General features: G+C 61.6%; 109 protein-coding genes and 1 pseudogene (1 of these 110 running past the window's edge). 50 read left to right on the forward strand and 60 right to left on the reverse strand.

Annotation, left to right across the window (positions count from 1 at the left end; all coding sequences use genetic code 11):
- Positions 1–136: 136 nt before the first annotated feature.
- A pseudogene (locus tag R6U53_RS02230) lies at positions 137–523 on the reverse strand (TFIIB-type zinc ribbon-containing protein); the annotation flags it as partial.
- A gap of 166 nt (positions 524–689) precedes the next feature.
- On the opposite strand from R6U53_RS02230, the gene R6U53_RS02235 reads away from it, so the two are divergent.
- From R6U53_RS02235 to R6U53_RS02250, 4 genes are all read left to right on the forward strand, one after another.
- A complete protein-coding gene (locus R6U53_RS02235) occupies positions 690–914 on the forward strand; it encodes a MarR family transcriptional regulator (protein WP_410320744.1) in 225 nt (74 codons plus the stop codon).
- 55 nt (positions 915–969) lie between these two features.
- Positions 970–1,239, forward strand: coding sequence for an Asp-tRNA(Asn)/Glu-tRNA(Gln) amidotransferase subunit GatC (gatC, locus tag R6U53_RS02240; protein ID WP_410320745.1), 270 nt, complete (start codon positions 970–972; stop codon positions 1,237–1,239).
- Complete coding sequence (gatA, locus tag R6U53_RS02245) at positions 1,236–2,507, forward strand: Asp-tRNA(Asn)/Glu-tRNA(Gln) amidotransferase subunit GatA (protein WP_410320746.1); 1,272 nt, start codon at positions 1,236–1,238, stop codon at positions 2,505–2,507. The genes gatC and gatA overlap by 4 nt, the downstream gene beginning before the upstream one ends.
- A gap of 236 nt (positions 2,508–2,743) precedes the next feature.
- A complete protein-coding gene (locus tag R6U53_RS02250; RefSeq protein WP_410320747.1) occupies positions 2,744–2,944 on the forward strand; it encodes a hypothetical protein in 201 nt (66 codons plus the stop codon).
- 34 nt (positions 2,945–2,978) lie between these two features.
- On the opposite strand, the gene R6U53_RS02255 is transcribed toward R6U53_RS02250, so the two are convergent.
- From R6U53_RS02255 to R6U53_RS02265, 3 genes are all read right to left on the reverse strand, one after another.
- The gene (locus R6U53_RS02255) at positions 2,979–3,758 is read right to left on the reverse strand and encodes a CPBP family intramembrane glutamic endopeptidase (RefSeq protein WP_410320748.1); all 780 of its coding nucleotides are present in this window, start codon (positions 3,756–3,758) and stop codon (positions 2,979–2,981) included.
- A 114-nt stretch (positions 3,759–3,872) separates the two neighbouring features.
- Entirely contained in the window at positions 3,873–4,397 is a 525-nt protein-coding gene (locus R6U53_RS02260; protein WP_410320749.1) for a winged helix-turn-helix domain-containing protein, read from the reverse strand.
- A 6-nt stretch (positions 4,398–4,403) separates the two neighbouring features.
- Positions 4,404–5,279: an alpha/beta fold hydrolase gene (locus tag R6U53_RS02265; protein WP_410320750.1), complete on the reverse strand. Its 876-nt coding sequence runs from the start codon at positions 5,277–5,279 to the stop codon at positions 4,404–4,406.
- A gap of 423 nt (positions 5,280–5,702) precedes the next feature.
- Here R6U53_RS02265 and R6U53_RS02270 point away from each other — a divergent pair, with 423 nt between their 5' ends.
- Positions 5,703–5,942, forward strand: a complete 240-nt coding sequence (locus tag R6U53_RS02270; protein WP_410320751.1) for a hypothetical protein — start codon at positions 5,703–5,705, stop codon at positions 5,940–5,942.
- 497 nt (positions 5,943–6,439) lie between these two features.
- A complete protein-coding gene (locus tag R6U53_RS02275; RefSeq protein WP_410320752.1) occupies positions 6,440–6,748 on the forward strand; it encodes a HalOD1 output domain-containing protein in 309 nt (102 codons plus the stop codon).
- Positions 6,749–6,776: 28 nt separating this feature from the next.
- Here the strand turns inward: R6U53_RS02275 and R6U53_RS02280 are convergent, their stop codons facing one another.
- On the reverse strand, positions 6,777–7,580 hold the full coding sequence (locus R6U53_RS02280; RefSeq protein ID WP_410320753.1) for a TrmB family transcriptional regulator: 804 nt from the start codon (positions 7,578–7,580) through the stop codon (positions 6,777–6,779).
- A gap of 376 nt (positions 7,581–7,956) precedes the next feature.
- Here R6U53_RS02280 and R6U53_RS02285 point away from each other — a divergent pair, with 376 nt between their 5' ends.
- Positions 7,957–8,757 carry a TrmB family transcriptional regulator gene (locus tag R6U53_RS02285; protein ID WP_410320754.1) on the forward strand — a complete coding sequence of 267 codons (801 nt, stop codon included), beginning with the start codon at positions 7,957–7,959 and terminating at the stop codon, positions 8,755–8,757.
- Between the two features lie 418 nt (positions 8,758–9,175).
- Here R6U53_RS02285 and R6U53_RS02290 read toward each other — a convergent pair whose 3' ends face one another.
- Entirely contained in the window at positions 9,176–9,478 is a 303-nt protein-coding gene (locus tag R6U53_RS02290) for a hypothetical protein (RefSeq protein WP_410320755.1), read from the reverse strand.
- Positions 9,479–9,855: 377 nt separating this feature from the next.
- Here R6U53_RS02290 and R6U53_RS02295 point away from each other — a divergent pair, with 377 nt between their 5' ends.
- Positions 9,856–10,119 (forward strand): hypothetical protein, encoded by a 264-nt coding sequence (locus R6U53_RS02295; protein WP_410320756.1) that lies wholly within the window; start codon positions 9,856–9,858, stop codon positions 10,117–10,119.
- 13 nt (positions 10,120–10,132) lie between these two features.
- Here the strand turns inward: R6U53_RS02295 and R6U53_RS02300 are convergent, their stop codons facing one another.
- From R6U53_RS02300 to R6U53_RS02320, 5 genes are all read right to left on the reverse strand, one after another.
- Positions 10,133–10,408: a hypothetical protein gene (locus tag R6U53_RS02300; RefSeq protein ID WP_410320757.1), complete on the reverse strand. Its 276-nt coding sequence runs from the start codon at positions 10,406–10,408 to the stop codon at positions 10,133–10,135.
- A complete protein-coding gene (locus R6U53_RS02305; RefSeq protein WP_410320758.1) occupies positions 10,405–11,499 on the reverse strand; it encodes an SPFH domain-containing protein in 1,095 nt (364 codons plus the stop codon). The genes R6U53_RS02300 and R6U53_RS02305 overlap by 4 nt, the downstream gene beginning before the upstream one ends.
- A 191-nt stretch (positions 11,500–11,690) precedes the next feature.
- Complete coding sequence (locus R6U53_RS02310; RefSeq protein ID WP_410320759.1) at positions 11,691–12,482, reverse strand: enoyl-CoA hydratase/isomerase family protein; 792 nt, start codon at positions 12,480–12,482, stop codon at positions 11,691–11,693.
- Between the two features lie 140 nt (positions 12,483–12,622).
- Complete coding sequence (locus R6U53_RS02315; protein WP_410320760.1) at positions 12,623–13,702, reverse strand: ATP-binding protein; 1,080 nt, start codon at positions 13,700–13,702, stop codon at positions 12,623–12,625.
- Entirely contained in the window at positions 13,702–15,729 is a 2,028-nt protein-coding gene (locus tag R6U53_RS02320; protein ID WP_410320761.1) for a response regulator, read from the reverse strand. Before R6U53_RS02320 ends, R6U53_RS02315 begins: the two co-directional genes overlap by 1 nt.
- Before the next feature lie 201 nt (positions 15,730–15,930).
- Between R6U53_RS02320 and R6U53_RS02325 the strand changes: the two genes are divergently transcribed.
- On the forward strand, positions 15,931–17,100 hold the full coding sequence (locus R6U53_RS02325; protein ID WP_410320762.1) for a signal peptidase I: 1,170 nt from the start codon (positions 15,931–15,933) through the stop codon (positions 17,098–17,100).
- Between the two features lie 14 nt (positions 17,101–17,114).
- Here R6U53_RS02325 and R6U53_RS02330 read toward each other — a convergent pair whose 3' ends face one another.
- Positions 17,115–18,017 carry a HalX domain-containing protein gene (locus R6U53_RS02330; RefSeq protein ID WP_410320763.1) on the reverse strand — a complete coding sequence of 301 codons (903 nt, stop codon included), beginning with the start codon at positions 18,015–18,017 and terminating at the stop codon, positions 17,115–17,117.
- 332 nt (positions 18,018–18,349) lie between these two features.
- Here R6U53_RS02330 and R6U53_RS02335 point away from each other — a divergent pair, with 332 nt between their 5' ends.
- Entirely contained in the window at positions 18,350–20,380 is a 2,031-nt protein-coding gene (locus tag R6U53_RS02335; protein WP_410320764.1) for a primary-amine oxidase, read from the forward strand.
- Positions 20,381–20,541: 161 nt separating this feature from the next.
- Here the strand turns inward: R6U53_RS02335 and R6U53_RS02340 are convergent, their stop codons facing one another.
- Positions 20,542–21,174 (reverse strand): hypothetical protein, encoded by a 633-nt coding sequence (locus R6U53_RS02340; protein WP_410320765.1) that lies wholly within the window; start codon positions 21,172–21,174, stop codon positions 20,542–20,544.
- Between the two features lie 215 nt (positions 21,175–21,389).
- Here R6U53_RS02340 and R6U53_RS02345 point away from each other — a divergent pair, with 215 nt between their 5' ends.
- Both R6U53_RS02345 and R6U53_RS02350 read left to right on the forward strand, forming a co-directional pair.
- Entirely contained in the window at positions 21,390–21,944 is a 555-nt protein-coding gene (locus tag R6U53_RS02345; RefSeq protein ID WP_410320766.1) for a hypothetical protein, read from the forward strand.
- A gap of 106 nt (positions 21,945–22,050) precedes the next feature.
- Positions 22,051–22,914, forward strand: coding sequence for a hypothetical protein (locus tag R6U53_RS02350; RefSeq protein WP_410320767.1), 864 nt, complete (start codon positions 22,051–22,053; stop codon positions 22,912–22,914).
- Positions 22,915–23,199: 285 nt separating this feature from the next.
- Here R6U53_RS02350 and R6U53_RS02355 read toward each other — a convergent pair whose 3' ends face one another.
- Both R6U53_RS02355 and R6U53_RS02360 read right to left on the reverse strand, forming a co-directional pair.
- Complete coding sequence (locus R6U53_RS02355; RefSeq protein ID WP_410320768.1) at positions 23,200–23,736, reverse strand: hypothetical protein; 537 nt, start codon at positions 23,734–23,736, stop codon at positions 23,200–23,202.
- A 153-nt stretch (positions 23,737–23,889) separates the two neighbouring features.
- On the reverse strand, positions 23,890–24,435 hold the full coding sequence (locus tag R6U53_RS02360; protein WP_410320769.1) for a hypothetical protein: 546 nt from the start codon (positions 24,433–24,435) through the stop codon (positions 23,890–23,892).
- A gap of 269 nt (positions 24,436–24,704) precedes the next feature.
- On the opposite strand from R6U53_RS02360, the gene R6U53_RS02365 reads away from it, so the two are divergent.
- Positions 24,705–25,532, forward strand: coding sequence for a hypothetical protein (locus R6U53_RS02365; RefSeq protein WP_410320770.1), 828 nt, complete (start codon positions 24,705–24,707; stop codon positions 25,530–25,532).
- A 440-nt stretch (positions 25,533–25,972) separates the two neighbouring features.
- Here R6U53_RS02365 and R6U53_RS02370 read toward each other — a convergent pair whose 3' ends face one another.
- Positions 25,973–27,076 carry a DUF5305 family protein gene (locus R6U53_RS02370; RefSeq protein WP_410320771.1) on the reverse strand — a complete coding sequence of 368 codons (1,104 nt, stop codon included), beginning with the start codon at positions 27,074–27,076 and terminating at the stop codon, positions 25,973–25,975.
- A 266-nt stretch (positions 27,077–27,342) separates the two neighbouring features.
- Between R6U53_RS02370 and R6U53_RS02375 the strand changes: the two genes are divergently transcribed.
- The 3 genes from R6U53_RS02375 (at position 27,343) to R6U53_RS02385 (ending at position 31,809) form a co-directional block, all read left to right on the forward strand.
- Positions 27,343–28,719 (forward strand): response regulator, encoded by a 1,377-nt coding sequence (locus R6U53_RS02375; RefSeq protein WP_410320772.1) that lies wholly within the window; start codon positions 27,343–27,345, stop codon positions 28,717–28,719.
- A 632-nt stretch (positions 28,720–29,351) separates the two neighbouring features.
- On the forward strand, positions 29,352–30,791 hold the full coding sequence (locus tag R6U53_RS02380) for a response regulator (RefSeq protein ID WP_410320773.1): 1,440 nt from the start codon (positions 29,352–29,354) through the stop codon (positions 30,789–30,791).
- A 265-nt stretch (positions 30,792–31,056) separates the two neighbouring features.
- A complete protein-coding gene (locus R6U53_RS02385) occupies positions 31,057–31,809 on the forward strand; it encodes a hypothetical protein (protein ID WP_410320774.1) in 753 nt (250 codons plus the stop codon).
- Here R6U53_RS02385 and R6U53_RS02390 read toward each other — a convergent pair.
- A complete protein-coding gene (locus tag R6U53_RS02390; protein WP_410320775.1) occupies positions 31,797–39,713 on the reverse strand; it encodes a right-handed parallel beta-helix repeat-containing protein in 7,917 nt (2,638 codons plus the stop codon). The genes R6U53_RS02385 and R6U53_RS02390 overlap by 13 nt on opposite strands.
- Positions 39,714–40,284: 571 nt before the next feature.
- Here R6U53_RS02390 and R6U53_RS02395 point away from each other — a divergent pair.
- The 4 genes from R6U53_RS02395 (at position 40,285) to R6U53_RS02410 (ending at position 43,544) form a co-directional block, all read left to right on the forward strand.
- Entirely contained in the window at positions 40,285–40,782 is a 498-nt protein-coding gene (locus R6U53_RS02395) for a hypothetical protein (protein ID WP_410320776.1), read from the forward strand.
- A 29-nt stretch (positions 40,783–40,811) separates the two neighbouring features.
- Positions 40,812–41,204 carry a hypothetical protein gene (locus tag R6U53_RS02400; RefSeq protein WP_410320777.1) on the forward strand — a complete coding sequence of 131 codons (393 nt, stop codon included), beginning with the start codon at positions 40,812–40,814 and terminating at the stop codon, positions 41,202–41,204.
- A gap of 63 nt (positions 41,205–41,267) precedes the next feature.
- Positions 41,268–43,085: an ATP-binding protein gene (locus R6U53_RS02405; protein ID WP_410320778.1), complete on the forward strand. Its 1,818-nt coding sequence runs from the start codon at positions 41,268–41,270 to the stop codon at positions 43,083–43,085.
- Positions 43,086–43,160: 75 nt separating this feature from the next.
- Positions 43,161–43,544 carry a hypothetical protein gene (locus tag R6U53_RS02410; RefSeq protein ID WP_410320779.1) on the forward strand — a complete coding sequence of 128 codons (384 nt, stop codon included), beginning with the start codon at positions 43,161–43,163 and terminating at the stop codon, positions 43,542–43,544.
- A gap of 58 nt (positions 43,545–43,602) precedes the next feature.
- Here the strand turns inward: R6U53_RS02410 and R6U53_RS02415 are convergent, their stop codons facing one another.
- From R6U53_RS02415 to R6U53_RS02425, 3 genes are all read right to left on the reverse strand, one after another.
- Positions 43,603–44,853 carry a hypothetical protein gene (locus R6U53_RS02415; protein WP_410320780.1) on the reverse strand — a complete coding sequence of 417 codons (1,251 nt, stop codon included), beginning with the start codon at positions 44,851–44,853 and terminating at the stop codon, positions 43,603–43,605.
- Complete coding sequence (locus R6U53_RS02420) at positions 44,828–45,523, reverse strand: hypothetical protein (protein ID WP_410320781.1); 696 nt, start codon at positions 45,521–45,523, stop codon at positions 44,828–44,830. The genes R6U53_RS02415 and R6U53_RS02420 overlap by 26 nt, the downstream gene beginning before the upstream one ends.
- Before the next feature lie 270 nt (positions 45,524–45,793).
- Positions 45,794–46,675: a KaiC domain-containing protein gene (locus tag R6U53_RS02425; protein ID WP_410320782.1), complete on the reverse strand. Its 882-nt coding sequence runs from the start codon at positions 46,673–46,675 to the stop codon at positions 45,794–45,796.
- A gap of 122 nt (positions 46,676–46,797) precedes the next feature.
- Here R6U53_RS02425 and R6U53_RS02430 point away from each other — a divergent pair, with 122 nt between their 5' ends.
- Positions 46,798–47,610 carry an NAD(+)/NADH kinase gene (locus R6U53_RS02430; RefSeq protein ID WP_410320866.1) on the forward strand — a complete coding sequence of 271 codons (813 nt, stop codon included), beginning with the start codon at positions 46,798–46,800 and terminating at the stop codon, positions 47,608–47,610.
- A 4-nt stretch (positions 47,611–47,614) separates the two neighbouring features.
- Here R6U53_RS02430 and R6U53_RS02435 read toward each other — a convergent pair whose 3' ends face one another.
- From R6U53_RS02435 to R6U53_RS02450, 4 genes are all read right to left on the reverse strand, one after another.
- Complete coding sequence (locus R6U53_RS02435; protein ID WP_410320783.1) at positions 47,615–49,207, reverse strand: COG1361 S-layer family protein; 1,593 nt, start codon at positions 49,205–49,207, stop codon at positions 47,615–47,617.
- 137 nt (positions 49,208–49,344) lie between these two features.
- A complete protein-coding gene (locus tag R6U53_RS02440) occupies positions 49,345–50,127 on the reverse strand; it encodes an ABC transporter permease (protein ID WP_410320784.1) in 783 nt (260 codons plus the stop codon).
- Between the two features lie 4 nt (positions 50,128–50,131).
- Positions 50,132–50,914 (reverse strand): ABC transporter permease, encoded by a 783-nt coding sequence (locus R6U53_RS02445; protein WP_410320785.1) that lies wholly within the window; start codon positions 50,912–50,914, stop codon positions 50,132–50,134.
- On the reverse strand, positions 50,911–51,807 hold the full coding sequence (locus tag R6U53_RS02450) for an ABC transporter ATP-binding protein (RefSeq protein ID WP_410320786.1): 897 nt from the start codon (positions 51,805–51,807) through the stop codon (positions 50,911–50,913). Before R6U53_RS02450 ends, R6U53_RS02445 begins: the two co-directional genes overlap by 4 nt.
- Before the next feature lie 149 nt (positions 51,808–51,956).
- Here R6U53_RS02450 and mptA point away from each other — a divergent pair, with 149 nt between their 5' ends.
- A complete protein-coding gene (gene mptA, locus R6U53_RS02455; protein WP_410320787.1) occupies positions 51,957–52,889 on the forward strand; it encodes a GTP cyclohydrolase MptA in 933 nt (310 codons plus the stop codon).
- Positions 52,890–52,912: 23 nt separating this feature from the next.
- On the opposite strand, the gene R6U53_RS02460 is transcribed toward mptA, so the two are convergent.
- The 5 genes from R6U53_RS02460 to R6U53_RS02480 all read right to left on the reverse strand — a co-directional run bounded on the left by R6U53_RS02460 (position 52,913) and on the right by R6U53_RS02480 (position 58,431).
- The gene (locus R6U53_RS02460) at positions 52,913–53,719 is read right to left on the reverse strand and encodes a TrmB family transcriptional regulator (RefSeq protein ID WP_410320788.1); all 807 of its coding nucleotides are present in this window, start codon (positions 53,717–53,719) and stop codon (positions 52,913–52,915) included.
- An 87-nt stretch (positions 53,720–53,806) separates the two neighbouring features.
- The gene (locus R6U53_RS02465) at positions 53,807–55,423 is read right to left on the reverse strand and encodes a DUF255 domain-containing protein (RefSeq protein WP_410320789.1); all 1,617 of its coding nucleotides are present in this window, start codon (positions 55,421–55,423) and stop codon (positions 53,807–53,809) included.
- A gap of 63 nt (positions 55,424–55,486) precedes the next feature.
- Positions 55,487–57,076, reverse strand: coding sequence for a preprotein translocase subunit SecD (locus R6U53_RS02470; RefSeq protein WP_410320790.1), 1,590 nt, complete (start codon positions 57,074–57,076; stop codon positions 55,487–55,489).
- Positions 57,073–57,930: a protein translocase subunit SecF gene (secF, locus tag R6U53_RS02475; protein WP_410320791.1), complete on the reverse strand. Its 858-nt coding sequence runs from the start codon at positions 57,928–57,930 to the stop codon at positions 57,073–57,075. Before secF ends, R6U53_RS02470 begins: the two co-directional genes overlap by 4 nt.
- An 84-nt stretch (positions 57,931–58,014) precedes the next feature.
- Complete coding sequence (locus R6U53_RS02480; RefSeq protein ID WP_410320792.1) at positions 58,015–58,431, reverse strand: plastocyanin/azurin family copper-binding protein; 417 nt, start codon at positions 58,429–58,431, stop codon at positions 58,015–58,017.
- A 112-nt stretch (positions 58,432–58,543) separates the two neighbouring features.
- Here R6U53_RS02480 and R6U53_RS02485 point away from each other — a divergent pair, with 112 nt between their 5' ends.
- The 3 genes from R6U53_RS02485 to R6U53_RS02495 all read left to right on the forward strand — a co-directional run bounded on the left by R6U53_RS02485 (position 58,544) and on the right by R6U53_RS02495 (position 62,361).
- Complete coding sequence (locus R6U53_RS02485) at positions 58,544–59,233, forward strand: protein sorting system archaetidylserine synthase (protein ID WP_410320793.1); 690 nt, start codon at positions 58,544–58,546, stop codon at positions 59,231–59,233.
- A gap of 63 nt (positions 59,234–59,296) precedes the next feature.
- Entirely contained in the window at positions 59,297–60,667 is a 1,371-nt protein-coding gene (locus R6U53_RS02490; protein ID WP_410320794.1) for a HEAT repeat domain-containing protein, read from the forward strand.
- A 53-nt stretch (positions 60,668–60,720) separates the two neighbouring features.
- Positions 60,721–62,361: a phospholipase D-like domain-containing protein gene (locus R6U53_RS02495; RefSeq protein WP_410320795.1), complete on the forward strand. Its 1,641-nt coding sequence runs from the start codon at positions 60,721–60,723 to the stop codon at positions 62,359–62,361.
- A gap of 14 nt (positions 62,362–62,375) precedes the next feature.
- Here the strand turns inward: R6U53_RS02495 and R6U53_RS02500 are convergent, their stop codons facing one another.
- Positions 62,376–64,286: a DHH family phosphoesterase gene (locus tag R6U53_RS02500; RefSeq protein WP_410320796.1), complete on the reverse strand. Its 1,911-nt coding sequence runs from the start codon at positions 64,284–64,286 to the stop codon at positions 62,376–62,378.
- 167 nt (positions 64,287–64,453) lie between these two features.
- On the opposite strand from R6U53_RS02500, the gene R6U53_RS02505 reads away from it, so the two are divergent.
- Entirely contained in the window at positions 64,454–64,960 is a 507-nt protein-coding gene (locus R6U53_RS02505) for a Mov34/MPN/PAD-1 family protein (protein ID WP_410320797.1), read from the forward strand.
- The gene (locus R6U53_RS02510) at positions 64,957–65,391 is read left to right on the forward strand and encodes an adenylyltransferase/cytidyltransferase family protein (RefSeq protein ID WP_410320798.1); all 435 of its coding nucleotides are present in this window, start codon (positions 64,957–64,959) and stop codon (positions 65,389–65,391) included. Before R6U53_RS02505 ends, R6U53_RS02510 begins: the two co-directional genes overlap by 4 nt.
- 15 nt (positions 65,392–65,406) lie before the next feature.
- Here the strand turns inward: R6U53_RS02510 and R6U53_RS02515 are convergent, their stop codons facing one another.
- The 11 genes from R6U53_RS02515 to R6U53_RS02565 form a co-directional block, all read right to left on the reverse strand.
- Complete coding sequence (locus tag R6U53_RS02515) at positions 65,407–66,009, reverse strand: LURP-one-related/scramblase family protein (protein WP_410320799.1); 603 nt, start codon at positions 66,007–66,009, stop codon at positions 65,407–65,409.
- Positions 66,010–66,222: 213 nt separating this feature from the next.
- Positions 66,223–66,684, reverse strand: a complete 462-nt coding sequence (locus tag R6U53_RS02520) for a NuoI/complex I 23 kDa subunit family protein (RefSeq protein ID WP_410320800.1) — start codon at positions 66,682–66,684, stop codon at positions 66,223–66,225.
- Complete coding sequence (locus R6U53_RS02525) at positions 66,684–67,739, reverse strand: complex I subunit 1/NuoH family protein (protein ID WP_410320867.1); 1,056 nt, start codon at positions 67,737–67,739, stop codon at positions 66,684–66,686. The genes R6U53_RS02520 and R6U53_RS02525 overlap by 1 nt, the downstream gene beginning before the upstream one ends.
- A gap of 2 nt (positions 67,740–67,741) precedes the next feature.
- Positions 67,742–69,421: an NADH-quinone oxidoreductase subunit D gene (locus tag R6U53_RS02530; RefSeq protein WP_410320801.1), complete on the reverse strand. Its 1,680-nt coding sequence runs from the start codon at positions 69,419–69,421 to the stop codon at positions 67,742–67,744.
- Entirely contained in the window at positions 69,418–70,107 is a 690-nt protein-coding gene (locus R6U53_RS02535) for an NADH-quinone oxidoreductase subunit B (RefSeq protein ID WP_410320802.1), read from the reverse strand. Before R6U53_RS02535 ends, R6U53_RS02530 begins: the two co-directional genes overlap by 4 nt.
- On the reverse strand, positions 70,104–70,508 hold the full coding sequence (locus tag R6U53_RS02540) for an NADH-quinone oxidoreductase subunit A (RefSeq protein WP_410320803.1): 405 nt from the start codon (positions 70,506–70,508) through the stop codon (positions 70,104–70,106). Before R6U53_RS02540 ends, R6U53_RS02535 begins: the two co-directional genes overlap by 4 nt.
- A gap of 86 nt (positions 70,509–70,594) precedes the next feature.
- Entirely contained in the window at positions 70,595–71,215 is a 621-nt protein-coding gene (purE, locus tag R6U53_RS02545; RefSeq protein ID WP_410320804.1) for a 5-(carboxyamino)imidazole ribonucleotide mutase, read from the reverse strand.
- Positions 71,216–71,269: 54 nt separating this feature from the next.
- On the reverse strand, positions 71,270–71,893 hold the full coding sequence (locus R6U53_RS02550; protein WP_410320805.1) for a nitrous oxide reductase accessory protein NosL: 624 nt from the start codon (positions 71,891–71,893) through the stop codon (positions 71,270–71,272).
- A gap of 82 nt (positions 71,894–71,975) precedes the next feature.
- Positions 71,976–73,127 carry a 5-(carboxyamino)imidazole ribonucleotide synthase gene (locus tag R6U53_RS02555; RefSeq protein WP_410320806.1) on the reverse strand — a complete coding sequence of 384 codons (1,152 nt, stop codon included), beginning with the start codon at positions 73,125–73,127 and terminating at the stop codon, positions 71,976–71,978.
- 97 nt (positions 73,128–73,224) lie between these two features.
- Positions 73,225–74,985, reverse strand: coding sequence for a flippase activity-associated protein Agl23 (locus R6U53_RS02560; protein ID WP_410320807.1), 1,761 nt, complete (start codon positions 74,983–74,985; stop codon positions 73,225–73,227).
- A gap of 85 nt (positions 74,986–75,070) precedes the next feature.
- Positions 75,071–75,526: a 30S ribosomal protein S19e gene (locus tag R6U53_RS02565; RefSeq protein WP_410320808.1), complete on the reverse strand. Its 456-nt coding sequence runs from the start codon at positions 75,524–75,526 to the stop codon at positions 75,071–75,073.
- A gap of 123 nt (positions 75,527–75,649) precedes the next feature.
- On the opposite strand from R6U53_RS02565, the gene thiL reads away from it, so the two are divergent.
- Positions 75,650–76,519, forward strand: coding sequence for a thiamine-phosphate kinase (gene thiL / locus R6U53_RS02570; protein WP_410320809.1), 870 nt, complete (start codon positions 75,650–75,652; stop codon positions 76,517–76,519).
- 48 nt (positions 76,520–76,567) lie between these two features.
- Here thiL and R6U53_RS02575 read toward each other — a convergent pair whose 3' ends face one another.
- The 3 genes from R6U53_RS02575 to R6U53_RS02585 all read right to left on the reverse strand — a co-directional run bounded on the left by R6U53_RS02575 (position 76,568) and on the right by R6U53_RS02585 (position 79,218).
- On the reverse strand, positions 76,568–77,740 hold the full coding sequence (locus R6U53_RS02575; RefSeq protein ID WP_410320810.1) for a site-2 protease family protein: 1,173 nt from the start codon (positions 77,738–77,740) through the stop codon (positions 76,568–76,570).
- Positions 77,741–77,905: 165 nt separating this feature from the next.
- Positions 77,906–78,145: a hypothetical protein gene (locus R6U53_RS02580; RefSeq protein WP_410320811.1), complete on the reverse strand. Its 240-nt coding sequence runs from the start codon at positions 78,143–78,145 to the stop codon at positions 77,906–77,908.
- A gap of 290 nt (positions 78,146–78,435) precedes the next feature.
- Complete coding sequence (locus tag R6U53_RS02585) at positions 78,436–79,218, reverse strand: molybdopterin synthase (RefSeq protein WP_410320812.1); 783 nt, start codon at positions 79,216–79,218, stop codon at positions 78,436–78,438.
- Positions 79,219–79,300: 82 nt separating this feature from the next.
- On the opposite strand from R6U53_RS02585, the gene pyrH reads away from it, so the two are divergent.
- The 3 genes from pyrH to R6U53_RS02600 all read left to right on the forward strand — a co-directional run bounded on the left by pyrH (position 79,301) and on the right by R6U53_RS02600 (position 83,472).
- The gene (gene pyrH / locus R6U53_RS02590; protein WP_410320813.1) at positions 79,301–79,984 is read left to right on the forward strand and encodes a UMP kinase; all 684 of its coding nucleotides are present in this window, start codon (positions 79,301–79,303) and stop codon (positions 79,982–79,984) included.
- On the forward strand, positions 79,977–81,611 hold the full coding sequence (gene lysS / locus R6U53_RS02595; protein ID WP_410320814.1) for a lysine--tRNA ligase: 1,635 nt from the start codon (positions 79,977–79,979) through the stop codon (positions 81,609–81,611). The genes pyrH and lysS overlap by 8 nt, the downstream gene beginning before the upstream one ends.
- Positions 81,612–81,687: 76 nt before the next feature.
- On the forward strand, positions 81,688–83,472 hold the full coding sequence (locus R6U53_RS02600; RefSeq protein WP_410320815.1) for a site-2 protease family protein: 1,785 nt from the start codon (positions 81,688–81,690) through the stop codon (positions 83,470–83,472).
- Positions 83,473–83,484: 12 nt separating this feature from the next.
- Here R6U53_RS02600 and R6U53_RS02605 read toward each other — a convergent pair whose 3' ends face one another.
- Positions 83,485–83,739, reverse strand: coding sequence for a hypothetical protein (locus R6U53_RS02605; protein ID WP_410320816.1), 255 nt, complete (start codon positions 83,737–83,739; stop codon positions 83,485–83,487).
- The gene (locus tag R6U53_RS02610) at positions 83,736–83,951 is read right to left on the reverse strand and encodes a hypothetical protein (RefSeq protein ID WP_410320817.1); all 216 of its coding nucleotides are present in this window, start codon (positions 83,949–83,951) and stop codon (positions 83,736–83,738) included. The genes R6U53_RS02605 and R6U53_RS02610 overlap by 4 nt, the downstream gene beginning before the upstream one ends.
- A gap of 431 nt (positions 83,952–84,382) precedes the next feature.
- Here R6U53_RS02610 and R6U53_RS02615 point away from each other — a divergent pair, with 431 nt between their 5' ends.
- From R6U53_RS02615 to R6U53_RS02635, 5 genes are all read left to right on the forward strand, one after another.
- Positions 84,383–86,230, forward strand: a complete 1,848-nt coding sequence (locus R6U53_RS02615; RefSeq protein WP_410320868.1) for a heme-binding protein — start codon at positions 84,383–84,385, stop codon at positions 86,228–86,230.
- Between the two features lie 105 nt (positions 86,231–86,335).
- On the forward strand, positions 86,336–87,487 hold the full coding sequence (locus R6U53_RS02620) for a thiolase family protein (RefSeq protein ID WP_410320818.1): 1,152 nt from the start codon (positions 86,336–86,338) through the stop codon (positions 87,485–87,487).
- A 104-nt stretch (positions 87,488–87,591) separates the two neighbouring features.
- Complete coding sequence (locus tag R6U53_RS02625) at positions 87,592–88,086, forward strand: redoxin domain-containing protein (RefSeq protein ID WP_410320819.1); 495 nt, start codon at positions 87,592–87,594, stop codon at positions 88,084–88,086.
- 87 nt (positions 88,087–88,173) lie between these two features.
- The gene (locus tag R6U53_RS02630; RefSeq protein WP_410320820.1) at positions 88,174–89,376 is read left to right on the forward strand and encodes an MFS transporter; all 1,203 of its coding nucleotides are present in this window, start codon (positions 88,174–88,176) and stop codon (positions 89,374–89,376) included.
- Positions 89,377–89,445: 69 nt separating this feature from the next.
- A complete protein-coding gene (locus tag R6U53_RS02635) occupies positions 89,446–89,667 on the forward strand; it encodes a hypothetical protein (RefSeq protein ID WP_410320821.1) in 222 nt (73 codons plus the stop codon).
- An 8-nt stretch (positions 89,668–89,675) separates the two neighbouring features.
- Here R6U53_RS02635 and hisB read toward each other — a convergent pair whose 3' ends face one another.
- The 4 genes from hisB to R6U53_RS02655 all read right to left on the reverse strand — a co-directional run bounded on the left by hisB (position 89,676) and on the right by R6U53_RS02655 (position 92,737).
- Positions 89,676–90,263 carry an imidazoleglycerol-phosphate dehydratase HisB gene (gene hisB, locus R6U53_RS02640; RefSeq protein ID WP_410320822.1) on the reverse strand — a complete coding sequence of 196 codons (588 nt, stop codon included), beginning with the start codon at positions 90,261–90,263 and terminating at the stop codon, positions 89,676–89,678.
- Between the two features lie 76 nt (positions 90,264–90,339).
- On the reverse strand, positions 90,340–91,071 hold the full coding sequence (locus R6U53_RS02645; RefSeq protein WP_410320823.1) for an N-acetyltransferase family protein: 732 nt from the start codon (positions 91,069–91,071) through the stop codon (positions 90,340–90,342).
- 398 nt (positions 91,072–91,469) lie between these two features.
- The gene (locus tag R6U53_RS02650) at positions 91,470–92,279 is read right to left on the reverse strand and encodes an HpcH/HpaI aldolase family protein (protein ID WP_410320824.1); all 810 of its coding nucleotides are present in this window, start codon (positions 92,277–92,279) and stop codon (positions 91,470–91,472) included.
- Between the two features lie 278 nt (positions 92,280–92,557).
- A complete protein-coding gene (locus tag R6U53_RS02655) occupies positions 92,558–92,737 on the reverse strand; it encodes a hypothetical protein (RefSeq protein ID WP_410320825.1) in 180 nt (59 codons plus the stop codon).
- A 303-nt stretch (positions 92,738–93,040) separates the two neighbouring features.
- Between R6U53_RS02655 and R6U53_RS02660 the strand changes: the two genes are divergently transcribed.
- The gene (locus tag R6U53_RS02660; protein WP_410320869.1) at positions 93,041–94,084 is read left to right on the forward strand and encodes a hypothetical protein; all 1,044 of its coding nucleotides are present in this window, start codon (positions 93,041–93,043) and stop codon (positions 94,082–94,084) included.
- A gap of 7 nt (positions 94,085–94,091) precedes the next feature.
- Here R6U53_RS02660 and R6U53_RS02665 read toward each other — a convergent pair whose 3' ends face one another.
- The 3 genes from R6U53_RS02665 to R6U53_RS02675 form a co-directional block, all read right to left on the reverse strand.
- Positions 94,092–94,466: a cupin domain-containing protein gene (locus R6U53_RS02665; RefSeq protein WP_410320826.1), complete on the reverse strand. Its 375-nt coding sequence runs from the start codon at positions 94,464–94,466 to the stop codon at positions 94,092–94,094.
- A 61-nt stretch (positions 94,467–94,527) separates the two neighbouring features.
- Positions 94,528–94,776: a hypothetical protein gene (locus tag R6U53_RS02670; RefSeq protein ID WP_410320827.1), complete on the reverse strand. Its 249-nt coding sequence runs from the start codon at positions 94,774–94,776 to the stop codon at positions 94,528–94,530.
- Complete coding sequence (locus R6U53_RS02675) at positions 94,769–94,900, reverse strand: hypothetical protein (protein ID WP_410320828.1); 132 nt, start codon at positions 94,898–94,900, stop codon at positions 94,769–94,771. The genes R6U53_RS02670 and R6U53_RS02675 overlap by 8 nt, the downstream gene beginning before the upstream one ends.
- Before the next feature lie 269 nt (positions 94,901–95,169).
- On the opposite strand from R6U53_RS02675, the gene R6U53_RS02680 reads away from it, so the two are divergent.
- The 4 genes from R6U53_RS02680 (at position 95,170) to R6U53_RS02695 (ending at position 97,862) form a co-directional block, all read left to right on the forward strand.
- Positions 95,170–95,385, forward strand: a complete 216-nt coding sequence (locus R6U53_RS02680) for a DUF1328 domain-containing protein (protein WP_410320829.1) — start codon at positions 95,170–95,172, stop codon at positions 95,383–95,385.
- A 152-nt stretch (positions 95,386–95,537) separates the two neighbouring features.
- Positions 95,538–96,272: a hypothetical protein gene (locus tag R6U53_RS02685; protein WP_410320830.1), complete on the forward strand. Its 735-nt coding sequence runs from the start codon at positions 95,538–95,540 to the stop codon at positions 96,270–96,272.
- A gap of 213 nt (positions 96,273–96,485) precedes the next feature.
- The gene (locus R6U53_RS02690) at positions 96,486–97,325 is read left to right on the forward strand and encodes a ferritin-like domain-containing protein (RefSeq protein WP_410320831.1); all 840 of its coding nucleotides are present in this window, start codon (positions 96,486–96,488) and stop codon (positions 97,323–97,325) included.
- Between the two features lie 291 nt (positions 97,326–97,616).
- Positions 97,617–97,862 carry a PRC-barrel domain containing protein gene (locus tag R6U53_RS02695; RefSeq protein ID WP_410320832.1) on the forward strand — a complete coding sequence of 82 codons (246 nt, stop codon included), beginning with the start codon at positions 97,617–97,619 and terminating at the stop codon, positions 97,860–97,862.
- A 37-nt stretch (positions 97,863–97,899) separates the two neighbouring features.
- Here the strand turns inward: R6U53_RS02695 and R6U53_RS02700 are convergent, their stop codons facing one another.
- Entirely contained in the window at positions 97,900–98,760 is an 861-nt protein-coding gene (locus tag R6U53_RS02700; protein ID WP_410320833.1) for a UbiA family prenyltransferase, read from the reverse strand.
- A 131-nt stretch (positions 98,761–98,891) separates the two neighbouring features.
- On the opposite strand from R6U53_RS02700, the gene R6U53_RS02705 reads away from it, so the two are divergent.
- From R6U53_RS02705 to R6U53_RS02730, 6 genes are all read left to right on the forward strand, one after another.
- Entirely contained in the window at positions 98,892–99,533 is a 642-nt protein-coding gene (locus R6U53_RS02705; RefSeq protein ID WP_410320834.1) for a DUF502 domain-containing protein, read from the forward strand.
- A 55-nt stretch (positions 99,534–99,588) separates the two neighbouring features.
- Positions 99,589–100,128: a CDP-2,3-bis-(O-geranylgeranyl)-sn-glycerol synthase gene (locus R6U53_RS02710; protein ID WP_410320835.1), complete on the forward strand. Its 540-nt coding sequence runs from the start codon at positions 99,589–99,591 to the stop codon at positions 100,126–100,128.
- Positions 100,129–100,238: 110 nt separating this feature from the next.
- Positions 100,239–100,676 carry a hypothetical protein gene (locus R6U53_RS02715; protein WP_410320836.1) on the forward strand — a complete coding sequence of 146 codons (438 nt, stop codon included), beginning with the start codon at positions 100,239–100,241 and terminating at the stop codon, positions 100,674–100,676.
- Position 100,677: 1 nt separating this feature from the next.
- The gene (locus R6U53_RS02720) at positions 100,678–102,042 is read left to right on the forward strand and encodes an NADH:flavin oxidoreductase (RefSeq protein WP_410320837.1); all 1,365 of its coding nucleotides are present in this window, start codon (positions 100,678–100,680) and stop codon (positions 102,040–102,042) included.
- Positions 102,043–102,066: 24 nt separating this feature from the next.
- Positions 102,067–103,170: a DUF2157 domain-containing protein gene (locus R6U53_RS02725; protein WP_410320838.1), complete on the forward strand. Its 1,104-nt coding sequence runs from the start codon at positions 102,067–102,069 to the stop codon at positions 103,168–103,170.
- 47 nt (positions 103,171–103,217) lie between these two features.
- Complete coding sequence (locus tag R6U53_RS02730; RefSeq protein ID WP_410320839.1) at positions 103,218–103,625, forward strand: hypothetical protein; 408 nt, start codon at positions 103,218–103,220, stop codon at positions 103,623–103,625.
- A gap of 44 nt (positions 103,626–103,669) precedes the next feature.
- Here R6U53_RS02730 and R6U53_RS02735 read toward each other — a convergent pair whose 3' ends face one another.
- Complete coding sequence (locus R6U53_RS02735) at positions 103,670–105,109, reverse strand: RtcB family protein (RefSeq protein WP_410320840.1); 1,440 nt, start codon at positions 105,107–105,109, stop codon at positions 103,670–103,672.
- Between the two features lie 95 nt (positions 105,110–105,204).
- Here R6U53_RS02735 and R6U53_RS02740 point away from each other — a divergent pair, with 95 nt between their 5' ends.
- Genes R6U53_RS02740 through R6U53_RS02750 form a run of 3 tightly spaced genes read left to right on the forward strand, consistent with a single transcriptional unit; the run spans position 105,205 to position 106,807 of the window.
- Positions 105,205–106,119 (forward strand): NAD-dependent epimerase/dehydratase family protein, encoded by a 915-nt coding sequence (locus R6U53_RS02740; protein WP_410320841.1) that lies wholly within the window; start codon positions 105,205–105,207, stop codon positions 106,117–106,119.
- Positions 106,120–106,145: 26 nt separating this feature from the next.
- Positions 106,146–106,397: an antitoxin VapB family protein gene (locus R6U53_RS02745; RefSeq protein ID WP_410320842.1), complete on the forward strand. Its 252-nt coding sequence runs from the start codon at positions 106,146–106,148 to the stop codon at positions 106,395–106,397.
- A 2-nt stretch (positions 106,398–106,399) separates the two neighbouring features.
- Positions 106,400–106,807, forward strand: a complete 408-nt coding sequence (locus R6U53_RS02750) for a PIN domain-containing protein (protein WP_410320843.1) — start codon at positions 106,400–106,402, stop codon at positions 106,805–106,807.
- 202 nt (positions 106,808–107,009) lie between these two features.
- On the opposite strand, the gene R6U53_RS02755 is transcribed toward R6U53_RS02750, so the two are convergent.
- The 5 genes from R6U53_RS02755 to R6U53_RS02775 form a co-directional block, all read right to left on the reverse strand.
- Positions 107,010–107,999, reverse strand: coding sequence for a GDP-mannose 4,6-dehydratase (locus R6U53_RS02755; protein ID WP_410320844.1), 990 nt, complete (start codon positions 107,997–107,999; stop codon positions 107,010–107,012).
- Between the two features lie 168 nt (positions 108,000–108,167).
- A complete protein-coding gene (locus R6U53_RS02760; protein WP_410320845.1) occupies positions 108,168–108,446 on the reverse strand; it encodes a hypothetical protein in 279 nt (92 codons plus the stop codon).
- A 233-nt stretch (positions 108,447–108,679) separates the two neighbouring features.
- Positions 108,680–109,297: a class I SAM-dependent methyltransferase gene (locus R6U53_RS02765; protein WP_410320870.1), complete on the reverse strand. Its 618-nt coding sequence runs from the start codon at positions 109,295–109,297 to the stop codon at positions 108,680–108,682.
- Between the two features lie 739 nt (positions 109,298–110,036).
- The gene (locus R6U53_RS02770; protein ID WP_410320846.1) at positions 110,037–111,077 is read right to left on the reverse strand and encodes a double zinc ribbon domain-containing protein; all 1,041 of its coding nucleotides are present in this window, start codon (positions 111,075–111,077) and stop codon (positions 110,037–110,039) included.
- Positions 111,078–111,622: 545 nt separating this feature from the next.
- A protein-coding gene (locus R6U53_RS02775; protein WP_410320847.1) for a tubulin-like doman-containing protein crosses the window boundary here: on the reverse strand, positions 111,623–113,828 show its 3' portion. The gene runs 542 nt beyond the window's last position; 2,206 of the gene's 2,748 nt are visible here — the last part of the coding sequence; its start codon lies beyond the right edge, outside the window; it ends in the stop codon at positions 111,623–111,625.

A 113,828-nucleotide genomic window follows, 5' to 3' on the forward strand; every position in this document is an offset into this window, starting at 1 on the left:
ATTTACGAGGATGCCTTTTTAGGAGAGATTGAAGAGAAAGACTTACCTCTCCTAGACCCAGCTCAATATCGCGCAGTAAAGGGACCTGCCATTAGCGAAGAATTAATAAAGGAATCCCTTAATTTATTGATGAATGCTGAAAAACCTTTAATCGTTTCTGGTGGGGCGACTTGCCGTAGGCGTCTTTGTCCTGCCAGCCGATGTTGGTCGAGAGCCCCTTGTCGTGCATCATATTCGTCGTCGGCGCGCCGACGCGCGATTTTTGATCCTTCTCGGCGCTGTCGAAGGCGCGCCACTCGGGCCCGCGGTCGATCTCGTCTTCTTCGACCACCAGCCCGCACTCCGTGCACACCGTCTCGCCGTGCTCCGAGTCCGCTTCAAGCCGGGCGCCACACTCGGGGCAGGTCAGTTCGGTCTCGGTCTCGGATTCGGTTGGTTCGCGTTCGAGGTCGTCCGTCTGCTCTCCCGTATCAGCCTCGCCGTCGCGTTCGTTGCGGTACCGTCGGACAGTGGAGTTGGTCATTGTGAAATGTTTTTGTTCCGCAAAAGTTGTTTTCAGTATACACATTGTTTTTCTCGCAACTTAAAAATTGTGGCCTCGGAAGCGACAATTTCTACCCGGTTCTTCACGAACATCGAAACGGCTCAGTCCGACCGAGCGGAAGTCTGATACCGATGGAATGACAGAAATGAACGAAGGCAGCATGGATCGAGGGCTCGAACGGGACGTGTTGGAACTACTCGCCGAGGAGCAGTGCTCGGTCTCCATGATTGCCAACGCGCTCGATCGCCACCCGGTCACCGTCGATAGACAGTGTTACGACCTTCAGACGGACGGTTACATCGCGATCGCCTCCAGCGGCGGTACGTACAGACTGACCGTGAAAGGGCGCGAACGGCTGGCCGAGGAGTGACGAGTGAGAACGACCATCCGAAACCCTTAGTGACGCCGCAGGTCCAAGCTAAACCATGACTGTCGACGACGAGGAGGTCCGCCACGTCGCACAACTCGCGCGCGTCGACCTCGACGAGGCGGAGGTCGAACGGTTTACCGACCAGTTCGCCGAGATCCTCGAGTACTTCGAGGCGCTCGATTCGGTGCCGGAGACGGAACCGGAGCCCGAACTCGCGAACGTGATGCGCCCCGACGAGGTCGAATCGGGGCTAACCCAGGAGGAAGCGCTCCGCAACGCCCCTGAGACGGAGGACGGTTATTTCAGGGGACCGAAGGTCTCATGAGCCACAACGCGTTCATCACCGAGGCGCGAATCGAGGGCGACGACGACGGCGCACTCGCCGGCCGAACCGTCGCCGTCAAGGACAACATCTCGACGGCGGACGTCCGGACGACCTGCGGGTCGAACACCCTCAAAGAGTACGTCCCGCCGTACGATGCGACCGTCGTCGAGCGACTGAAGACCGCGGGCGCGACGGTCGTCGGTAAGGCGAACATGGACGAGTTCGGAATGGGGACGACGACCGAGACGTCGGCGTTCGGGCCGACGGAGAACCCCGCCGCTGAGGGACGCGTTCCGGGCGGGTCATCCGGCGGGTCGGCGGCGGCCGTCGCGGCCGGCGAGGCCGATCTGGCGCTCGGTTCCGACACGGGCGGGTCGGTCCGCTGTCCGGCCGCTTTCTGTGGCGTCGTCGGCATCAAACCGACATACGGCCTCGTTTCGCGGTACGGACTCGTCGCGTACGCGAACTCGCTCGAACAGATCGGACCGCTCGCCCCCACGGTCGAGGCTGCCGCCGAACTGCTCGAAGTCATCGCCGGCCCCGACCCGAAGGACGCGACGACCCGCGAACCGACCGACGGGGACACCGAGTACGCGGCCGCCGCCGACGGTGACGTGTCCGGGCTCACGATCGGTGTGCCGACCGAACTACTGGAGGGCGCCGACGACGGCGTTCGGGCGGTCTTCGACGACGCGCTCGACACGCTCGAATCCGACGGGGCGACGATCGAGGAAGTGTCGCTTCCCTCGGTCGAAACCGCCGTGCAAGCGTACTACGTCATCGCGATGTCGGAGGCCTCCTCGAACCTCGCGCGCTTCGACGGCGTCCGATACGGGCAAGCGGGTGAGAGCGACGGCAACTGGAACGACGCGTTCGCCGCCGCCCGCGACGTCGGCTTCGGAGAGGAGGTCAAACGCCGGGTGCTGCTCGGCACCTACGCCCTCTCCGCTGGCTATCACGACAAATACTATAAAAAAGCTCAGGACGCACGGGCGTGGGTGAAACGGGATTTCGACGCGGCGTTCGACGAGGTCGACGTGCTCGCCTCGCCGACGATGCCCGTTCCACCGTTTAAAACGGGCGAGAGCCTCGAGGACCCGCTGCAGATGTACCTCGCCGACGCCAACACCGTCCCGGTCAACCTCGCGAACCTCCCCGCGATCTCGGTGCCCGCGGGCGAGACCGACGAGGGGCCCGTCGGCCTCCAGTTCGTCGGGCCGGCCTTCGGCGAGGCGACGATCATCCGGGCCGGTTCGGCGCTGGCTTGACGCCTGGAGCCGTAGATCACCGGACATCAGCCGGTTGGCCGTGGGTAGCCCCGTATTCGTGCGGGTCGTAGTCATCGGACCTCACGGCGTTTCCACCTCCGGGAGCGAGTGCGTCACCGGTCGTGATCCCTGCGTCTTCTCGATCCCTCCGACATGAACGTATCGACGCACGGGTGATATCGGCAATCGATGCGAGGGCCCGATAACCCAAGCCGTTGGGAACCGTACTCGGGTGTATGTCCGGAGAGTTCCCGAAAACACCACCCGAAGGCGTCCTACCCCAGCATCGTGATCGGGCCCGTGACCTCCAGTTCCAACTCCTCGTCCTCGAGGCCAGACTCGAGTCGGCGAATTTCGAGGACAAAGAGGCGTATCGACGAGCGATCCGGGAGCGCCGCGAAGAACTCGACTCGCTCCGCGGGCCGACAGCCGAATAAAGATTCCGAGCGGGTCGATGGGGACTATCAATATCTAGAGAAACGCGATCACGAGCGCCATCGCGTCCGGATCGGCGTATCTGACGCCGATATAACCGAGCGTCGCCTGCGTCGCGTTGAACAGGCCGTGCATGATCGCGACCACCAGGAGGTTTCCGGTGTACTCATACGAGAGCGCCAATACGAGGCCGACCAAAAACAGCACGGAGACGCCGAGTAATCCGGGCCCGAGGGCCCCGAAACCGGCGATGTGGATGAACGCGAAGAGTGCCGTCGCGATCGTGATCCCGGCCGCGACGCCGAACGTCTCGCGGAGTCGCGTCTGAATGATCCCTCGAAAGAGCAACTCCTCCGTCGGGCCGACGATGAGAAGCGAGAGCCCACCCAACAGCACGAATATCAGGGGATCCTGCTGTGCGAGGTCGAAGATCGCCTGCGGCTCGCGTTCGATGCCGAGTCGCTGGCCGACGACGAAGCTCCCGATCGAGCCGACGAGCCACAGGACCAACATGCCGACGAAGCCGACGCCGAGGACGATCCATCCCTCCAACGAGGGCGCTCGGATGCCGATATCTCGCAGCGACCAGCCCCGATAGCGGGCATACGCGAGCGAGACACCGGTGAAGGCGATCAGTTGGAGCGTGATGACGGAGAGGATGAACGACCACCGCAAGGAAAGATCGAAGCCGAGCGCGGTCAACGACAACCCGAGGGCGAGAGCGAGAGCGTTACCGCCGCCGTACGCGGCGATCGCGAGCCCGATGGCGACGAGGGAGGCGAGGAGAGGTGCAGGGATCCGAGCGCGAAGGGACATACGGACGTTACGGGACGGACGCCAATTAGTTCTGCTGTTCGGCGGGAGAAACCAACGCGTGGCGAGTTACCTTTCGGCGGCGAGAGAAGCCGGCCGTGTACAGCGGGGAGGATGTCACGTCTCGTCACCGTTGTGGAGGCTCGCGAGGATCTCGGGGTCCGTCCGGAACTTCAACACGTTCGTCACGACGGAGTTTCGGAGGTTGTCGACGACCGCGCCGTGATCCTTATAGAACTCGTGGATCCACTTCGATTGGGCATCGCGACTCGTGAACATCATCACCGATTTCCATTGGTACTCCCCGTCCGAGAGGAAGTAAAACAGCGTGTTGGGCGAGTCGCGGATGAACGTCATCGCGGGGCGCCAACCGGCTTCGAAGTTCTCGGGATTGAACTTGAACTCGAACAGGGCGAAGTAGAAGTACTCCTCGTTGGGAATGATCGCCTCGCGAAAGACGCCTTCCTCCCGCATCCCGCGGATCGACTCGGAGACGGTGACGTGCGAGACATCGATGCCGTACTTGTCGTCGAGGAGACGAGCGAGATCCCGTGAGGAGAGCTGTGGGTCCCGCGAGAGTTCACGGAGCACCAACACGTCACGTCCTTTGAATTTCCAGTCCGGCGCATCGCGCGAGTCCATGACGGGCTACTCACTCCCTGCAGTGGTGTCAGTTTCGGTTAGAAAAGTTTCGAGTTCGTCACGGTACGCCTCGGGGCGGTCCTCGACGACCCAGTGGTACGCGTCGGTCAGTTCGACCACGTCGCCGTCCAACTCCTCAGCCAGCCGCTCGCCGTGCTCGATTGGCTGCATGACGTCGTCGACCGCCCACAGACACAGTACGTCGGCGTCGATCGCGTCGTACTCGATCTCAGTGGTATGGTTCGTGTTCGTCGCCACGGCGGCCCGCGCGAGAGCGCGCTTGCCGTCCGCGCGAAGCCACGGTTCTTTCATTCCCTCGACGAAGGTCGGGTCGGCGTCTCCGTAGGCTCCGTCGGCGAACGCGAACTCCAATTTACCCTCGAACTCCTCGTCGTCCATCTCGACCGTTCGCGGAAGGCCGAAGTCCGACACGAACTCGACGGGCCACGAATCGAAGCAGACGGCATTCGAGGCGACGAGTCGATCGACCCGTTCGGGGGCGTTCGCGGCGAATCGGAGTGCGACTCCTCCGCCGATGTCGTGGGCGACGAGCGTCACCCGCCCCTCGTCGAGATCGTCGAGCAGTTCGCCGAGCAGCGCCTCTTGAGCCCGGATGGATCGATCGAAGCGATCGCGCCGATCGGAGTTCCCGTAGCCGAGGAGGTCTGGAACGACGACGCGGTAGTCGCCCTCGAAGGCGGGGGCGATCCGCCGCCACAGAAACGACCACGTCGGAATCCCGTGTAAAAACACGAGCGTCTCGGCGTCGTCGTCCGGGGCACCGCCGTCGTAGTAGGCGACGGAGAGGTCGTGACCGTCGACGGTGACGGTCGTCTCGGATTGGGCGGTACTCCACGTGTCGTGGTCTGGCGTCGTGTTCATGGACAAAGTATTTCTTCAGGAGTCGTGTTCGGATTCGTCCCGTACTGTTGGTCTTTCGGACCACGCCTATCCCCGGATGGTTCGATAGTGACACCGCGGAGAGACTGCGATTCCGGCGTCGCGGAGAGCCACACAGCGCGGTCGGAGACGTAACAGGTTCGACGGTGGACCCGAATCGACCGTTGGTCAGTCGACAGTTGGAACGGCACACACTGGTCGTCACATTCCAATGAAAAATAGATTCCCCACAAAGTCGAACAGCGTTAACAGTTATCGCAAATACGATTTCGGTATATTCCGCGTACCACCGCAGGCAGTCGTGGTGAGTCCACAGAATGAACGTGCCGATAGCGAGGATAACGAAGATGCGGACGAGCAATTTTCGAGACCTGTGTCTACAGACCATTTGCGTCCCCGCCACACGTGGCACCTCTCGAGACTGCACGGGAGGTTGCGTTGTTCCGCGATGGCGCAGTCTTCGTCCACAACGACGGCACGATCGCGGAATCGATGGTCCGAGTCAAACAACTCACTACTGCGGAATGGCAGCGGATCGACGATCCTCCCTATTCGGGATGGATAGGTGCCCGTCGCATGGGTGCGCTGGAGACCTCGACCCGCAAGGGCGTAATCGTGACGATCACACTCAGCGAAGAGAACTGACGGGTCACGGTTTTAGCTACCTTTCTCACCGGGATGACGCTCGTTTTAGCCGTTGGGCAGACGCTTGGAATGGTAGCTGATCGACTCGGGGGGACACCGGTCGTCGGTGAGCTTTTACCCGGGTTGGTGTGACCGGTTAGTCTCGGTTTCGTCGCCCCGAACGTCACGGCTATGCTCGTCCCGGTTGTCGATCAGCCGACAGTCCTCCCGTCGCTCGGGCTCGTTCTCCGCCTCGTACTGGCTGGAACGGAAGGTGACGTTCAGATGATCCGTCGCGGGAGGAGGGCGATAACCGAGAGCAGGTGGTCGTCGGACGAGCGCTGCGGGGGCACGCCCCACGCTCACCGCGAGTCTGTCACCGAGTTGCGATCGGTACAATCCATCGTCGTCGTGATGCTATCCTCGACGAAAGCGGACCTCCGACGAATTCCAGATACTGTTTTGATAATATGGGTGAAAAACGGTTAGATTTTGGGAGTCTGCCACAACGCTGTACTATGGAATATGAGATTGAGGCAGGCGAATCGATAAGCACAGCCGTGGCGCGTGCGGTGAGCGCCGTTGAAGGGTGTGAACCCCGGTCGCTTCGGCCGCTCGCGGAAGTACTCGATCCCGATGCGTTGGACACCCTGTTCGGTTCGCGCGCGGACGGCACCTCTCGATCGGGGGGTCATCTCACGTTCGTCTACAGCAAGTGTCGCATCACAGTTGACAACGGCGAGTACCTCACGCTACAGCCGATCGATCCACGAATCTGCAACGATGCAACGGAGAAGTCTAACACCACCGACAGTGGCGACCGATGACGCGTCAGGCTGGTCGTCTTCTGCGGACTCACGAGAGGGGGTCCCGCACGGTCAGGAGCCCCTGCGACATGAGTCGGCGGGCGATCACGACCAGACCGTTCCCGAATCCCTCCCCGAAGATCGCCTGTTCCTCTTTCGTCTCCGGCATGATCGAACTCACGAGGATCGTCGAGCGATCGACCAGTAACAAACGGCCGATTGCCGTCTCCTCTTCGGTGCCGTCCTCGCCGTGTAACCACTCCAAGCCCGAAATGAACGTCGTGGCACCCGGCACGTCCGTTTGAATTTGCTCTTGTAGCGGTTGAGTTAACGCACCGATGAGCAACTCGACGCCGTTCTCGACCCCGTTGAGAGTGTCGACGAGGTCCTCGGTCAGCAGCGACTCATCGCCGATAACGAGTACGATCTCGTCGGTTGCCGTCTGGATGAGCTCTTCGGTTCGATTTTCGATCCCGTCATTTCCGGACATCGCCCACACTTGTTGGACGGCCTCTTCGTCGCCCTCATCGATGATTTCGATCGTATCGAGAGCGTCGTGGAGCCGCTCGACGCGGGCGTCGTATTGGTCGCGGAGCGTTGCAGTTGCTTCTTCGAGGGAAACCGCGCGGAACCGTTGTGGACTCGAGTGATGGATTTCGACCAGGCCCTGGGCCTCCAGTACTCGAATTGCGTCATACACCCTGGTCCGAGGCACCTCAGTCAGCTCGCTGAGCCTTTTCGCCGTTCCTGTCTCTACTCGCGACAAGCCAACGAAACACCGCGCCTCGTACTCCTTCAATCCAAGTTGCTGGAGCACTTCGATCGCCTCTTCTATGTTTTCGGATGCATTCATTATCTTCCAACCGTCCCGTCTGAACGGGTTAGACTAACAGTTAGCCCGCGTACGCATAGACGTTGTCACTCAAATAGTTACTCTAGAGACGATTCAATTTGTATACCACTTGAAACGCACATTTCCACCCCCAACGGGAATATGGTGTAATCAGATGAGCTACAACTGGATTTCGGTGGAAGTAACGTGCACCGATCTGATGAAATCGGTTCGACAAAATTTCACCCGCTTAATCACAACACGTATATTTACTTGGAGTTCATACGTCACAACCAACACGCGGTACAGCACTCTGTTCCAACCACTCGCTGCTGCGTGCTGCCCCGGCCACCTCGCGTGGCAGGGTTCGCTGGGGATGCGACCACCCCATTCATTGATGAACACAGACCCTACCAAAGACCCACAGTCCGCTGCCATCGAGCAACTCGAACAGTTCGGATTGAGTTCGTACGCTGCGCGGACGTTCGTCGCGCTCACCAGCCTCGGCACCGGGACAGCCAGAGACGTCAGTCAGGTGTCGGAGGTTCCCCGAACCCGCGTGTACGATGCCATCGACGAACTACACGACCGGGGAATCGTCGATGTCCAGCAGTCCTCGCCCAAACGATTCTGGGCGATCTCCGGCGAGACCGCGAGTCGAACCTTCGAACACGAACTCAAACACCGTACGGATATCTTACGGACCGCGCTGACCGAACTCGAACCCGTCGAGCGGCAAGACGAGCAGCGCGGTGTCTGGACGGTCGATGGCCAGACCGCAGCCACAGAACGGGTCTTGGAGTTCGTGGGGAGTGCAAAAGAGGAGATCGTCTACATGACCGTCGAAGATTTGCTCACCGATGACCTGATCGGGGCGTTGAGCGACGCCGCAGAACGGGGTGTCTCGATCAAACTCGGGGGTGTTTCGAAGGACGTACAGGAGTGCATTCAAGAAGAAATCCCCGATGCGACGATGTTCGAGTCGCTGTGGGTCTGGTCGGATACTCCGGCCGGCCGACTCATGATGGTCGACGGACAGAAAACGCTCGTGAGCGCGCTCGTTAACGGTGTGGACACGAGTCCATCCGACCCACGCTTCGAGACCGCCATCTGGGGCGAAGGCGAGACGAATAGCCTGGGCACGGTTCTGAAAGCGGTTTTCACGTGGCGGCTCGAAACCGTCGGTATGGACTCCTAACGGAACCACGAGCAGAAAGCCCGCCATTCAGGGCGAGGACGTCGAGACAGAGTGTTGGTTCCCGACGTGATAGATCGATCGACGTACCATCAGCCCACTCACGTATCCCCATATCGCCGTTTCTGTTCTCCAGCACGTCTCGAACCGTGCCCGACACGTGTCGGCAGACGTGACGTCGCGTATCGACAGTCTTGACCTCGCAGTAGAACACGTGCGCCTGTCTGTAGCAGGATAGTGATCACGCGAGAGACACTTGTACAGGTCACGAAGTAAAGGCCAACAGAGCCCCCGTGGCGAGGTCGTCCGCTGTCCCACCATCCCCGCTGACCGACGTTCGACCGCGCGGCCAAGCGTCAGCGACTCCGTGTGGATCTCGTGTTCAATCAGCTACAGATGGTCTCGACGTTTCCTAACACATCTATCTCGGTTGTGGAAGGTAGTCGTCGGGCAGCGCATCACCTCTGGCTTCCAGCGCTGTAAGTATGGGTTCGGCGGCCGCAAAATCGTTCCCTCTCCTCACAGTACCAGTGTCCCGGTTCCACGCGACGAGGTCGTTCTCCTCTAGGAGCGGGAGGTGAATGTGATGGAGTCGGATAGCTCGGTCCCCTTCGTCCCTGTCAATAGAGAACGGATGGATCTGCTCCTCGTCGCGAAGCGCGATCAGTATCTGTCGGCGGCTACCGTCCGATAACGCGCGCATAATTCCGTCAAAATTGGTCATCTCCCGAATAGATGGAGCATACGAACGTTTCAAGCTTTCACTTTTCACACTTGATTGTGTTGTGATTAAACGAGTTATGAGTACGAACGGACAGTCGTCGCGAGAAGATGACAGCGGTGCTCAGCGGGTACTGGAGGGGATTCAGTTAGCCCACACGGTTGATCGAGGATGACACAGGGCTAGGGAGAGACGCTAAGCTACCACCGCGATACCTGTAGACAACTCTACAACCACACTCTGTACCGTTTCAACCAGATCCCCGAAGCCGAAGGAACGGTCACACAGCGCGTCCGACAAATCCGTAACGAGTTCCCGACCTCCAAGAGTGGTGGGACGACTTGACCGACGTGTACTCAAAGGTACTCCAGCCTACCGTTATGCAGATTTCACGGAGTCTCAAGGCGAAAGCCAACGAGTTCAGTGGTGGGATGAAGCCGACAGCCGGCGACCCCGTGAACATCGGCGCGATCGTCGGTTGTGATACCGAGTCCGAGGTAACGAGACGCACCTTTTGGGGGGAGATGAAGCCCGATAGCTCGGTCGGGGGCCGAACTGACACGGCCCACAACCCCACCGCGTACGAGGGGGGACCCGCCCGCCGTGGACTGCCCGGCCTGTGGTCGGGAACCCCGCGGCTTTAGCCGTGGGAGAATGTCAGACGCTGGTGACAGACTCGTTCATGAACGCGAACGCCATCTGCTTCGCTGTTTCCAAGTCGGCGGCGGTTCCAAGGTCGCCATCGTGCCCCGAGTGATGCACGTTGTATTTCCAGACGTTCTCTCCGTCGATGACCTCGTTAAGATATACTGTGCTTCTGGTGTGTTCCTGGCGATAGAGAACCGTGGTATACTCGCGGCCCATGAATTCGTCGTGTGTCGTCCGCTCGGTTTCCAGCACCCAACCTGTCGGGAGGTTCTGTTCGGAAATCATGCTCCGTCACCGGCGTGGTGGACACCCTCGGAATTTTGGATCCCATTCTTGACCGCCTTGGCCTGTTGCTCTAACTCCTCGATATCCATCTCAGCGGACCGATCAATTTCGCCGAGAATCTCCTTGATGTCGTCGAGACCGATGAGTTCGCGCGTCTCTGCATCGAATTCCAAGCTGTCTAGCTGCTGTCCGTCGGTCGCCACCTCGCTGCCGGTGAGGTGTTTGCCGTAGCGGCCGACGAGCGAGGTGAGTTCCTGGGGGAGGACGAACGTCGTCGACTCGCCCTTGCCGATCTCCTCCAAGGTCTCCATGCCGCGTTCGATGATGGCGCGCTCGCCCATCGATTCGGCGGATTTCGCGCGGAGGACCGTCGAGATCGCGTCACCCTGCGCCTCGAGAATCTGGCTCTGCTTTTCACCCTGCGCGCGGATGATGTTCGACTGTTTGTCACCCTCGGCCTTCTCGACGGCGGAGCGGCGTTCCCCCTGCGCTTCGAGGATCGTGGCCCGACGTCTCCGCTCCGCGCCGGTTTGCTGTTCCATCGCCTGCTGTACCTCCTGGCTGGGGTTGACCTCTCGAACCTCGACTGACTCGACGCGGATTCCCCATTCGTCTGTGGGTTCGTCGAGTTCCTTGCGGATGCGAGCGTTGATCTCCTGACGCTTGTTCAGCGTGTCGTCCAGTTCCATGTCGCCGATTACTGCCCGGAGCGTGGTCTGTGCGAGATTCGAGACGGCCGTTTTGTAGTCTTCCACCTCGAGGAAGGCCTTCTTCGCATCCATCACACGGAGATAGACGACCGCATCCGCTGTAACGGGTGAGTTGTCGCGGGTGATCGCCTCCTGTCGGGGCACGTCCATTGTCTGGGTACGCATGTCGAACGTGTACGTGCGCGAGACGAACGGCGGGACGAAGTTGATGCCAGGCTCGAGCAGTTTGCGGTACTCGCCGAACACCGTGAGCGCCTGTTTATCATAGGCATCGACGATCCGCACCATCTGCCAGACCGTTACCACTGCCAGAACCAGTACGACCAAGCTAACGATCGCGAATATGGACGTCGTAATCTGTAGCTGGAACAGGTAAGACATATGCTCTACAGTTCTCCCCAAAACTGTATCAAACGACAACATTTTCATACAGGTTCGAGTTTTTATTATGCGAGTTACACGACGGGCATAGCAATCTCGTTGGCTGTCTGACGTCCTCCCACGGCTAAACGGGTGGGCTTTCGCCTCGCTACCGCTATAATACGGAGATTAAGATGGAATCGCTTCGGAGGTCAGCGACCCTCGAACTCGGGCTCTCGTCCCTCCAAGAACGCGGTCGCGCCCTCCGCGTGGTCGTGGCTGTCGAAGACAGCCGCCTGCGCGATCGCCTCGTTGTCGAGTGCGTCCTTCAGTGAAGTGGAAAAGCTCTGCTCGATGAGCTGTTTGGAGGTCTTGAGCGCGACCGTCGGTCCGCTGGCGATGTGACCGATGTACTCCGCGGCATGTTCCTCGAAGTCATCCTCGAAGACCTTGTTGAACAGCCCGAGTTCCTCAGCGGCGTCGGCGTCGAGCAGTTCGCCCGTGAACACCAGCTCTTTGGCCTTGCTGGTGCCGACCTGTCTGGGCAGGAGATAGGACGTCCCGGTGTCGATGGCGAGCCCGACCTGCCGGAAGCCGAAGCTGATCTTCGAGTCCGCCGACGCGATCGTCACGTCGGGCGCGATGGCGAGATTCCCACCGGCGCCGTAGGCGACGCCGTCGATCTTCGCGATCGTCGGCAGATGGAACTCGGCGATACGCTGGATCGCGCGGCTCAGGACGAGTCGAACCCTGTCGACCGCGTCGTTGAGGTCGGCTCCCTCTGCCTGTCGTTCGGTCATCGACTTGATGTCGCCGCCGGCGCAGAAGGTTCCCTCGGCACCCGTGAGGACGAGACAGCGGACCTCATCGGTCGTTTCGGCCTCGTCGACGGCGTCGACGATCGCAGTCGCCATCGACGCGTTCAGGGCGTTTCGGTTCTCCGGGCGGTTCAGCGTGATCGTCGCGACACCGTTCTCGATGTCGAGGCGTACTGGGTCGGCCATGGAGTACGGTGACAATTGGCTTCCAAGATATAAAACCAGGCGATCGTGTCGGCTGCGTCGCCGCTCACACACTTGCCCACCGATATGAAACGTCTCCCGGCCGCCAGTGGGAGCCAGCGGCGAGGCGCTCCCTCACAGATTTATTCGTCGGGGTCTACCAGCGGAAGTATTACGCTGAAGACGCTCCCGTGGGGTTCGTTATCGGAGAGATAAATGTCCCCGTCGTACTGTTCGAGGAGCGTCTCCACGAGCGATAGTCCGAACCCGGTTCCGGAGCTTCCGAGAAGTCGCTGTCCCCCCTCGAAGATCAGTTCTTTCTTTTCATCCGGAATCCCCGGCCCGTCGTCGGCGATATGGACCGCGACTCGCCGATCAAGCATCGTACTCGAAACGGTAACGGTCGGGTCCGTGCGATCGCTGTGTTGAATAGCGTTCGTCAGCAGGTTCCGAAAGACCGCCGAGAGCAGTTCGTTGACCTGGACTTCGACATCGGGAAGTTCGTTTTCGATGGTGATCGTTGCGTCCTCCGAGACCGTCGAGATGTTGGCAACCTCGCGTTTGAGAGTGGGAGCGAGCCGGATCGGATCCGGGTTATCAGAAAGCGTTACGATCATCGCAGTCATATCGCGGGCGGTTTCGGTCAGTTCCGCCACCTGAGTAAGGATGTTTTCGATTCGTTCGAGATTCTCCGCGTCAATCGATCCCTCCCGTTTTGTCGACCGGATGATATCGAGGCCGAGGTTGACTTCGTTTCTGATGTCGTGGCGGACGACCTGATTCAGTACTTCGAGTTGATCGACCTGTAGTTCGAGGATATCCCTACGGGTCTGTCGGTCGGTTACATCGTGTGCCAATCCACCCCACGAGATCAGACTCCCTTCTCGATTTCGCACGGGAAAGACGACCTCCCGAATGGGGGCTGTCGTCCGATCATTTTTGAGTCGATACTCGATTTCCCGCCGTTCGACGGCCACCTCATCTATCGCCCGGTCCCGAAGCGCTTCCAGAAGCGTCCGATAATCGTCGCGGTCGTCTGGATGAATCCTTCCGACGTAGACGTCGGGGTCTTCGTATGCGTCGCGTCGATCAATGTCAAACACTGATTCGACCCCCTTATTCATGTAACTGATCCGGCTCATGTCATACGGTCGAAGCCAGACGGCTCCCGGGAGATCCTCACAGACGCGCCGAAACACCGAATCCCCGTTCGGATCGGCCATTAGCTCAACTCCGCCGCGTCCGGCTGGGCGTCGGCCGACGTGCGGTAAATACTACTAAATACCTTCTGTTGGGCCGTCCGGAGATGTTGGAGATACGTCGAGTGGGCGACTCCGAGCGCGTCCGCGATCTCGGCTGCAGAACTCTTTCGTGGCCGTTCGTAGTATCCGTGGTGATAGGCCGCCCGTAGTGCAGCGGCCTGTTTCTCGGTGAGCTCAGCGGTGTTGATCGGCGATCCCAATTCGATGCGGTCGTCGGAGCGCTCGGAGGCGATCTTCGATCGGGTCGAAACAGCCCCATGTTTCCGTTCGATCGCCTCGACGACATCGGAGAGGCTCCCGCGTGAGGGGAGTTCGAGGCTGAGCGTTGCCCGTTCGGCGGTGACACTCGAAGGGCCGACCACCGCGGCATGGGTGGTGAGCGTCAACTCCGGCGGCAACTCTGTGATCGAAAGCTGAATCCGTGGAGGGTCGCCGTCGTCGATGATCGTCGTCTCCTCGATGGCCGAATGCGTCTCGGCAGCGTCGAGGAACCGATCAAGTGGGATTCCAGACAGTGTGACGTACTGCATCGAAAGCCTCTCGGAGTATCGGTGTGTTCCTTCGACGGTGATTTCGGCGGCGGCAGGGTCGGATGCCGACTTGGAGAGGAGGTCGGTCAGATAGTGCGTCGGTTCAGCTAATTCGAGTTCGGCTTCGACCACCGTCGGTGAGCTCAGCGCTTTTTTGATCTCGGTGTGGTGGATCGCAAATGCGAGCGCTTCGGAAAGTTCGGGGAGTAGCTCCCGTTCGCGTTCGTCGATCGCGTTCGGTTCAGCGTGATAGACGGCGAGAATACCGTAAAAAACGTCGTCATGACGCAGGGGAAGCGCCGCCCCGGAGCGATACCCACAGTCGATTGCGAGTTCTCTCCACTCGGTAGGGAACATATTCTCGAAGTCGTCGATGAATTGTGGGTCACCCGTCCGAGCAGTCCAGATACTCGGCTCCTCGGCGTTGATCCCACCCTCCGTCGAGAGTTGGAGCTCGTCGACGTACCGGTCACCACCCACGATGATCCGCGGATCGATCGAGTCGCTCGTCGTCTCGCCAATCCAGGCGAGTTCGTACCCGAAATCGGAGAGCAGCTCAGTCACTTCTCTTTCGAGTTCCTCCCGAGTCCGGGAGCGGACGAGTGCAGCCCGGACGGACCGGTTGAGTTCGCGTTCGCGCTTGAGATCCCGCTGTCTTCGCTTGGTCTCGGTGACGTCCCTGATCGAGACAGCTGTCGCGGCGTCGTTCTCAAAAGGGATCGCTCGGGTCGTATACTCGCAGTCACGGACTTCCTCGGTGCTGGTGACCAAGCGCGCCTCGAAGACGTCGTTTTGAGCGTTCCCTTGGCCGACGTCCCGGATCGTTTCGTCTACGACATTTCGATCGTCGGGGTGGATCACGGTCCCGACGAACGATGCCCCATCGAGGTTCGTCTCGTCGTATCCGGTGAGTTCGGTGAACCGTTCGTTACAGAACAGGACGCGGTCGTCCCGGAGGATGACTATCCCATCCCAGATTTGTTCGGTGATCGTCCGGTAGCGTTCCTCGCTTTCCTCAAGATCACGCTGGAGACGATACTGTCCGACGGCCTGTGTTATGCGATTGGCCAAGAGCGAGGACTGATCGACGCTCGGATCTTTTCGGAAGTAATCCGAGACACCGGCTTTGATCGCCCGTGAAGCGATATCTTCGCTTCCCTGGCCAGTGAGAAATATAAACGGGAGGTCAGGTTGCTCCTCGCGGAGTCGCTCCAATAGCTGAAGCCCATCGATCTCCGGCATGATGTAATCGGCGACGACACACTCGATCGAATCGCGCTCACGTAGCGTCATCAACGCCTCGTTGGCGCTGAGTGTAATCGTCACCTCTAGGTCAGCCTCCTGTTCGAGATCAGAGGCGAGAAACTCCGCCCACTGCTCGTTGTCGTCGACGAGCAACACCTCGATCGGTGCCATCGATGAATCGGTCGTTTCATTCTCCAGATCGGGGAGACTCATTTATATAAATCGTCTCCCACCTCTTTCGAGGCGATAGGCTCCGGACGGACACCGCAGTTCCCCGCGCTGTTCATACCCTTCACATGACGGTTGTCGATATTATTTTTTTGATTAGGATAGCGATACTGGACGAAACGGCCGCCCCGCGTGTCGGCACTCGATATTTACGTACGCCTACCCTATACTCGGTAGTCCCAACGTATGAAGCTCCGTTCCTCGATCAGCGCGGCGATCACTCTGCTCTTTGTTGTCGCGGTGATCGCCATGCTCGTCGGCCAGCAGCTGGGCCAACCGATCCTGCTCGGCTTCGTGGTGACGGGGAGTATGTCCCCGACGTTGGAACCCGGAGATGGCTTCGTTGCGGTCCCGCCGGCGCTCGCAGGGGACATCGAGGAAGGTGACGTCGTCACGTTCGACGCACGCGAACTGGAGGGGGGCGGCCTCACGACCCACCGTGTCGTCGGGGAGACCGACGAGGGGTATACGACCCGTGGTGACGCCAATCCATTCACCGATCAGGACGGCCCTGAACCACCGGTACAGGAGTCACAGATCGTCGCCGTCGCCTGGCGGTTTGGCGGTGAGGTCGTCGTTATCCCGCATCTCGGAACGGTCGCGATGGCACTACAGGGGTTCGTTGCGGCACTCGTTGGACTGGTGGATGCAGTGCCTGGCGCAGAGGCACTCACCGATGGCGACGTCAGTTCGCTGATGATCGGCGGCGGCGTTCTGTTGTTGCTGTACAGTTTCCTCTCGGATCTGTTGGGGAAGAGTACACACCATAAAAAAGAACGGTCGCGCTCGCGGGGCGGAGCAGTGCGTGCATCGGTCCTCCTTGCAGTGATTTTGCTTTTGATACTCGCCCCCGCGACGGCGAGTATGGTTGTTCCCTCGGGGACGAACGACCTAACCATCGTGAGTTCTCAGTCGCCGAGTAGCAGTCCGACGGTGATCGAGCGGGGTGGCAATCAGACGCTCGAATACAACATCACCAACAACGGATTCATCCCGCTAGTTACCGTTATCGAACCGGCCAGCACGGGGGTGGAAGTCGAGGAAACGGTACACGTTGTTCGCCGGGGCGAAAGCGCCGGTACGACGGCGACGTTGTATGCCCCCGAGGAGACGGGCGTCTACTACCGGGCGGTTTCCGAACGCCAGTATATCGGTGTGCTCCCCGTCTCATTGATCGTCACACTCCACAACGTCCATCCGTGGGTAGCCATCCTGGCTATCAACGGCGTTATCGCGGCGGTCGTCACGGTGATGTTCGCCTTTGCGATCGGGTTCCAACCGATTCGGTTCAGAGATTCGAGCCGCGATACGCCGCTCGCTGAGACGGTTCGGCGAAAGGTTCGAAAGTGGCTCTGAAACGTCTTCGAGGATCAGACGATCAACCAGAGATTCCAGACGGTGAGTCCGGTTCCGAGAACGGTCGCCAGAAGTGGTGGCCAATAATACGAGAACCGATCAACGGTGCGTCCCCCCCGAACGCTGATCGAGATCAACACCAGAAAGACGAGGAGCTTGAAAAGCAAAAAGCCGCCGATGCCGAAGTTCGCCAACAGCGTCTCGATGACCGGATTCGCCTCTTCGATACCCGGTACGACAAACACGGGATGTACAGTCGAGAGAAGGTCGCCGACGCCGTAGGTCAACGCGGCGAATAACCACAGTCCGTAGAATTCGTACGGATTGGCTGTATAGAGGGGTGTTAATTCTGTACTGATGGGGTCCTCGACGATGGGGGACTCGTGCTCAATTTTTTCGACCTGCGTCAACAGGGACTCGATCTGTCGTCGTCGCCCCAAGAGTTCGCCCGACAGCGCTCGGTATCGGGGGTCGGTTTCGGGATCATCGGAGACGATCTCCGCTTCGAGTGCCCGCCGTTTCGAAAGGACCGAAAAATACGAATCGACCGCCTCCTGGACGTCCTTGCGCTCCTCGAGATGAATGACGAGAGAGCGGAGTTTTTCGCGATCGAGTGGCTTCCGAACGCGTTCGTCGACGCCGAGTCTCATCCCTTCGAGCCCGGGAGCATCGGTAACGAGGTGAACGTACTGACATCCGACACGCAGGGCCTTTAGCTGGCCGAACAGTTCCTCGAGTGGCACGTCCGACAGTTCTTGATCGACAAGAACGACGTCCACAGCGGTATCAAACTGCCGCAGGGCCGCATCCCGATCAGCCGCCGTCCGAACGGTGTGGGTGTCGCCGAGCCACCTGGCGACCCGTTCGGAGCGGATCGGGTCCGGGGTGATTACCAAGATGACGGGCGGATCGGGCATTCGTATGCCGTACACACGCATTTATCGGTTAAAGAGGGTTGTACGATTAGCCCTCCTGTATCGAACGTTGAATCCGCCCAAAATCCACCACCCGCATGACCAGCCGTACGACCGTCTCAAAACAGGATGTGACACATAATGCCAGGAGCGATGATCTCTCTCCGTTTACTATGAACGCACTGATCAAAGACCCGCCAACTTCGCGCGCCTCCGTCGTTTTTTAAATACAATAAAAATGCCGATAAAGCCGGACGTTCAACTATTTGAAGTTTGAATAATTGCCAACTTGGGGAAAACTACTTGTAACTGGTGCCGTATCGTTTTATTTACAAATGCCTACCGAGTCGGAGACGGTACATCATCCAGTCGATCCGCTTACTCCCGAGGAAATATCAGGTGCAAAACGAATTCTCGAATCGGAGCGGAGCATCCGTGAGGCGTTCCGGTATATCAAAATTGTGTTAAAAGAGCCTTTAAAGGACGAAATGGAGCGGTATCATGCGGCCGATGTGGCTCCCGACCGCCGGTCGTATATAATCGTCCGCGACACTGATAAGAAGACGACGTACGAGGCAGTTGTTTCGTTAGATTCAGAGACTGTCGTGAGTTGGGAGGAAAAAGAGGGCATACAGCCGTCGATCACCATTGGTGAGTTTGACGAGTTTGAACGGACGGTTAAATCAAATAGCGAATGGCGGGACGCCGTTGCCAAACGGGGCGTGGAAGACTTCGATCTGGTAACGGTTGATGCTTGGTCGGCCGGCTATCACCTCGTTCCCGATGATATCGACCCGACACGACGGCTGGCCCACGGAATGACGTTCGTTAAGACTGCTGAAGATGCTAACCCGTATGCGCGACCACTCGATGGGATCCATGTGTGGGGTGATCTAGACGATCGAGAGGTCCTGAAAGTCGTTGATCGCGGTGTGAAAGAGGCTAACGTTATAGACAATCTAGAGGATGCCCCATACAGAGAAGCGCATCGAGACCTCCGAGAGGATCTGAAACCGTACAACGTCGATCAGCCAGAGGGACCAAGTTGGGACGTTGACGGACGGAACGTTGAGTGGCAAAATTGGCATGTCCGGATCGGGTGGACACAGCAAGAAGGGCTGGTTCTTCACGAAATCGGATATGAAGACGATGGGACAGCCCGACCAGTCATTAACCGTGCATCATGTGTGGAGATGGCGGTCCCATACGGCTCACGAGGCCCGGATCACAATTGGAAGAATGCGTTCGATCTCGGTGAATATAACATCGGACGTCTAGCGAACCCGCTGAAAGAGGGTTGTGACTGCCTCGGGTATATGCGGTATTTTGATGCCGTGATGAACGATGATGATGGCGAGGTCAAAATCATTCCAAACGCCGTATGTCTCCACGAGGAAGACTACGGAACCCTGTGGAAACACACCGACTGGAGAACCGAAAACACCGAGGTGAGACGAAATCGGCGTTTGGTTATTTCGTTTGTCGCAACGGTCGGCAATTACGACTACGAGTTTAACTGGTATCTCTATCAGGATGGCTCTCTTGAAGGACAGGTGCGACTGACGGGGGTTGATAGTGCTGGTCTCATCGGTCCGAATGAATCTGTCTCTGGATTTAGCGAGGAAATCGCCCCCCGAATAAAGGGGATGGTCCATCAACATTTCTTCAATTTCCGCCTCGATATGGATGTCGATGGGGGCGAGAACAATCTGTACCGCGTCGAGAATACCGCGCTGTCAGCGGGGCCTGATGGGGTTAAAAATGAGTGGCCGGGGGATCCCTCGGAGATCAACCCAGCCGGTCAGGCATTTTACGCGGAGAAAACCCAGCTCACGACGGAAAAAGAGGCTAAAGAGCGAACCAATCCCCACGATGGACGCTATTGGCAGGTTGAAAATCCCAACAAAACGAATAAACTCGATCAGCCTACCGGTTACCGGCTTTTACCAGGCGAAAGTGTGACAACAGCCGCTCACCCAGGGTCCAACGTCTACGACCGATCGACGTTCATCGATTACCACCTGTGGGCAACGCCTTACGCAGAAGATGAGCGGTTCCCCGCCGGAGAGTATCCAAATCAGAACCCCGGAGGCGATGGTCTCCCCGCGTGGACCGAAGAGAACCGGGGACTTGACGAAGAGGACCTCGTTCTGTGGTACACACTCGGGGTTAATCACATCACCCGGCCCGAAGATTGGCCAATCCTCCCGGTCCACATTTCGAGTTTCAAGCTCGAACCGGTGAACTTTTTCGATGAGAACCCGAGCATGGACGTTCCGCCCGAGCACGTGATCAAAAATATTGCGGAGCGTAGAGCGGAAAAATACGAAGATCCAGACTCAGTGGCACGAAGCGACGACGACTGATCGCCCGTGGAAGAGCCGGCAACCACTGCCCTTCGGTAAACTCCGCATTCGTCCATAGCTACGACGTCGAACGATACGAACGGTCATCGCGGGGCGACGTCCGGATACCGATGTCGACCCGCGGCTCGAAAGCGCAGTTCAGAAGGCTCTGATATGAGGGATTACGTTGTACTAGTACTCGTTGCCGTGATCGTGGCTTCCGACTCGAAGAGCGGATTACTCGTGTCGACATCGTTCGTATCGAGCCCGGTCGTGTCGATCTGGAGTGCGATCTCGACAGACTGCCCGGCTTCTAGACCTTCGAGATCATTTTCGACGAGGTTTCCGAAATTATTACTGTTGATCGTCTCAGAACCGCTTGCATCTGTCCAAAGTTTCAGCACGTCGTGTACGTCGTTGCCAGATAAAGCTTGCTCAGAATTGAATCCGATATCGAAGTTGATATCGACAGTCTGGGCCCCGTTGTTTGTGATGGTCAATGCTGCGGTGTCCAGCGAATCTATCGGATCTCCACTCACTTCACCAACAGTCGTCAACGCGTCGAGGTTAACGCCCTCTCCGTCGTTCGCGGCGGCGTCGAAGTCGATGACCAGTAGATCATTGTCAGTTGTTACCACATCGGAGTCAACCCCGTCCCCACTGGCTTCAAACGCGAGGAGCGCACCAGCGTCTCCGGCAGTGTTCACCGTCACCGTTCGCTCTGCCTCCACGGTCGTAAACGCGCCCGTACCGAGGAGTGCGCCACCACCTGCAACCAATCCACCGAGGCCGATCAGTACGTTACGTCGGTTCATACCTGTCTAGTGGATCCCTACCTCCTTTGTATTGCGTTGCTTGAACCGAGAATGAAGACGGTATCGTACCGCTTGAAACACGGGCATTCATGCGAAAGAGCCGGATCCGAGTGTTCAAGCTCCCCTTTCTGGATGCCAAGCTACACAATACAAAACATTCTGGGCACATACTAGACGGAAGATCGGTCACCAGCGTGACTGAACCGGAAACGACAATGCTTACTCGACGACACGCCCTGGTCGGACTCCTCGGAGCCACGTTCGGTGGTGGAGCGCTCACTGCGGGTGCTTTCTCTCCGAGTCTCACGACTGGCGCTGATCTCCGTGTGTTCGTCGTCTCCGAGCTGACTCTGACCCCGGAACGGGAAACCGATACCTACCTCGAGGTGGATCGAGCGGGTGAGGTAACCGAAATCGTTCTCGAGAAGCTCAATCGAAGGGCGATTTCACGCTTCGATGAACTCGTTCGGATCACGAACAACGGCGACGTTACCTTCGATGAGCTTGCGTTCGAGTTCGAGGTGACCGATCCGGATACCGGTGATCGGGCCGACGCCGTCGAAGAGGCGCTGGGAATTACTCATAACGGCACGATTATCCACGACGGTAGCGATGGTGCCACGATTCTGGATGGGGAGAGCGATGAGCTCGCTCCCGGTGATCACGAGATATTCGGTGTGGCGGTCGATCTCACAACCCTGGGCGATCTGCCGGATACGAACCTCGATGTCCAGCTACTACTCACCGCAAAACGCGGGGACGATACGTGAAATCGACAGCCATCGGCGGAGAGTGGATCGGGGCCACAAAGCGCGAGAGAAGCTTAATGTGCCGTCAGAACGAAATTACGCGTGACAGGAGCGCGACGAACACCGTATGACCCGAGAGCGAACGCGAGCGCGGACTGCCGGCGGCTCGATCAGCCGTCGGGCCGCGTTGGGGCTGGTCTTGGGCGGTGTCGGGGCACTCGGATTCCAACAAACCGGGGCCTACAGCTCCACAATAGGAGAGCGTGGATTCGAAGCCACCACTGCCGACGATCCGAACGGGCTTGTCGGGATGGTTGGCAACGAGGACCCGGCGGTCACGCCCACGGTTACCAACAACAGTAGTTACACGATGGATGTGACACTCCAGAGCGCAAACGTCGTGTTCGACGTCAACGGAAACGACACGTTCGACGAGCCAGTGTCGTTCACGCTGCCCCCAGGCGAACCCCGGGCGTTCAACGTCGCTGGCGACGACGGTAATGTCACGATAACCGCCCAGCTCAGTGAGAACGACAACTCTGCCGGAAGCGTCGAGCTAGTGCGCTCTTTCGTCACCCCGGCAGTCGCGGCGATCGAAAAGGTCGAGGCAAGTGTCAGAGATGCTTTCGGGAACGGACGATACCAGTTTGCGCTGACGAACACGAGTGACGAACCGATAACGCTGAACGGATTTGGCGTCGAATGGACGGATCCCGACTCGGATCGGATCTCGGTACAGGGGAACCAGCCGACACTCGCAAACGACGCCGACAACACGGATCTGATAACCGAGACGATATCTGTCGGGGGCGGTGTGGTCGACGTGGTCTCCGGCAATGAAATACAGCTGGACCCCTCTATGGAAGTCGACTTCGAGTTTCGACGGTTCAGAGACGTCAACGGAGACGGCGTCTTCGTCAAAGACGTCGATCTCGCCGTGCGCGCGGACGATGGTTCAAGCGCCGTAATCGAACTCCGATCGGAGGATTGAGATCTCCCCACGGCTGGAGCCGCGGACTTTCACCTCGACACTGCTGGTGAACTGCCGCACCCTACTCGCTCACCGTAGCGCGGTTCGCTCCTTGAGGGGGGGTCGTCGGAGAGACCTCCGGCCTCTCGTGATCACGAACGGCGCCACGCGCCGTTCGAACGACGTCCCGTTTCGAGTAGAGACGCGTTCGGTAACCGTTCATCCCTGCGGTCGGCTTCAACCAGGAGAAAGCCCCCGGGCATTCTCCTCGACCGCTTGTACCCCCGCAGCCCCGTCATCCGGGGCTCACGACTGTGCTTCGAGGACTTCGAGGAGGTGGTCCGGGTCGGCGACCGTCGAGCCGCTGGCCTCATCTTCGAGTTCCTGTGACGCCTCGATGCGACCGTTTATAACGTTCGCCGACTCGCCTGCGATCGCCGCTGTCACCGCGTTGTGGGCCTCCTCGGTCGATCGATTCATCAACATCGCATGTTCCGCGGCCTCGTCACAGATCTCCGTTCCCGGCGGGAAGCCAGCCTCCTCGGCCATATCGCCGGCGGAGCGAAACGCCTCTTCGGCCCCCTCGTAGTGTTCGATCGCCTCTTCGAGCGCCCCGATCGAGTCCCCGTAGCGCTCGTCGTTGAACGCGACGATCCCCTCGTCTCGGGTCTCGTTTCCGTCGTTGAGTTCGCCGATACCGCGGTCGTAGGTTCCGACGATATCGCCGCGTTTGTCTGCGCCACGCACCGATTCTTCGACGTCCTCGAGGCCGCTCTCTGTACAGCCCGCAGTTCCGACCGCAACTGCTCCGGCCACGCCGAGAATTACTCTACGCGTGAACACAGCTCAACCCGCACCCCCCGACTGCTTCATCGTTGCGTTCACGCGTTTGGCGATCCCCCCGGAGTAACCCGCGAGGACTCACGAGCGTTGGGTAGTGACGTACTCCCACGGATACCATCGTAGGGTCGCGCCTGCTGTTGTATAATGTCATGCCTACGGCGGCTTCTCGAGCCGATCAAGCCGGTAGCGGCGATTCTGTAGCACCTGTGCGATCGAGGAAGCGAAAAACACCGCCAGAACGATCGCACCCCACCCGAGCGTCGGGACGGTCTCGGTCGGCACGAAGTCCACCCAGACGCCGAAGAGGACGATCGCAGCCAGCACGGACAGTCCGACGTAGTAGATCCCCCACGAGATCGAACCGGCGGGGACGATGTCGAGATAGACGTCGAGCTCTCTGGACTTATCGGTCAACTCGACCTCGTTGCTATCGTACTCGATGATCTCGGCCTCGGCCATCCGATCGAGGTGCGTCTGTTGTAAGGAGGTGTACACCCGCTTTCGCTCGGCGGAGGTAACCTCCTCGATGGGTTTTTCGTGTTCCCAGGCGGCGACCTGTTCTGCGAGTTCCGAAAGCGTTGCTGACCCGTTCGCGCGCTTGCAGTAGTGGAGAACGTAGCGCCGCCGGTGGTTACTTAACAGGTGATAGATCTGGTCCTTTTCAGGTGCATCGTATTTTCGTTGCCTGGAGAGCGACATGTGATATAAGATCCTTGTGGCCGTCGTGTAGCGCAGTAGAAGCATCATAAATATATAAATCCGGGGGAGTTATCTCCGAACGGATCCCAATCCGTGGTAGGTCAGTAAGCCAGCCAACGCGGAACCGTTAATAGGTTATTAACGTAGACCGACGTGCAGTTCAGGTGTTTCAAGCCGATCGATACCGTTTCGAGCTGGTCTTTCGGGTAGTTCAAGCTGCTCGGTATTATCACCTTACCACTCGTAGGATGAGCTAGGAGACACAGACGATGGTAGACCTATCACGGCGAAAAACGATACTCGGCATGGGACTGTTGGCGGCTGGTAGCGGTGCGACGTTCACGAGCGCAACGTTCCAAAATAGCGTGAACCCGGGAGCCGACTTCCGGATCGTCGCGGCTGCACAGACGATCGTTCGGCGCGGCCCCGCGTTCGAAGACGGCGAGGATAGCGAGCTCGACGACTGGGCACAACAGGAGTTCCTGAACTTCGATGAACTGAATCCGGGAGATCTACCGGCGGCAGGTGCCAACGAAAACCAGAATGATGGACTCGACGTTTCGCTGGCCCGGCAGAATTCCGCAAGCGAAATCCGCTTTTCGAATTTCCTCGAGATCGATAACACCGGCACGACCGAAGTCAACATCGGGATGACGTACGCGATAGATGACGACGGCGAGGTGAGCGGATACGCTCAAGACGACGCCCCCGATTGGTTCAACGACGACTATGAAGACGATCTCGGTAATGACACTCTCTCGCGACTAGACGTCCTTAAGATGTTCAAATTCGAGATCCCGGGTGATCGACTGGGTGATCTGGCCAACGAAAGCGGTGGCAGTAACCTCCTTCTCTCTCCATCTCCGGACGATGCCGAGACGAACGGGTGGACTGATGGGACGGCCGAAGAACCGAGCGACTTTGTTACACTCGGACCGGGTGAAAGCATCACTGTCGACCTCGTAACCGAGCTCACCGGTGACCAAGTGAGCATTCTCGCCGACGAGGCGGCGGGCGCAACTGGCAATCCGTTCGATGGGAATGAAACGGACGACTTCCAACTGCTCGACAGCGCCTTCGTCGGTACCGAACAATAGCGGAGTCGATCCCCTCGGACGGCGTTTTTGTATTTTGCACCGTTCTAGTAGAGCCCACGAGCGCGTACGCTCGTGCGGTATCCCGGACTGACGGACGCAGTGAACGCGGTCCGTGGATGGAGCGGCCGAGAGTTCTCAGCACCACCAGGGTCACGTGTTCCGGTGAGAAACGGTCATCAAAGGCGGCCTGACGTGTTTTCGAACGACCTCACCGCCCGAGAATAGCCCTATACAGGCAAAAAGCAGGCGTTTCACTGGAGGGTTCGTGGACCCGCTTGAGCGTCGGTGGAATCCGGAACGCCGCGCCCGGGGGAAATCCAGCGGGGGATTTCACGCCGTTTGGACTCCGGAGAAGGTCGCTTCCGTGCGCGGAAGGCGAGTACCAATCGATCGGCCCACCCAACACCTACATATGTCGGGTCGGCCGTTCAGAACTGGAGCTAGTCCAGCTCCTCCATCGTCGTATCGGCCTGGTTGAACAGCCATTCGCTGGCCGGCGAGTCGGGGCGAATGTACAGATAGGCATAATCGTCGTCTAACACCGTGCTCACGCCGAGTTGTTCGTCTTTTATAACGCGTTTGTTGGTGTCGATCGCGACGTCGACCAGCCCCTCGAGATCGTCGACGACGATCGTCGCCTCGTAATCGCGTTCGGAGGGGAACGTTCCGGTGGTGATCCACTCCGAGAACTCCTGTTCTTGTTGGTAGACCTCGAGGAGTTCGGCTTCCTCCTCGGAGAGTTCGACGTACCCGCGGAGGCGAAGGAACACGAGTGTGCCGATGACCGTCAGCGATCCCGAGAAAGCCAGTAGGGAGGCAAGCATTTCCAGCAGCGATGCGTCTTGAGTGGTCTCGACGGTATCGGTCGACGTATACTCTTCGTCGATCGTTTCGGCATCGACCACACGGAAGGACGTCTGCGAGACGTCGAGCCTCAGCAGGCTTTCGTGAGTCCGATTCACTGCCTGCCCGTCGACGGTACCGTCGACGGCCGTGGTGGCGACGACCGCGATTTCGATGGAGCCTTCCGTCCCGAGTTGCGATTCGATTTCGGCGATCGTCCTTCGGACCTCGGCGATGTTGACCGACGCCTCTGCAGTGTGGCTGTCAGCGGCCACGATGGATTCGGATTCGACGGATGCACGCGGTTCGGTCACCTCCCAGAAGATGTCATCGTCGCTAACCGATCGGACGCGCAGAAAGATATCCGTAGAGACGTCCAACTCCGTGTCGGCCGTGTGTTCGTATCGGTAGGAGATATCGAGGTCATCCGAGACGGTCGTGTAGTAGATTGGCCGGTTTTCCACACGTTGGCCCGCCTCGAACGGAACGGATTCGTTAACGATTAACGCACTGTGTTCCAGCTCCGTCGAGTCGGACCACTGGACTAGCGTCCGCTGCTCGGTCCGCACCTCATCGACGGCGTACACCTGGAACAACCAAAAGCCGAACACGAGAGCTAAGAGGATGGCAGCCCCGAGCAGGATGGGAAAGTACGCATCCAACAGCGCACGCACCCGTAGTCGCCTGCTGAGATCGGTCATTGGCCTTCCCGGACACGGCGGTCGGTCCGAACCCAGCCAGACCGCCGCGACGGGTCGGTTTGTATCGTCATCTTGGTGTACCCGTCCATAGTAGGACAACCGTAATGAGTTCGTTGCCGCCACTTGTCGTCCGCACGACCCACCGGAGAACGGTGATTCTGTCGAGTCCGTCGATATATGACGATCAGACCCCGAAGAGGCCGTCGGACCGGTACGACACATGTCGGTAACAGAGGTATGTATCTGCGTCGTGTATCGTGAGGTAGATGACGGGTCAAACTCGCGTCCTCTACGTGGACGACGATGCCAACTCCCTCGAGGTGAGAGCCATGATGTTGGAGGAGTTCGGGGTCGATGTCATCACCGAAACGAGTGTCGAGGACGCGAGACGGCGGCTCGAAAACGACGACATCGACTGTGTGTTAAGCGACCTCGATATGCCGGATGAGGACGGGTTCGACTTGCTCGAACACGTTCAAGCCACACATCCGGAGCTTCCGTTTATTTTGTTTACGAGCTACGAATCCGAAGACGTGATCGAGCGGGCACTCAATCTGGGAGCGGCAGATTACTTCCCGAAGTCGCTGACGAACATCTCGTATCGGCTGCTCGCGTACCGGATCAAACGGGCGATCCAACTCGTCGAAGCCGAACAAGCAATCGCCGCCAGCGCGAACGCGCAAGTCGACGAGAACGGGGGGGATGTCACTCTTACACGGACGGAAACCGATTCGGTGAACGCGGAGTCACGGGGAGACCTCGAAACCTCGAAACGAGGGACGGCTGCGGTGACGGAGACGGGAGCTACGAAGCCAGCATCCTCGACGGCAGTCGGGGACGGCAGAACGAAACCGGGCCAAGATACTGCTGACGAAGCCGAAGAACGCACCGAACCGGCGTCGGACGATGGCAACCGGGTGATAACGGGCAAAGTGAGAGATGCGCTCCGATGGCTCGACCGGCACACCCCAAAGACGGAGCCGGAAGACCCAACCAGTACATCGGAGCCGAGAACCGACGAACCGCGTGTCAGCGAACCCAAATCGGAACGGCCGATCCGCGAGCACGATCGCGTGCTTCCGGACAGCCTCGAACTCGAACCCGGTGACGGAATACTGCTCGAGTGCGGCTCACACGACGACCGAAAGGGCCACGCATGTATCGATCTGCTGGAACTCGACAACGTCGAGGAGCGAAACGTGCTGTTGATCCGATACCGACGGATACGCCCAGAACGGCTCCGCCGCATCGCCGAGGACGCCGAGAACGTCCATCTGATCAGCATCGGCTATCGACAATCGATCCCGGACGGCATCGACGAGCACGTAGAGACGACCCAAATCAGTAACCCGAGCGAGCTAACACGGTTAGGGATCGTGATGACACGCGTGATCGGAGAGTGGGATACGGACACACTCGACACAGTTGTCTGTGTCGACTCACTCGAGATCCTGATCGGCTATACGGACGAACGCAGCGTCTTTCGGTTTCTGCATGTCCTGCTGTCGAAGCTACGATCCACGAACGCGATTTCACACTTTCACATCGAACCGTCGCTCGACGGCTCGCACAATGCAGAAACGTTCAAGCCGCTGTTCGATTGGGTCGTAACCATTGACCACGACGGGGTTCACGTCGAGTGATCTGTGAGGCACTCGCCGAGTCACGGCAGTCGGTGATCATCGCCCCGATTTCGGGTTCGAGTGTCGGCGATATGCGTGCGTCGAATGTTTACCGAACTACCGTACCCGACTCGCTCGCCGCTAACTGGATTTTGGTCTTGTTTCTGTGCAGGCTTTTACCCTATTCGCGCTCTCTATGTAGCGCACTCTCTGAGAACCGTCGCTGATTGAGGGTTTCAACAAGGCCGGAGGGGGTACCAGAACGGCGAAGTACACCACGACCCCGGAAGCGCTTATCGCACCCCCGGTGTCGCCTTCGATCTGGATGACCGTTACACGATCCGGGTCGAACCAATCCGAAAACGGTCGAGGACTCGACGGACACGTCTCGATCGCGGCGGCGGGTACCGGCAGATCGATCGACAACTGGTAGAGTCGTTCACGAAAGAAACAATTCTGTCAGGGGCCGACAACGCAACCCGAAGCGCGTGGCGTTCGTCCGCTCTGATACCGCGCGACTCCGGAGGCGAGTATTTAAATCCCGGAAAGCGGAATCACGTTCGGCAGCAGGCCATCACCATTTTTATGTCCGGTGACCATACCAACCATACGCGAATGTGGGGTTGGCACAAACAGCGTTGTGGGGGTACTGTATGAATGCGAGCGACGCGGCAATCAACATACTCATCGTCGACGACGAACCCGAGTTCGCCGACACCGTCGCCGCGATGCTCGAACGCGAAGACGACCGGTTCAACATTCGGAGGGTAACGAGCGTTGAGGATGGGTTAGAAATCATCGAAACGGAGCGAATAGACTGCGTCGTCTCCGACTACGGGATGCCCGAGGTCGACGGGCTGGAATTCCTGGAGGCGATTCAGGACCGATACGGTGAGGTTCCGTTCGTCCTCCTCACGGGCGAGGGCGACGAGGCGATCGCCAGCGAGGCCATCTCGAAAGGAGTGACGGACTACGTCCGAAAGCGGGGAGACACGGATCAATACTCGCTTCTCGCCACCAGGATTTCGGACGCCGTAGAGAAACGCCGCGCCCGCGTAGCCTTACGGCGGCGTAAGCAGGAACTCGAACACCTAAACGACCGGTTTCACTCGTTCGTTAGACACTCACCGGACGTCATCACGATTCTCGAAAACGACGGGACCGTCCGATACAACAGCCCGGCTATCGAATACGTCCTGGGTTACGAACAGGACGAACCCGTCGGGAACCGAGCGTTCGAATACATCCACCCGGACGATCGCGAGCGAATCAGATCGGAGTTCGAGCGTCTTACCGAGGCCGACGGCGAGACAAGAGAGAGCTTCGAGATGCGAGTTCGACAGGCCGACGGATCGTGGACGTGGGTCGAATCGATCGCCAGCAATCGGATCGGCGCGGGCAGTAACGGGTTCTTGATGAACAGCCGAGATATCTCCGATCGGAAGGCCCGCGAGCGAGAGCTCGAAGCGAAGACCGAGCGACTCGAGGAGTTCGCGAGCATCGTCAGCCACGATCTTCAGACGCCGATCACGGTCGCCGATGCCCGCCTCGAGATGGCGATGGAGGATTGCGAGAGCGAACACCTCCCGCCGATCGGTACCGCCTTAGAGCGGATGGAGGGCATCATCGACGCGACGCTGACGCTCGCCCGCGAGGGACGCGTCGTCGACGAAACGGAACCGGTCGAACTGGCCGCCGCCGCGGAACAGTGGTGGGGGACGATAGAAAGCGACGATGCAACACTCAGCCTCGAGACGGACGAACTCACCGTGGCGGCTGATCGAGAGCGCCTGCGGCGAGTCATGGAGAACCTCTTTTCGAACGCGGTCGACCACGGTGGGTCGGATGTCGAGGTCACGATCGGGAGATTAGCCGACGACGACGGGTTCTACGTCGCCGACGACGGACCAGGGGTCGCCGAAGACCTACACGAGGACATTTTCGAGCCGGGGCACTCGATGTCGCCCGACGGGACCGGGTTCGGGCTGGCGATCGTCGAAGAGATCGTCGACGCCCACGGCTGGGAAATCGAGGTGACCGAGAGCGAGGCGGGTGGGGCGCGTTTTGAGATAACCGGTGTCGAGTTCGTATGAGAGACACAACATCTCGTGAGTAACAAAACGGGCGAAAGTTGAAGTACGCCGAGACGTTACAGCGGTCGATTCGCCTGTCGTAATTTCGGTCGGGGTTTAGACGGTGTGGTACGTACCGACGATCGTGTTCTCGTCGGACGTTCGACGCGATAGATCGCACGACCGGGACAGTCTCGCCAGTCTGGTACTCGGCGGTCTGTCGATCTGTCTCGTAGCTGTCGCGCTCGTCGGCGTATATTTGCTTCCAAGGTCAGTCAGGCGATCGATGGCCTTCGAATACGCGAATCCGACGATCTCGACCGCGTACACTGCGCATTTCGTACATTTCACCCCATCACATTTGGGGAGCAATCTCGCGGTGTTTCTGTTCGCGAGCGGCGCGATCGTGGTTCTCGTGGGTCGGGTCGGCGACCACTGGCTACTCGTTGGATACCTCACTACGCTGGCCGTCGTCCTCCCGGTCGCGCTGTCGTTTTCGAACCTCGCGATCCCGAGAAACAGCGTCACGTACGGATTCTCGGGAATAAACATGGCGATCGTTGGCTTCCTTCCGGTCGCGACCACCCGATATCTCGAACGAAAGCTGGAGCACCCGCTCGATACGAGTCTGCTCTTGACCTCGTTTTTTTTATCGATGAGCTACGTCGGAGTCGTTGCCGTGCCGTTGTCGACTGTTTCCGTGGCGCTCGCTGCAGCTAGCGTAGTGTTCGGGTCGATATTCGCGATACAGTTTGGACGATCGGTCTCGGAGGCACTTCTGTCGGGCGACACGCGATCCAACACCTTCGATGCGACACTCCTCAGTGGCGTCATCGTTTGGATCGTGTTGCTATCGGTAGGGTTCCCGAAAATCGACGCTACCGGGGATGGTGTGACCAATCTATACGTCCATTTCATGGGCTACGCGCTCGGATTTACAGTGTCGTATCTCGTCCACGAATGGCGACTCCTCGGCGATCGACCCGCGAAAGAATATGAACCGTCCAGCGCGTTCGAAACCGCCGATTATCGCCGATAACGGGCCATCAGCGCAGCCGCGAGGAGTGCGATGATCGCGACCCCTGCACCGAAGCCGGGGAGCTCCGCCGGTTCGTCTACCGGCGTCTGCTCCGGTTCGGAGTCCGGTTCTGGGGTATCCGACTCCGTACTCGTATCCGCGTCCGGACCGGAGTCCGAATCCGGTCCATCCGAACCGGACGTGTCATCGGTTGGCTCATCCGAATCGGTCGGTTCGTCAGGTTCGGAGTCCGAGTCGTCCGAATCCGGTCCGTCCGAATCGGGCAACGAACTCCCGCCACCGATACTTCCAACCGGAGCGGGATCGGTCGCCTCCTCAACCGTCACCGTCGCGTACTGAGTATCGGTCGGGAGCACATCGATCAGGATGTCCGTCCCGATATCACTCTCGTCGAGTTCGGTCGAGAGCGTTACCGTCGTGTCCGAACCGCCGGCCAGGGTGACCTCCTCTGAGTCGACGACCGTCCCATCGAAGTGGAGTTCGACGGTTTCCGCCCCGTTGGCTTGACCGCTGTTCTCGATCGTCGCTTCGACCGAGAGCGTCTGGTCGGCCTCCAGTTCGTCTGGGGCGTCGGTTATCGTCGACTCGATCTCCGCTGCGGTCAGCACCTCGACGCTCTCTGAGCTCGCGTCGTCGTCGGTCGACAGTTCCAGCGACGCCGTGTCGAGTCTCGCAGCGGTCGACGCGTCGACTTCGAAGGTGAGCGCGTCGAGTTCCGCATCGTCGCTCGAAAGCGACTGGCCAGCGCCGATCTCGAAGGCGTCGGTCTCCGCGACCGGCTGACCATCGAGCGTGAGGACGAGCGTGTCGGCGATATCGCTGCCCGCTGTTCCGCCATGGTTCTTGACCGTGTAGGTCACCTCGACCGGTTCACCTTCGACTGTCTGGTCGATCGAATCGAGGGTCGAGTCGGCGACCCGGTAGTCGGGCTCCTCGTTCGGTTCCGTCAAGAACGGTTCCGTGGTGACCGGCGAGAGGATTTCGTCTGTGAGTGGACCGCCGGGGCGACCCCAGTAGTTGTCCGTCGCGTCGATCTCGGTGATCGAATCGGCGTTCGGTCGATCGGCGTCGATCGCGGCATGACTGTTCTGCTCGATGTTGTTGTTCTCGACGACGTGGAAGCCGGCGTCGGCGTAGATGCCGAGGTGGCCGTCGAGGATGTTGTTGTCGACGATGGTGGCATCGTCGGCATCGCCAGTCAGCACCACGGCCGTATCGCTGAGACCATCGAAGCGATTGTTCTCGATCGTCGCACCCGTGGCGCGAACTTCGGTACCGTTCGTCACGGAGCCGACGAACCGCGAGGTTCGAACCGTCGCGTCGTCTCCGGTGATCTGGACACCAACGTCGGCACCGTCGAAGTCGAAGCCTTCAACCGTAACGTCGTTTGCTTCGATCGAAACCGCGGTTCCACTCGACGTGAGCGTCGCGCCGTCACCGGACAGGGTGATATCGGACTCGTCCAGCGTGACCTCATCGTCGTAGTCGCCGGGTGCCACGTGGACGGTGTCACCGGACTCGGCGGCAGCGAGGGCGTTCTCCATCGAACCGAAGTCGACCGTCGCCTCGCTCGAATCGGTGGCGTCGTCGGTCTCGGCCTCGATGGTCGCTTCGAATTCGCCCGCACGCGGTGCGTCGGGGATCGAAGCGTCGATCGTCGCGGTCTCGTCGACCCCGAGTGTCACGTCTTCGTCACTCGTCGTGAGCTGTTCGCCGTCGGCATAGATCTCGACGGAGGTGCTCTGGGTGCCCTCCACGTCACCGACGTTCTCGACGGTCGCCTCGACCGTGTCGCCGCGTTCGAGTGAGTCAGTGTCGTCGAGTTCGACTTCGAACGTCGCCGGTTCGGGATCGCGAACCGTCACCGTCGACGTTCGGTCGCTGTCGTCCGTCTCGGCGGCGATCGTTCGGTCGCCGGTTCGGAGCTCGTTCGCGTCGATCGTGAACTCGCCCGTCGTACTCTCACCGCCCTCGAGAGTGAGCGAATTCTCGGTCGTTACCGGTTCGCCGTCGATCAGCAATGGCACTTCCTGAGTGCCCTCGAGATCGCCGACGTTCTCGATAGTTGCCTCGACCTCGATCGTGCCGGAATCGATACGGAGCACGTCGTCCCGAGGCGTGTTGTCCGTCACGGTGAACTCGGAGACGCGGAAGACCGCGTCTTCGGGGGCTTCGAGCACGGTCACGGTCTCGGTATCGTCGACAGTGGTCCCGTCGTACGTCGCGGTGGCGTCGAGCTCGAGATCACCTTCGAGCCCCTCGCCGACGTCGATCCCGTCGAACGTTACCGTCCTCTCGGAATCACCCTCGACAGTCACCGTCTCGGTCGCTTCGTTCTCGCCCGCGAGCCCGAGGGTGAGCTCGATGTCGCTCGCTTCGACGTCGCCTTCGTTCTCGACGGCGACGTCGACCGCGAGGGTATCCTGCTCCGCGACGAGCGGATCGGTCGCCGACTCGATAGCGACGTCGAGTTCCGGTGCTGCCAGAACTTCCGTCTCGCCGTCGGCAGTCTCGTCGTCGGTGGCGACGAAGAGCGACCCTTCGCCGATCGCGTCCTCGTCGGTCTCGACGGTCAGCGTGACCGTCTCGGATTCGTCGCTCGAGAGGTCACCGGTTTGGACAGTTTCGGCCCCGATGCCCGGAACGACGAGTTCGACCTCGTCGCTCGCGGTCTCGCCGCCGACATTCGTGACTTTGACCTCGACCTCGATATCCTTGCCCGCTTCGGGGTCGGTGACGGATTCGATGGTCGGAACGAACTCGGCGGGTGCCCGCACCTCGAGTGCGTCGGTCTCGGAGGCAGTGTCGTCGCTCGTTCTGAGCGCGAGGTCGTGCGTGCCCGCGGAGAGATCCGCGGTGTCGACATCGAGCGTGACATCGACCGACTCGCCACTCGGCACCTCGACATCGGTCTCCGCGACCGTCGAGCCATCAGCCGTCAATTGGACCGTCTCGCTCGTTGCCGCGCCACCGTCGTTCTTGACCGTCGCTTCTACTGTCGTCGTCTCGCCCGCGACGACTGAGTCGAGATCGCCGAGGTTCGACTTAGTGATGTCCACGGTCGCAGGTTCGAGGATCGTGATCGTCCCGGCTTCGGAACGGCTCGTCGGTGTTCCGACCTCGTACGTCGTCTCGCTGTCCGTGAGTGAAGCCGACGGGATATCCGTTAGTTCGACCGTCATCGACTCCTCGGGGTCCAGCGTGGCATCGACGGCGTCGACGGTTTCACCACCGCGTTCGAGAACAACCGTTCGGGTTCCCTCGGCGGTACCACTGTTCGTCACCGTCGCACTGACGGAGACCTCCTCGCCGGGCAGCGTCTCGTCGTCGGAAGTGATATCCGACTCTTGGATCTCGAACGTCGTCTCCGATTGGACGACGCTAATCGTCTCCGACGAATCGTCGTCCGTCGCGTCGACGGTGAGTTCGAGGTCACCCTCGGAACCGGGCGCGAAGGTGACTTCCCTCGTGAACGTCGCGCCACTACCGAGTGCGACACGGTCCTCGACGCCGAACTCCTGGATCGTCTCGCCACCGGCTTCGATCGAGATCGGTTTGACGCCGGCCACGTCACCGGTGTTCTCGACCGTCAGCTCGGCGGTGATGCGCTCTCCGACGGGTACTTGATCGGTGTCGACCTCGAAGTTCGTGACTTCGAACGCCGTCGGCCGGGTCGGTTGGCCGTCCGGATACGGCGCATTGAGCCACGGCGCGATATCGACGTTCTCGCTAACCGCGTCGCCGTCACCGGGGCCTTCGTCGCTGGGACCGGTTTTGTCGCCCCAGTAGTTTCGGGTAGCGTCGAGCGTTTCGGTGTAGCTGGATGCATCGACGGCGAACTCGTCACCGGCGAGGTTGTTTTGATTCACTTCGATATCAGAACCAGCATCGCTTCCGACTAAGACCGCAGTATCGGTACTCGAGATGTCGTTCTCCGTGACGGAGACGTTATCACCCGAGATGTCGATACCTCGCTCGGTGGTGAATGCCGAACGTCCTTCGTACGCTGCATCGTCAACGACGATCGTGTTGGCTTCGACGACCATGTCGTCGGCCTTCCAGCCGGAGATTGCCTGGACGCCGACGGTGATGGTGTTATCTTCGATCGTGGTTTCTGTCACCGCATCCTGGGTCGCCGACCCCTGGCCGATTCCGGTAACGTCGCTGTCGATGACGTTGTTCTCTATGTTGGTATCGACGCTTTTGCCAGCGATCTGGATCGCACCGTTGCCGCCAGTGAACTGATTCGATTCGATGGTCGTATCCGACGCGCCGTCGATCCAGACCTCGTAGCCGGACCGCGAAGCGAAGTCATCGACATCGGGTGCCTCGAAGACGCTGTTTTTGATGGTGGCCGAATCGGCAGTCACTTCCACACCATTGACCGGACCATTGATTTCGTAGTGGAGGCCATCGATGGTAACGCCTTCTGCAGCGATTTCGTGATATCCGTTGACTGCGAGCGTCGTTTCGTCGGAGCGATCATCGCTATCGGCCGCAAGATCGGCGTTCCGTCCTTCGATCGTAATATCGGCAGTATCGATGGTGGCAGCACCGTCGAAGACGTCCGCAGTGAGACTGACAGTTGCACCCTCTGCAGTATCGGCGAGCGCCGACTGCAGCGTGCCGAAGACCTTCTGTGATCCATCGCTCGTCTCGTCGACGAACACTGCGCGCTCGAAGTCGTTTGCGGACACTACGCCGTCGTCGATGTTGTCACCGGCGTCCCTAATGTGGAACCCAGCGGCAGCGTCGAACTCGTTGTCAGCGATCTCGGTGTCGGCCGCCCACACTTCGAGTTGTCCGTAGTCGCTATTCACTTCGAACGTATTCCCAGTGATCTCGCTGTCTGCCGCTTCGTGACCGAGGGCGAGGCCGCCGCCGACGGAGTCGCCAGTGAAGGTGTTGTCGACGAAGCTAACGTTGGTCGACTCACTGGGGCCGCTCACTTCACCGTTCACGTACGCGAGAATCGGATTCTCACTGCCATCCGCTTCGTTCTCGAATGTGTTTCCTTCGATGTGGTGGTTATCGGTGCCACCGGTCTCGAAGAGGAGACCGTTGGGACGCCCATCGGGGCTGGGTGCGGTCCGAATCGTGCTGTCCGTCAGGTGGAAGCCTTCGGTTCCCGACCTGACGTACACCGCGGATTTGCCCGTTGCATCGACGGCGAGACCGGACACTGAGACGTCGTCAGCGGCGATCTCGAGCGCACCGCCGGTAGATTGACCCACGATCGTCGCGTCGTCGGTCCCCTCGATCGTCAATCCAGGTTGGTCGATCGTGACGTCTTCCTCGAACTCGCCGTCGAGGACGATCGTCTCGTCTTCGCCAGCGTTGTCGATCGCATCCTGGATCGAGTCGCCCTCCTGGACGACGATGTTGCCGTTCTCGTCGTAGGTCTGGCCGTTCCAGAGTTCGACAGTTTCGATGTCGGTGTTGTCACCGATGACTGCGCCCGCGACAGCCTCGATAGAGACATCTTCGTTTCCATTGACTGAGTCAGGCTCGTTGACGACTTTGATATCTGCGGATCCGCTATCTTTCGCGTCCGTAATCGCCTCTTCGATATCGTTTCCTTCCAGCGTGAGGGCGGTGATGTCGCCGGAGGACCAGATTGCTTCATCGGGGAGGTCACCCTCGATAGTGTTCTCGGATACGTTCACTTCGCCCGAGCTCCCCAATCCGATCGGGCCGCCGACGAGGTCGTTTTTCGCGACAGTTGCGTCGTCACCACCACCTCCGAGTAGGGGATTCCCGCTGGCGTCTGCTCGTTCGAGATCGTTGTCGATCGCTTCGACGTTGTTCCCGCTCAACCGGAGTCCAGTCGGCTGAACGCCCGACAGATCCGCGTAGATCGAGAGCCCTTCGATTCGGACGTTATCAGCACTCACTTCAACAACAGTGTCACTCCCACCGATTCCGGCATCTTCTGGTGCGATGATTTCCGGTTCGGAATCCTCTGCGGCCTGGACGGTGATCCCATCAACATCGACTTTGATGGACTCTTCGTACGTTCCGGATCGAACTACGATCGTATCGCCGCTTTCGGCTTTCTCGATTGCACTCTCGACATCATAGAATACGCTGTATCCTTCCGTTCCATCGGCGGTGTCTTTCAATCCGGTCGATGAGTCCTCATCGGGGATTAATACTCCACGTTCGATGGTATTTTCTTCAGCTATCGAGGTCCAATCGATCGGTTCGTTCAGTTCGCCGGCCGTACTAAAGATCCCGTCGTAGACGTACGTCTGTTCATCTCCATTGTCGTCTTCGTACGTCAGCGTGTACTGGTGGCCTTCGATTTCGTTGTCCTCGATCGTAACCGATCCAACGGCATAATTTCGCCAGTCGACATCCTCTTGCTCCCCAGCGAAGCTTATCAATCCGATTTCGTTGTTCCGGACGAGACGGTTCGTTGCATCGGTCTGGTTGCCGGCCCCGTCGTTGAAGCTCAGACCGGCATTGATTTCATTTCCAGTGACAGAGAGCGTCTGGACGTCGCCAGAGTTGAAGTAAACGCTACCGATCTCACCGTTGACGACGCTATCTGCGAGTGTGAAGTCGTCACCGGCGATCTCGAGATTTTTGTTCGGAGAGGCGTCTGGATTAGGCGTAATCTCGATTCCCTGGATCGTCACGCTATCTGCGGCGATGAAGGGTCCGTTCGTTCCGAAATCGGATGACGCCTGCGAGATTACGTTCGCTTCGACGTTTTCGTCATCGCTGACGGGTTCTCCAGCGTCGCTGACACCCCGAATCGTGACCTCCTCGGTACCGACGTACAGACCGAACGAGTACGGTTGATTGTCGGTTCCGTAGGCATCACGATTCTCCGCGATTTCTTCGTAGGTACCGGGGAATACATCGATTGTCGCTCCATTGCCGGCCGAATCGATCGCCGTCTGGATACTGAGCCCTTCGTCAACGACGTAGCGATCATCGACAACGTCGTGAACGACAGCCGCATCGGTATCTGCTTCTTCGTTTTTCCCGATCGCGGTGTCTACAGCACCCTCTCGCTCAGCAAAGTACCACTCGTATTCGTTCGCGGCTGCATCGTTCGCGAGCGTATTCGATGTCTCTGCAGTCACTCGATACTGGATATTTCCGGGGAGATTGATGTCCTCAATCTGGTCTCGATCGGCCGCTTGGATGTAGAGTGGAGTATCCTCGCCGGCATGCAAGTCATCAGTAAACGCGATATCATACGATCCGACGTCATCTCCGAGCTGGTCGCTGAGTGCGCCGTTAGCGAAGACCGCAACCCCACCCCACGCGTTGTTGCTGGTGGATAGCTGGGAAACATCGGAGCTTGTAACGTCAGTGAACGCAACACCAACGCCACCGTTGTCGCGCACCTCGATCTCGTTTAGATTCGCATTCGTGACGGCGTTCAAATCGAGACCGGAGCGGCCCCAATCTTCGATAGTGACGTCCGTGACAGAAACTTGATCGAGTCGGCCTTCATCGAGATCAGCTGCGTCGATTTTAACACCATAAATCGAATCGGATTCCGCCCCGGGGCCGGATAGCGTGAAACCCGACAGTTCCACATTCTCACCACGAACGAGGAGTCCGTAGCCTGTGGAGGTACTTTCTATCGTTGTTTCATCTGTTCCGGCACCCTCGATGGTCAAATCGTCAGTTCGAACTTCGAGTTGAGAATCGACCGTGTGCGTTTCGGCCTGCAGTTGTATTGTATCACCCGATTCTATGTCATCACTCTCGAGAGCATCCTGAAGCGTAGTGAAATCAGCTCCGTCTTCACTACCGACGGCATACGTTTCACCGGCATCGCTCGATTCTTGCGCCACCGCCCCACCCGCAAATCCCGCAACTCCAAGCAAAACGAGCGCGGTGATCGCCGAAGCGATCACCAGTATGCGCTTCTTGTGCGTCATGTTCCACCCCACCCCGAACAAGAGTGATCGTTCGAACGTCGATACCTAACCGTGGATAGTAACCGCATCTTACCCCCCATTTCACTCGTCAAAACTGACCGTACATATATAAACCTCGGTTCATAGTATAAAACCCATGTGGCCGTTTCGGAAATCAATTCATCCAAAAGTGTAATGTAAGTAATAATATCTTTATTACTGTCTATATAACACCGTATAGAAGGATTAGATCACCGTTTCGCCATCCACTTCGAGAGACAGATTAAACGGCAAGGTAAGCCAGCCATATCGCTCTCGGACCCGTTTATATAGTGGCGGTCACGGGTAGGGAGTCGGTAGTTGTTCGCGTTCATCATAGCGCGTACGCACGCAAACGATCAGAGTAGCATCGCTCGAGCGGCCCTCGACACCAGCCCAGACGGGCGATCACTCTGCAAAGTGGATCGATCGATCCCACCAAGAGACCTGTTAACGAGCTATTAAGCGGCAGTAAGTCATATTTAATCGCCCAATAGGTATATGCGACCCACACACAGACACAGTCGGACGACGACCACGACCGCTGAGAACCATGAGCACGAAACGAGAACACACTGGACGTGGGGCCGCGAGTCGCGTGGGATCCCGTCGGCGTCGTGGCCGATCGCGGGAGCCACGTGATGGCTGGTGGCGGTACAACCGCTCGATCCGGTTTTACGGACTCACCTTCCTCGCGGGGACAAAACTCGCCGACGTCGTCACGACCGTCGTTGGCGTACAGTACGTCCCCTCGATCGTCGAGGCGAATCCGGTTGCGGATACGCTGTTCGTCGAAATGGGACTCGTCACCGGCCTGACGGTCCTGGGCTTCGCGACGGTCTTGTTCGCCGCTTGTGCCGCCGAACTGTTCGGGCTGGAGATCCGACGGCGCTTCGGCTTGCCGAAGACCGCACTGTTCGCACAGGGGTCGATCTATCTGATCCTCTCGGTGCTGTTCGGCCTCGTCGCGATTCACAACGCCACGCTCATCGCCGATCAGACGTCCTACATGCTCGACGGTGTGCTCGTGCCACCCGCGGTGCTTGGATAATTGACGATCAAAACGATACCCGATAGAGAATGCCACGACGCGATACTGATACCGGAGCAGGCCGAAAAGAAGCGAGCACCGAACCGTCCGACGACGGCACGCTCGGAGGGCTTCGTCGGACCGAGACGATCGCTGATCTCGTCGACTTCGCAGCGGTTCGTCGCGACCTCCCCGACGAGTGGGACGTCCGTCCCGATCTCGTCCAGTTCGGCCCGGAGCCGCTCTCGGAGACGATCCGCTTTCGGCGGACCCTCGCGGACCCACAACTCGTGTTGAAGCCGGTCGACGACAGCGACCCGGGCCACAACATCACGTTCTACGAGCGCGCCGGCCCGCGGGCGGCGCGCGAGCGGACGAGGACCGTCGACTCGCTTTCGGAGGCGGTGCGAGTCGCGACCAATCGGATTCACCAACTCGATTAGGGTTCTTTAGGGCTCCGGCGTGGGTGCGTGGATTATTTGTTCGATGGGAGCGAGGGTCATGATATGTCCGATCTTGGCGACTTTGCGAACTACGATCCCGACGACTCCGGGACGAAAGATTCGACCGCACCGGCATCCGAGTCGCCGACGGAACCGGTGTCCGAAACGGACACCGACTTCGAGCCGGTAGCCGTCTCGCCGGCCGGAACCGACCGCGGCATCGGAACGCTGTCGGCCTCCGAAGGGCTCGTCGTGAGCGAGGAGGCCGACGACACCTGCTTGCGTGCGTACGTCACCGTTAGCAACCGCTCGTCGGTTCGCATCGGCAGCTACCTGATCGCTGCTTATCCCGACGGTGAGCGGCTCTTCTGTCGGATCGTCGCCCTGGAGTACGCCCAGGAGTTCCGATCCGACGACGCCACGGAGATCCACGCCCGACGAGCGATGCGTCGCGAGGGGATCGACGAACAGGATTACAAGTTCATGGCGACGCTCGAACCGGTCGCCGTGCTGTACGAGGAGGGTGGCGAGCTCAAACGGCGAATGACCGATCGGGTACCGAAGCCCGAAACGGTCATCCGACAAGCGGAGGACAGTGCCGAGATCAAAACGGGGCTGAAAATCCCGGAGGAGGGCGTCTTCATCGGTCATCTCGCCGTCGGGGGCGAGACGGTCAAGACGGCTGCCAGCCCGCCGACGATCGACTATCGGCTGAAAGATGACTACGAGGCCGGCGATCCACTCGTCTTCCGACACACGCTCGTCGCCGGCGGCACCGGTTCCGGGAAGACCCACGGTGCGAAGAACGTCCTCCGGCAGTACCTCGCCGACCATCGACGCTATCCGACCGACGACGGCCGAACCGTCGCCCCGGCGCTCGTCCAGTTCGATCCCCAGGACGAGTACGCCCAGATGCACGACGACAACCCCGAGATGGACGCCGACTACGAGCGCCGACTCGATCGCGAGGGGATCGCTCACGGCGGGGTGGAGAACACGAAGGCGTTCGTCCCGAAAGTCGGCGATGCGACCTACGCCGCCGCCCATCACGGAGCCGAACAGATCGAGTTCACGATCCCCTTCTCGATGGTGTTCGACAACCCCTGGCTCGTCGCCGGCAGCGGGCTGAACGATAATCAGTACGGCGCGCTCGTGGGGGTGTTGCTCCCGCAGTTTAAGCGACAGTACGGCCGCGGCGGAACCTATCAAGACTTCCGAACGTTCCTCGACGATCCCGCTTTGAAGCAGGAACTCGACGAGTCCGGCCGCGTCCACGAGGCGACGTTCGACGCGATCCGACGGCGGATACTCGGCTTCGGATCGGTCTTCGATCAGGACGCCCGTCCGATCACCGAACTCGTCGACGCGTTCGTCCGACCCGGCGGAGTCACGACGGTGCCGACCTATCACATCAACGACTCCCGGGCAACGACGACCGTCGTGTTAGCGCTTTCCTCGCTGTTGGTCGACGAGAAGCTCTCGAACGACCCGACTTACGATCGGATCAAGGAGACGCCGCTCGTGTTGGGGATGGACGAAGCGCACAACTTCCTGACCGACGCCGACAGCGTTCAGGCCGATCGCGTGATCGGGAAGTTCGCCGAGGCGGCGAAACAGGGCCGAAAGGAGCGACTCGGCCTGTTTCTCATCACGCAGGACCCACAGGACATCGCAGACCCGATCTTCAAGCAGATCAACACGACGATCGTGTTGAACCTCGGCGACGAAAACGCGATCAAGGCCGTCAACATCCCCTCGAACTTGGAGGGGAAAGTGCCGTATATGGAGAAGGGACAGATGGTCGTCTACTCGCCCGACAACTCCGAACCGGTCGAGTTGATCGGCCTGTCGAACTGTCTGACGAGACACGGGCGCGAGTAGCGCTCAAGATCGAACACATGGGTGTGTCGCGTCCCGCACCCCCACGTCTATTAATTACTGTACGCAAGTGAAACCATGGAGATAGACGACCCCACGGAGGAGCTGATAAGCGTGTGTCGAGCGGGGATCGGCGACGAACTTCGCAGCATCACCTATTTCACCGACGACACGGTCGAACAGCTCTATCTTCGCTCCGATCTCGACCGGACGGCGGATCTCACCGGATTCGCGGAACTAGAACGAACGGGGTTTCGGTCCGACGATCTGTATCGGAACACACAGCTGGGTGACTACCGAGCGACGATTCGGATGTTCGAGCGCGGCTACCTGACGCGCGTCATCGAAGGTCGCTGTGGGGTGTGGGTCACGACCGACTCGATGTCGATGGAACGGTTCGAGGAGCTCGCCAGTTCGGTCAAGCCGGTTCTCGCCGCGTACGCGAGTGGGGACGGGGCCTGAAAGAGGCGAGAACGGACCTGAGCAAACTCATATGACGACCGAAAAGACCACCGGGATGTCACTGCGGCATTCTACACTTTTGTCTAATCGGGTTGAGGATAAACCATATCGTGGCGATCGAGAGCACGAGTATCGTAAGAGTGGTAATGATAAAGTACTGATAGTTTAGTTCATCGAGTACCATCGTGATTATTTGATTCGTACCGACGATGACACCGAGGATACCGAACACGGAATACGAGACCTGTTTCCCTGCTTGATATCTCATATCCCTCCGAATACGGACACTGTCTCCGACGCTTATATCCAGCCTATCCCGTTCTGAACTGGGCATCCTGATCGCCAGCGATTCGTTTTCGCCGTGAGAGCTCTCCGGTGTTTCCCCGGGTTCCAGTTTCGTATCGTTCTCCCACCCCGTCTGGCACCGGACGTTCCGCTCCTCGTTTTTCCACCTTATCAGAGCCCGATCGTTCTCCTCGATCCCCAATCCCTCCATCGTATCCTCGTTTACTCGAACGATATTCCGACCCTCATCTCGATCGTAGCCCGGAAGAACACGCAAGTGGGTGTAGCTGTAATCGACGAACAGTCGGCCGATCCACGTGGAAATTTTGCGGTAGAATTGATACGACGCTGTGCGCTTGTTTTCAAGAACACGTAGCTTCACCGTCTGAGAGACCCCTTCGTCCGTCGAGTTGACGTCTAAGAGAGTCCTAATGACGCCGTTCAGCCGGATCGTGTGTTCGTCGTAGTGTTTGTGTCGATAGGTCTCAACGGGAAGTTGAATACGAAACCCTTCGATAGGATTGATCAGTTCGGCCACATCCCCGTTTTCGAGACCTTGGAGATCGACGAGATCACCCGAGTGAATGTAACACGCAAACCCCTCCGTCGTGACGTCCCTGGATTGTTGTTCCCACGCCGAGATCCGGTGAACGCGGAGCCCGCTTTTTATCTCTGATTGAATTTCGTGGATGTCAATTTTGATATCGCTTTCCTCCGATTCGATATCCTCCGCGTCGAGACCGATCCGACGCTGAAGACTCGTCCGGATACAGGCTAAATAAACGTCATCTCTTGAATACTTTTCAGGATCGTGAACGTTACTGAAGCATACGATTTGCGTTAACGCACCGAAATCATCCGATCCGTGCGGGGTCAACCTGACGTATTCGTATTCGACCGTTTCATCCAGCGCAGAGAGGACCTCCTGTGGGACAATTACAGCGTTTCGAAACTTATCGTTCCTCTCAAAAGACCTGTTTTCAAAGTTCGAGATGGTTTCACAGATCACCGTAGAGTCGCCCACAGGTATCTCCCCTTAGACGGTCATTCTTCGCTACTGTATTAAATATTGACGTGTCGTCGGAGTGTAACGCTGTCTCGTACGTGGATTCACAGAAGTCCCGATAAAAACGCCTCGCAATCTCCTCTCCGTACATTTCGCCGAGCATCAGTATGCCAGTAACGATACGTCGATGATAGGTTCGATTCCGAGGATACGCAGCCGTGATTTCCTCCTGAGATTTCGGGCTGACATAGAGATCGATCTCTTCGGGAGAAGAAAGCTCGCTCCCTACAACGTGATCGGGTTGGACGTAAAACTCGACGCTTGGGTCTCTGAGCGTCCGGAGGTCGTATCCCGCCTCGGATTGCGCAACTCTTTGTTGTTCATACTCCGAAAGGCCGAAAATCAAAACACCGTTTATCCAATCCTCCGGATCATCGGTGTGAACAACTTCCAGCATCGTGCCACCCCTCTTTGATTCATACGAGTAATATCGCTTGAACCCCCGGATCTTCGTCGGGAGGTATTTGATTCGGTTCTGGCATTCTTTCCACTTTTTTAGGGCATCTTCTCGAACGGCGTGTTCCGTCTCATCATTATAAATTTCGTTGAGTTCGGGATCGATCGTTTCAAACCGGGAGATGAGACTGGTAGGTAGAATCAGACTACCGTATCCAAAGATCGGTGCCATCAATGAAAATGTGAGCCTGCGGGGGATATCGTACTCACGATTGTCGCGCCGGGTCTTTTTGCCCCGAGTCTCCGAGTGGAGTTTTTCTCACAGATATACCACTCTACAGAGCTCATTCGAGAATGGCAACGCCTCCGGGCTGCTGCATGAACGATCATCGGGGAGTGTCGGATATAAATCCTCCCTCTATCACGCCAACGTCCGACCTCCACATCCAGCGGGTCAGTCCTGTCAAACCCAGAGCGTTTCAACGGAGCCGACCCGGTCATCTCAGAAGATGTCCGCCTGCCGATAGACGGAGATCCCCTCACTGGTGATCTCGTAGGGCTTCGTCTCCCGGGAGTGGTTCGCGTTTCGGATCTTCTGTATCTCGACGGCCAGACGCGTCTCCCCGAACTCGGAGCGGACGTACTGGAGGACCAACACGGCGTCGGTGAGGTACTCGATGATGCCGTGTTTGGAGGTGTAGGGGTCGTGATCGCTCGCCTCACTCGTCAGCATGGTCGTGACGCCGGCGCGTTTGAGCGATTTGGTGAAATCGAACACCTCCATCCGTCGCCTGGCCTGCTCGTCGTACATCATCTCGAGCAGCGAGACGGAGTCGAGAACGAGCCTGTCGGCGTCGAACTCCTCTATGAGACGCGGGAGGTCGTTCCGGATCGACGTGAGGCTGTTGGCCATCTCGATCGGGTCGAGATCGACGATCGCCAACCGCTCGTCGTCGAGGTATTCGTCGAAGGGCCACCCCTTTTCTGTCGCCGCCCGCCGCACCGCGGTGGCGCTCTCTTCGAGCGTGAGGTAAACCGCCTTCTCGTCGCGCTCGATGCCGTGCTGGAGAAACTGCAACCCGAACGTCGTCTTCCCGGTCCCGGCCGCCCCTATCACGGCCATGAGGGATCGTTCGGGAACGCCCCCCTGAATCATCGCGTCGAGGCCGTCGATACCGAGTTCTACCCGAGGGATATCCGATTCGAACGCCTCGTCGAAGTCGTTCGCCCCGTCACCCGCCTCGGCGTCGAAAGCGGCTGCAAAGTCGTCTACCGTCGGTTCGTCGTCACCACTGCCGGCTTCGAAGGGGGCTTCGAAGGAGTCTACCGTAGGATCGTCGTCACCGGTGGTTCGATCACGCTCGAACCAGTCGTCGTCGCTCATCGATCGCCTCCGGTCGGCTCGCGCATACCCGGCGTTCGGCCGCGGATGACTTATATTCGCGGACGAACACGGTGACCGGCACTTCGGGGGGCTTTTGTCGTCGGCTGTCGAAGGGCGATCCGATGCACCTCGGCGTCGTCGCAAAGCGTGATACTCCCCGTGCCGTCGAACTCGCCGATCGGATTCGACGACACGTCGACGCGTCGGTCACACTCGACGAGGCGACCGCCGATGCGTTGGATACCGATGGTCTGACCGTCGCAGAGTTAGCGTCGTGTGATCTCGTCGTCTCCATCGGCGGGGACGGCACGTTTCTTTTCACCGCACGTGAGGTGGCACCGACGCCGATCATGGGGATCAACCTCGGTGAAGTCGGCTTTCTCAACGCGGTGTCGCCCGCCGACTGCGTCGAAGCCGTCCGGACGGCCGTCGATCGGATCCGAGCGGGGGGCGACGACTTTCAAGAACTCCCGCAGATCAGAGCCGAGGGCGACGGCTGGACGCTACCGGCCGCGGTCAACGAAATCTCGATTCTCGGCCCCCAGCGCGGCCGGAACAACGGTCTCGGCACAGAGATCAGAGTCGACGGCGAACTGTACACCGGAGGCCGCGCCGACGGTGTGCTCGTCTCGACCACCGCCGGGGCGACCGCCTACAACCTCAGCGAGGGGGGACCGCTCGTCCACCCGGACCTATCGACGTTCGTCATCACCGAGATGTGCGCCGCCGAGCCGATGCCGTCGCTCGTCGTCCCGACCGCGGCCGAGATCGCGATCCTCGTCGAGGAAGCCGATCACGCTTTCGCGATCGCCGACGGTCGCACCCGAGAACGGATCGACCCGCCGACGGCGATCCAGCTTCGGGCGGCGGAGACGCCCGTCCGAATCGCCGGGCCGCCGCTGGAGTTCTTCGCGGCGCTCGGTAAACTCGAATGAGCCCTCACCGGCGATAGAGCCAAACGAAGACGGCGCCGACGAGCAGCAGGAGGGCGCCGAAGATCACCAGTTCGATCGAGAGCAGTTCGACCCCCTCCGCTTCGGTCACCGTGATCGCGACGACCGCGGGCCGGGCCGTGACGAGTTCGTCGTCCGGGTCGGTGTACTCCACGATAACCGTCGCCGGATAGCGACTCACCGGCGCATCGCTATCGACCTCGAGATCGAACGCGATCCGATCGGTCTCGCCGGGTTGGAGCGACGGGAGTATCGTAGACCGGAACTCGCTGTCCAGCGGCGCTTCGACTGCCACGTTGAGCCGAACGTCGCGGATCTCGACGTCCCGTTGGTTCGTTACCTCGAGTTCGAGAACCCCGGCAGAACCGGCCTCGAACTGCGAGTCGACCGCCGTGATCGCGACCGAGTCGCGACGATCGGCGACGGGGACGCGTAGCGAATCGTCCGCTACTCCCTCACCGTCAGCAGGCGTCCGATACCGCGTCAAGACGTCGATCTGCTGTGGGACCGCGTCAGCCTCGGCGGGAACGGTCCCCCGAAACCGGAACGTCGTCGAGTCCCCCCGATCGAGATCGCCGACGGCGTAGGTCGGCGTCCGCGGGTCGAACGGCGCGTTCTCGATCGCCAACACGACGTCGGTCAGGTTGGCCGGCCCCTCGTTTCGGATCGTGCCGCGAACGGCACCAGTCTCGCCGACCCGGAGCGTCGACTCGTCGACGGCGATGGAAAATACCTGGGCGGACGCCGGTCGTAGTTCGATGGGGATTCCCGCTTGGACGCTCCGAACGCCGTCAGTGTCGGTGAACTGAACACGGCCGACGAGGGGGAACGCCCGGCCTGAAACGCCGGAGGTGACGGATACGTCGTAGGTGATCGTGGCGTTCTCACCGGGGGCGAGCCGCTCGATCCGGCCGGCGTTTCGCGAGTGACCCCCGAGCGTGACGTCCGCGCTTTCGGATTCGAGGCCGACGGTTAGCTCACGCGCCGGTTCGTCGCCGACGTTCCTCACGACCGTCCGCAGCGTTCCCGAATCGCCGATCCGTACGTCGCTGGTAACCGTCTCGATTTCGAACCGCGGCCCGTCGTCGATCCGCACGTCGACGGAGCGGGTGACGGTCCGCGATCGCTCTTGAACGGCCCCGCTTTGGGGTGCGTACTGCGACGTGTGTGAATACCGGAGCCTGACGTCCAGTTCGTACTCGCCGGGGGCGGCGTCCTCCGGAACCGTGACCGTGATCGGGACCTCGCGAACGCCGCCGTCGGCGACGGAGCCGATCGACGTTCGCTGGGTCTCGACGACGATCGGTGTCCGGCGCTCGTCCAACTCGACGGAGACGGCGCGTGCGGTCGTCACGACCGCCCGCTGTGACGTGGCCCCCGCCCGTATCTCGCCGTCGTTTTCGATCTGGAGGGTGAGTTGTGCCGTCGTTCCGGGGGTGAGTGTCGGCTCCGGGGCGTACACGTCCAGGTCGGGTTCGCCGCGAACGAACTGGCCCCCATCTTGGGCGAGCGCGGCGCCGGCCATCGGAGCGACGAGAAGCAGCCCAATGACGAGTGTGACTGGGACGCTACGGCGCATGCGTATCGTGCTCCCGTCGACACAGGGGGTACGATTCGGTATCGTCGTGTATTCCGGGGCGACTCATGGAAGATATCGTAGAGATACAGTCCGTCCGTACAAGAACTACTAGGCCAGACACCATACGCGGAGAATCGTCAAATGTCGCGCTCGACGAAGATCCCCGTGGCCACGAGAACCAACAGTACGAACGCGACTAGCAGGATCGCGGCGTCGAAGAACGCGTACACCTCGTTGACGAGGATTTCCGTCTCGTCGTAGTATCGGCTCGGCGTGAACTGCCCGAGCCACTCGTACTCCGGATCCAAAGTCGAGATAGTATCGACGAGCCACAGCATGAACACCGCCACGAGGGCGATCCCCTGTGCGGTTCTGGCCCGGTCGAAGAGGACGGAGACCACCAGTCCGATGGCGGCACAGACCAGCAGATACGGGACGCTGAGCAGATGCACCATCGCCAGCGCGACGGGGTTGATCGGCTCGTCGATACTGACGGAGCCGACGTAGACGATGATCGGGACCGCGATGTTCAACGCGACGAGCGGTACCCACAGCGCTGCCATCTTCTGTGCCACCACCGACTCCCGGGAGACCGGAGTCGACAGCGTGAGATCCATCTTTCGGCTCTCGATGTCACCGGCGATGATCCCAGCGCTCACGTAGGCGAAGTAGACCGCGATCAGTAGCACCCAAAAGAACGAGTACATCTCGGCGGCGATGAAGCCCTCGATCGTGTGATACGACTCGGTTCCGAACGCCTCGAAGACGGAGTCCGAAATCGCCGCCTCGAGTTCCACCGCGCCCTCCGAGAACTCCGGGAAGATCGAAAAGTACAGTATGGCCAACGCGGCGAACACGCCGATCAGGACGACCGAGCCGCGGAGCCGTCGTCGCGACTCGTTTTCGAGGATGGCGGTCATCGCCTCAGATATCCCTCCGGACGAAGATAGCCGCGGCGACCACGAGAGACGCGCCGAACACCGCGAGGAGGAGACTCGCGTCGAGAAAGCCGTACTCGCCGTGGACGAGTATCCCGGTCGGATCGTAGTACCGACTTGGGGTGAGATCGCCGATCCACTCGTACTCGGGGTCCGTGTACGAGAGTCCATCAATCAGCCAGAGTACAAACACGATCCCGAGGGACGTGACTTGCGCTCGTCCGACCCGATCGAAGATCACGGAGAAAACGACGCCGATCCCCGCACAAACCAGCAGATACGGAATACCGAGCAAGTGGACCATCCCGAGCGCGACGGGATCGAGGCGCTCGCCCAAGGCGAGCGCTCCGAGGAATAGCGTGATCGCCACGGCGCCGTTCAACGCGACGATCGGGACCCACAGGGCGGCGACTTTCTGTGCCACCACCGACTCCCGGGAGACCGGGTTCGACAGCGTGAGATCCAGCTTTCGAGACTGGACGTCCCCCGCGATCAGCCCGCCACCCACGTACGCCAGGTAGACGCCGCCGAACAGCACCCAAATGAACGGATAGACGTAACCGCCGGCGAACCCCTCGATGGTGTTCAGCTCCTCCAGCCCCATCAACTCGATTACGAACTCCGGGTAGGCATCCATGATCACCTCTGCCTCGTCCTGTATCGCCGGGAAGACGGCGAGAAAGAACGCGGTGAGCATCCCAAACAGCCCGCCCAACAGGAGCGACCCGCGTCGCAGCCTGCGCGATTCGTTTCGCAGGATCGCCGTCATGGCGTCGATTCCGCGGACTCCTCACGGTAGTAGTGTTTGAATATCGTATCCAGTTGCGGATTGCCGATGTCGACGTCGTCGAGCTCGAACCGAACGAGGTGTTCGAGAAGCGGTTGCGTCTCGCCGGTGTACGTGAACCGCACCGAGCGATCGGCGATCTCGACGTCGACCATCTGTTCGGTGACGAACCGGGACTCGTCGACCGGTGTTTTCAGATGCACCCACACCTCCTTTCCGCTCCGTTTCAGCAGCGTATCGATCTCTTCGAGGGCGACCAGTTCCCCCGCTCGAATGATTCCGACGCGATCGCAAACCCGTTGGACCTCGCTGAGGACGTGTGAGGAGAAAAACAGCGTCTTGCCGGCGTCGCGTTCGTTCTCGATGAACTGGTGTAACCGATCCTGTTTGAGCGGATCCAGCCCGGACGTCGGTTCGTCCATGATCACGAACTTCGGATCGTGCATGAACGCCTGGACGATCCCGAGCATCCGCCGGTTCCCCTCGGAGTACGTCTCGATCGGCTTCTCCAGCGGCGGATGAAACAGCTCCAACAGCTCCTCGCGGCGTTCGTCGCCGTGCATTCGAGCGAAGTGATCGAGCGCCCGCCGACCGGTCAACCCCTCGTCGAATCCCAGCGTATCCGGCAGATATCCGATGTTCGCTTTTATATCGGTGAGCGCCCGGCGGTCGCGAATGTCCACGCCGAGTACGGTCGCCGTCCCCGATGTCGGCTTTATCAGCCCGAGCAGCAATCGGATGGTCGTCGTCTTGCCGGCCCCGTTTGGGCCGAGAAAGCCGAATATCTCCCCCTCCTCGACGTCGAAAGTGATTCGGTCGTTGGCGGCTGTATCGCCGTATCGCTTGGTGAGGTCCGTCACGCGAACGGCTGGCATAGTCGACATAGAGCGGGTCGATACTTCAATCGACGGGGGTTCGCGAGGGGTCGTACACGCGAGATCCCTACGCGACGCCGTAACCGGGCCACCGCGTCGGACTGCCCCTTCCGAAAGCCATAACGGTCCCCCAACCCTTTAAAAGGGTAATGAGTCAACAGCTCCCCGACGTCCAGGCATCGACCCCGGACATCAGCGTCGGACTCAACCGAGTGGGCGTGACCGGCGTCGAAAAACTCGTCAAGCTTCACCGCCTCGACGACCGCCCGATCGTCCTGATGGCCACCTTCGACGTGTTCGTCGATCTCCCCGGATGGCGGAAGGGCGCGGACATGAGCCGGAACATGGAAGTCGTCGACGAGATGCTCGAGGAAGCCGTCTCCGAGCCCGCCCTCCGCGTCGAGGACGTCTGCGGCGACGTCGCCGAGCGCCTGATCGACAAACACGAGTACACGACGGAAGCCGAAGTTCGTATGGAGGCGGAGTACATGATCCGCGAGCAGACGCCGGCGACCGATCGGCCGACGCAAGCGACGGCGGACATCATCGCATCGGCGACCGCCAGCAATGACGGAACCACACGCGAGGAGATCGGCTGTCACGTCATCGGTATGACGGTGTGTCCCTGTTCGCAGGGGATGAGCGAATCCCGGGCGAGAGACGTACTCGAAGGCCTCGACATCGATCGGAAGACGATCGACGAGTTCCTCGACGAGGTCCCGCAACCGGGGCACTCCCAGCGCGGCCACGCGACGCTCACCGTCGAGACGACCGGCCAACCGCAGGTAGACCTCAACGAACTCATCGAGATCGCCCGCGACTCGATGAGCGCGCGGATCTACAACCTCGCGAAGCGACCCGACGAGGACCACATGACGTTCGCAAGCCACAGCGACGCGAAGTTCGTCGAGGACTGCGTCCGAGCGATGGCCGAGGGGATGGTCGCTGCGTATCCCGACCTTCCCGAGACAGCCATCGTGCGGATGGAACAGTCGAACGACGAATCGATCCACCAACACAACGCCCATGCCGAACGCGTCGCCGAGTTCGGACAGCTCGTCGACGAAATCGGCGGGGAGTAAGCGGTCAACTCGAGACGGCGGCCTCAGAACGTCAGTTCGGTCGCGTTCCGCCAGCGCGGATCGAACTCGGCCCGAACGCTCTCTGTGAACTCGTGGTCCTTGAAGTCGATCATGGCGAAGATTTCGTCCGTCTGCAACGGGTGGGGTACCTCGATTACGACCTCGGTCTCGTCGACGAGCGTGAAGCTCCCCGAGACGTTCTCGCTAGTTCTGACCGAGAACAGTTCGTGTTCGATGAGCGAGTTGCGGTAGCGCTCGCCGACCGACTCCGGTAGCACGGGAACCAGATCCGGCCGCATCAACAGCCGGATCTCGACGCCGCGCTCCATCGCCGCGGTGAGTTCGTCGAGGACGAGCGTTCCGATCTCGTCGAAATCGAAGAACTGCCCGGCGTGCGTCGAAAGCACCATGACGATCCTGTCGTCGGCCGCGGAGATCCGCTCGACAAGAAGGTCGGCCGCTTCCTCGGGGCCGACCGCGGCGGTCCAGAAGGTCTCTTCGACGGGCTCGACCGTCTCCAGTTCCCCGGCTAGTTGGTCGACGAGCGTCTCGTACTGCTCGGCCCGCTCGTTCAGTTCCCGCTTTTTGTCGTTCAGGAGGCGATCGAGTGCCGTCTCCGGTTCGACAGCGACGTACTTCTTCGGTCGGGACGCGGATTGTGAGCGAACAAGGTTGTGCTGTTCGATGGTGTTCAACACGTCGTAAATACGACCCATCGGCACGTCGCTGACGCGGGACAACTCCTTCGCCGTTGTCGGTCCGGTCTGTAGCAGCGACCGATACGCGCGAGCTTCGTACTCCGAAAGCCCGAGATCTCTGAGACTCGCCATCGTACGGAGCTCCATTCCGGAAGCGTATAAACACACCGCACGTTTAGATATCGGTTCAGTTGTTTCCGACGCCTACGGTGACGCTCGTCAGGGAAGCGGTCCGTCGCTGGCCCGTTCGAGCAGTTCCTCCGGCGTCGTCGCGGGAGCGGTCGTTTCGCCGGATCGAACCGCGACTGCGTCGGAGCGATCCTCGGGAACGACGACTTTCTCGTGATCGGCGATACGGAGCGCCGCACGGTGGAGATCCGCGCCGACGGGGGGCGTTCGAACGACGAGCGGATCGTAGTGAGCGCGCGCACAACTGGCGGCGTAGCCGGCCGCCTCGACGCCCATCCGATCGTACGCCCCGGCGAACGCGGCGAGTGCGTCCTCGGCCGCTGAGCCGTAGCGGTCATCGCCGGTGAGCGCATCGAGATCCAAGAGCGCGTCGACCATCTCGGCGTTCGTCCCGAGCGGGTACAGCGGTCGATCGAGCAGTCCCGGCCCCGTCGGCAGCCCGTCGCGGAAGGAGCCGTCTGGGGTCGCGAGCCGATCGATCGCTTCGTCCGCGATCGCCTCCGCTCGATCGATCCACGCTTTCGTGCCGAGGACCTGTGCGGCGGCGGTCAGCCCAGACAGCACCCGGGCGTGGTCCGCGAGCAGTCCGGTGTCGCTTCGCTCGTCGTCGAAGTGTGTGACACGACCGTCGTCGACGAGCGTCTCGAGGACGTGTTCGAGCGCGCGTTCGGCGTATCGAGCGGCACCCTCGTGATCGGTGACGGCTGCGAACCGAAAGAGTGCGTCGGCGGCCATCCCGTTCCGGTCCGCGAAGACCGTGGGATCGACGTGCGGCGGCTCGGCCTCCTCGCGCTCGGTCGGTTCGAGCGTGTAGTAGTCGCTGGCCGCCTGACTCCCCGCGAACGCCTCGCCGGTCCAGGCGGTCGTGGTCAGGTAATCGAGGGTCCGTTCGGCGGTCCGTCGGTAGGACTCCTTGCCCGTGTACAGATAGCCGGCGGTGAACGCACGGAGCAGGGCCGCGTTCTCGTCGACCAGTTTTTCGCGATGCGGTTCGCCCCACCGTCGGGTTTCGGCGAACCGGTAGAAGCCGCCGTCGTAGGTGTCGAACAGGTGCGTCTGAACCGCTTCGAGCGTTCGTGTTCCCCGATCGCGGTCGCGTTTGAGCGCGAACTCGATCGTTCGAGGGAGGGGGAACTTGGCGCCAGTTCCCCAGCCGCCGTACTCGTCGTCGAACGCCGCGGCGATCTGTTCGACCATGTGGGCTTCAATGTCGGCGGTAACTTCGCCGCTCGGGAGGTCGGTGCTCGAAACAGCTCTCGGAACGCGGCCGGCGCTGGTTCCCTTCGCGTCCCAGGAGGCCCGGATGCTGTCGAGCACCTGCCGGAGTCCGTCGGGGCCGAGATACGTCGCCCCCGAGAGCACCTCGCCGTCGGGAGTCAAGAAGACGGTCGTCGGGAAGCCGCCCATGTTGTATCGCTCGCGGACGCGGGGGTGTCGGTCGACGTCGACGCGAACGGGGACGAAACTGTCGCCGATGTTGGCGGCGAGTTTCGGATCGCCGTAGGACCGCTCGTCCATCCGTTCACACCACTCACACCACGGCGCGGTCAGCGAACACAACACGGGTTTTCCGGCACGCTCGGCGAGTTCGAAGGGCTCGGGGCCCCACTCGTGCCAATCGACGAGCGTCCCGTCACGGAATGTCATATCCTGGGTTGGGCGAGCAGCGCCGAAAGGGCTTCGAAGCGAACGTGACCGGACAGACGCCGACTAGTCGTCACCCAACACGAGGACCCGCAAGATATCACCGTAGGCCGGTCGCGTGATCAAAACGCCGATCAGAACGCCGACGATGGTGATGATCGCGAAACCCTGTAGATCGCCCAGCGAGAGGACCGCGAGCGGCGACATCGCGACGATCGTCGTGGCGGCCGCGGCCCCGATAACCCAGAAAGCCTTCCTGAACCGCGATTCGAACACCCTCGACGTCCGCACGTCACCCCGTTGCATCACCTCGTCGGCGATGATCACGAGGTCGTCGATCCCGGTACCGATGACAGCGATGAAGCCGGCGATGTGGGAGAGATCCAGCGGTAAGCTCACCGCGGCGGCGAACCCGAGCAGGAAGTACACCTCGGCGGCGGCGGTGAGCAACATCGGCGCCGCGACTTCCGGTTTCCGATACCGTAAAAAGACCGTGAACGCGACCGCGAACACCGCCGCCGCACCGGTCACGAGCGAAAGCGGCTTGAACCGCTCGGCGAGGCTCGGTAAGAGGAAGAACGTCGTTCCGCGGTTGTCGATATCCAGTTGCGTCCGGAGCGCGCCTGCTCGCATGTTGATCTCGAGTTCGCGGGCGTCCTCGAACGAAGTCGTCGTCGTTCGGTAGGAGGGATTCTCGTCGAACGCGCCGCTTTCGAACGACGAGGCGAGGTTTGGCGCGACGCCGGCAGCGAAGACGACCTCGCCGTCGAGGACCGTCAACAGACATCGACCCGGATCGTCGGCCGTGTTCTCCTCGAGGGAGGCGTTCAGATCGTAGGAACACCGCGTCCCACCCTGTTGATCGAAGCCGTTCTCGCGCATCGAATCGCCGAAGCGCGCACCCGCGTCTTCGTTCAGCCGGATCGGCACGAACGTCTCGCCTTGCTCCTGTCGAGCGCCACCGATCTCGGCGAGGTCGTCCTGGCTGAGAAGCGACTGCGTCTCGTAGCTCCCGTTGTCGGTGGGATACATCGCCCAGACCTCGACCTGTCCGCGGTCCCCGATGAGATCGATCACCTCGGATCGGTTCGCCCCGGGCACCTCGACGACCATGAACTGCTGGCCGGGGGCAGAGACCTGCGTGGCCGATCCGCCGCCGAGTCCGCGCTCACGGAGTCGCTCGTTCAGCACGTCCTCCGCACCCTCCCGGGTGTCGGCCGTAACGCCCATGTCGACGTCGCCTTCACCGGTTTCGTAGCCGGCCTCGGTGAGTGCGGCTGCGAACTCCGCTCGCGTCGTGTTACCGACGTACTGGTCCTCGAACACCTCGACGGTCCCGGACTCGGCGCTCGCGCGAACGTCGCTCGCGCTCACCCCGAGTTCTTCTTGGAGCGTCGATTCGATTTCGGGTTCGGCCTCGGGGCCGAAATCGATCCCGGAGACGGTCATCCCGACGAACGGCGCGCGGACCTGCGTGCCGCCGGAGAGTTCCAGCCCGAACTGGAGGTTCGTGTACTGCGAGTCGGCCTGTTGGTCCGCACCGGGGCCCGTGATCCCGCCACTGCCGCCGAGTGGAGCGAAGAGCGCGACCGTGCTCACGAGCATGAAGAGGACGAGCAACCAGATCCGCCAGTGCTTTTTGAGTTGGAGTCTCATTTGGCTATTCCCTCGTACTTGTAGTACCGAAGCAGGCTCACGTTGAGCAGATACGTGTTCATCAGATCAGCGAGCAGTCCGAAGACGAGAATCACCCCGACGTCGGGCAACAGTGGAATGCCGAACAGATACGAGACGATCGTCATCACGACCATGGCCGCGATGGAAGTGACGGTCATCGTCACACCGGTCCGCATCGCGCGGGCCGTCGACGTGTAGAAGTCACCGTGCCGTCTGAGGACGTGGTTGTTTAACAGCAGATCGGAGTCGACGGAGTACCCGATGATCATCAACAGCGCGGCGACCGTCCCGAGTGTCAACTCGATGTCGAACAGACGCATCAGTCCCAGCGGGATGACGATGTCGGAGAACGCCGACACGATCACGGCGATGGAGGGGATGAACGTTCGGAACAACAGCCCGACGACGGCGGCCATTCCGGCGAAGGCGATCGCCAGACCGATGAGCGCCTGTCGCTGTGAGTCACCGGCAAAGCTCGCCGACCGTTCGCCGACCGACTCGACCTCGTATCCGGCGTCTTCTGCCTGATCGAGTAACGGGTCGGCGTTGTCCTCCTGGAAGGTCAACTGGTAACTGTCCGATTGGCCGGCGATCGGGGTGATCGAGGCCACCTCTCGGTCGAAGTTGTCCCTGATCTTCGCCTCCGAGTCACCCGTGACGATCTGCATCTCGGTTCCGCCGGTAAATTCGATACCAAGCGCGACGGGCGTCCCCGAGAGCACCGTCGCGACGACGAGCACGACGGACGCGAACGCCAACACGGCGAGCGGAACCGCCACCAGTTGCCGGTTGGTGTAGTCCGTATAGTCGATTTTCGGCACCGACACATCCATAGCTCTCGATGTGAATGCCCCGTGAATAAGGGTTGTCGTTCGTTCGTCGAAAGGGTCGAAGCGATTCGAGCGGTCTCAAGCCAGTTAGTCGGAGACGAGTATCGTCCCGATCATCCCCTTCGATTCGTGGGGAATACAGAGATAGGGGTACCGACCGGGGAGCTCGAACGTGTTCTCGTAGATCTCCCCGGGTGCGATGTTGCCGCCGCCGCTCGCATACCACTCCTCGCGGGCGGTTTCGAGGTCGTCGTATCCGCCGGAGGCGAAGTACGCCGCGCCCTCGGGGATCAGCCCATCGTACGCGGTAACCGTGTGGCCGCGCGAGCCGTTGTTCCCCCAGACGACGGTCTCGCCCGTGGGTACCTCGTACTCCTCGGGGAGATACGCGTTCTGTGACATCCCGATGTCGAAATCGCCGTCGCTGAGACCGCCGTCGAGACAGCCCGAGAGGGGGAGTGCAGTCCCGGTTCCGACCGCCGCGAGAAAGGCCCGTCGGTCCATACTCTCGCTTGCGGGCGGACGGTGATATGCACCTCGATTCCGGCCAGAACACGCGCCCGGGACGGAAACGAACACTACTAAGGCGGCCGTCGACGACCGGCGAGGTAGAGCAATGCAGCCGCGGTTCCTCGGGCAGCTAGGGGTCGCCGACCTGGTGACGGCCGCGAACGCGGCGATCGGCTTCGTCGCCGTCGCCACGGCCACCGTCGATCCGGAACTCACCGCGAGACTGATCCTCCTCGCGGCCATCGCCGACGGCCTCGACGGCGTCATCGCCCGGATCCGCGGCGGCACGGCAATCGGTCCGTTTCTCGATTCGCTCGCCGACGTGGCCTCCTTCGGGGTCGCTCCCGCCGCGTTGGTGTACGCCGTCGCGACCGCGGACGCGACGACGGTGAGCGAAGATCCGTTCGCGATCGCCGCGCTCATTATTTCCGCGCTGTACGTCTCGATGGCGATCGTCCGCCTCGGGTTTTACATGCTCCACGACTGTGAGAAACCCGAGACGGAGGGCGTCCAGACCACGCTGGCGGCGACGGTACTCGCCGTGACGTATCTCGCGGGGATTGGCGACCCGACGGTTCTCGTCGCCATGGCGGCGGCGTTTACGTATCTGATGGTCGCACCGGTCACGTACCCGGATCTGTACGCCCGGGATGCGGTCGTCCTCGGCGGGTTACAGGCGCTCGCGATCGGAGTGCCGACCGCAGTGAACCGCGTGTTCCCGAGGTCGCTGTTGCTCTTTGCGGTCGCGTATCTCGTCCTCGCACCGTTCGTCTACTGGCGCGACACCGGTAGCTGATCGGAGGCCGGGACGACGCGAGGAAGGGAAACGCTCTTGGATCGTTCTGCCGCACGTTCGGGTATGAGCAACGGGGACGACGAGAGCGCGGACGCCACCGCCGACGGCGAAGTCGACGCCGAACCCGAGGGTGCCGAGGACGCCGACGACAACGCCGACGGTGAAACCGAAGCGAACGACGGGGAGGAACTGGCCGACGTCGAGGAGTTCGAGTCGCGTCTCGACGCGGTCGAAGCCGACCTCGAAGACGCCGAGACGGAGACCGATCTCGACGCGGTCGAAGCCGACGTCGGTGCGGTCGAAGCCGACCTCGAAGACGCCGAGTTTCCGGTTCCGGAACCCGAGGGCGGCGAGGACGACGAAACCGATGACGATGAAGAACCCGAGGATCCCAAAGAGCCGCTCGAAGCCAGAGTCAGCGACCTGCGCGACGGGATCGAAGACCGGCGCGGCCCTTACGGCGAGGACGTCCAGAGCGCGGCCGGCGGTGCGGCCGGGACGATCAGGGATACGCGGTGGACGCGGGACGGCGAACCGGCCGTCTCGGAGGCCGTCTCGACGTTCCTCGACACGTCGGGTGACGAACTCGACGTCGAGTTCGCCGCGGACAGCGAGGAGATAGACGCGTTGGCCGACTCGGTCGATACGGTCGGCGGGACGGCCGCTGACGGCCGCCTCGACGCCGACGATGATGCGGAGACGATCGCAGCCCTTCTGACCGCCGTCGACGACCTCGAGAGCGCTCTAGAGGAGGCCGAGGAGTGGGGCGACCTCGAAATCGCGGAACAACTCACCCGCGAGGGGTTCTACGATCGGCTAACCGCCGAAAACAGAAAGGACTTTCCGCCGGAACTCGGCGTCGTACGGATCGCGGAGGCGGAAAACGACCCCGAACGCATCCTCTTGGCGCTCGAATACCTCGATTCGGATTTCATGCAGGAGAACTGTCTCGACGCGCTCCGACGGCTCGGCCCCGAGGAGGCGCTCGAACCGGTGCAAGCGCTCGCGAAGCGCCGCGACGTCCCCGCCGTCGAGGTACTCGGGAAGATCGGCGACGAGCGAGCGGTCGACATGCTCCTCGACTTCGTCGACAGCGGCAACCCGCCGCTTCAGAAGGCGACCATTCGCGCACTCGGCGAGATCGGTAGCGAGGAAGCGAGCCAGGAGATCGCCAACGTCCTTGCGGACGACGAGCCCGCCGTTCGATCGGTCGCCGCCCGTGGGCTCGGGCTCATCGGCGACACGCGCGCGATCGAGCCGCTCTCGGATCGACTCGCCGACGAGGAGGAAGCCGACGAGGTTCGAGCCTCCGCCGCGTGGGCGTTGGTCCAGATCGGCACCGAGCGCGCGCTGGCGGCGGCGGCCGAATACGACGACGATCGCGCATACACCGTGCAGGTCGAGGCGAAGAAGGCGCGCAAGGCGACCGCGTAGCTGAACCGGGGTGCGTACGCGAGTTTATATACTACCACGGGACCACACACCCTGTGTCCGCACGAATCGTCGTCATCGCCGTCGCGTTGGTACTGGCGGTGGGAACGGGACTTCCAGTACCAGCGACTGCGTCGGATGGAGCCACGACTGGACCAGCGAACGCGACGCTCGTGGCGGCGTACCCGAACCCCGTCGCCGACGGCGATCCCGGCGAGTTCGTCACCGTTCGGTTCGACGAAGCGACGAACACCTCGGGGTGGACGCTCACCGACGGGGAGACGACCGCACGGCTCCCGAACCGGACGCTGAACGGGACCGTCGCATTCTCGATGCAACCGTCGGCCGCGCGGAACGACACCGATCACCGCGTCGAACCGCTCTCCGGACGGTTGCTGTTGGCCGACGACGGCGATCGTCTGGCGATCGAAGCCGGGGACGAACCCATCGCGACCGCACGCTACCGAAACGCACCGGAATCCGCGCTCCGGGATTTCGAGAGTGACGAGTGGCGGCCGATCGGCGCGACGGAGCACGAGCCGATTCGAACCGATGGCGGTTCCGCGACGGCGTTCGTGCTGCCGGACGCACCCGATCGAACCGTCGAGACGGTTCGATCGGCGACCGATCGGATCCACGTCGCCGGCTACACGTTCACGTCCGAGCGGCTCGCGGACGTCTTACTCGAGCGAGCGAACGACGACGTCGACGTTCGCGTCCTGCTCGACGGCGCGCCCGTGGGCGGGATAAGCGAGCGGCAGGCGCGTCAGCTCGACCGATTGGTCGATGGGGGCGTCGAAGTCCGACTACTGGCCGGCCCCCATCGCCGGTATCAACACCATCACCCGAAATACGCGGTCGTCGACGATCGGGCGCTCGTCTCGACGGAGAATTTCAAACCGGCCGGCACGGGCGGGATGTCCAGTCGTGGCTGGAGTGTGGTCCTCGACGATCGCTCGGCCGCCGCTGCGCTCGCGACGGTTCACGAGTCGGACTGGTCGTGGCGCGCCGCGACGCCGTGGAGCGCGTACCAGAGCGGCCGGGACTTCGCGGACGGCGACCCAGCGATCGGGGAGTTCGACCCCCGGCACGAGCCCGAACGGATCGACGTCGAGGCGACGACCGTCCTCGTCGCACCGGACAACGCGGCCACGGAACTCGTCTCGATCGTCGATGCGGCCGACGACCGGGTGTTGGTCCAACAGGTTCGCATCGACAGCCGCGGGAACGACCTCCTCCGGGCGGTGCTTCGCGCCGCGGATCGCGGCGTCCGCGTTCGGATTCACCTCGGCGGCAGTTGGTACGTCGAGGAGGACAACGCCGAACTCGTCGAGTGGTTGAATCGTCGCGCCGACGCCGAAGGCTGGGATCTCGAAGCCCGAGTCGACGACGCCGACGGATACGAGAAGATACATACGAAGGGCGTGATCGCCGACGACACCGCCGTTGTCGGGAGTCTCAACTGGGTCCGATCGGCGCAGTCCGACAACAGGGAGGTCCTCGTCGCTTTGGACGGCGACGAACCCGCGGCGTACTACGCATCGGTTTTCACCGACGATTGGCGCGAGAGCCAACGAAATCCGGTTCCCGTGGGATTATTCGCCGTGACCGCGGTCGCAGTGAGCGGGGCGTTGCTGCTCGTTCGTCGGATCGAGTTCGTCCGAAAACGGAAGGCGATAACCGACTGGCAGTGGTAATGTAAACGGCGGGATCAGTCGTCGTCCCGAAGGAGCGTGCTCCGGAGTTCCGCATCGAGTTCGGCTGCCTCCATCTTTTCGACGAGCGCGTCGAGCACCCGCTCGCGGGCACCGGGGACGAACTTGATCGATCCGACGACGAGGTGGCCGCCGCCGGAGATGCCGGCGCCGACGAGTTCCTCCTGCAGTTCCGTCACCATGTTCGGGATGTCGAGTCTGACGCCGTCCGATCGAAGCACCGCGAAATCCGGACCGATCCCGATGGTGATGACGGGGTCGCCGGTTTCGGTCACCTTCCGGTCGTGGAGTTCACCGGTCGTCTTTCCGGGCGCGGGGTAGGTGAACCGGCGCGCGTGATTCTCGACGTCGATCCGGTAGAGGTGCGCGTCGTTGTCGAGTCGCTCGTGTTCGACGTGCGGTTCGGCGTCGTCGAGTTGCCTTTCGACGTCTCGACGGGCGCGCGAAGAGAGAAACTCGACGAGTTCTGCGTGTCTGTCGGCGTCGTCGCAATCGAGATCGAGGGCGTCGCTGATGAGGTTCGGACCGGACTGATAGCGGAGCCAATGCGCGGCGTAATCGAGCGCCTCGACGATGTCCCCGAGTTCGTCATCGTCGTAGCCGGCCTCGGCCGCCAAGGCCAGGTAGTCGTCCATCGCGTCGGCTTTCGATCGGTCGGCGAGTCCGGCGACGGCCGAGACGTGCCGAAGGTCGTCGGTGATCGACGGGTCGATCATTCGCGCCAACTCGACGCACATCATCCCGGTCGTGATCCGGTAGTCCTCGCCGTGGAGGTAGGGGTTGACATGCTCTTCGAGTAGCGGACCGACCGCGTCGGGGTCGGGGTGGTGGTGATCGACGGCGATGATCGGGATGTCGTACTGAGCGAGCGCCCGGTAGGCCGGCGTGTCTTCTTCCGTCGAGCCGTTATCGATCATAAAGAGCAACGGGAGCTGCTGGCCGTGTCGCTCTGCGTCCTCGAGGGCGAAGTTGAGATCGCGGGTGACGTCCTCCATCTCGTAGAACGGGGCCTTCGACGGCAGTCGCTTGAACAGATGCCGCGGCGCGCCGGGGTCGGCGTGAACCTCGGCGATGAAGTTCTCCAACGCGATTTGGACGGGAATGGCGGCGCACATCCCGTCGCCGTCGGCGTGGTGGCGAACCCTGATCGGACGGCCTTCGAGAACGGCGGTCCGGAGCCGGCGGGCGACGGCGGTGAGATCGTCGCGGAGCGAATCGAACGCCGGCCACTCGATGAGCGGGTCGGGATCGGCTGGTTCGGCTTCCGCCGCTACTGCGGCGTCGACGCGCTCTCTGACCTCGGTTTTCGCCTCGCCACGGAGCCGAACGAGTTTGTCCACTTCGATCTGAGGAGCGTCTTCGTGCGTCCCGACAGACCCGGTCACGCGGACAGTGTCACCGAGTTCGATCGCGGGGTAGGCACGAACGCCGGCCTCGTCGAAGGCCGCACAGGGGACGACACCGGTTCCGTCGCGAACCGAGAAGATCGTCGGTCCCGCCGTCTGTTTGATCTGGACGACGTCGCCCTCGACGTAGACCGCCTCGTCGGCTCGGTCACCCAATTCGTCAATCGTGACGCCGTCGCCGTGTGCGACGTCGTTCCGGTCGATTCCGTCGAACTCGGCGGTGACGTCCTCGAAACCGAGGTCACCGTTCTCCCGAATCTCGACGAGCCGAACGAGCATTTCGTCGCCGACCTCGTACGTGCCGTCGAGTTTCGAGTCGTGTACGAGTCCGGATACCTGTTCGGAGAGATCGACGAATACGCCGTACTCGACGATGCCGTTCACCGTCGCCACGTAGAGTTCCCCCTCCTGGATATCGTCAACGGTACAACCGGACGCCAGATCCTTGACGACCCGCTCGAAGGAATCGGGATCTGCGTCGCCGCCAGCAGATGAAGTCATTGTCGAACGGTGGGTTCTGACGAGTTTTAAGCGTGTTGTATCCAGTTCGTCCGGATCTCGAGTCGCTCGTGATCGTCGAACGGTGTCGGTCGGGTCGAAATCAACCGGGTGTACACGCGGCCGACGAACCCGGAACGCTTAGTTGTCGGGCGACCCGACTGTCGGATATGGGTCTGTTCGGGTCGATTTGGAAACCGAAACTCTTCCGGAAGAGCGAGATCATCGGCATCGCCGATGACGCGCTCCAGTTGGCTCTTGAAGCGTCGGAGGACGCACACCCGAACGAGTACATGGGGCAACTCCGCGGACAGGACGCCCGAACGCTTGGGCTCGACCGCGAGGGGACGGTCATCACCGACGTGCTGCTCGCCCCGGGGACGAAGACCAACCCCACGAGCGCGGAGTTCAAGCCGACCTATCTGCCGAACGATCTCAACAGCATCGGCTCGGTTCACTCCCATCCGAACGGTGTCCTACGACCGAGCGACGCCGATCTGATGACGTTTACCAAAGGGAAGATACACATCATCGTCGGCGCACCGTACCGCCGTACCGACTGGCAAGCCTTCGATCGCGACGGACAACCGACCGACCTCGATGTACTGGCCGTCGACGTACCGGACGAGCAGTTCTTCGATTTCACCCAGGCGGACATCGATCGGGAGCTCAAATGAAGCAGGTCGTCGCACAGGGGACATTCGACCTCCTGCACCCCGGGCACCTCCACTACCTGACGGATGCGAGATCATACGGCGATCGTCTCGACGTGATCGTCGCTCGCTCCGAGAACGTCACCCACAAGCCGAAGCCCATCGTCTCCGACCGCCAACGGCTTGAGATGGTGAGTGCGCTGGACCCGGTGGACGACGCCCGACTCGGACACACCGAGGATTTCTTCGTCCCGATCCGCGAGATCGATCCGGACGTGATCGTCCTCGGCCACGATCAACATCACGACGAGAGAACGCTCTCGGGGATGTTGGAGTCGGAGGGGATCGAGTGTGAGGTCGTGCGGGCCTCCGCGCGGGACCCCAACCCCCAAAGCGAGCGCGAACTGCTCTCGACGGGTCGCATCATCGATCGCATCTGCGATCGGCGCTGTTAAACATGAGGCCTCGTATTACTCGTTTTCGAGGGCATCGAGGATACACGCGGCGGCGAGTACCGCTTCTTTGGGGACGTCGTTGGCATCGTCGACGGTAACCGTGTAGGTGTCCCGAAGCGAGAACGCTCCGTCGATGTTCCCGACATGACCCCCGTCAGCGTCGAATATCTCGTACTTGTTCGGGACGAGATTCGCCACGGAGACGAGGTGCCGAAGTGCGGAAAGAAGCTTGTTTTTCGACTGAATGGTCGCCAGGGCCTCCCCCGTGTCCGGATCTCGGATCGTCCAGGTCTCCACGAACAGCGAAAAGTCCTCATCGAGAACCACGACGTCTTCGCCAGTTCCGGCGTCTGTGATGGTGTAATTTCCTGCGACATCGATAATACCGCCGGCTTTCACGCTGAAGGCGTCTTCGTCGTCACCGGTCACGAACGGGAACTCCTCTTTCAGCTTGAACAGCTTCTGCTTTCCGCGCAAGACGACGTTGCCGGCGCTGTCACGAACGACGTATTTGTTCCGGATCGCTGATTGCTTGACCTCGTAGTAGTCGTCGTCGAGACCGACCGTTGATATGTCGTAAGCGCTGGACGCCGTGTCGAACGTGGAGGGCTCGGACATAGGTGCCACGTCGACCACGTTCGGAAAAAGCCTTGTGCTCTGGCTGAGGGTTCGCGCGACGATCCTGCCGCGATCGTCAGACCGGTGTCAGGTGGACCGACAGCCGCTTCGCTAGGCCGGATCGGGTCTTGGCCGAACAATACGAAACGGCTGTACCCCTGAAATCAGCGAACTCTAGCCGTATATCGTGGGAGTTCCCATCGCCACGAGACGTTACTGGTAGTCGACGTCGCCGTCGCCCTCACCGACCCACGCCTCGCGATCCGGCTCCCGCGATGCCAGCGGGTCGATGTCGTTGTACCACGGCACGTTCTTCAGCTGCTCTTTGTTGTACGCGAGTTCGTCCTTCGTGTCGCCCGTGAACTCGAAGTTCTGGGTCAGAAGGATAGCGTCGACCGGGCAGACCTCCTCGCAGAGCCGACAGTAGATACACTGGCCGATGTGGAGGTTGTACTGTTCACCGTTTCGCTGGTCGTCCATGACGATCTGGATCGTGTCGTTCGGACACACCTTCTCGCACTGGCGACACCAGATACAGCGCTCCTGAGAGAACTTGTGGACGCCGCGGAACCGCGGCGAGACGTCCGGCGTCTCCTCGGGGTACTGGACGGTGAACTTCTCGCCGTCCAGCGCGTGTTTCATCGTCGTTGCCATCGATTTGAGCATTCCGATCATTAGGCGATCACTCCCACGATAACGGCGGTGAGAACGAGGTTCGCGAGCGAGAGGACGAGCATTCCCTTCCAGCCGATCTCGATCAACTGGTCGATCCGAAGCCGCGGCAGCGCCGAGCGCGCCCACTGGGTAAACAGGAAGACGGTCCAGATCTTCACGACGAACCACACGATCCCGAGGGCTTCGGGACCGGGACCGGCGGGCCCGCCGAGAAAGAGCGTGGCGATGACCGCGCCGCCGAGGAAGATGTGCAGGAACTCACCGAGATAGATGAGCACGAAGTAGACGCTCGAGTACTCGGTCTGATAACCCGCGACGATCTCAGTCGGAGCCTCGGGGATGTCGAAGGGGTTGCGGCCGACCTCCATCAGGTTCGCGATAAGGAACAACACGAACGCGAAGGGGTTGACGAAGGCGTACCACGTCGGGATCGACACCGCACCGAGTTCGACGAGCGGTTCAGCTTGGATGGCGACGATTTCGCTCATCTGCAGCGAGCCGGCGAAGAGGACGACCGACGCCGCGATCAACACCAGCGGTATCTCGTAGGCGAGGTTCTGGGCGACCGCCCGGAGCCCGCCGAGCATGGAGTACTTGTTGTTCGAGGCGTAGCCCGCCATGACCAACCCCAGCGAAGCGATCGAGGAAATGGCGAAGACGTAGACGAGGCCGACCTCGGGATCGGCCAGGTGGATCCCACTTCCCATCGGGATGACGGCGAAGCCCAGAAGCGCCGAGAAGGCCAGCACGATCGGCGCGAGGTCCCACGCCGGGCGATCGACGCCCTCGGGGACGATGAGCTCCTTCGAGAGGAGCCGGACCGCGTCGGCGACGATGATGAAGATTCCAAACGGTCCGAGACGATTGACCGCATACCGGTCGGTGAACGCCGCCGTGATCTTTCGTTTGGCCCACGGGCCGGCGACGGCCGTCATCGACATCATCAGCGTGCCGATGAGCGCCGCGCCAAGAAGCGCCGCGATGGCCGTCCCGAGCGGTCCCGAGCCGAACGGGAGGATCTCGACGAGCCGTTCCGGGAGCGGTGCGCCCTGCAGTGTCATCGGTCGACCTCCCCGAGCACGATGTCGAGACTGCCGAGCGAGGCGATGAGATCGGGGAGGTACTCGCCCTCAGTCATCTCGCGCAGCGTGTGTAGGTTACAAAAACACGGGCTGCGGATCTTGAACCGGGCGGGCTTGTCGGTCCCGTCCGAGCGCATGTAGATCCCGAGTTCGCCCTTCGCGGCCTCGACGCCGCGGTACACCTCCGTGTCCGCGTCGGGTTTCAGCGTCCGCGGGACGTTCGATTGGATCTCCCGTTCGTCCTCGGGCCACTCCTCGAGCAGATCGACGCACTGTTCGATGATCTTCGCGGATTCTTCGACCTCGCGCATCCTGACGAGCACGCGGCTGTAGTTGTCGCAGCCGTCCCCGGTGACGACGTCCCAATCGAGGTTCTCGTAGTAGCCGTAGGGGTCGTCTCGCCGGAGGTCGATGTCGATGCCGGAGCCGCGGGCGACGGGACCCGTCGCGCCGTACTGTTTCGCAACCGCGGGCGGGAGTTCGCCGGTGCCGACACAGCGGACTTGGAAGATCTCGTTGGCGGTGATTAGGTTGTGATACTCGGTCACTTTCTCCGGAAGCCCGTCGAGGAAATCCCGAATCTTCTCGAAGAACTCTGCTCGGGGCTCAGGGAGGTCCCACGCGACCCCGCCGAGGCGGAGGTAATTGAACATCAGCCGCTGGCCGGTCAGATCCTCGAGGATGTTCTGGACGACCTCGCGGTCACGGAAGGCGTACTGGAAGACGGCTGTGAAGTCCCCGAAGACGTCCAACGCGAACGTTCCCAACGCGAGCATGTGACTCGCGATCCGGCACAGTTCGGCGGACATCGTCCGGATGACCTGTGCGTATTCGGGCACCTCGATGTCGGCCATGTCCTCGGCGGCGCGGGCGTAGGCCCATTCGTTGAGGATGCCGGCCGAAACGTAGTCCCACCGATCGGGGTAGGGCATGATCTGGTGGCGGTACGTCGACTGCTGGCACATCTGCTCCTCACAGCGGTGGAGGTAGCCGATATCCGGTTCCACGTCGGCGATCTGCTCGCCGTCAAGCACCGCCTTGACGTGGAGGACGCCGTGGGTCGCCGGGTGGTGCGGTCCGATGTTGAGCAACATCGTGTCGGACTCGGCACCTTCGAGACGACTGTCGGCCTGAAGCGGATTCGCGTGTTCCTGGAAGGGGACGACCTGCGGTTTTTCGGGGTTGTAATCCTTCCCGAGCGGGTGTCCCTGCCACGTCTCGGGCAGCAGGATGCGCCGCATGTCGGGGTGACCGTCGTACTCGATGCCGACCAGATCGTACGCCTCGCGCTCGTGCCAGTCGGCCGTCCGATAGACCGGCTCCGCGGTCTGGCTGACCGGCTCGTCGGTAGGGGTTGGAACGACGATCCCGACCTCCTGTGTGGGATCGTCGTACTTTTTCAGGTGATAGATCGACTCGAAGCGGTCCTCGTACTGCTGGGCGGTGACGCACGAGAGATAGTCGAAGCCCGCCTCGGTTTTGAGCGCCGACAGCGCCGTCTGGACCTCGTCGGCGCGAACGACGAACGCCGGAGCGTTCCTGTGCTCTTCGCGACCGATAACCGTCTCTCCGAGCAGCGCTTCGAGCGCGTCGTAATCGACGGTCCCGTCGGCCGTTTCGCCGACGTCGGGGCGGCGCGGTTCCTCCAAGCTCATGGCGAATCAGCCCAGTTGTACCGCATTACGAGGTCCTCCTCGTCGATCCGATCGGCCAGATGTTGGACCAACTCGTCGCGTTCGAGGTCGCCGAACTGTTCGAGTTCGTACGGTTTGACCGTCACCGGCGAACTCTCGCCGTTCTTGATCCGTTCTTGGAGTTTGGCGATCCCGTAGATCAGCGCCTCCGGCCGCGGCGGACAGCCTGGGACGTGGATGTCGACCGGGATGACTTCCTCGGCACCCTTGATCACGTTGTAGCCCTCCTGGAACGGGCCTCCGGAGATGGTGCACGAACCCATCCCGACGACGAACTTCGGTTCGGGCATCTGATCGTAGACGCGTTTCATCCGGGGAGCGAACTTCGAGACGATCGTACCGGGCACGATGATCACGTCGGCCTGTCGCGGCGAGGCGCGGGGGACGCCCGCCCCGAACCGATCGAGGTCGTGTTTGATCGCGTAACTGTGGATCATCTCGATGCTGCAGCAGGCGATCCCGAACTGCAGCATGAACATCGAGTTCCCCCGCACCCAGTTCATGAACTGGTCGAACTTGGTGAGAATGAAGGGAGTCGAACCGAACGCCTCCCGGAGTTTCGAGTTGAATCGCGTATCGACGCCGTCGCCCATCCGGGCATCCTGCGTCGAGACCGTGTCGTGGAGTTTCTCGCTTTCGCTGCTCATAGTTGGGATTTGATCTCCGCACGTTCGCTCTTGATCCAGCGAACGGCACCGTTACGCCACGCCCACCCGAGGCCGATAGCGAGAATCGCGAGGAAGACGAGCATCGGTCCCAACACCGGTCCGAGTCCAAATTCGGTGACAGCGTCGCTGTAGATCAGCGCCCACGGGAAGATGAGCACCGTCTCGATGTCGAAGACAACGAACAGCAACGCGACCATGTAATATTGGATGTTGAAACGGATGCGCGTGTCCCCGGTCGGGATCTCACCGGACTCGTAGGTTGCGCGCTTTCCTTGTTCGGGCACGCTGGGGCGAAGGAGGCTCGAGACGACGATCATCGAGATGGGGATGGCGAGCCCCACGAGCGCCAGCGCGCCGACGGCGATCCATGGATCACTCATGCGGTCTGTATCGTACGACACTTCGGAAGTCAGCCTATTAAGGGTTGTTGAGTCGTGCGAGGGCGACCGAGTCGCCCGATTTTCCGTCAGCGCTCCTCGCGGAACAGTTCGGTTCCGAGTTCGTGCAGCCGTTGGGAGACGGAGCCGACCGAATCCTGAAGCCCGTCGTGATACTCGTCGAGGCGCGCTTCCAGTTCCGGGTGCGCCCGCGAGAGAACTTGTACGGCCGACAGCGCCGCGTTGAACGACTTGCCGGCGTCGACGGCGACGAGCGGGGCGCCGGTGGGCATGCCGATGACCGAATCAACCGACTTCTCCTGGACGGGAACGCCGATCACGGGGATCGGGTAGGCGATCGACGCGGTCATGTTCGGCAGGTCAGCCGACTTGCCGCCCGCACCGGCGATTATCACGTCCAGGCCCCGCTCGCGTGCCGTCCCGCCGTAGACGTACATCAACTCGGGTGTCCGGTGTGCAGAAACGACGAACGTCTCGAAAGTGAAGCGGCTCTCGGGCGGATCGTCGTAGTCGGTGAGCTCCTCGAAACCGAGTTGCGTCAGCGCCTCGTAGGCACCGTACATCGTGTCGAGATCGGAGTCCGACCCCATCACGATCCCCACGTCTGGCGTCTCGTCGTCGGGTCGATCGCGGTCGGCCTCGGATTCAAACAGGTCGATGAGCGCCTGTACCTCGGCAGATCGGGTCATGTGCGAGTCAGCGTACGGCGATCGCTTGGGCGTTGTGGTTTCGCGACTCGTCGCTCACCCATCGTCGGGGAGCGGATAGTCCCGATATCGGTGCGCCTGTTCGGCCCCGAACGCGTCGAAGCCCACGATATCGTCATCCGTGAGATCGCCGTAGGAATCGACGTACGCGACTGCATCGGCCCGATCGACGAACGGCTTGGGGTTGTGCGCCATCACTTCCTCGTGGCGCTCTCTGTCGTAGTCGAGAACGTAGAACGCCGTCGTCCCGTCGACGAGTTCCTTCGTGCCGAAATCGCGAACCCACACGTTCTCGACGGCCGAGTCGGGTCCGTAGTAAAACGCCGGATCGTAGTGATAGGTGGTGAGACAGCCGACACTGTCGAAGAAGACGCCCTCGCCACCGGTGTGTGCGATCTGTGCGTTCTGCTCGGGGTAAGCGGCGGGCTCCATCCCGCAGGGGCCATCACAGCGCCGCCCAGGGGGCGGATCGCGGGGTTCGTCGACCGGATGTTCGGGAAACGTCTGCTCGTCGGCGTCAGCGTCACCCCCGTCACCCCCGTCTCCTGCCGACTCGGCGGCGTTACCGCCAAGACAGCCGGCAGTGACGGCGCTCATCCCGGTCCCGATCGCCGCGAGGAGCGAGCGTCGCCTCGGTCGTGTCGTACGAGCTGGTCTCATTACCGATCGGTTGGATCGAAAGATAAAAATCCGAGCGGTCGCGGTCACGCGTCGCGCACAACCGACACGCTGAAAACGGCCGTCACTCGAACGTCACGCCGTCGACCAGCGCGCGCGCTCGCGAGAGCAACGCCTCACGGCCTATTTCGGCGTCGGCGAGAGTGACGTGGCCCATTTTCCGAAGCGGGCGGACCTCGCGTTTGCCGTACCAGTGCAGCGACGCCTCGGGCGTTTCGAGTATCGAGTCGGTCCCGACGAGGTCTGCCGGACGGGGGCTCTCGACGCCGCCGAGCAGGTTCGCCGTCACCGCCGGCGATCGCAGCGCCGTGTCGCCGAGCGGCCACCCCGACACGGCCCGCAGGTGCTGTTCGAACTGTGAACAGCGCGTCCCCTCGATCGTCCAGTGGCCGGAGTTGTGCGGGCGAGGCGCGATCTCGTTGACCAGAATTTCGCCCTCGCCGGTCTCGAACAGTTCGATCCCGTAGACGCCGCGACCGTCGAGCAGATCCAACACGTCGAAGGCGACCTCGCGGGCCCGTTCTCGGACGGTGTCATCGATACGGGCCGGCGCGACCGATTCCCTCAGGATCTCCTCGCGTTGGACCGTCTCCGTCACCGGATACGCGTCCGCTTCGCTGTCGCCGACCGCGCCCATGATCGCGAGTTCGCGCTCAAAATCGACCAGTTCCTCGGCGAGTGCCGGGCCGCCGATCTCTTCGAGCGCCTCGTCGATGTCGTCGGGGTCGTCGACGGGACGGTTGCCCCGGCCGTCGTAGCCGCCTTCGCGGGCTTTGAGCATGAGCGGCCAGCCGAGTTCCGCACCCGCGTCGAGGAGGTCGTCAGCGTCGTCGACGCGCCGGAACTCGGGGAGGGGAACCCCCTCCGCGGCGAGCGTCCGGTTTTGCACGAGTTTGTCCTGGAGCGTCCGGAGCGTGTCGGGGTCGGGGTGGACTGGCGTGTCGGTCTCCTCACCGACGCGTTCCATCTCGTCGGGATCGGCGAGTTCGATCTCGAAGGTGAGCACGTCCGCGCGCTGGGCGAGTTCGCGGATCGCGTCGTAGTCGTCGAAGTCGCCGACGATCTGATCGCGGACGACCGGTGCGGCCGGGCAGTCCGGCGTCGGGTCCGAGACGACCAGTTCGATCCCGAGTGGACCCGCGGCTTCGCCCATCATACGGCCGAGTTGGCCGCCGCCGACGACGCCGACGATCGCGGCCGGGGTGCGGTGGTGCATGCTCGCCCCTCGTGGGCGATCCGTTGAGAAGGTTACCATTCGCGGCGTTCGCGTTCAGGCAACAGCCACGGAGATTGTGGCACGGAGCTTACGCGATTCACTCACGGGAAGGGTGGGATCCTCTCGCTGTATCAACATAGTAAACGTACTCGTTGCCCGTCGTCCGCATCCGGTGGACCCGCCGATCGTACCGGTCGTCGATTCGGGCATCGACAAGCGTGCTGTCTTCCTGTTTGGCGATGATGACCGGCGGCCCGTCGTCGAGGGCGTCGTCGACGTCGGCCTCGTCGGGCGCACACTCGGTCTCCATCTCGCCGGCTTCGAAGTACCACGGCAGCGGGAGCATCTCGAACCAGTCGGCACAGTTGGGCCGGCGATCCAACTCGCCGCCGCCGGTCGGATCCGAGAGGTTCCCGCCGGCGATGACGACGTCGGTGCCCTCGTTTCGATCAGCGAGCGTCCGTACGTCGAGCAGCGTGGACTTCGTCTCCGCCGAGGGCTGTGCGTACTGGACGAGCGGGTTCTCGTCGGCGGTCGGCTGATCGAAACTCGTCGCGTAGCCGGTCGAGACGACGCTGCCGACGAGCAGCGCGGCGAGCAGCACCGACATCGCGACGCTCGTCGTGTCGCCCTGTACCCGAGCGTCCCGCCCCGCGTCGTAGAGGACGGCCGCAGCGAACGCGGCGGGAACCGCGAGCGGGAGCACGATGTGGACGACAAGCCAGGCGGCACCACCGATATCCGTGATCAGCGGGTAGCCGACCATCGAGGCGGCCCCCCAGTAGAAACAGAACGACACGAGGTCGTCGGGGGCTCCGGGGCGATACAGCGTCACCGCGTAGCCGACGACGGCGAGCCCGACGAGCGCGGCGGAGGCTTCGCCGGTGATCGACGCCAGCTCGGTCAAATATTCAAAATAGGGGTTCGGCTCGTCGGTTCGCGGCGTCACCCACTGGCAGGCGTACAGTTCGGCGGTCGAACCGAGGGTGTACCAGCCGAGCCGAGGGAGCAAAAGCGGGTTCGCGAGCGCCTCGCCGAGCGTCGGCGCACCTTCGATACCGACGATCGGGTCGTACCCGCTACAGGAGCGATAGTAGGTCCCCTCAGACGGGAGTTGCCCGCGGGGGGCATAGACGGACCCGACGACGGCGACGAACGCGACGACGCTGCCGACGAGCGCGCGGAGGTGGCGTCTGACGCCGTCGTATCCCCAGCGCAACAGCCGCTTCAACTCCGAGATCGGCGAGCGGTCCTCGAGGTACGCGAACGCGATCCGGTGTATCGCCAACAGTCCCGCCGCCCCGACGAAGGCGAACAGGTACGCCAGCGCGTTCTCCTTGGCACCGAAGCCGAGCGCCAACGCGACCGCCGCGGCCACGAGATACCGTCCGTCGTCGAAATCGATCGCCCGGACGAGCGCGGCGAACGCGACGACGCAGAAGACGGCGACGAGGATGTCGTTACGCATGAACCGCGAGTAGTAGAGCAAAGCCGGGTCGAGCGCGAGGAGAGCCGCGAGCGCGACGACGGCGACGTCGCGGAGACGGTGGCGGAACGCGAGCGCGACGAGCGGCACCAGCCCCCCGACCAGTGCTGGGAACAGCCGCATCACGGCGTCCGTCGCGCCCAGCAACTCGACCAGCGGCGCGTTCACCAGTTTCAGCAGCGGCCCGTGGACGATCGGCCGGTAGAACAGTACCCCCGTGTCGCCGTACTCGAGAATCCAGTAGGCGACGCGACCCTCGTCCCAGTGGGTGATTCGGCCGCCGAGATCGACGAACCGGAGCGCCAAAGAGAGGATCGTCAGCCCGACGACCGCGCCGACGGTTCGATCCCGAAGCCGATCGCTGAACGTCATCGATCGGGGACAGTCGGGGGACGGTTAGAATCCTTCCGGTATCCGACTCGGATCGAACGGGAAAATACGGATCGAACGGGCGATGTCAGGCGTAGCGCTCGAGTTCGGGCCGGTCGAGTTCCTCGATGAGTTCGGCGGCGGTCTCGTCGAGGAGGGCGCGCCCCTCGCCGCTGACCGTCCGACCGCGCGCTTCGGAGTTCTCGACGTAGCCGGCCGCTTCGAGCTGCTGAAGGGCGGTTCGGATGACGTTTCCTGAGCCTTCGCGTTTCTGGTTCGGGCGGACGCGGTAGCGCGTCGAGCCGTTGGTGGCGTCGCCGTAGGCGGTTCGAAGTCGTTCGACACCGACGGGACCGTCGATGGCGACCTTCCGAAGCAGGCTGGCGGCGCGACGGCTCCAGAAGTCCTCCTGCTCGGGCGGCAGTTCGCGGCTGGTGCCGGTCTTGGCGAATTCGATCCAGTCGGGCGCTTCGAGATCGTCTTCGAGCTTCTCTGCGACGGCCTCGAGGAGGTCGTCGGCGGGTACGTCGTAGAACGTCGTCATTGGCTCCCGGTTCCCGTCCGGCGCGTTTAACGCTGTTGGTCTCCGGTGGATTCGGTGGAGGCCCATACCACACCACGCCGGCCGCATCGATGGCCCTATTGTCCGGCCGGTCGATCAACTGCCATGGACGAACGGGCGGCCCTCTCGGTCGTGGGCAATGTGGTTTCGGCGGCCGGCGACGACTGTGCGGTGATCGACGGCCTCGTCGCGACCACGGACATGCTCCACGAGACGACCGATTTTCCGGACGGAACGACGAGATACACCGCCGGCTGGCGCGCCGTCGGCGCGTCGCTCTCGGACGTCGCCGCGATGGGAGCGGAGGCGACGGCGGCGCTGGCGATCTACGCCTCGCCGTCGTTCGAAACCGCGGAGATCGAAGCGTTCCTCGACGGCTGTCTCGACGTGTGCGCGGCCGTCGACGCCGAGTACGTCGGCGGCGACCTCGACGGCCACGAGGAGTTCACCGTCTCGACGACCGCCCTCGGGCGAACTGACGCGCCCGTCTACCGATCCGGGGCGGCACCCGGAGACGTTATCTGTGTGACGGGAACCCTGGGTCGGAGCGGGGCCGCTGTGCGGCTCTTCGAGGGCGGAGAGACGGAGCGGGCGAACGAGCTGTTCCGGTTCGAACCGCGGGTCGCCACGGGGCGATCGATCGCGCCGTATGCGAGTTCGATGATGGATTCGAGCGACGGGATGGCCCGATCGCTCCACCAGCTCGCCGAGGCGAGCGACTGCGGCATGTCGGTGTCGTACGCCGATGTCCCGGTCGACGACGCCGTCGAGGCGGTTGCAGCCGATCCGAGCGAGGAGCGCGAGCTGGCGATCCACTTCGGCGAGGACTTCGAGTTGGTGTGCACCGTTCCCGAGGAGTCGCTGGCCGAAGCTGCCGATGCGAGTCCTGCGGCGCTGACGCCGGTTGGGAGCGTCACCGACGGCGGCGTTCGGATGGACGGTGAGTCGCTCTCGGATCGGGGGTTCACTCACTGATCGGCGACGGGTGGATGAAACGGTTGGCGACGGACGGATAATACGGGGCTACGGACCGATGATCTCGATCGGAACGGGCGTGAAACAGAGGACGCCGAGGAGAAAGGTGAGCACGCCGATCGCCATCCGCGCCGGGTCCAGCGGTTCGTCGAAGACCGGCGTGACGAGGCCGACGTAGGCCAAAAGCAACGTGATGAGGCCCCAGAACGCCCACAGGATAGGGGCGTTCGAGCTCGCGTCGGTAAAGAAGGCGAGATACGCCGCCAGCCCGAAGAGCCCGCCGGGAACGAGCGAGGCGATCGTCTCGGCGCGCTCGCCGACCATCGATCGGACGATGTGCCCGCCGTCGAGTTGGCCGACCGGGAGCAGGTTCAAGAACGTCACGAAGAGGCCGACCCACGCGCCGAAGATGACCGGGCTGGCGACGAGACCGGGGTCCTCGTAGGTGAGCTGTTGGCCGGTCGCCCACGCGAGGAACTCGAGCAGCGGCGGATAGCCGAGTTGGAGTTCGATCGCCGTCTCGCTCTCTCGGACGTACTCGGGGACCTGCACCGGATCGAGGTGGAGGCCGATCACCGCGACGCAGATCGCCGCGGCGAGCCCCGCGAGTGGCCCCGACACGCCGATGTCGAAGAGCGCCTTCCGATCCGGGATTCGCCCGCGCATGGAGATCAGCGCGCCGAACGTACCGATGAAACTCGGTACCGGGATGAAATACGGGAGGCTCGCGTCGACGCCGTGGTACCGAGAGAGTGCGTAGTGTCCCAGTTCGTGGACGGCGAGGACGCCGAGCACGGAGAGCGCGAACGGCCAGCCGGCGAGCAGATCGAGCGGACCCTCGATCTGCTCGTAGTACCAGATCGAGCCGGCATAGAGCGTCGTCAGCACCGTCGCGAGAAACATCACGAGGTTCGTCCAGGGGATTCCGTCGACGCCGAGTCGACGCGGCTCCGCGACGAGCGCGCGGCGCGTCTCGCCGATCTCGACGCCGGTTATCGGATCCGGCTCGCTGTCGCGAACCGTGTCGAGTCGGACCTCGTAGCCGTGCTCGCGGAACAGCGGCCAGACCTCGCGTTCGAGCCGGCGAATCCCGATCTGTGGGTGGCCGTAGTAGACGATTCGGCCGCCCTCTTCGACGGCGATATCGGTGGTCCGAAACGCGGGGAGGAGCGACTCCGGCGGCGGCCCGGCGTGGTCCGACGACCGATGCGGGGGATCCATCGGTCGAAGGAACGTGTCTGACAGAAATAAATCCCCTGTCGGCGGCCGATGCTACCGGACGATACCGTAGAGTTGCTCGACGGGAGGAACGTGGCGGGAACCGGCGGGCGGCCGGTGTCAGTCTGCGGCGATCGTCGCGAGCGTCCTACAACTCGCGTGTTCGGCTTATCCCTGCGTGACTCGCCAGGTGGTCGCGGACGTGTAAGACCACTTTTCGATCTCGAGATCGGGCGCGGAATCGCGGAGTTTCACCATCAGGGCCCCGATCTCCTTCGGGGAGAGCTCCACATCGTCGGCGATGAACTTGCCTTTTATATACACCTCGCCGTCCTCGGCGCGCTGGCTGAGATACCGGCGAAGTCGTGTTTCTTTACTTTCGGTCGCTGGGTTCGTTGTGACGCTCATGTCTGACACCTCACTCCCCCCTTGCCGCCGGATGAGTATATAAAGGGGAGAAACTTCGGATGCGTTCGGCTCGATTTGCTGTAAATCGTGGATGCACCGAACGTTTTACAAATCGTTAAGAACGTCGCGGACAATTTAAAGACGTATCTAAGACTTTCTTTTATTTATAACACGAAGAAATATACTCTACATTTTCGTCGGGGGGAGCAGTGATAAAACACGGGTTTCGGGTGGTAGCACGCCCATGTAACCCGAGATCTCCAGTGGAAATTGTGGGCCCGCCGACAGGATCACTCCCGATCGTGAACCCAAAACTCCTCGGCATCGGTGACTTCCTTTTTGAATAGCGGAACCTCGTCTTTCAGCCGATTGATCCCATCGCGGACCGCGTCGAAGGCCTCCCCGCGGTGGCCGGCGAGAACGACGACGAACACGATATCCTCGCCTCCGAGGACCCGGCCGGTCCGGTGGTGCAATCGGACGTCTAACACGCCGTCGCGCTCCTCCAGTTCGGTTTCGATGGTGTCCATCTTCGTCTCGGCGACGCCCTCGTACTTTTCGAACTCGAGATAGTGCGTCCGATCGTCGTCGGCGTTCTCCTTCGCGCGGACGCGCCCGGTGAACGTGGCGATCGCTCCGGAGTACGCCGCCGCGTCGGATCGTTTTACCGCGGCGACGAGCGATTCCAGCGTCTCGTACGACTCGGTGCCGTGAATCGCTTCGATCGCGGCGTCGGTGTCGAGATCGTCTACGCTCGCCGCGGAGACGAGCGGATCCGAGGCGTCCTCGTCGCCGACCACGAGCGCCGGAAATCGTGCGTCCGGCACCCCGAGCACGAACGCGTAGTCGTGATCGGGTGCCAGTCGATCGACGGCATCGCCAGCGGAGAGTCCGTCACCGCTCGCGTGCCACTCGTCGTCGACGACGTACTCCGTCGTCGAGCGGGCGAGCGTTCGACTACCATCCGTCCGCGAGGGGTCGGCGCGCACGATTCCGACGCGTCCGTCGACCGCGGCCGCGAGCCGGGAAGCCGCCGGTTCGGCGTCCGAGCCGAGTAGTGATACGGTATACATACCCGTTCGTACGGCTCCGGGCGCTTGTAGGTGTCGGAGGGCTTGACAACCCTTAAGAGCGAAACCCGGCAACCGTTCGGTAATGAGAGTTATCGTTTCTATCGGTGGGAGCGTTCTCGCCCCGAATCTCGATGCTGACCGGGTCGACGCACACGCGAACGTTATCGACGGGTTGGTCGCGGACGGTCACGAGGTCGCAACGGTCGTCGGCGGCGGCGGTGTCGCACGTCGCTACATACAGACGGCGCGGGAGATCGGTGCCACCGAGTACGATCTCGACTCGCTGGGGATCGACGTGACCCGGCTGAACGCCCGCCTCCTGATCGCCGCCCTCGATCGCTCCGCGACACCGGAACCGGCCGAATCACACGAGGACGCCCGCGCCTCGCTCCGTCGCGGCGAGGTCGCCGTGATGGGCGGGACGACGCCCGGCCACACGACCGACGCCGTCGCGGCGCTGTTGGCGGAGATGGTCGAGGCGGACCTGCTCGTCTTCGGGACGAGCGTCCCCGGCGTCTTCTCGGCCGACCCGAACGCCGATCCCGACGCCGAGCGCTACGACGAACTGACGGCGAGCGAGCTCGTCGACGTCATCGCCTCCATCGAGACGGCGGCGGGCTCGAACGCCCCGGTCGATCTGCTCGCCGCGAAGATCATCGAACGGTCCGGACTGCGCGCCGTCGTGTTGGACGGTTCCGAGCCGTCCCGGATCGCGGCGGCCGTCGCCGACGAGGCCGACGGGACGGAGGTCCTCCCGGATGAGTGACCCCTACGGCACCGGCGACGGCGAGCATCGGGCCTTTTGGGCCGATGCCATTGCGGATGAAATCGAAGCACACAATCCGGAGGAGCCGATCGTCATCAAGGGTGGCGTCTCGCCCTCCGGTGTTCCGCATCTCGGGCACTTCAACGAGATCATGCGGGGATACTTCGTCGCCGAAGCGCTCCGAGACCGCGGCCACGAGGTCCGACAGGTGTTCACCACCGACGACAAGGATCGCCTCCGAAAACTGCCGCGCAAGCTCGCGGATCTGGAGTGGAACGTCGTCGGACTCGGAGCTGTCGATGCGGGCGCGCTCGGCCGGAACCTCGGCAAGCCGTACACGGACATCCCGGACCCGTTCGGTTGCTGTGACTCCTATGGGGCGCACTTCACCGAACTGTTGCGCCGATCCGCGGCGGCCGTCGGCGTCCCGATCGAGATGGTCTCGAACACGGTCCTGTACGAGTCCGGTCGGTTCGACGACGCGGTTCGACATGTCTTCGAACACCGCGAGACGGCGCGAAACGTCCTCTCGGAATTCCAGGACAAGGTCGACGAGGAGTACGTCCCCTTTTTTCCACAGTGTCACGAGTGCGGCAACCTCACTGAGACGATCACCGCGATCGACCTCGACGCGGAGACAGTCGACTACGTCTGTACGGACGTCGAGGCGGGCGACGATGTCATCGAAGGCTGCGGCCACGAGGGGACGGCGACGTTCCGGGAGGGAAAGCTCCCGTGGCGCTTCGAGTGGCCGGCGCAGTGGCTGACGCTCGGCGCCGACTTCGAGCCGTTCGGCAAGGATCACGCCGAGGGATCGTGGCCATCCGGAGAGACGATCGCCCGCGAGGTGTTCGGGTTCGAACCGCCGGTTCCGATGGTCTACGAGTGGTTCACGCTCAACGGCGACGCCCTCTCCTCGTCGGCCGGCAACCTCATCACCGTCGAGGAGGTCCTCGAAATCCTCGAGGTCGAGGTGTTGCGGTACTTCTTTACGAAGAATCCGAAGAAACAGCGCGATTTCGACATCCGACGGCTCGACCGACTCGTCGACGAGTTCGATCGGTTCGAGCGGATCTACTTCGGAGAGGAGGACGCCGCCGAGACCGAGACGGAACTCGCCGAGCGTGCGTACCCGATGGTCGTCGACGACGCCGACTCGCATCCGATCCGCATCCCCTACACGTTCGCCGCCGTCCTCGGGATGACCGACGACCGCGATCTTCGCGTGCAGATGGCGCAGCGTTCGGGACACCTCCCCGAGGGCGCGACGGACGCCGAGATCGACGCCGCCTTAGAGCGCATCGAGAACGCGCGAACGTGGGCGGTGCGTACGGACAACGAGTTCAATTACCGACTCGCCGAGAAGCTCCCCGAGACCGACTTCGAGGAGGAGACCGCGGCCGCGCTCGACGAACTCGCCGCGTTCATCGAATCGGAGTCACCGGACGAGGAGGCGCTTCAAAGCGAGATTTACGAGACGGCTCGCCGGAACGACGTCTCGGTCGGTGAGTTCTTCGGCGCCGGCTACCGGCTGTTCCTCGACGGAGACGAGGGGCCTCGACTCGGCCCGTTTCTCGCGGCGATGGACGACGCGTTCGTCGTTCGACGGCTCCGACGCGAGGGATAGTCGTGGTGCGAGGACGCGCTGTCCGGGCTGTCGGGACGGAACGACTTTTCAGTGCCCGAAACCCTACGGATAGACAATGAGTACGCTGCTTTGGATCGCCGTCGGAATACTGCTTTACACCTCCGTGGCGATGGCGCTCGAATCGCGCGGGCTGTTGCCGGCCTCGTTCAACGTTTCTGGGCCGATCGTGACGATCCACACGAAGCGCGGACGGGCGTTTCTCGAGTGGATCGCGACGCCGAAGCGCCTCTGGCGCGCGTGGGGAAACCTCGGCGTCGGAATCGCCCTCGTCATCATGGTCGGCTCGTTTCTCGCAGTGTTGCTCTCGGCGCTTGCGACGCTCTCGGAGCCGCAGTCGGCCGGGTTCGTCCGCCCGCAGGACGCCCTCGTCATCCCGGGTGTCAACCAGTTCCTCCCGTGGGAAGCGGCGATCGATATCGTCATCGGCCTGCTCGTCGGGTTGGTGGTCCACGAGGGCGGTCACGGGCTGTTGTGTCGCGTCGAGGACATAGACATCGAATCGATGGGGGTCGCGTTTCTCGCGTTCATCCCGATGGGTGCGTTCGTCCAGCCGGACGAAGAGAGTCAGAAGGCGGCCGACCGCGGCGGCAAAACCCGGATGTTCGCGGCGGGCGTCACCAACAACTTCCTCGTGACGGCGATCAGTTTCGCGCTGCTGTTCGGCATCGTCGCCAGCCTCGTCACCGTCGCTCCCGGCGTCGCCATCGGCGGCGCACTTCCCGGGTCTGCGGCCGAACAGGCCGGAATCGACCGCGGTGACGTGCTCGTCGGAATCGACGGCGAGGAGATCGACGACGAGAGCGAATTCAACGCCGCGCTCGCCGACGCCGACCGACAGGTCACCGTCGATCGCAAGAGCGGCGACCCGGTGACCGTCGATCGGAGCCTCATCGTCACCCGGGCGGTCGTCGATGGGCCGATCGAGACGGGGAGTCGAATCGAACGCGTCAACGGCGAAGCGGTGTTCACCGAATCGGAGTTTCAAACGGCGCTTTCCGGGCGGGAAGTCGTCGAGTTCGGAGTGAACGCCGGTAACGGGAGTGACGACGAAAGCGTTCGCATCCCGGTCGGCGCCTTCGTGAGCACGGTCCCGAGCGACGGACCGCTCGGAGCTGAAGGGGCACCGGACACCGCGATGATCGTCCACAGCGTCGGCGGCGAGCGGATCACCGACCACGAGTCGCTCTCGGCGGTGCTCTCGGAGACCGACCCCGGCGAAACCGTCGAGGTGGTCGCCTACCACGGAAACGAGGATCCCTGGAACGGCGAGCGACACGTCTACCAGGTGACGCTCGACGAGCATCCGAGCGAGGATCACGGCTTCCTCGGCGTCGGCGGGATTCAGATGGGGACGAGCGGCATCGTCGTCGACGATTTCGGCATCGATACGTATCCGGCGGATCAGTACTACGCGATGTTGGGGGGCACGGGTGGCGGTGGCGACCCCGTCACGACGTTCGTGACGCGGACGTTCGCCGCGCTCGTGTTACCGTTCATGAGCATGATCGATCCGACCGTCAGTTTCAATTTCGCAGGCTTTAACGGAGAGATAACGAACTTCTATACGGTTTCGGGACCGCTGAGCGCCGGCGTCGTCTTCGGGCTCGTGAACGCGCTCTTTTGGACCGGCTGGGTCAACATCAATCTCGGCATCTTCAACTGCATCCCGTCGTACCCGCTTGATGGCGGACACATCCTCCGATCGTGCGTCGAAGCGGTCGTGTCTCGACTGCCGGGCAACACCAGTTCGGTTACCGTTGGAGCGATCACCACAGCGATCAGCGCCGCGATGATCATGAGTCTGCTCGCGATGCTGTTCCTTCCGTGGCTTCTGAGCTGAGAACTCGCGTGATCAGGGTCGCGAGACGCGCCAAAGCGACCGTTGGGACGTAGAATAGCGAGAAATCCGAAGCCCGGGGACTTCCCCCGATAGCTCCCGCAACTGTCGTTCGATTTCGGCCGGAGGGCGTTCGAGGCCGTCGGCGAGCCGATCGCCGTTGACGTGGAGAGCACCGTTTGCGCGCTCGGCTTCGGCTCGCAAATACGCCGCCAACCGTTTCGCATCGTGAGTCCGGTACGCGGACTGGGTCGAACGAGTTCGCGTCATTGACCCGGCGAGTGTCCGTGCCCGACGACGGCGCAGACGACGTTCACCGCCAACGCTGCGGCGAGCGCGAACGGGTACTGACCGGCCACGCCGGCCACGAGTCCGGCGATAACGACAAGCGGGAGGACGGCGGTGGCCCAGAAGGCGGTCGCACGAACGCCGTCGAGCAGGCGATCGACCCAGGCGGTGACGGAACTCTGTTCATCAGTCACGGGAGGGGCGGAGTGGGGCTGGGATTGGGTGGCGCTCGACATCGGTGGTCTCCTCTGGTCCTATCTATAGCCGGCGATCCGTATATAAACAGCAGAGCCTTCGCGTCGATTCAGGATCGTTCGCCGCGTTCACGACGGTTTAGTGTATTCCTGATTCGTTTAACGACGTTTCTAGCGACCGTTTTATATTTTATAACCACTCTAGAGACTGTATCTCTGTCGAGATGGTTGACACACAGCGCGCGTCGAATCCGTCTCGAAACGAACGATCGACCGTCCGAATCGAGTACAGCCACGGTGAACCTGTCATCGCGCGCGACTCACACCGCCTACGACGTTTCGTCTTCGGACCGGGAATCCACGGACAAGTCAACGACTTCACTCATGGGGCGATGACAAGCCCCATTATTCACGCGGCCGAACCGGTCGGCATGGAGCGACGGAAGCCACCGGGGACCGAGGAAGGATGGTACGCGTTGCACGACCTGCGACGGATCGACTGGGACGGTTGGCGTGCGGCCCCTGACCGCGAGCGCGAGCGAGCGCTCACGGAGGGAATCGAGCACCTCCGATCGCATGTCGACCTCGCGGACGCCGAGGAGGGCGGCTCGGCGGTGTTCTCGGTCGTCGGTCACAAGGCCGATCTCATGGTTTTGCATCTCCGGCCGACGCTCGAAGCGCTCGATCGGGCCGAGCGTCGGTTCGAGTCGACGGCGTTCGCGGAGTTTACCGAGCGTGCGAGTTCGTACGTCTCCGTGACCGAGGTGTCGGGGTACATGCACGAGGAGTTGGTCGACGGTATCGAGGACATCGAAGATACAGGCATGCGAAACTACATGCAACAGCGCATCTACCCGACGATTCCCGACGCCGAACACGTCTGTTTTTATCCAATGGACAAACGCCGCGATCCGGAGTACAACTGGTACGATCTCCCCCTCGACGAGCGCGCCGAGTACATGTCCGCCCACGGCGACATCGGCCGACAGTACGCCGGCGAGGTGAACCAGATCATCACCGGCAGCGTCGGCTTCGACGACTACGAGTGGGGCGTGACGCTCTTCGCGAACGACCCCACCGACATCAAACATCTCCTCTATGAGATGCGCTTCGATCCCTCCTCCTCGAAGTTCGCGGAGTTCGGTCCCTTCTACGTGGGTCGGCAGTTCCCGCCGGAGGATCTGCCCGCGTTGCTCGCGGGCGAGACGGTGCCGACCGACGGGGCGGGAGAGGCGGTGACCGACGACGCCGAATCGAGCCTGCGCGAGAGCACGGACGACGGCGGAACGTCGTCCGGCCGTCCGGACACAAGCGCCGCCCACGAGGACGTCGACGCCGAAACGATGGCCGGACGGCTCGCCCGGTTCGGGATCGATCTCGACGAACACCCGGAGGCGGGCTACGGTCTCCTGTTTACCGCCGACGCGGACGCCGAGGCGCTAACCGGGGACGTCGGAGGGCTCCGCGGGAACTTCGATCACTACGATACGCACGTGTTGACGGCCGTTCGAGCTGACGCCGGAACGACGGCCGTCGTCTCGCTGTGGAAAAACGAACGTGCGGCGAACACCGCGAGCGGCTTTCTCGCCGATCTTCCGGGCGTGAGTTCCGGCGTCGGCGCACCGCTCGACGGCGAGAGCGAAGCGAGCGACGGCGCGGAGACGGACTCACACGGCACCGACGCCGACGACGACATCCGCGGCGAACTCGACGATCTCGACATCTACGCCGGCAAACCCCACGGCGAGGACGTCTACGCGATGGTGCTGTACTCCGAGGCGGAACCCGAGACGGTCCGCGAGGAACTGGCCTCACTCGCCGAGCGATTCGATCACTACGACACGCACGTCAAGTCGGCGGTCTACGCGAACGAACACGGCGGCGAGCGCTCGGCGGTCGTCTCCATCTGGGAGACGAAGGACGCCGCGGACACCGCCAGCGGATTCCTCGCGGACCTCCCCGGAATCGTCGCTCGCGCCGGAGCCGACGAGGAGGACGGATTCGGGACGATGGGGATGTTCTACACCGTCCAGCCCGAGCACCGCGAGGGCTTCGTCGAGACGTTCGGGGAGGTGGGCGGATTGCTCGCCAAGATGGACGGCCACCTCGAAACCGACCTCATGACGAACCTCGACGACGAGAACGACATGTTCATCGCGAGCCAGTGGGAGAGCCGCGAGGACGCGATGGCGTTCTTCCGGTCGGACGCGTTCAGAGAGACGGTCCAGTACGGCCGCGAGGTGCTCGCCGACCGGCCGCGACACGTCTTCTTGGCGTGATCGACGGATAACCGTTAACAACGGACGCCGAGTCTGAATAAATACTTTACAGAGAATAGCGGTTTGAGCAAGGGGTTTAACGTAGTGGATCGACGATGTACGCGTATGAGTGACAACACGCCAGTCGTGGTCAAAGCGTATCGCACCCCGTTCGGAAAGGAGGGCGGCGTCTTCGCCGACGTTCGACCCGAGGACCTCTCGATCCCGTTGATCGATCGGATCCTCGAGGAAACCGAACTGACGGGCGAGGACGTCGACGACCTCAAGTGGGGCTGTGCTCAACAGCGCAGCGAGCAGGGCAACAACATGGCCCGCGTCATCGCGTTGATGTCCGAGTTGGGTGAGGACACTCCCGCGACGACGATCAATCGCTGGTGTGCCTCCTCCGCAGAGGCGGTCATCAACGCCGCTGACGCGATCGCGGCGGGCCAGCGCGAGTGCATCATCGCCGGCGGCGTCGAGTCGATGTCCCGGGTGCCGATGGGCGCGAACAACGAGATTCACCCCGGCCTCAACGACCACCACAACGTCGCCGCGCTGCAGATGGGGATGACCGCCGAAGCCGTCGCGGAGCGGTTCGACGTCTCCCGGGAAACCCAAGACGAGTACGCCGCCCAGTCCCAACAGCGCGCCGTCGCGGCTACCGAGGAGGGTCGCTTCGACGACGAGATCGTGCCGGTCACGGGCCACGACGACGAGGGCGAGGAGATCACGGTCACGAAAGACGAGGGGCTCCGCCCGGGCACGACGGCCGACACACTCGCCGAACTGCCGACCGTGTTCAAATCAGAGGGTACCGTTACCCCCGGTAACGCCTCGCAGATGACCGACGGGGCGGCGGCGCTGCTCGTCACGTCGCGGGCGTTCGCCGAGGAGCACGGCTTCGAGGAACTCGCGGAGATCGGCAACAACGCCGTCGCGGGCGTCGAACCCGAAGTGATGGGAATCGGTCCGATCCCCGCCTGTGAGGACCTCTTCGAACGCTCGGGGACGACGGCGGACGACTACGACTTGGTCGAACTCAACGAGGCGTTCGCCTCCCAGTGTGTCTACTGCCGGGACGAGCTCGGCTTCGACAACGACATCTACAACGTCAACGGCGGCGCGATCGCGATCGGCCACCCCCTCGGGGCGACGGGCGCTCGGCTACCCGTCACGCTGATCCACGAGATGCACAAACGCGACGCGACTCGCGGACTGGCGACCGAGTGCGTCGGCTTCGGACAGGGCGCGGCGATCGAGTTCCTCGTCGATTGACACCCACGAGTGAACTCGTGGGCTTTCTCCTTGATTCTGTAAGTCGGTGCGGAACGGAGGTCGACCGGCGGAGCACTTAGGTCGCGGCCGGCCGCAGCCGGCACATGGTAACTGTCGGAAGCGAGGCGCCGGACTTCACCGTTCCGAAGGCCGGCGGCAATGCGTACAACGACGTCGAACCGTTCACCCTCTCGTTGGCGGTCGGTGACGGCCCGATCGTGTTCGCCTTTTATCCCGCCGCCTTCACGAGCGGCTGTACGGAGGAAATGTGTACGTTTCGTGACTCGATGGACGCCTTCGACGACCTCGACGCGAGCGTCTACGGCATCAGCGTCGACCTTCCCTTCGCACAGAACGTCTGGATCCGCAAAGAGGGGTTGAACTTCCCGATGCTCGCCGACTGGAACCACGAGGTCATTCACGCCTACGACGTGGTGCTCGACGACATGTACGGGATGATCGAGGTCGCCGAACGCAGCGTCTTCGTCGTCGATTCCGACGGGACGATCGCGTATAAATGGGTTCGAGACGGCGACAACCCTGACTTCGCCGAACTCGTCGACGAAATCGAATCGGCGGTCGCGGATCTGCATCCCTGATCGATGCACGGCGGTGCCGACTCGGATGTTCAGTTAACAACGACTTAGTGCGAGCGCCCTGAACCGACCGGCACGACAGATCACCCGATGGAGATTCGAACGACGCTTGGCCGGGAACTGAGGGCGCTTTGGGACGGTGGAACGGGACCGTCGCTCGTGGTGATCGCTACGACGTGGGGGGTGTTGGTCGGGACGCGGATGGTGTACCCCGTCGTGCTCCCGTATCTGCAGGAGGCCTACGGATTCAGCCTCGCAGTGTCGGGCGTCCTCGTCTCAGTCCTGTGGCTCTTCGGGTCGCTCGGGCAGCTACCCGGCGGCGTGCTCGCCGACAGGTACAACGAGCGTACGATCATGGCCGTGAGTACGGCGATCGTCGCGGTGGGGCTCGGATTCGCCGTCACGGCGTCCACGACGACCGTCCTGTTTCTCGCGACCGCGCTGTGGGGTCTCGGATACTCGCTGTATCCCATCGCTCGTATCACGGTCCTCTCGGACCTCTACACCGACCGACTCGGGAGCGCGCTTGGTATGACGATGGCGACGGGGGATATCGGCCAGGCCGTGTTGCCGCCGATCGCGACCGTTCTCGCCGTCACCGTCGCGTGGCAGGCCGGCATCGGGTTCGTCATTCCGCTGTTGCTCCTCGGCGGCGTCGCGATTTATCTCACGGTTCCCGCACGGACCAGCGCGTCGGAGCCAACGGAGACGCGGTCACTTCGCGAGACGCTGGAAATCGCGAGCCAGTTGCGGAAACCGGCGATGGCGTTCATCACCGGAATTCTCTTTTTGTACATCTTCATCTGGCAATCCTTCACGGCGTTTTACCCGACGTATCTGACGACGATAAAGGGACTCTCACCCTCGGTTTCGAGTCTCCTGTTCGGGTTGTTTTTCGCCTTCGGGGTCGTCGTCAAGCCGCTCGCCGGGGCGGCCTACGATCGAATCGGGATGCGAGTCTCCCTGATCGGCATTCTACTGCCATCGGTCGTCGGATTCGGCCTCCTTCCGTTCGTGAACTCCGTTTTGCCCCTCGCGATCGCCACCGTGTTGATAAGTACTATGCTCGGTACCGGGGCGGTCACCCAGTCGTATCTGGCCGACGCCTTTTCGGACGATCTGCAGGGAACCGGCCTCGGCGTCGTTCGAACGGCGGCGGCGACGCTCGGCTCGGCCGGACCGATCCTCTTCGGCTTCGTCGCCGACGCCGGCTACTTCGACGAGGGCTACCTCGCGCTGTCGCTCGTCATGATGGCGGTGATACTCCTCACGGTTCGATCGCCCCGAGCGTAGGACGTGCACATCCCGTGCCGGTGCCCGACGGCACGACAGTATTTTTACGGAGGCGATGAATGAACGGGTATGGTGCTCCCGGAAACGGATACCGGAGTGTACGTCGTTTCCGGTCTCTTCGCTCTCGCCGTCTTCGTCGCCGCGATCGCGTTCGTCGTCAGCCGCACGGCGATCGAACCCACGGCGGGAACGATTCTCACGCTCACCGCCGGCTTCGTCGGGTTTATAGCGGTGTACTTCATCGCGATGGTCGTCTACCGCGAGATCGACGACAGAGAGCAGGCCCGATAGACGCTCGGTCACAGCGTTCCCTTCGTACTCGGCGTGTCGCTCCGACGCTCGTCGAGCCGGGTCGCGTCGTCGAGCGCCCGCGCCAACGATTTGAACAGCGCCTCGATCTCGTGGTGGGCGTTCTCGCCCGTCACTTCGACGTGTAGCGTCATCCCGGCGTTGAGCGCCAGCGATTCGGCGAAGTGTCGCGCCATGTCGCTCGTGAACTCACCGACCGTCGGCTGGGAGAACTCGCCGTCGAAATAAAACCGAGGGCGGCCCGAGAGGTCGAGGACGACGCTCGTGACGGCTTCGTCGAGCGGAATCCGTCTGTCGGCGTATCTGATGATACCGCGTTTGTCGCCGGCGGCCTCGACGATCGCCGTCCCGAGCGTGATGGCGACGTCCTCGACGGTGTGGTGGTCGTCGATGTCGAGATCGCCGTCACACCGGACAGTAAGGTCGAAGAGGCCGTGCTTCGCGAACGCGTCGAGCATGTGATCGAAGAAGCCGATTCCGGTCTCGACCGTGCTGTCGCCGTCGCCGTCGAGATCGATCGTCACCTCGATGTCGGTTTCGGCCGTACTGCGGGTTCGGGCCGCCGTTCGGTCGGTCATACACTCCTCTACTCGCGCTCGTATATGAGTTATGGGCCTTTTGCTGGCGCAGCGACGCGCGACCGCGAGCGAAACGTTAGAACGTGTATGCGAGCATCACTTCGTCGACGAACTCGTCACCGATCGTGTAGTGTTCCTTTCGGACGCCCTCGGTCTCCCAGCCGCGCGTTTCAAGGAAAGCGATCGCCTCGTCGTTGATGATCGGGACGCTGTTGTACACCTTCCGGTACCCGTTCGCCTCGGCCCATCCGAGCGCGCGGTCGACGAGGTTGCCGCCGATGCCGCATCGCTGGTAGTCCCCGCGAACGCCGACGGTCAACTGCGCCGTGCTCTGGAGTTTGTCGAGTTGCGGCAGATCGAGGTGGACCCAGCCGACGACCTCGCCGTCGACGGTCGCGACGAAGAAAACGCGCGATTCGGCGGCGTTGTGGCGGTTGACCGCGTCCTCGTACAGCAACTGTTCTGCGATCGACTCGGCGACGATGTAGGTATCTTCCGCCGTCACGTCCCGAATCGTGTCGATGAGCCCCTCGAAGTCGGACTGTCCCGCCGGCCGGATGACGTACTCGAAGTCGCCGGTCGAGTACGCTTCGACCGAGCCGACGTCGAGGGCGATCTGGAGGGTGCCGCCGTCGTCTTCGAGATAGCCGCGGTCTTTCAGCCCCGAGAGCGCTTCCTGAAACTCGGCCGGTTCCAGCGACGTTATCTCCCGTACCCGGTGGCGGGCCGCCGTTCCGTGCCGCTCGACGTAGCGGTAGATCTCCTCGCCGGCCTCGGTCTCGAAGGTCGGCCGCTCGGACGTTTCCATACCGAACGAAAAGAGCGAGGGGATATTAGCTTTGATTGAGGGCGCCACGCCCGCTCGCTCAGCGAGCGCCGAAGGCGCGAGCAGGGAGGAAATACAGCGCCCGCACGATTTCCTTGCACGTTCTCCGCCCCATGGGTACTCCCCCCGCGGTCGAACGGGCGAGTAAGATGCTCGTCACGTTTCCGGCGTTGGTCACCCGCGAGAAAGAGCGTGCGTCGTCGGTTGTGCCGGAGTGTCGATTCGGGAGGAGTGGGACACTCCGACCCGCCTGTGATAGAAAATCGCCTGCGGAGTCTGGATCCGCTGTGTCCACGTCGGAGGCGCGTTCCGACACAGAAACAGAAAGCTCCGACCTCGACAAGCGAGGGCCGGGAAGGCCCGAGGGCGGTCGAGGGAGTTCACATGTCGGCTCCAGCAGAGAAATCACCTGCAGACGCCTCGAGCCAGTCGGTTACCGTCGCCTGTATCACACCCGTCGTCGACCCTATGTTCACCAGATCGTAGCCGTTCGTCGCCTTCTCGTTGACATCGTCCATCCCGAAGCCGAGTCCGCAAAGGGGGACACCGGCATCGACGGCGGCCGACCGCACCGTTTCGACGGCCTCGGTCACGGCCGGATGATCGAGTTCATCCGGGTGGCCGAGCGAAACCGATAGATCGAGCGGTCCGACAAAGACGAAGCCGAGGTCCGGAACCGAGAGGATATCCTCGATCCGATCGACCGCGGTGGCCGTCTCGACCGTCGCGCCGACGAGCACTTCGGTGTCTTCCGTGGTGACGTACTCGTCGGCGAGTCCCCAGCGTCGCGCCCTGGGTGCCGCGAGCCCCCGGGTCCCCGGGTCGTCCCCGTAGACGAACCGACCGGCACGAACCGCGGTTCGAACCTCGTCGGCCGAATCGACGCGAGGGAGGAACACGTTTCGAACGCCCGCATCGAGCGCCTTCCTGACCATACCTGGGTCCGTACCCGGAAGCCGCACGAGGAGTTCGGTGTCGGTTCCGTCGACCGCACGGAGCAAGCCATCGAGGTCCGCGGCCTCGAGCGGGCTGGGACCGCCGTGTTCTAGATCGATCCACACCGCGTCGATCCCGAGGTCGGCGTAGAACTCGACGAGCGACGGACTGTACGTGTTTTCGAGAATCGAGAGCGCCGTCCGATCGCTCTCGAATCGTCGACGAAGCGCGTTGGTTTGGTTGTCGTGTGACATGATAATCGTCTCCTGTGTGACTGGCCGGTGGTTACGATCGTCCGTTCGACGCCCTTCCCTCGATCGCCTCGAGAGGCAAGGAGGCACCGAGATCGATCCCACACTCGGTCGTGCCGAGCGGCGGGAGGAGCCGCATCGACTGCCATCCACAACCGGGGGTGATACGCCAACCGTCTCGCCTTCTCGCCCGACAGCGACTCGACGAGTGGTTCGATGCGGTCTCTATCCGTGGTGTCTCGAGCTGCCCGTCAGTACCGGGAGGGACCGACGGATCGCGCTCATCGACATGCGTCGAGGGACACGTACGACCCTTGCTGGGCAGTGACCCACTCGGTGATCTGCTTGTCGTCGTCGGGGGCGACCGGGTGGAGAGTACACTCGTCCACTTTGTCGTCGTACTCGACGATAGTCGCCCGGATCAGCTGTCCCCGTTCGCTCGGTTCACCCGTCGGGATCATCGTGTATCTGGGTGGGATCTCTCTCTTAATAGTAATATAATTGGTAACGGGGATCGACGAGTGAACGGCGGCGATTCCGCCACTAACGCGCGATACCGATGTGAGATACCGTGTCTGGACGTTAGATCGACACCGATAACCACCGGCTACACGCTCGTTAGGAACCGGCTAGTTAACAGACGGACCCGAGGATAGCGGATGGTTGCCCGGCGTGTCGACCGCGAGAGCGAGACGGGGCGTAGCCTGCTGGGAGCCACCATCCATGATCGACGAACGCCAACGCGGCGAGCGGAGGCGGATCGAATGAGCGTCGACTCCTTCGAGACGGGACGCAGCGAGACGCGAACCCGCAAAGTCGCCCTCTGGGTACTTCTCCGGGCGAACCGGTGGGTGCTGACGGGCGCAATAGCGCTGGCTGTGTTCGCCCTTCTCGTCTCGTTCAGCCGGGTCGGACTCACGCCGTTGGGAACCATCGTCGAGAATCAAAACGGCGTCAGCTATCTCTTTTCGGCGTTCATCGGGACGATCGTCACCGGAACGTCGATCGTCGTCATGCTCAACCAACTCGTGCTCTCACAGGAACTGGGGGCGTTCGGCGATCAGCGCGAACGGATGGAGAACTCGATGGCGGCCCGCCGGGACGTCGAAACGGCGATCGACGACGGAGTGAGTCCACCCGAACCCGCAGCCTTTCTGTTCGATCTCGCGAGCGCGATCGAAGCGCGTGCAGAGGCGCTCGAAGCGGCGGTACGCCACGAGGGCGACGAGATGCACCGCGGAGACGTGATCGAGTACGCCCGAGAGCTCGCACACGACGCCCGGCAGATACAGGAGAACGTCGAAAACGCGGAGTTCGGGACGTTCGACGTCGTCTGGAGCGCGCTCAACTTCGAGTACTCCCACAAGATTCACGCCGGCCGAAAGCTTCGCGGCGATGTCGGTGACTCGCTCTCCGAAGAGGCGAGAGATCACCTCGACGGCACGATCACGCTCTTGATCCTCTTCAGCCCGGTACGTGAGCACTTCAAGACGCTGTACTTCCAGTGGGACCTCATCGAGCTCTCGCGGGCGCTGTTGTACATCGCGGTGCCGGCGCTGGTCGTGATGGCGATCTTGAACATGTACGTTGACGCGGCCGCACTGCCCGGAGCGACGCTCGGCGTCGACGATCTCGTCTGGATCACCAGCGCTGGGTTCGTCGTCGGAATCTCGCCGTTCGTCGTCTTCACGGTCTACGTCCTCCGAATCGCGACCGTGGTGAAGCGAACGCTGGCGATCGGATCGTTCGTTCTTCAGACGACGGAGCGAAGCGTCGAGAGGCCGCGACGGGACGACGACGAGCGATGACGCGTCGCTACTCGGCGATCGGTCGTCCGTCGTCGGTGAGGGCCGGCGCGCCGACGACGAGCCAGACGTGTCGCCCGTCGTCGGAGTCGTTGAATACCTGCCGCGGCGTCTCCGGCGGCACGCAAAGCGCCGTCCCCTCCTCAACCGTCAGAATCTCCTCACCCAGACGTATTCGCCCGGGCCCCTCGAGAACGTAATAAAACTCCTCCTGTTCGTCCTGACGGTGATAGCTCATCCCATCGCCCGGATCGAGATACCACACGCGCGGGCGCATCTCGGTGCAGCCGAGGATATCGGCGAGGTTCACGTTGGGCGTTCCGGAGATCTCCGAAGGCTCCGTCTCGGTGTCGTCCGGCTTCGCGATCGCGTACTCGGCGGTCATGGGGACTCGAAGTCGTCGGGAGGTCCTAAACCCCTCGGTACATCGAACCGGACGGGAGTAGCTACTCGGCGTCGGCCGTGTACTCGAGGCCGGCGAACGTGTCGGTCAAGCCGTCCTCTTTCACCATGGCGGTGATCACCTCGGAGGTCGACTCCCCGGACGCGAGATGTCGGGACGTGATCCGTTGCTCTTGGGTTTCGGTGAACTCCTCGGAGCCGGTCGCGTCGATGAAGATGTCTCGGAGCGCCGCGTATCGATCCTCCTGGTGCTCTGAGGCGTGACCCGGCTGATGGATCTGACTCTCAGACATCGGCAGATCCCCCGAACGATCCAGTTGCGTCGTCCGGTTCACCGACGAGTCCTTCGACTGGCCCCTCGCTCGGGCCGAAGCCGATCAAGCCCTCGCCAACTGTGGTACTCGCTTCCACGATCATTTCGTGCGTGTTACCACAGATGCCTATAAAAACTGGACAGATAGTTCATCATAGTTCGAAAAAGTAAGGGGACGTTCCATCCGTTAGGACGTCTGTAGCTAAGTAGTAGCGCGATAAACGGGCACTGACGGCGGTATGCACCGTCGACCACCCTGTTAGGGAGTTCGCCGACGATCCGTCGAACGCGCCACGCACCCACAGCCGGAATAGGCCGAAGATACCGATCATAGTAAGATAATAACTATGCCGTAGTCGGGTGTCCGGTCGTTATGACTACACACGGCTCGATACTAGCGGGGAATTCCGCGTTGCTACCGGCAGTTCCGCTCCAGGGCAGCTTTATCGAACTCGCAATCCTGTTCGTGATCCTCGCGATCGTCGCCGCGGTACTCGGCGCGCGTGGCGTCGCCGGCCTCAGCATGACGATCGCGAAGTGGTTCATCATTCTCTTTATCGTGCTGGCGATTATCTCGCTGGTGCTCTAGTCGGTTCGCGACTATTTTTCAGCCGTATAGGGTGAGCGAAGTAGGGTAGGGTAGGGTAGTTTACCCGCGAGGGCTCGATCGGGAGCGACCGGACCCGGAGACGGAAGCGTTATACTGACACTATTCCAACGCCCGGTAGCGACTGGCTAGCCATGGACGCAGAGCGCGAGAACGACGACCCCCGGATGACGGCGACGTACGTGCGACGGATACCGGCCGGGGCGAACGCGCTGACGCTCGTCGGAGTCGTCCACGACCATCCGGCAAGTACGTATCGTGTCAAGCGGACGATCGAAAAACGAGATCCCGACATTCTCGCGTTGGAGTTGCCACCGATCTCGCTCCCGCTCTTCGAAGAGTATGCCCGATGCAGTTGGGATCCACCTCGACTCGGTGGCGAGATGAGTGCCGCGATCCAGACCGCCCAAACCGACGAGGTGATCGGGATCGACCGACCGACGAACGATTTCTTCGGACGGCTCCTTCGACGGCTCGTCCAGGAGCGACCGTCAAGAGGGACGGTTCGTGCAGTCATCTCGAACGCGCTCTCGGTGACCACGCACGCGGTCGTCTGTCGGTTGGTCGCCGCGGTCGCGCTCCGGACGACCATCCGTCTGGAGGTCGATTCCCCGGTGGGACACGAGATCGACTGGCGGGAGCCCCCGGACGCGCAGGCGAACGACGAGCGAAGACAGGTTCGTCAGGCGCGCGCGTTCGCGAACGCGTTCGGAGCCGCCGACGGTACGCGCGCGTCCCGGCTCGAAGACGCGGCACGGGAGGACCACATGGCCGAGCGGCTCTCGAAGCTTCGTAAACGCGGAGGCGTGGTCGGCGTAGTCGGGATCGAACATCTCGATCCGTTAACCGAACGGCTAGATAGCCGGTGAGTCGAGCGGAGGCAGCTATCAGCGGGTTAAATATCCTGACAATCACGTGCGGTTCCACTACTGTGTGTTCAACGACGACTTACCGGCACCCGACGATGGGTGGTATCTATATCCTGTATAAGAAAATAGCTGATAGGTTTTTTCGAGTAAGCGTGTCAGATCGAAGAGGAGGCCATTTATAACAAATTAGGGTCGCGTCGTAGCGTAACCGTGGTGAATCCAGACGAAACCAGCGGTGAGCAAACGGAGAACAGGACGTACAACAACACCCGACGACAGTTCGTGGCCGGATCAGCCGGAGCGCTCGGGGGGCTGGCGGTCGGCGGCGCGCTCGCCGGTCCCGCATTCGCCCAGGAGGGTGACGGAGGGGAAAACGGAGACGGTGATGAGGCCGACAACGGTGACGACTCCGAGGAGATGCCCGATAGCGAGTTCGAAGACGATATCGACGTACTCAACTACGCGTTGACGCTCGAATATCTCGAAGCCGCGTTCTATCGACAGGGCCTCGAGAACATCAGCGAGGAGGACTTCTGCAACTGCAAGGCGCTCAGCGAGGAGAGCCACCTGCGTGATCGGTTCATGGACGAGTTACAGACGATCCTCGAACACGAGGAGGCACACGCCGAAACGCTGGCATCGACGATTCAGGACCTCGGTGGCGAGCCGATCGAGGAGCCGGAGTTCGACTTCGGACTCAGAGTGCAGTATCCGATGGTGTTCCTCGCGACGGCGGTGCAACTCGAGGACGTCGGCGTCTCGGCGTACGCGGGGGCAGCGCCCTCCATCGAGAATCCCGATGTGCTTGGGCCCGCTCTCGGGATCCACAGCGTCGAAGCGCGACATGCGTCCTTCGTGCGGACGCTGAGCGACCAGACGGGGTTCCCGAACACGATCGACGAAGCGCGATCCAGAGCGGAGGTTTTGGAGATCGCGAGTGCGTTCATCGTCGACGACAGCGATGATGGTGATGACGGGGATGACGACGGTGATGACGATGGCGATAACGGAGACGACAGCGATAGCGACGACAGCGACGACAGCGACGAGTGATCCCCCCGAATCGACGGACTGACCGACCGCGAACGCGATAGCGGTCGACCGGTACGGCTCGGTGTGATTCGGCCGTTCGATTTTTTCTGAGGCTCGCGGAAGCTTGCGATTACAGTTCCCGTACACGAGCCACGGGCGAGGCGGCGTTGATATCGGAGTCCTCGCGCAACGCAAAACACGATAACGCACGGTCATCGATCCGTTCACAGCGAGTAGCACGACCTTATTACTTCACGGCGAACGACACATCGATGCATAACAAAGCCCGGCAACGGGGTAGCTCGAAGCGCAATGGAGCGAACGAACATAACGGACGACGACGAGGGGAAGCGAGTACTCAACGCGAACGGCGACGAGATCGGCATGGTGACCGAGGTGAAAGACGGCAAGGCGTACGTCGATCCGGATCCGGGGATCACGGACAAGCTCAGATCCAAACTCGGGTGGGGGGACGCCGACGAGGACGATTATATCTTGGAGAGGGATCGAATCGACACGATAACTGACGACGAAGTTCGGCTCAAACACGAACTGTAGTCCGGTAGCGTTCGAGGGGCGAACCGGACGACAGCTTTTAGAAAAACTGCATTGCGACCACGAGGAGGGCGAGAAACACGTGTTCGCCGTCGATGACGAACCCGTAGAACAGCGGACCACGGTCCTCGGTCGCGAAGGGAACGTAGGCGGCGACGTACGCGAGGAACGCGAGCAAGACGAGAAACCGTCGGGGAACGACTCCGAGCGCGACGAGGCCGACCACGAAGACGGCGACGAGACCGGTCACCGCGAGAGCACCGAGCCGTGTCTTTCGAAGCCCGAAAACGATCGGAACCGTCCGGATCCCCTCCTCGCGGTCGCCCTCGATGTCCTTGATGTCGAAGACGGCCGCTGCGACGGTCAACATGACGGTGAAAAACGCGGAGAGGAAGACGATTTCGGGCGTGAGACCGGTTCCGTAGTAGACGGCGACACCGAGTGGGATGATCCCCCACGAAACCCCGACGATGAGGTTCTTCACGAGGAGGAGCTGTTTGACGCGAAACAGCGAGTACAGGGCGGCCGCGACGGCGGGCAAGACGAGAAACGGGGCCCCGGGGAGACCGAGGGCGAGCGCCCCGCCGATAGCTGCGAGATACAACATCATGCCGACTGCGAACAGGATACGTCCGTATCGTTCCGTGAAGTCGGCACGGTTCGGGACGTTCGTTCGATCCTCGTCGAGGTCGGTGATCCGGTTGAGACTGTAGACGAAAAGCGTCGCGGCGAACACGATGAACAGCGCGACCGGATCCGGGGGCAACCCCACGAGCAGGATCGTCGAAAGGGCCACGCCGGTCGCCGCGGTGGAGATGAACAGATTGCTGTGGACGAGAAACGCGAGCGCGGCTACGAGGAGCGCTGTCGTCGGGCGTTCGTCGGCGGTTGGTCCTGCCATCCGAAACCGGATGGCGTGGATACGTGACCGAGGCGGTTGACTCTTTGCGTCGGGGCGTCCGCCGAGGGATCGCCGGGTGGCCTCTCCGACAGTCGAAGCGCTGATTACCCGGCGGGACGAGGTACGGACGAATGCTGCCGTCTTCGTGGAAACGAGATATCGCGAGCGGGCTCATCGTGCTCGTCCCGCTTTTGGTTACGGCTTATGTCGTCGCCTTCATCTATCAGGCGATCGCCAACTTACCGTTCCTCGAAACGACGCTCGAGGGGCTCCCGGTCGCCGCTAGGGTGCTCATCACGCTCGTGCTGTTCGGATTGCTCATTCTCGCCGTCGGGTATCTGATGCGGACGACCGTCGGCGATCTCCTCGAGGAGACCCTCGACGGCTTGATGAACCACCTTCCGGGGCTTCGAGTGGTGTACAACGCCTCGAAGATGGCGGTCGAAACCGCCGTCAGCGGCCCCGAAGAACTCCAGACGCCGGTCAAACTCGAAACGTGGAACGGGATGCGGATGACGGCGTTCAAGACCGGAAAGACGACCGAAGACGGCCGCGACGTGCTCTTTTTACCGACCGCGCCGAACATCACGACCGGGTTCGTCGTCGAAGTCGAACCGAGCCGTTACACCGAGATCGACGAATCGGTCGAGGACTCGTTGACTCGCATCCTGAGCGCCGGTTTCGGGGAAAACGAGGATCGGGGGATCAACATCAACGTCACCGAGGCGTCCCTTTCGTCGAGATCTGACGGCTCGGCCGCCGACGAGAGCTGATCGCCGACATCGGCTAAACCACGTTTTTTATACCATGGCCGATCGCACACGCAGTATGGTACTCGAAACCGTCGTCGTGGCGATATGGGCCATGCTGCCGGCCTATATCCCGAACAACGTCGCAGTCCTCGCCGGCGGCGGTCGACCGATCGACGGTGGCCGGACGCTCGATGACGGGACGCGGATCCTCGGCGACGGCAAAACCTGGCGCGGAACCGCGTTCGGCACCGTTGCAGGGATCGCCGTCGCACTCGCGCTCAACCAAATTCACCCCTTCGTGAGCGATATCGTGGTCGCCGAGCCGTTTCCGATCGCCGCCGCAGTCTCACTGGCCTTCGGTGCCATGCTGGGCGATATCCTCGCGTCCTTTTTGAAACGCCGAACCGGGAGACAGCGCGGGGCGGCGTTCCCCGGCATCGACCAACTCGATTTCGTCGTGGTTGCGCTGCTGTTGACGGCGATCGTTGCGACCGGGTGGTTCCTCGAGACGTTCACGCTTCCGGTGATCGTCGCGGTGTTGATTTTGACTCCGCTGTTGCACCTCTCGACGAACGCGATCGCGTACGCACTCGGCCTGAAGGACGAACCGTGGTGATCGAGTGCGATCGATCGCTGTGAACCGAGCGTCACCGACACCTCTCGTCGCACGGGACTATGTCAACGTCTGACAAAACGTATTTGAGTATTTAAACCGTTATACCGAGTATGCCGACAGCAACCGAGCGCGTCCGCGCTACCGACACCGTCTCGAGGACCGTTCTCGTTCGGAGAGGGGTGGTGGCGCTCGCCCTCTCGCTCGTGGTCAACTGGCTCGTCACCTTCGGTGCGATCTCGGCGGCCGTCGCCCCGGAGCTCAACGCGTTACAGTACGGGCCGGTAACGTTCTTCACGACCGCCGGCGTCGTCGGGGCGACGATCACCTACGGACTCCTCGCATGGGGTTCGTCGAATCCGGACCGACTGTTCGCGATCGTCGCCGCCGTCGTCCTCGTCGTTTCGTTGATCCCCGACTTCACCGTCATTCCGAACCAACCCGGCGGGAGCCTCGTGGGTGGCGGGATTCTCGGTGTGATGCACGTCACGACGGCGGTCATCTGCGTCGTCGTTTTGACCGACATTCGAAGCCGAACGTCGTTCGAGTGAGATGGCCGCAAGCGACGTCCGGATCGGTTACGATGTGACGCTCGAAACGCCGGTGTCGATCGGCGGACTCGAGATTCCGAACCGACTCTACCGCGCGCCGCTGTTGGAGCACGCGGGCGACGATGACCCCGTGGATCGTCTACTCGAGGAACTCGAACCGTGTGCGGAGGCCGGCGTCGGCCTGATTATGCAGGGTGCAACGCCGATTCGAGGGCGCGAAGGGCGGGCCGCCCCCGGCATGACAGGATTCGACGATCCCGACCGAGTGGCCGGCATGCGCCGGCTCACAGCGCGAATCGACGACCACGGTGGCCGGATCTTCGCTCAACTCGCTCACGGCGGCCTCCGATCGATGGAGATCTGGCACGCAGGATACCGTCGACGGAATCCGGGACTCCGACAACGCGTCGTGTCGAAACCGCCACTGCCCCTTCGACTCGCGGATCGGCTCGGCATTCTGTCGATCGACGCCGAGCCGCTTTCGACCGAGGAGGTGTACGAACTCGCGGCCGACTTTGGGCGGGCCGCCGACCGCGCCGCGGCCGCCGGCTACCACGGCATCCATCTCGCCGGGGCGACGATGGGGATCTTCCAGCAGTTCCTCTCGCCGTTTTATAACCGTCGCGACGACGAGTTCGGCGGCACGCTCGACGATCGGGTTCGGTTCTTCGAAGTCGTCCACGAGGAGATCCGCGCGCGGACTGACGTCCCACTCGTCACGAAGGTTCCCGCCGAAACCGAGACGCCGTGGTTCGTCCGCGAATCGATCGACGCCGAGGAGGCGGTCGAGGCCTGCCGGCGACTCGCCGAGATCGGCTACGACGCCGTCGTTCCAGTCGGGTCCTCGCCGTTTTGGGATCACGCGATCATCCGCGGCGAGTTCGGCTCGCGGGGGTTCGACGAGCGGTTTTCGCGGGAGTTCGAGGCGGCGTTCGGCGGCCCTTGGCGTCGTCGGCTCGTTCGGCTCGCGGCGTGGATCGACGCCGCCGCGAACCCCTTCGAGCCCGCCTGGAACGCGGAGCTTTGCCGACAGGTCCGATCGGTCGTCGACGTGCCGGTCCTCTGCGTCGGCGGGATCAGGAGCCGAGACGAAGCGGATCGGCTGCTCGACGACGCCTGCGAGATGGTCGGCATGGGCCGGCCGTTTTATGCCGAACCGCGGCTGGCTGCGAGACTACTCTCCGAGCCCGATGCGACGGTCGTCTGTGCGAACTGCAACAACTGCGTCCCGCCGCAGGCCGCCGGCGAACCGGGCGTCTGTCGGACGCCATCCGTGTTGCAGCGGCGGGGCGAATTCGAGAAACGCGGCGCGTACGAGCGGGATTGCGGGAACCAACGGCACGATTCCGACGGACCCAAGCTATAATCGGCCGGGTGACGACCGCCGAACATGGACCCAGACGCCCTCCAAGCCGAAGTCGACGAGTGGGTTCGCGACGGTATCATAACCGAAACGCAGGCGGAGGCCATCCTCGCCCGCTACGACGGCGACGACGCCGGGCGATCGCGGGCGGTGGTCGCGCTATCGGTCGTCGGTTCGGCGCTCGTCTTCGTCGGCGTGACGCTGTTTCTCGCGACGAACTGGGACGACCTCCCGACGGTCGCACAGGTCGCCGTCCTCCTGGCGGGACCGGGACTCGCCTACGCGGCCGGCTCGACCGCCTATCGGCGTTCCGTGCCGCGCGCCGGGCTCGCGCTAACGCTTCTCGGAGCGGTGTTGGTCGGGCCGTCGTTGTTCTTGCTCGCCGATCTCGCGTCAGTGGAGATAGCCGAGGTGTGGCTCCTGTTCGCGTGGACGGCGATCGCCCTCCCGACGGGCCACGCGCTCGACTCTCGCGTCGGCACCGGCTTCGGCCTCGTCGTGCTTGCGGGCGTCGTTTTGGATCTCACCTCACCGAGCGAGCCGGTCACGTCTCTCGCGCTGTTGGGCGTGACGCTGTTTTGTCTCGCGGTCGCGAACACCGATCGGATCCGGTGGACCTATCGAGTCGTCGGCGCGACGTTCGCGCTCGTCGGTGTGATCGCGCTGACGACGCTCGACGGACGGTTCGAGTGGTTCGAACTCGACGCGTCGGCGACGCTCGCGGCGCTTGCGGTCGGGGCGGTCATGGGGAGTGGGTGGCTCTGGTGGCGAGCGGATCGAGTCACGGCCATGTGGGCGACGACGGCAACCGTTGCGATCGCAGTCGGGACGACAGCAGGGGTGCTCGCGGCAGAAACGATTCCCAACGCGGCTGCCCTGGCCGTCGTTCATCTGACGGGGCTCGCTGCGATCGCCGCGACCGGATACTACGGATATCGGACGGGGTCGCGGACGTTCGTCGATCTGGCCGCTGTCGCCGCGCTTGGACAGACGCTGTCGTTCGTGGCGTCGACCGTCGTCGACGCGTTGTCCGGTTCGATCGCGCTCGTCGTCGCGGGGACGATCCTGATCACGGCCGGCATCGCACTCGAACGGGGTCGACGGTCGATTCTCGCGCGGGTCGAGCGGTGACCGTGGGGCAGCCTAGAGTTATTTTCGCCCGTGCTCAACGCATGTGTATGCTCCGCACGACGCTCATCGTGTTCGGCCTCGTCGAGGTCGTCGCCCCGCAACCGATCATCGACACCTGCGAGCGGATCGGGCTGAAAAACCCCGAGAATGCGCAGCTACGGCCGGGCGCGAATCTACTCGCCCGACTCGAGGGGGCGATGTTGGTGTTGTTGCTCGTCCGCGGTCGGGAGCAGTCACCGATATCGAGTGCGCTTCTCGGCGGAGCCGGCGCACTGGCGGTGCTGTATCCCGATCCGTTGATCCGGTTGAGCCAGTCGTTCGCCTACGAAAATTCCACCGAGCTCGAACTGCGGCCGTGGGTGCGGCCCGCAGCGCGACTGCTCGGTGTGCTGTATCTCGCAGTCGTCTTCCTCTCGGGCACCGGTTCCGATGAGGAGTCAGCTACCCCCCGCTGAAATCCCGTCGTTCAGGGCGGGGAGGCCGTCAACATCGTACTGGCTCACTCCGTGCTCTTGATGTTGTGGACGGGATCGAGCCAGTCGACGATCTCCGCCGTCGGTTCGAGCGCGTCGGCGATCGCGTCGGCGGGTTTGTACGCCATCGGCGCTTCGTCGCGGACGCCGTCGACGACCGACTCGGAATAGATGCCGTCCATCGCGGCCTCGAACTCGTCGAGTGCGACCGTCTCGAAGGCCTCGCTGCGGCTCATCGTTCGGCCGGCGCCGTGCGGCGCGCTCCGGTTGTACGCGTCGTTGCCCTCTCCGCGGGCGAGGATCGATCCCTCGGCCATGTTGAGCGGGACGACGAGTCGTTGACCTTCGCGGGCGGGCGTCGCGCCCTTTCGGATCGTCAGGTCGCGAAAGTCGACGTAGTTGTGGATCGACTGAAAGGAGTCGGTCGGCCCGACGCCGAGGACGTCACAGATCGCCTCGCCAATCAGCGTCCGGTTCCAGCGAGCGTACTGCTGGGCGAACAACATGTCGACGTAGTAGCCGTGGGCCTCCCGTCCGTCGAGGTAATCGAGCGCGTCGTTTCGCTCTTCGACGTTTTCAGCCGGGCGCGAGAGCCGATCGAAGGTGCGCTCGATCTCTTTGCCGTCGAACGCGTCCACGATAGCGTCTTTTTCGAGGTGTGATTCGCCCATCCCGCCGGTCACCCACGCGTGGAGTTCGCGATCGCTGACGGCCTCGGGATCGAACTTCAAGAACCGGACGTCCTCGGCGATGGCGTCGCGGATCCCGTCCGCGGCGCGGTAATCGTTGGCTCGCCCCTGCCAAAACTCCGCGACCGACTTACCGAGATACCGCGAGCCGCTGTGGACGACGAGCCAGTACCGGCCGGTCTCGCGCGAGCGGGCGAACTCGATGAAGTGGTTGCCGCCGCCGAGCGTGCCCGCACCTCGGATGACGTAGCCCATCCCCTGCCGCTGCTCGCGGAGGACGCGCTCGCAGAGCGATTTGAAGTACGCCTCGTCGTAGCCCTCGAACTCGAAACCGGGGTCGATACACTCGCCGAAGCGGTCGGCGTGAGCGTCGTCGAAGCGCTCGAAGACCCGATTGGCTCGCTCGAAGGGGAACTCATCGACGAGGTGGACGGCGTCGTCGTCGTCGTGAACCGACCGACCCATCGGGACGGTTTCACGGACGGCGCGTTCACGGTCGGCGTCGGCGAGCGGCAGCGAGTCGCCCAACTCGAACGCCGCCATCCCACAGCCCACGTCGACGCCGACGACGTTCGGGACGATCCGTTCGCCGAGTGGCATGGTGAATCCAACCGGCGCGCCCGCGCCGACGTGGGCGTCGGGCATCATCCGGATCGGTTCGGTGAACGCGGGATGGTCGACCAGGTCGTCGAGCTGATCGAGGACGTTCGACGCGACGAGCCCCTCGTCAGCGGTCAGGATCCGCGCGGCCGTGTGGGTGCCTCTGCGTTCGATCACTGGCGAGGAGTTATGCGTTCTGGTATTTAAGCTCGCGGCAGGGCGTTCGATCCCTCGCTCGCAACGTTTTTGTTCCGATTCGACGACGTTCGCGTATGCAGGACCAACGCGTCCTCGTCACCGGTGGGGCGGGGTTTATTGGCTCGAATCTGGCGAATCGGCTGGCCCAAAACAACGACGTCGTGGTCGTCGACGACTGTTATCTCGGGACGCCCGAGAACCTCGACGACGGCGTGGCGTTTCACGATCGATCCGTTCTCGACGACGACCTACCGACCGACGTGGACGTCGTCTTTCACCTCGCGGCGCTGTCGTCCTATGCGATGCACGAGGAGGAGCCCCGGCGCGGCGCGCGCGTGAACGTCGAAGGGTTCGTCAACGTCGTCGACCAGGCGCGTCAAGACGGCTGTGACACCGTCGTCTACGCCTCGACGTCGTCGATCTACGGCTCGCGGACCGAACCCTCTCCCGAGGACATGGCCGTGACGGTCAACACGGGATACGAGGCCTCGAAGCTCGCCCGCGAGCGCTACGCCGAGTACTTCTCGAACCACTACGGGATGTCGCTTTCCGGCCTCCGATTCTTCTCGGTGTACCAGGGCTACGGCGGCGCGGAGGAGCACAAAGGCGAGTACGCGAACGTGATCGCACAGTTCGCCGACGACATCGTCAACGGGGAGTCACCGGTGCTGTACGGCGACGGCACGCAGACGCGCGACTTCACGCACGTTTCCGATATCGTCAGTGGGATCCAACTCGCCGCCGAGCACCGTCTCGACGGCGTGTACAACGTCGGTACCGGCGAACGCTACTCGTTCAACGAGGTCGTCGACCTCCTGAACGAGGAACTGGGGACGAACGTCGAGCCCGAATACGTCGAGAACCCGATCCCCGAGTCGGTGTACGTTCACGACACCTGTGCGGACTACTCGAAGCTCAACGCGGCGACCGGATGGGAGCCGGAGATCGACTTCGAGACGGGGATCGAGCTGGTGTGTTCGCCGTACTGAGCCACCCCATCCTTAACTCTTGTAGCGTGTCAACGCTGTCGACAGAGACGTCACAGCGAATCCGCCTCGAAGACGACGTGTACGGGCGAATCAAGGCAGACAAGCGCGATAACGAGTCGCTCAGCGACGCCGTAGCGCGGTTGATCGGTGGGCGATCACTCCGCGATCTCCGGGGCGTCTTCGACGAAAAACAGGTGCGTGAGATGCGAAAGGGGATCGAAACCGCTGATGAAGCGGACCGCCAAGAAGTTCGCGAAGTCTCAGAGCGTTTCGAATAGCGATGATCGTCGATACAAGTTATATCCTAGATGTCATCGATGGCGACGAGGCCGCGATTAACAAAGAACGCGAACTCGAAGCCGAAAGCGTCCCGCTCGTGATCCCGCCGATGACGACCTTGGAGCTCTACATCGGTGTCGGAAAGATGTCAGGTCCCCTCGAAGAGCGCCGGACAGTCGAAGCAGTGCTCGATTCGTATCCGCTCGTGGACATGACACCACGGATTTCCCGACGCGCGGGACGACTGCTTGGTGAGCGAATGGCCGCTGCGAATGACGGAGAGGAACCAGGTATCCGGAAAGGCGACGCAGTGATCGCTGCAACGGCTCTGGAACGGGATGAGCCCGTCCTCGCTGATAATAGGCGCCACGGAAACATCTCGGGGATAACGCACGAAACGTATCCGTGAGTCGCCGCTCTAGCTATCTTTCACGCCAAAGACGAAATGACACGTCTACAGGCGGGCCAATCCGAGTGTCTCGGATCGTCGGCCGACGCCGTCTTCGCGGATGACGAGAGCCCGCCGGGCTCTCGAAGCACGTGCCCCCGACGGTTCATGGGAATTCTGTAGTACACCCCGCCACGCTGGTCCAACACGCTGTGGTCTTTTATCAGGACGCCAACACGAGCGGCTCGTACCACTCGCGATTCTCGCGATACCACGAGATGAACTTCTCGACGCCCTCGCGGATCGTATGCTCTGGGCTGTACTCCAGTAGCTCCTGCGCCTTCGACGTGTCCGCGTGGGTGTGTTCGGCGTCGGCGTCGTAGCGCTCTGCGAACTCCAGTTCCAGGTTGGGGGCGAGCTGATCCCGAATTTCGGTTGCGAGCGTTCGGATCTCGATGTTGTCCGTCGAGCCGATGTTGACGGCCTCGCCGTCGGCGGCGTCGGTGTCCAAGAGCGTCCGGTTCGCATCGAGCACGTCGTCGATGAACGTGAAATCCCGCGTCTGGGTGCCGTCGCCGTAGACGACCGGCGCGTCGCCGTTGATACACCGGGAGACGAAGTTCGAGATGGCCATGTTCGGTCGCATCCGCGGCCCGTAGACGGTGAAGTATCGGAGCGCCACTGTCGGCAGGTCGTACACCTCGTGGTAGGCGCAGGCGTAGCGTTCGGCGGCGAGTTTCGACGCGCCGTACGGTGAGACTGGCAATGTCGGATCGATCTCCGAGAACGGGACGTACTCCTCGCGACCGCCGTACACCGACGACGAAGAGGCCATCACGAACCGCTCGATGTCGGTCTTACGGGCAGCGTCGAGGAGGTTCAACGTGCCGTCGACGTTCACCTCGTCGTACTCGCGCGGCGCTTCGACGCTCGGGCGGACGCCGGCTTTCGCCGCCTGATGGTAGACGTAGTCGGCCGCCGAAACGAGGTCGTCGACGAGGTCGGCGTCGCGAACGTCACCGTCGACGAACGAATAGTCGACGCCCCGCTCGGCCGCCAGCTCGCGCTGTACGTCCTTCGTGTGTTCTTTGATTCCGAGATCGTAGAAGGGATCCATCGTATCGAGGACCGTCACGTCGTAGCCGTCCGACAGGAACGCCTCCGCGAGGTGCCCGCCGATGAACCCTGCCCCACCGGTAACGAGAACATGCATGGCGTTCGATCCCAGTCGCCGGATAAAAAGTCGCCCGGAATCGGCCCGTCTTCGGGTAACCCGAGACAGCCGTCCACCGTCTCGATTCGAAACGACCGTCCCAACGAGACCCCCCGACGGTGGAGTCCTTGCCGTTTAGTGTGGGGGGATGTCAATGCGGATCCGTCGCTACTCGGTGTCCTCGTCGGTTTGGCTCTCGTCGTCGTCGTCCGTGTTCTCGACACTCTGCAGGAGAAGATCGGTGCCTGCCGCAGCGACCATGCCGACGCCGATCGCACGCAACTGCCGGACATACGCTGGCTTCGGCTCGAGTTCCGAGGCGTTTTCGAAGTTCATGCCGATCATCTTCTTCACGAACCTGCTACTCGACTGAGGGAAGAGCGCGGCCACGAGCCCTTGGACCAACACGAACACCGTCCCAGCGGTATTGCACTTTCTTTTGTTCATCACACCGTTACATAGTACTCGACACGTATTAGTATTGCCATTATTAAACTATATTAGACGCTCAAGTGACAGTTATGGTGTGTTTTCGGCGTCTTCATCGAATCTGACGCTACGCTATATTGTTATTATCGTACTTTATTAGTGGCGGGGTGATCGGTGCCCCCGATCGGACGACCGGGTTCGGGACCCCCTCTTCCGGCCGACGGATATCCCGTTTACCGCGGTCGATCGGCTCAAACCACCCGAAACACCCGAACCGTATCGCGCTTGCCGGGTTCACAGAGCAGGTGTGCCAGCCCCAGTTCGGAAAACACCGCCTTCCAGTCGCGGTGATACAGCGGGAAATCGTCGTTGACGCTGCTCACCATCGACTCCGTGCGGCCGCGGTTCGGGCTGTTCCCCTCGTTTTCGGCCGTTATCACCAGGTCGGAACCGACGCGGGCGATCTCCTCGAAGACCCACTCGTCGTCGGGGTGAACGTGTTGGAGCGTCTCGACCGAGTAAACGACGTCGAAGTGGTCCTCGGGCACACTCGGGAGGTACTCCTCGATCGCGCCGGTGTGGAACGTACCGGTCTCCATGAGTCGGGGAAAGTACTCGGCCATGACCTCGAAGGAGTCGTCGTTGAGGTCGATCCCGGTGAGGTCCGTGTATCCCTGCTTGCGGAGGTACTCGAGGTGGCGACCGGAGCTACACCCCAACTCCAAGATCGCGGCGTCGGAGGCGACGTAGTGATCGAACACGGCGGCGAGCGTCTCGCTCACCTCGTTCGCCCCGATCTCGGCGTAGTATTCCGGCGAGTACTCCCCGGAGCGTTCCGCCCAAGTGTGATGGTTGTCGTCGGGGTCGATCTCCATACCCGAGTGGATGAGCGCCGGACGTAAATGATTCGTGGGAGCTGTGGCTGGACAGTCGTGCGGTGAACCGCCTCGGGGGCACGTGCTTCGAGAGCCCGGCGGGCTCTCGTCATCCGCGAAGACGGCGTCGGCCGACGATCCGAGGCCCTCAGGCTGCTTTTTGTAAACAGAGATGACAGACCGGAATCACCCACCTCGGCGTGAACGCCGAGGGTTGTCGGTGAACTCCCGGTCTGTCCGCGATACTGCGGAAGGCGAACACTCGCCGTTCCCGTTCAGCGTTCTCGACTTCAGGGCGAGGTGCTGGGTCACCCCTCCAGAACCGGTAGGCCGGTTCTGGAGATACTTGTGTGCGATGTTTCGCACCCCGTTGTAATTTAGGTCGTCGCAGCGCTCATCGGAGACGGTGAGTTTGACGGCGGCGATACGTCGCAACTCCATCTATATGCCACGAGCAGTGCATAATTGCAGCTTGCCCGGACGTCGTTATTTCATCCCTGTGCTGAGTAACGTACGCGAGAGAACACTGAGAATCCTCGGGATGGTGGTAATAGACACAGGCGATCATCCCATCGGCGTAGGCGATAGACCGGATGAACGGATCGCCAACAGCGTGCTCGCTCGCGGGTACGTCGTCGACCTCGAAAGCGGCACTCTCGTAGTACTTTTCGGTGTGGTTCAAAAAACACCAACAGCCGACCGGTTTTCACCTATCAGACGGCGGCAGTACCGGTTACAATTCCGTTCCGCATCTTCCACAGTATGTCGTATCGGAGCTTTGTTTGTGTCCACACACTTCGCATGCAATCACAAGTTCTGTGCCGCAAACGGGGCAGAATTCCTGACCGGGAGCCTGCCCACCGCAGACAAAACACTCGCGTTGTATCGCGGTACCACAACTGTTACAAAAGTTCTCGTCATCGTCAACCGAAGCACCACAGATGGGGCAGTCGGCGTCCGAAATATCGGGCTCCTCAGGCGTATGTATCTCTGGAGGGCTGTCAATCTCATCATCTCGAGGTTCTTCTTCAGAATCCGTCACAATCGTCTCATCACCGTTCTCTGGTTCAGGGGCTGTTCCTGATTCGTCTTCGTCGTCGGTTTCGGTCGTCGAATCTCTGTTCGTACTATCCTCGATCGTACTGTCGAAAGCGTACGCGTCCGGATCGTTCGGAGGGTGTGGCAGCTCTGTACCGTTCACATAGCGCTCGAGCCACGCAGACAGGTCGGGCACGTTCTTACGGACGAAATATGATCGCAAAGCACGGATTGAGAGTTGGTTGTCGGATTCACTCTCACACATCCCTCGAATGAGATCCATTAAATCGACGCGTCCATTTGACCGTTCAAGCAGCTCGGCAGCCAGAGCAGTTGTTACAACAGCGCCTTTCGTGTATTTTGTCTGGTAGCTGGCCCATGTCTCCGGATCCGATAGGATCGCATCGGGATCGGGCGTACGAGTGAGGTGTGAATAAAACCACTCAAAATCGATCAAGCCCAGAGTCACTCCCGCCCATGCCGCAAAGTAATTAGCAGTCCCTTCAATCAGCCACAGCAGTGACTCATCCCACTCGAAGTTCTGTCGCGTGTGGACGTACTCGTGGATCCAAGTATTGTTGGGATGTGCGAGTTTCGTCCGATCTAAGACCCAAAAGCCCTCATCGCCGAACTGAGTCCCAGTCGGTCCCCAGTTAGATTCCCTAGACGGTGCAGCGATCATCAGCACCTCGTTATTGCGTGGGCCGATATCGAGTGTTCGGCTGACGGCTTCCATGCAGTCGAGTATCTCGTCTACGCTGTGTGCCAGCTGTGCTGCCTCCGGGACGATTAATTTCAACTGCTCAGAGAGACCTGTTCGGGTGTACCGTTCGTACGGTCCGAGATACGCGACAGCACCGTCTGAACTAATCACTCCAGAACCCTCAATTCCGTACGAGGATTTATACGTGATGTCCGTTCCCCGATGAGACCAACGTATTCCGAAACCGCCCGCAGGTCTCGTTACAACAGCCCACTCCCCGTGGTCGACCGTTTGTAATCCCCCCATCGTAGTCAAGCTTGGATCGTATCGGCCGGTCACTGATGGTACGGAAGTTTGCTCGTCCCACGTTAGCTTCGATTCATGTTCGTTGAATCCCTCTGAGCTATCGATATCGATAGAAGAGGGTAACTGAACCGTGAGTGCGGTCAGATCCGATGGGAACGTAAAATCCAGGGCAATCCCGATAGAATTCGCTCGACCCCCATCTCTGGAGAGTATCATCCGCTCGTGTAGCGTGCGCTTAGAATAGGCCATCGAAGAAGTACAGACAGGCGAGATTACTCCTCAGTCTCGAAGGATAGTTCGAGTCGCTCCCGGTCCTCGAGATTTCGGATGTAGGCATCGAGAATATCATCCCACTCAGCCTGACCGGCAAGCCAGCGCGCTTTCAAATTCTCGTCCGGCGTCGCCTGTTGGAGTTGTTTGAACGTGAGTCCATCCACAGCTTGTTCCCAACCCAAGAACACCTCATTGTCGTCTTGGAAATCGAAGTGTTCCCACATCGTCCCATGCCAGATATATAGGTCCAATCCGTTGGTTTTGATGTAGTTTCGCTTCTCACCTTCGGATTCGAAGTCAGACTTGACCACGCGGTCCGGATCCAATTCTGGTGGGCGATCTGTGGTCTGTCGTCTACTGATTTGGAATATTTTTTGATCTTCACGGGAATACCATTCGGGATACGCGTACGAAGCGCGGTGATCGCCGAACTTTCCCGCCATCGAGTCGAGCATTCCCGATTCACGCATCTGCTCGTACCGCTGGAATAGTTGGAGTCCTTCGACTGGGCCCGAGTTATCGAACGATACGAACTGGATACTGTAGGGGTCATCGGAGTAGCCGATTATACTCTGTCCAGCTTTCCGCACGGTTGCTCCCGAGACCTTTGACACATACTCATCGGCGTATTTTTCGTTATTTTCGTGATACATAATCCAAAGGTCTTGACGGCTGGGATTTGGATCCAGCCCATCATAATTCATCTCGACGGTTGGATATTCCCATGCCAGTGCGTTACTCTGGATTTTATCCATGCCGATCCGGAGATCGTCCTCGTCGACGAACTCACCGACGAATTTATCCAAACTAGTTAATTCGTTCCGTAACCGGTCAAGCGTGAGTTCTTCTAGTGTTCCTTCTTGTAATGGAAGAATACTCAGTCGCTGACCGGCACGGTCACGTTTGGTCAATTGGGATGAGAGTTCGTCAATTTCACGCCCGTGTCGTTTTATTTCCCGTTCTAACTGTCGGGTCTCTTCCTCTAAAGCAGTAATCGACTCCTGTCGGTCCGCGATTCGTTCGTCTAATGCCTCTTTGGCTTCACGATGGAGATCATCTGCCGCCTCCACCATCGCTTGAACGCGCTGATATCGGTTGTCCACCTCCAGCAACTGCTGTTGTGAATTCCGAAGGTTATCCAGCCACCGTTGGTACTCTTCACGCGTGCTTTCGGTGAGAGAGATAAATGCCGGGATTTTGTCAAGCATCCCCGGATCACGGGCCTCCACTTCTTTTTCGTACTCAGAAATCGTTTGATCAAAGTAACGCTCCAAAGCCCCCTCTTTACCCCGATATGTTCTGACATCAGATCCGCCGAACTCCGATTTGCTGTTCATGTTCCAGCCTTCCCAGTGCTGATCGACGACCTCCTCCCAGTGGCTTTCCACTGCTGGAACAGCTGCAGGGTGGTCAAACATTTCGTCCAGTTTGTCAACAGCCAATAACATCATCGTAGGACCGTATGTCTCACCGATCGTGGACACAGTGGACCTGATATCCTCCGCGGTGTTCCCGTCAACGAGCGCCGAACCGACGCCGAGTTTCTGCTCCAATTTTCCCCTGACCAGGTCTTCAGCGTCATCAACGTCAGATCGCCCAGATGCAACGCGTTTCGGGTCTGTTTTGGCAGACTCTAACTGGTTGATTTCCGCTTCAAGAGTCTGGATTTCTTCAGGAATCTCTGCTTCTAAGCGCGTCTGCTTCGCATCACGGTCGCGTTTGAGTTCACAGTAGTCACGAATCTCGCGGTACGGGAGACGAATTTCGGATTGCCCAACAGCCCCGAGTGTGGCAAGTCCGTTCACTGCCGTCGCCCAGTTCTCGACTGATTCTTCCATCAGCGCGAGCGCGTGGATTGACTCCGCAACTCGACGATCAACCATTTCGCCGTAATTTTCGATATCTGAGAATCCTCCACCACCCATTATCAGATCCTCCTCTACGCCGACTAACCAGTAGTTGCTAAACGGCGTCCGCTCGATCGGGAGTGAGTTCCCGCTGAAGGAAGCTTCAACAGACTCATCGATATCCGGCCGCTGGCCCCCGCGCCCGAACGATCGCGAATAGAGCGGGATATCGAGGTGGTCACTGCTTGCTTCGATCATTTTTGAGAGATCTTGAAGCGACGCGTGGGCATTCGGGTAGTAGATCGATTGCCCCTTCGGCTGAACGATTTCAGGGTCTTGGGTGATTTGTGGGACGATA

The sequence above is a fragment of the Natronomonas sp. genome (assembly GCF_046483325.1).
Taxonomy (GTDB): domain Archaea; phylum Halobacteriota; class Halobacteria; order Halobacteriales; family Haloarculaceae; genus Natronomonas.

Excerpts from the sequence above, each read along its gene's own strand:
- R6U53_RS02435 (WP_410320783.1), bottom strand. The coding sequence starts at position 49,207 with ATGCGCCGTAGCGTCCCAGTCACACTCGTCATTGGGCTGCTTCTCGTC.
- R6U53_RS02320 (WP_410320761.1), bottom strand. The coding sequence starts at position 15,729 with ATGAGTCTCCCCGATCTGGAGAATGAAACGACCGATTCATCGATGGCA.
- R6U53_RS02425 (WP_410320782.1), bottom strand. The coding sequence starts at position 46,675 with ATGAGCGACGACGACTGGTTCGAGCGTGATCGAACCACCGGTGACGAC.
- R6U53_RS02600 (WP_410320815.1), top strand. The coding sequence starts at position 81,688 with ATGAGTACGCTGCTTTGGATCGCCGTCGGAATACTGCTTTACACCTCC.
- R6U53_RS02460 (WP_410320788.1), bottom strand. The coding sequence starts at position 53,719 with ATGGCGAGTCTCAGAGATCTCGGGCTTTCGGAGTACGAAGCTCGCGCG.
- R6U53_RS02750 (WP_410320843.1), top strand. The coding sequence starts at position 106,400 with ATGATCGTCGATACAAGTTATATCCTAGATGTCATCGATGGCGACGAG.
- R6U53_RS02565 (WP_410320808.1), bottom strand. The coding sequence starts at position 75,526 with ATGACGACGTTCTACGACGTACCCGCCGACGACCTCCTCGAGGCCGTC.
- R6U53_RS02340 (WP_410320765.1), bottom strand. The coding sequence starts at position 21,174 with ATGAACCGACGTAACGTACTGATCGGCCTCGGTGGATTGGTTGCAGGT.
- R6U53_RS02620 (WP_410320818.1), top strand. The coding sequence starts at position 86,336 with ATGAGTGACAACACGCCAGTCGTGGTCAAAGCGTATCGCACCCCGTTC.
- R6U53_RS02255 (WP_410320748.1), bottom strand. The coding sequence starts at position 3,758 with ATGTCCCTTCGCGCTCGGATCCCTGCACCTCTCCTCGCCTCCCTCGTC.
- R6U53_RS02485 (WP_410320793.1), top strand. The coding sequence starts at position 58,544 with ATGCAGCCGCGGTTCCTCGGGCAGCTAGGGGTCGCCGACCTGGTGACG.
- R6U53_RS02705 (WP_410320834.1), top strand. The coding sequence starts at position 98,892 with ATGCTGCCGTCTTCGTGGAAACGAGATATCGCGAGCGGGCTCATCGTG.
- R6U53_RS02395 (WP_410320776.1), top strand. The coding sequence starts at position 40,285 with ATGAGCACGAAACGAGAACACACTGGACGTGGGGCCGCGAGTCGCGTG.
- R6U53_RS02445 (WP_410320785.1), bottom strand. The coding sequence starts at position 50,914 with ATGACGGCGATCCTGCGAAACGAATCGCGCAGGCTGCGACGCGGGTCG.
- R6U53_RS02285 (WP_410320754.1), top strand. The coding sequence starts at position 7,957 with ATGAACACAGACCCTACCAAAGACCCACAGTCCGCTGCCATCGAGCAA.
- R6U53_RS02235 (WP_410320744.1), top strand. The coding sequence starts at position 690 with ATGAACGAAGGCAGCATGGATCGAGGGCTCGAACGGGACGTGTTGGAA.
- R6U53_RS02685 (WP_410320830.1), top strand. The coding sequence starts at position 95,538 with ATGGACGCAGAGCGCGAGAACGACGACCCCCGGATGACGGCGACGTAC.
- R6U53_RS02410 (WP_410320779.1), top strand. The coding sequence starts at position 43,161 with ATGGAGATAGACGACCCCACGGAGGAGCTGATAAGCGTGTGTCGAGCG.
- R6U53_RS02580 (WP_410320811.1), bottom strand. The coding sequence starts at position 78,145 with ATGAGCGTCACAACGAACCCAGCGACCGAAAGTAAAGAAACACGACTT.
- R6U53_RS02535 (WP_410320802.1), bottom strand. The coding sequence starts at position 70,107 with ATGAGCAGCGAAAGCGAGAAACTCCACGACACGGTCTCGACGCAGGAT.
- R6U53_RS02480 (WP_410320792.1), bottom strand. The coding sequence starts at position 58,431 with ATGGACCGACGGGCCTTTCTCGCGGCGGTCGGAACCGGGACTGCACTC.
- R6U53_RS02390 (WP_410320775.1), bottom strand. The coding sequence starts at position 39,713 with ATGACGCACAAGAAGCGCATACTGGTGATCGCTTCGGCGATCACCGCG.
- R6U53_RS02310 (WP_410320759.1), bottom strand. The coding sequence starts at position 12,482 with ATGGCCGACCCAGTACGCCTCGACATCGAGAACGGTGTCGCGACGATC.
- R6U53_RS02715 (WP_410320836.1), top strand. The coding sequence starts at position 100,239 with ATGCCGACAGCAACCGAGCGCGTCCGCGCTACCGACACCGTCTCGAGG.
- R6U53_RS02655 (WP_410320825.1), bottom strand. The coding sequence starts at position 92,737 with ATGATCCCGACGGGTGAACCGAGCGAACGGGGACAGCTGATCCGGGCG.
- R6U53_RS02260 (WP_410320749.1), bottom strand. The coding sequence starts at position 4,397 with ATGGACTCGCGCGATGCGCCGGACTGGAAATTCAAAGGACGTGACGTG.
- R6U53_RS02420 (WP_410320781.1), bottom strand. The coding sequence starts at position 45,523 with ATGGCACCGATCTTTGGATACGGTAGTCTGATTCTACCTACCAGTCTC.
- R6U53_RS02470 (WP_410320790.1), bottom strand. The coding sequence starts at position 57,076 with ATGAGACTCCAACTCAAAAAGCACTGGCGGATCTGGTTGCTCGTCCTC.
- R6U53_RS02510 (WP_410320798.1), top strand. The coding sequence starts at position 64,957 with ATGAAGCAGGTCGTCGCACAGGGGACATTCGACCTCCTGCACCCCGGG.
- R6U53_RS02770 (WP_410320846.1), bottom strand. The coding sequence starts at position 111,077 with ATGGAAGCCGTCAGCCGAACACTCGATATCGGCCCACGCAATAACGAG.
- R6U53_RS02490 (WP_410320794.1), top strand. The coding sequence starts at position 59,297 with ATGAGCAACGGGGACGACGAGAGCGCGGACGCCACCGCCGACGGCGAA.
- R6U53_RS02670 (WP_410320827.1), bottom strand. The coding sequence starts at position 94,776 with ATGTCTGAGAGTCAGATCCATCAGCCGGGTCACGCCTCAGAGCACCAG.
- R6U53_RS02635 (WP_410320821.1), top strand. The coding sequence starts at position 89,446 with ATGGTGCTCCCGGAAACGGATACCGGAGTGTACGTCGTTTCCGGTCTC.
- R6U53_RS02585 (WP_410320812.1), bottom strand. The coding sequence starts at position 79,218 with ATGTATACCGTATCACTACTCGGCTCGGACGCCGAACCGGCGGCTTCC.
- R6U53_RS02710 (WP_410320835.1), top strand. The coding sequence starts at position 99,589 with ATGGTACTCGAAACCGTCGTCGTGGCGATATGGGCCATGCTGCCGGCC.
- R6U53_RS02505 (WP_410320797.1), top strand. The coding sequence starts at position 64,454 with ATGGGTCTGTTCGGGTCGATTTGGAAACCGAAACTCTTCCGGAAGAGC.
- R6U53_RS02360 (WP_410320769.1), bottom strand. The coding sequence starts at position 24,435 with ATGTCGCTCTCCAGGCAACGAAAATACGATGCACCTGAAAAGGACCAG.
- R6U53_RS02520 (WP_410320800.1), bottom strand. The coding sequence starts at position 66,684 with ATGATCGGAATGCTCAAATCGATGGCAACGACGATGAAACACGCGCTG.
- R6U53_RS02725 (WP_410320838.1), top strand. The coding sequence starts at position 102,067 with ATGGACCCAGACGCCCTCCAAGCCGAAGTCGACGAGTGGGTTCGCGAC.
- R6U53_RS02650 (WP_410320824.1), bottom strand. The coding sequence starts at position 92,279 with ATGTCACACGACAACCAAACCAACGCGCTTCGTCGACGATTCGAGAGC.
- R6U53_RS02290 (WP_410320755.1), bottom strand. The coding sequence starts at position 9,478 with ATGACCAATTTTGACGGAATTATGCGCGCGTTATCGGACGGTAGCCGC.
- R6U53_RS02250 (WP_410320747.1), top strand. The coding sequence starts at position 2,744 with ATGTCCGGAGAGTTCCCGAAAACACCACCCGAAGGCGTCCTACCCCAG.
- R6U53_RS02695 (WP_410320832.1), top strand. The coding sequence starts at position 97,617 with ATGGAGCGAACGAACATAACGGACGACGACGAGGGGAAGCGAGTACTC.
- pyrH (WP_410320813.1), top strand. The coding sequence starts at position 79,301 with ATGAGAGTTATCGTTTCTATCGGTGGGAGCGTTCTCGCCCCGAATCTC.
- R6U53_RS02675 (WP_410320828.1), bottom strand. The coding sequence starts at position 94,900 with ATGATCGTGGAAGCGAGTACCACAGTTGGCGAGGGCTTGATCGGCTTC.
- R6U53_RS02575 (WP_410320810.1), bottom strand. The coding sequence starts at position 77,740 with ATGGATCCCCCGCATCGGTCGTCGGACCACGCCGGGCCGCCGCCGGAG.
- lysS (WP_410320814.1), top strand. The coding sequence starts at position 79,977 with ATGAGTGACCCCTACGGCACCGGCGACGGCGAGCATCGGGCCTTTTGG.
- mptA (WP_410320787.1), top strand. The coding sequence starts at position 51,957 with ATGAGTCAACAGCTCCCCGACGTCCAGGCATCGACCCCGGACATCAGC.
- R6U53_RS02375 (WP_410320772.1), top strand. The coding sequence starts at position 27,343 with ATGACGGGTCAAACTCGCGTCCTCTACGTGGACGACGATGCCAACTCC.
- R6U53_RS02275 (WP_410320752.1), top strand. The coding sequence starts at position 6,440 with ATGGAATATGAGATTGAGGCAGGCGAATCGATAAGCACAGCCGTGGCG.
- thiL (WP_410320809.1), top strand. The coding sequence starts at position 75,650 with ATGGACGAACGGGCGGCCCTCTCGGTCGTGGGCAATGTGGTTTCGGCG.
- R6U53_RS02450 (WP_410320786.1), bottom strand. The coding sequence starts at position 51,807 with ATGCCAGCCGTTCGCGTGACGGACCTCACCAAGCGATACGGCGATACA.
- R6U53_RS02530 (WP_410320801.1), bottom strand. The coding sequence starts at position 69,421 with ATGAGCTTGGAGGAACCGCGCCGCCCCGACGTCGGCGAAACGGCCGAC.
- purE (WP_410320804.1), bottom strand. The coding sequence starts at position 71,215 with ATGACCCGATCTGCCGAGGTACAGGCGCTCATCGACCTGTTTGAATCC.
- R6U53_RS02330 (WP_410320763.1), bottom strand. The coding sequence starts at position 18,017 with ATGCCCGATCCGCCCGTCATCTTGGTAATCACCCCGGACCCGATCCGC.
- R6U53_RS02605 (WP_410320816.1), bottom strand. The coding sequence starts at position 83,739 with ATGACGCGAACTCGTTCGACCCAGTCCGCGTACCGGACTCACGATGCG.
- R6U53_RS02300 (WP_410320757.1), bottom strand. The coding sequence starts at position 10,408 with ATGATTTCCGAACAGAACCTCCCGACAGGTTGGGTGCTGGAAACCGAG.
- R6U53_RS02380 (WP_410320773.1), top strand. The coding sequence starts at position 29,352 with ATGAATGCGAGCGACGCGGCAATCAACATACTCATCGTCGACGACGAA.
- R6U53_RS02295 (WP_410320756.1), top strand. The coding sequence starts at position 9,856 with ATGCAGATTTCACGGAGTCTCAAGGCGAAAGCCAACGAGTTCAGTGGT.
- R6U53_RS02345 (WP_410320766.1), top strand. The coding sequence starts at position 21,390 with ATGCTTACTCGACGACACGCCCTGGTCGGACTCCTCGGAGCCACGTTC.
- R6U53_RS02265 (WP_410320750.1), bottom strand. The coding sequence starts at position 5,279 with ATGAACACGACGCCAGACCACGACACGTGGAGTACCGCCCAATCCGAG.
- R6U53_RS02625 (WP_410320819.1), top strand. The coding sequence starts at position 87,592 with ATGGTAACTGTCGGAAGCGAGGCGCCGGACTTCACCGTTCCGAAGGCC.
- R6U53_RS02560 (WP_410320807.1), bottom strand. The coding sequence starts at position 74,985 with ATGACGTTCAGCGATCGGCTTCGGGATCGAACCGTCGGCGCGGTCGTC.
- R6U53_RS02720 (WP_410320837.1), top strand. The coding sequence starts at position 100,678 with ATGGCCGCAAGCGACGTCCGGATCGGTTACGATGTGACGCTCGAAACG.
- R6U53_RS02385 (WP_410320774.1), top strand. The coding sequence starts at position 31,057 with ATGGCCTTCGAATACGCGAATCCGACGATCTCGACCGCGTACACTGCG.
- R6U53_RS02365 (WP_410320770.1), top strand. The coding sequence starts at position 24,705 with ATGGTAGACCTATCACGGCGAAAAACGATACTCGGCATGGGACTGTTG.
- R6U53_RS02740 (WP_410320841.1), top strand. The coding sequence starts at position 105,205 with ATGCAGGACCAACGCGTCCTCGTCACCGGTGGGGCGGGGTTTATTGGC.
- gatA (WP_410320746.1), top strand. The coding sequence starts at position 1,236 with ATGAGCCACAACGCGTTCATCACCGAGGCGCGAATCGAGGGCGACGAC.
- R6U53_RS02325 (WP_410320762.1), top strand. The coding sequence starts at position 15,931 with ATGAAGCTCCGTTCCTCGATCAGCGCGGCGATCACTCTGCTCTTTGTT.
- R6U53_RS02430 (WP_410320866.1), top strand. The coding sequence starts at position 46,798 with ATGCACCTCGGCGTCGTCGCAAAGCGTGATACTCCCCGTGCCGTCGAA.
- R6U53_RS02700 (WP_410320833.1), bottom strand. The coding sequence starts at position 98,760 with ATGGCAGGACCAACCGCCGACGAACGCCCGACGACAGCGCTCCTCGTA.
- R6U53_RS02730 (WP_410320839.1), top strand. The coding sequence starts at position 103,218 with ATGCTCCGCACGACGCTCATCGTGTTCGGCCTCGTCGAGGTCGTCGCC.
- R6U53_RS02315 (WP_410320760.1), bottom strand. The coding sequence starts at position 13,702 with ATGGCCGATCCGAACGGGGATTCGGTGTTTCGGCGCGTCTGTGAGGAT.
- R6U53_RS02500 (WP_410320796.1), bottom strand. The coding sequence starts at position 64,286 with ATGACTTCATCTGCTGGCGGCGACGCAGATCCCGATTCCTTCGAGCGG.
- R6U53_RS02540 (WP_410320803.1), bottom strand. The coding sequence starts at position 70,508 with ATGAGTGATCCATGGATCGCCGTCGGCGCGCTGGCGCTCGTGGGGCTC.
- R6U53_RS02550 (WP_410320805.1), bottom strand. The coding sequence starts at position 71,893 with ATGAGACCAGCTCGTACGACACGACCGAGGCGACGCTCGCTCCTCGCG.
- R6U53_RS02465 (WP_410320789.1), bottom strand. The coding sequence starts at position 55,423 with ATGACATTCCGTGACGGGACGCTCGTCGATTGGCACGAGTGGGGCCCC.
- R6U53_RS02630 (WP_410320820.1), top strand. The coding sequence starts at position 88,174 with ATGGAGATTCGAACGACGCTTGGCCGGGAACTGAGGGCGCTTTGGGAC.
- R6U53_RS02280 (WP_410320753.1), bottom strand. The coding sequence starts at position 7,580 with ATGAATGCATCCGAAAACATAGAAGAGGCGATCGAAGTGCTCCAGCAA.
- R6U53_RS02660 (WP_410320869.1), top strand. The coding sequence starts at position 93,041 with ATGAGCGTCGACTCCTTCGAGACGGGACGCAGCGAGACGCGAACCCGC.
- secF (WP_410320791.1), bottom strand. The coding sequence starts at position 57,930 with ATGGATGTGTCGGTGCCGAAAATCGACTATACGGACTACACCAACCGG.
- R6U53_RS02440 (WP_410320784.1), bottom strand. The coding sequence starts at position 50,127 with ATGACCGCCATCCTCGAAAACGAGTCGCGACGACGGCTCCGCGGCTCG.
- R6U53_RS02305 (WP_410320758.1), bottom strand. The coding sequence starts at position 11,499 with ATGTCTTACCTGTTCCAGCTACAGATTACGACGTCCATATTCGCGATC.
- R6U53_RS02645 (WP_410320823.1), bottom strand. The coding sequence starts at position 91,071 with ATGGAAACGTCCGAGCGGCCGACCTTCGAGACCGAGGCCGGCGAGGAG.
- hisB (WP_410320822.1), bottom strand. The coding sequence starts at position 90,263 with ATGACCGACCGAACGGCGGCCCGAACCCGCAGTACGGCCGAAACCGAC.
- R6U53_RS02370 (WP_410320771.1), bottom strand. The coding sequence starts at position 27,076 with ATGACCGATCTCAGCAGGCGACTACGGGTGCGTGCGCTGTTGGATGCG.
- R6U53_RS02680 (WP_410320829.1), top strand. The coding sequence starts at position 95,170 with ATGACTACACACGGCTCGATACTAGCGGGGAATTCCGCGTTGCTACCG.
- R6U53_RS02760 (WP_410320845.1), bottom strand. The coding sequence starts at position 108,446 with ATGAACAAAAGAAAGTGCAATACCGCTGGGACGGTGTTCGTGTTGGTC.
- R6U53_RS02515 (WP_410320799.1), bottom strand. The coding sequence starts at position 66,009 with ATGTCCGAGCCCTCCACGTTCGACACGGCGTCCAGCGCTTACGACATA.
- gatC (WP_410320745.1), top strand. The coding sequence starts at position 970 with ATGACTGTCGACGACGAGGAGGTCCGCCACGTCGCACAACTCGCGCGC.
- R6U53_RS02335 (WP_410320764.1), top strand. The coding sequence starts at position 18,350 with ATGCCTACCGAGTCGGAGACGGTACATCATCCAGTCGATCCGCTTACT.
- R6U53_RS02350 (WP_410320767.1), top strand. The coding sequence starts at position 22,051 with ATGACCCGAGAGCGAACGCGAGCGCGGACTGCCGGCGGCTCGATCAGC.
- R6U53_RS02755 (WP_410320844.1), bottom strand. The coding sequence starts at position 107,999 with ATGCATGTTCTCGTTACCGGTGGGGCAGGGTTCATCGGCGGGCACCTC.
- R6U53_RS02400 (WP_410320777.1), top strand. The coding sequence starts at position 40,812 with ATGCCACGACGCGATACTGATACCGGAGCAGGCCGAAAAGAAGCGAGC.
- R6U53_RS02405 (WP_410320778.1), top strand. The coding sequence starts at position 41,268 with ATGTCCGATCTTGGCGACTTTGCGAACTACGATCCCGACGACTCCGGG.
- R6U53_RS02665 (WP_410320826.1), bottom strand. The coding sequence starts at position 94,466 with ATGACCGCCGAGTACGCGATCGCGAAGCCGGACGACACCGAGACGGAG.
- R6U53_RS02555 (WP_410320806.1), bottom strand. The coding sequence starts at position 73,127 with ATGCACCACCGCACCCCGGCCGCGATCGTCGGCGTCGTCGGCGGCGGC.
- R6U53_RS02615 (WP_410320868.1), top strand. The coding sequence starts at position 84,383 with ATGGAGCGACGGAAGCCACCGGGGACCGAGGAAGGATGGTACGCGTTG.